Genomic DNA, 113,553 nt, shown 5'->3' with positions numbered 1-113,553 from the left:
GGGCAGCTCCACCATTTCGGGCGTGCTGTCGCCGGGCGAGAAGGTCAAGCAGAAGGGCTTGATCTACGCGGCGACGCCCGCGAGCGACTTCATCTGCGGCACGCTGCAACTGGCCGCGGGTATCAATCTGCATGTCTTCACCACAGGGCGCGGCACGCCGTACAGTCTCGCGGAAGTGCCGGTTATCAAGGTCGCGACGCGCTCGGATCTCGCGCGCCGCTGGCATGACCTGATGGACGTGAATGCCGGGACGATCGCCACGGGTGAGGCGAGCATCGCGGACGTGGGCTGGGAACTGTTCCGTCTGATGCTCGATGTTGCGAGCGGGCGCAAGCAAACGCGCGCCGAGAAGCTCAAGCTGCACAACGCGCTCGTGCTGTTCAATCCGGCGCCGGTGACCTGAAGCACGCGTCGTCCTCTTGGTGTCGAAGCCCCGTTCGCGGCCCTCTCGCGAGCGGGGCTTTTTCATTCGTGCTGCCGCGTTATCAATGTAATGACGCGGACGGCATTTCACCAGCGCGGGCCGCCGCCTACCATGCGAGTCGTCGAAGCAAGACATCAACCGATTCGCAAGGAGAAAGCAAACATGTACGCCATCACGGGTATCAGCGGACAAGTGGGCGGCGCGCTCGCCGATGCGCTGCTGCAAGCGGGACAGAGCGTTCGCGCGGTCGTGCGCGACGCGAAAAAGGGCGAGCGCTGGGCGGCGCGTGGCTGCGAGGTCGCGAACGCGCGCATGAACGATGCGAACGCGCTGGCGCAGGCGTTCGAAGGCGCGCATGGCGTGTTCATTCTGCTGCCGCCGCAGTTCGATCCGTCGCCCGGCTTTCCGGAAACGCGCGAAGTCATTGAAGTCATCGTCTCGGCGGTGCAGCGTGCAAAGACGCGCAAGATCGTGTGCCTGTCGACCATCGGCGCCCAGGCGCAGGAAACGAATCTGCTCACGCAGCACACGTTGCTGCAAGACGCGCTCATCGCGCAGCCGATACCCGTGACCTTCCTGCGCCCCGGCTGGTTCATGGAGAACAGCGCATGGGACGTACAATCGGCCCGCGAAGAAGGTGTCGTCCACTCGTTCCTGCAACCGCTGGATCGCGCGATTCCGATGGTTGCCACCGAAGACGTCGGCAGAACCGCCGCGCGGTTGCTTCAGGACGAATCGCACGGCACGCGGGTCGTCGAACTCGAAGGCCCGCAACGCGTCAGCCCGTGCGATATCGCTGCGGCGTTCTCTGCCGTGCTCGGCAAGCCGGTCGCCGCGCAAGCCGTGCCGCGTGAGAGTTGGCGCGACATGTTCGAGCAGCAAGGCATGAGAAATCCGATGCCGCGCATCCGCATGCTCGACGGCTTCAATGAAGGATGGATCGACTTTGAAGGAGCTGGCGAAGATATCGTGAAGGGTGAAGTCAGTATCGAGTCGGTCGTGCGAAAGCTCTGCGCTTAAGAGAAGCAGGCGTCATTGCGCGTTTTGGAGCGAGCGATCTAAAATGATCGCCTGCCAAACCGGAGCGCGCTCGCATGATCCACTTCTACTTCCATCCCACGCCCAACCCCGCAAAAGTCGCGCTGTTTCTCGAAGAAGCGGGCGTGCCTTATGAACTGAAGCCAGTAGATACCAGCAAAGGCGAGCAGCATACGCCCGCATTCCGCGCGATCAACCCGAACGGCAAGGTGCCCGCCATCGTCGATACGGAAGGCCCGGGCGGCAAGGAAGCCGTGGTGTTCGATTCGACCGCCATCCTTCTCTATCTCGCGGAAAAGACCGGCCAGTTTCTCGGCACGCGGGAAGACCGCCCGCAGCTTCTGTCGTGGCTCATGTTCATCGCCACGGGCCTTGGGCCGTTCTCCGGGCAAGCCGTGCACTTTCAGCATGCGGCGCCCGAAGGTCTCGACTATGCGGTGAACCGTTATCGGCGCGAAGCGGACCGGCACTATCAGGTCCTGAATGATCGGCTCGCAGGTCGCGAGTACATCGTCGGCGATAGCTTCACCATTGCCGACATGTCCGCGTGGGGCTGGATCGACCGGGCATCGCGTGTGTTCAAGACGACCGAGGCGCCGCTGGCCGCGTATCCCGAGTTGCAGCGTTGGTTCGCCGCCATCGACGCACGCCCTGCCGTTGCGCGCGCTCGCGCATTGAACAAGCAGCACGCGTTCAAGATGGTCAACGACGAAGAGACGCGCCGCGCGTTGTTCCCGTCGAACTATCCGAAGACGGCGTGAAGGAGAAGCTCGATCATGCCGCGTCCGCGTGAATTTGACGAGGAAGCCGCGCTCGATGCGGCCACCGCGCAATTCTGGTCGCGGGGATATGAAGCGACTTCCGTGCGCGATCTCGCGGCAACGATGGGCCTCACGGCGGCTAGCCTTTACAACGCTTTCGGCGACAAGCGCGCGCTCTTCGAACGCGCGCTGAAACGCTATGTGGAGCACGGTTTTCGCGACCGCGTGCGGCGCTTCGAGCATCGTCTGCCGCCGCGCGATGCGATTCTCGCGTTCTTCGACGAGATCATCGAACTGTCGGTGCGCGATCCGCATCGCAAGGGCTGTCTCGTTGTTAATTCGGCGCTCGAACTCGCGCCGCACGACCGTCAGATTCATCGCGCGTTGAGCGCGGTGCTCAAGGAGATCGAAGGCTTTTTCACGCGCTGCGTGCGCGCGGGACAGGACGACGGGACCATAGCGGCGACCTTATCGGCCGACGATATCGCCAAGGCTTTGCTCGCTTCGCTCATGGGCTTGCGCGTGCTGGCGCGGGTCAACCCGCGGCGCGAGTTGCTCGAAGGCGCGGCGCGCCCGGTGCTCGCCATGCTGGGCGCAACCAAGAGCCGCGCGAGAGTCCGCCGCGCGAGCTAGCGCTACCAGCGCAGCACGCGCGGCCCGAGCCATGCGCCGATGCCGGCCGGCAACAGCATGCCGATGGCATACCAGAGGCTCCAGAACGCGGGGCTCATCTCCGGACAGTGCAGGCAATAGGCGATGGTCGCGAGCGCGCTCGACAGCAGGCCGGCCACCGCGCCCGCCATGCGCAAATCAGTGGGCGCGAGACTTCTTGCGGCAAGCAGCGCGGCGGGAAACGTGGGCACGGAGAGCAGCACGATATTGAACGGACACGTGCGCCACGACTGCCCGAGCACGAGCGGCAGGCGTTCAGCGGGCGTCGCCTGCCCAAGCACGAGCGCGCCCGCCAGCCACACAGCGATAAAAGGCAGCACGATGATCGGCCACGCGTAACCGCCGCGCGCGCCGGGGCGACCCAGCCGCATCACGGCGATCAGCGCGCCGACCGCTACGCATAGCGGGAACGCGACCTTGGCCCAGAACAGGGCCGTCTGCGCGACGCTCGCCAGATCGCGGCGCAGTCCGTAGACCACGAACATCAAGAGCACCGAGCCGACGAAACCGAGCGGCAGCGCCTGCGCGAAACGGCGGGCGACGGCCGCGCGATCGACGCGCGCATCGCCGGCGGCGAGCAGATCGATCAGATCATCGGTTCGCATCGGATTCCTCGCTTCTAAAGCCGCGAATGCGTGCGGCGAGCGCCTTGAGTCCGCGATGCACGCCCACCTTCACGGCGGATTCCGAAAGCCCCGTGAGCTGTGCGGTCTGCGCGACCGACAACCCTTCCAGCTTGACGTGAACGATCGGCAGCCGCTGCTTGTCCGGCAGCTGCTGCAAGAGCTTGCCTAGGTCGTGGCGAGCTTGAGCGGGTTCGTCGTCGGTGACGGCGAAGAGATCGTCGTGATCGTCGAGGGGATCGTTGAGCGACTCGTGACGCGATCGCGCGCGAAAGAAGTCCATCAGCTTATAGCGCGCAATGGCATGAATCCATGCAGTAAGCGGTTCTTCCATGCGGTAGGTGTGACGTGCGTTGTGCACCGCCAGCAAGATCTCCTGCACGAGGTCTTCCACGTCATCGCGATGCTGAGGAATGCGCTTGCGCAAATAGCCGCGCAGATGCCGCGTCAGCGTCTGCAGAAAACCGCGATAGGCGTTCTGGTCGCCTTCGAGGCCGGAGCTAAGGAGCGTCTTCAGGCGATGTTCCGCGTCATGCAAGGCGAGTCCCGTGAAGGCAAGGCGACGGAAGGACGATGCGAGCGAACGCGGCGCGATGCAAACAGCAAGCGCGGCGTAAGCCCGACCGCATTTTAGATCGAGCGTTTCAGAATAGCCGAAGCCACGGCGAGCGGCAATGCCGGCTGCCTTTGCGCCAATCGTCTTCATCGTATGCGTTGCTGGGAGCGGGTCGTTGCTTGCGTACGTTAGTTCGCTTGCGAAGCGCGCGCGGTTACAGCGCAACGTGAAACTTGCATCGAAAAATTTTCCCGACACGCCCTGTAACCGGGCCGACGCGGCGAGCGAATTCACGAGTACATCACCCTTATCGGCAACGATCATGGACACGACACTCGACGCCCCGCCCGACAGCCTGCAACGCAAGCATCCGGTTCATCCGCTGTGGCTGCGCATCACGCACTGGCTCAACGCCGTGGCCGCGCTCATCATGATGTTCTCGGGCTGGCGCATCTACGACGCGTCGCCGGTCTTCGCGCGCATCGTCATTCCGCCTTCCATCACGCTCGGCGGCTGGCTCGGCGGCGCGCTCCAGTGGCACTTCGCCGCAATGTGGCTGCTCGTCTTCAACGGACTCGTCTATCTCGCGCTGAACGTCGCGAGCGGACGCTTCTTCTCGAAGTTCTTTCCGTTATCGCCTCGCGCGGTCGTGCATGACCTCGTTGCGGCGATGCGCGGCAAGCTCTCGCACGAGAATCCGCGCGAGTACAACGCGGTGCAGAAGCTCGCGTACCTCGTGGTCGTGCTCGATCTCATCGTGCTCGTGCTGTCCGGTCTTGCGATCTGGAAGTCCGTGCAGTTTCCGTTGCTGCGTGAACTGATGGGCGGCTACGACAACGCGCGCGTCGTTCACTTTTGTGCGATGGCGGTCATGGCGGCGTTCGTGGTCGTGCACGTCGTGATGGTCGCGCTCGTGCCGCGCTCGCTGCTTAGCATGCTGCGCGGTCGTTGAACGAAGGGAGCCCACGCCATGAACACTCAACGTAAAAAGATCGCCACGCTCGACCGCGCATCCGTGCTCGCCGATGCCACGCGCGAACTCGCCATGCCGTCGCGACGCCTCTTCGGCAAGCGCATGCTCACGCTCGGCGGGCTATCGCTGTTGACCGGTTGCTCGATCACCGACGAAGACTCCGTCAACACGTTTCTGGGCGCCGTCTCGCGCCTGAACGATCGCGTGCAGGCGTTGCTGTTCGATCCGACGCGTCTCGCGCCCACGTACAGCGAGGCGCAGATCACGCGGCCTTTCCCGTTCAATGCGTACTACGGCATCGACGACGTGCCTCATGTGCATGGCGCGGACTACCGGCTGAAGGTGAGTGGTCTCGTGACGGGCCAGCGCGTCTGGACGCTGCCGGAACTCTACGCGTTGCCTCATGCCGAGCAGATCACGCGGCATATCTGCGTGGAAGGCTGGAGCGCGATAGGGCGCTGGGGTGGCACGCCGTTCCGCGAGTTTCTGCGGCGCGTCGGCGCGGATACGACTGCGAAGTACGTCGGCTTTCGCTGCGCCGATGACTATTACGAAAGCATCGACATGCCCACCGCGCTTCATCCGCAGACGCTGCTCACGTTCGAGTATGACGGCGAGCGCTTGCCCGCGAAATACGGCTATCCGATGAAGCTGCGCATGCCGACGAAGCTCGGCTACAAGAACCCGAAGCATATCGTCGAAATCTTCGTCACCAACACGTATCCCGGCGGCTATTGGGTCGACCAGGGCTACAACTGGTTCGGCGGTTCATGACCGCCGTGCTTTCGAATCCGGCCCGGCCGGAGCAGTTTCTCAACGCAGGTCCGCAGGTCCAATAAGGAGAAGTGAAATGAAACGAGTGATGACGGTAGTGTTCGCGGCGGCATTGGCAATCGGCGCATCGGCGGCTCACGCGCAGGCGAGCGGCGCGATGTCCAACGATGCGATGTCGCACGATTCGATGAGCAAGGACGCCATGTCGCACGACAGCATGAAGAAAGACTCGATGAGCAAGGACAAGATGAAGAAGCACGACTCGATGAGCAAGGAGCATCCTGCGTCCGGTGCCATGTCGCAGTAAGCCAGGCATTGAAGCTGGCCTGCGACGAGCACGCCAGCTTGACAGGCGTTTGCCGCGTACCTAGCATCAGTGAACCACCGTTTCTTAATCGCTTACAAACCATAAGCGAGGAGCGGAAACACGAGGGATGCGCAATGAGTCACAACGATTCCCGGCAGCGCATGCGGCGGCACGTTCTTGCATCTTTGTGTGCGGGCCTGGCCGGTGTCCTGAGCGTTGGTCTGCCCGCCAGCGAAGCGGCCGAAAGCGAACAGCGCCTCGAAACCGTGGCCACGTTCGGCGATGACTTCAGGCTCGTCGGAATCGGCGTCTCGCGGCAGGGGCGGGTGTTCGCCACGGCGCCGGCCTCCGTCAAACGGTCGCGCTACAGCATGGTCGAAGTCGATACGAAGACCGGCGCGCTGATGCCCTTTCCCGACGAGAGCTGGAACGTCTATAAGTCCGACGACGATGGCTCGAATCAATGGGTTTCAGTGCAGGCGTTGTGGGTCGATGAGCGCGACCATCTGTGGGCGCTGGACTCATCGCTCGCGTCCGTCGATCAGACGCGTCAGCCGCCGAAGCTGATCGAGTTAGACCTTGCCACGCGCAAGATCGTGCGCCGGTTCGACTACGGCAAGAGCGTCACGCAGAAAGACTCGCTGAACGATATCCGTATAGATCATAAGCACGGCTACGCATTCATTAGCAATGCGGGCAATCAGGGCGGCGTGGTCGTGACAAACCTCGAAAGCGGCGAATCGCGGCTCGTGCTGGCGGGCGACCGGTCGAGCGTCGCCGATCCGAACCAGCATCTGATGTTCGGCGATCGCATTGCACGCAAGCTGGATGGCGGCGTGCTCGTGCTGCAAACCGATGGCATCGCGCTGTCGCCGGATCGCGAGTGGCTGTATTACCGGCCGTTGACGGACCATCACTACTGGCGCGTGCCGACGGCCGCGCTCATCGATGCATCGCTCTCCGCGCAAGACCTCTCAGAGCGCGTGCAGTATCTCGGCGATGGCGCAGAGACGGGCGGACTCATCATGAGCGGCGCGGGCGTGCTGTACGGCGGCGATCTGGAGAACCGCACCGTCGTTGCGTTCGATGTCGTCGAGCGTGACGGCAAGCCGGCGCTCGCGCAGAAGACCTTCGTCGGCAAGCATCCGCAGCTTTCATGGGCCGACGGCTTTGCCATTGCGAACGGATACCTGTATATCGCGGACTCGCATCTGCACGAGTTGAACTTTTCGAACGGTTATCCTCGCGAAGGCAAGCTCGCAATCTTTCGAGCGCGCTTGCCGAAGCAGCCGGCGGACGGTCTGGCCGGATAAGCTCGGGCAACTACTTGCGCTGCGCGTTCGCCAGGTCTTCATCGCGTTCCCAGCCGCCGCCGAGCGCAAGGAACAGGTTCACCTGATCTTGCGCGACCTGGCTTTCCGCCGCCGCCACCTGCGCGGCGACGCTCGTCAGCGTGCGCGTGGCATCCAGGTCCGCGACGAACGACTCGCGCCCGGCCGTGTACAGCCGATGCGTTTCGTCCGCCGATTCCACCGCCGACCGGTACGCGGTGCGCAGATTGTCGGCGCGCGTCGCATCCGACGCATACGTTGCAAGACTGCTTTGCGTTTCGCGCAGCGCGTTGAGCACCACGCCATCGAAGTGGGCGAGCGCGCCGCCGGATGCCGCTTCGGCCTGCACTACGCGGGCGCGTTGCCCGTTGATCGGAAAGCTCCAGTTGATGAGCGGCCCGAACGCCCAGCGATTCGTCGTCGCGCCGAGCAAGTCCTCCGCGACGCCCACCGAACCGACCGACGCGCCGAAGCTCACTGATGGATACAGCGCCGCAGTCGCCACGCCGATGCGGGCGGTCGACGCCGCCAGTTGCCGCTCGGCTTGCCGCACATCGGGACGGCGCTTCAGGAGCGACGCGCCGTCGCCGACAGGGATCGGCTCGCGCAGCTTCGGCAGCTTGCTGCACGCGAGCGCGGCGGGCGGCAACGCGGACGGCGCGCGTGCAAGCAGCATCGCGAGCCGATACTGCGCCACGCGGCGGCGCGCTACGAAGCGCGGAATGTCGGCCGCGAGCGTCTCGGATTGCGTCTGGCCGCGCGTGACTTCGGATTGATTGCTGCGGCCCGCTTCGCGCAGGCGCTGCGTGAGCCGCACGCGTTCCCTCTGGAGTGCTAACGACTTCTGCGCGATGCGCAGTTCTTCCGCCGCCGAGCAGGATTCGACATACGCGCGCACGACGTCGGCCACGACCGTGATGCGCGCGAGATCGACCGCGGCTTCGACGGCTTCGTCGTCGGCGCGGGCGGCTTCCACGCCGCGCTTCAGCTTGCCGAAGAGATCGAATTCATACGACACGCTCAGTTCGAGCGCGCCTTCGTTCACGACCGGCAGTTTCTCGGTCAACAAGTACTGTTCCGCCGATTCCTGCGCCCGCTGAAACGCGACGGAGCTGCGGCTCGAAAAGCCGCCTTGCCGGTTCGCGAATTCGACTTCGGCACGCGAACGCGCGAGGTTCGCGGCAGCGACGCGGATGTCCGCGTTCGAAATCAACGCTTCGCTCACGAGCTCGTCGAGCGCGGGATCGTCGTAGAGACGCCACCATTTCGAAGGCGCCGTGCCTTGCGTAACGGGCGCCTGATCCGCGCCGTCGATGGGCGCGTTTGCATACGGCGCATTGACCGCTGCGCCTCCGGGCAGCTTGTAGTCCGGGCCGACCGTCATGCAGCCGCCGAGCACGAGCATCGACGCGATCAGCGTCAGGCCGAGGCGCGGGCTTCTCATGCGTGCTGTGCGCTTCATTGCGATGCACCCGAAGCCGGCACATGCGCCGCGACCGGCGATGCCGGCGCCGTTGCGGACGCGGTCATGTTGCCGGACGCAGCGCGCGATCCGATGGTGGGACCGACGCCGCGCACCGAGACAGTGGCCGTGCGCCCGGCGATCATGCGGAAGTCTGCGGGGATTTCATCGAGCGTCACGCGCACCGGAATGCGCTGCGCGAGCCGCACCCAGCTGAAGGCGGGGTTTACGTTCGGCAGCAGGCTCGAACTCTGCTGACGGTCGCGGTCCTCGATGGCCGCGACGATGCTCTGCACGTGTCCGCGCAACAGGTTGGGCTCGCCCATCACCTTGATATCGACCGGTTGCCCGATATCGATGCCGTGCAGCTTCGTCTCTTCGAAGTACCCATCGACGCGGAAAGAATGCATATCGACGACGGACAGCACCGCGCGTCCCGCCGAGACGAACTCGCCGATGCGCGGCGCGCGATCGTTGAGATAGCCGTCTACCGGACTCAGGATTTGGGTGCGTTGCAAGTTGAGGCGCGCGGTGTCGATGGCGACTTCGGCATCGGCGAGCGCGGCCGTCGCCTGTTCCACGCGCGAGTGCGTTTCCTCGACCACTTCGCGCGCCACGAGGTTGCCGAGCGAGCGATTGCGCGCGTCCTCGCGCCGCGCCTGATCGAGCGTTGCGCGGCGCTGTTGCGCGGCGGCTTCGGCGTTGCGCAGGGCGAGCGTATAGCGCGCGCGATCGATGACGAAGAGCACGTCGCCGCGCTTCACCTGCTGGTTATCCAGCACCTTCACATCGGTGATGAGGCCGGACACGTCGGGCGCGACCTGGATGACGTCGGCGCGCACGTGGCCATCGCGCGTCCACGGCGCGAACATGTAGTAATCGACCAGCTTCCACAACACGACGGCTGCAATGGCGACGACGATGAGCGTGAGCACGATCTGCCCGACGGAGAACCAGGTTTTTTTCACGTGATGAGCCGATGCGAAACGATAACGACAAGCCCCAGCACCAGTACATAGATGCCGAGATCGAAAACGGAGCGATGCCACACGAAGCGATAAAAGCCCACGCGCGTGAGCACGGTGCGGATGACCAGATTCAGCAGATACGCGATGAACATCAGCACGAGAACGGCCGGCACGAAGACGCCGAGAATGTCGATTTCGCCGATCATGCGAGCGGGTCCGGTGATGTGAATGAAGTGAGCATCAGGCGGGTTCTTCCCGTGGCGCGTCGCCACGCGCGGCTGGCTGCGTATCGGTTGCGGGCGGATGCAGCGACAAGCGCACGCCGATGAGCGCGTGCAGCGTGTCGCGCAACAATCGTTCCCCCGGCAATGCCGCCTGCCCGTGCTTTTCCGCCTCCGCGATGGTGTGCGCCGCGACCTGTGCGACGGCGCGGTCGATCGAGCGCACGAGCGTCGACGGCACAGGCTGACGTTCGCGCCGCTCGATGCAATGCCCGAAGTAATCGCGCACGCCTGCGAGCACCTCGTCGATCGACGCCTGAATGTCGGACGCGAGCTTGCGATGCGCGCGCCGCAGATCGAGCGAATTCAGCGCGACGCGAAAATCACGGAAGCTCTCGATGGACGGGTGCCGGTGCGAATCGGTCGAGGCCTGGCGCGGCAGCACCTGCATCAGGCGGTCGAGCATGCGCGAGTAGAGATTGCGCTGATCGTCGAGCGTCGCCGTGGAAGAACACGCGACGATATCGCGCCATGCCGAGCGCGTGAGCCGCGCGACCGCGAGTTCCGAGCCGAACGGCCGCGTCACCCGGGTCCACACGAACGCGAACAGAAGCCCGGCCACGCCCGCGAGATTGCTGTTGAGAAAGACGAAGAAATCCGCTTCGTAGGCGCTCTGAATGCTGATGAACGTGGCCGTATTCACCGCGACGAGCATGGTGATGAGCGTGAAGCGCGGCTGCGGAATCAAGGTGCCGACGACGAGGAACGGCCCCGCGAAGATGACGACGAGCATCGGGAAGTCATGCACGTGCGGCAACACCGCGAACACGTAGAGCCCCGCGAACACCACGCTCATGCATGTCGCCAGAAAGAAGACGAACACTTGCGGCGCGGGTTCGTCGAGCGCCGCGAAGAAGCAGCACGCGACGGCGGCGAGCGTGACCGCGCCCGCGCCGTCGGCCCAGCCCGATTCGATCCACAACGCACACGCGACGATGATCGCGCTGACCGCGACGCCCGCCGAAAACAGCATCATGCCGCGATCGAAAAAGCGCTCGGTGCCGCCGAGCCGCCAGTGCCGAAAGCGCGGACGCCACTCGTGTTCGTCATGCAGCATGGCGGCGCGCAGCGTGCGAATGTCCTGCCATACGTCGATGACCTGCGAAAGACGCCACAGCGCGCTCGAAAGCAACGCGCCGTCTTCGCTCGCGAGCGCGTGCGCCGATGGCCGCATCGCTGCGACGCGTTCACGCAGCGCGTTCGGCTCGCGATCGGACTCGGCGGCGTCGTGAATCTGCGGCGCGGGGAGCGACATCCACTTGCCCACGTCGGCAAGCAACGCTTCGAGCCCGGGCGGATGCGTGCCGCGCTTGTCGACCAGTTCGACGAGCGGATCCGCCAGCGACGAAATCAGCGGCAAGAAAATCTGCATGCGGCCCTGCAACGCGCGCGCGCGCCGGACGATATCGGGCCGTGCGTGATCGTACGTGAGTTGACTCAACAGCACTTCGAGGCCGTTGACGGTCGCCGCGAGCCGCTGCCGCGACGCGGAGATCGCGGCACCCGCGAGCCGGCCGGAGAGCGTTTCGCTCGCATAGAAGGCGGCGTCGCGAAACCAGGCATCGGTACGTTCGACGAGCGTGGGCGCAAGACGGCTCGGAAACACCACGCTGCCCACGATGCTCGCCACCACGATGCCCAGCAGAATCTCTTCTGTGCGCGAGATGGCGAGATCGAAGACCACCGCTGGATTCGTCACGGCGGGCAGCGCGATCATCGGCAGCGTATAGCCCGCGAGCAGAAAGACGTAGCTGCGCGCGGTGCGGTCGAACATCGAGAGGAATAGCAGGGTGCCTGTCCAAAGCGCGACGATCACGCTGAACAGGAACGGCGACTCCACGAAGGGCGGCACGATCACCACCGCGCCCGCCGCGCCGATAGCGGTGCCGAGCGCGCGATACAGCGCCTTGGAGCGCGTCGCGCCGACGAACGGGTTGGAGACGATATAGACCGTTGCCATCGCCCAATAAGGACGCGGCAGTTCCAGCGCGAGGCCGATGTAGAGCGCGATCATCGCGGCGGCGAAGGTCTTGGCCGAGAACAGCCACTCGCGTGCGGATGCGAACTTCATGGCGCGTCGGCCCGGCTCTTGTTGCTCGCGAGCGCCGCCGTGACTGTCTGTGCATCCAGCGACGCATGGGAAGCCGTAAATGCATTGAGCACGCGCAGCGTCGTTTCCAGGTCTTCGCGGCTCACGTCCCCGAGCAGGCGGGCGCGCAGCGAGACAAGCCGCTCTTCCATGCGCGCGGTCACGGCGCGGCCCTCGTCCGTCAACGTGATGGTCTTCGCGCGCTTGTCCTCGGGATCTTCGTCGCGCCGCACGAGGCCCGCCGCGCATAACTGATCCAGCAATCTGACGAGCGACGGCCCTTCGATGCCGACGTGCTCCGCGAGCGTAACCTGCCGCACGGCTTCGCCGAGCCGGTTGGCGGTGAGCAGCGGCACCGCGCACGCCTCCGATACGCCATACGAAGCGAGCACGCCGTGGCTCGTACGCCGCCAGCGGCGCGCCGCCAGCACGAGCGTGCTACTGACTGACCGGCGCAGGAGATCAATGGGAGTCATGGGCCGGGATTATAGCGATTGTTTTATTCGTTAGCGTGCTATCAATTTATGTTTCGTCGCTTGCTGCGGACACGGCCATGAATGGATCGCTCAAGCGGCGCGGATTCAGCGCGTATCGAGTCGTGAGAGGATTGCAACCTGGGGAAAGGCGCTTTCCGAGCCGTTTTTCGGGGCGCGCAGCGCGCTGAGACGAAAGCGACGACGTATCGCGTCTGCCAGTAGATTGATGACGCTGCGGCAAATTCCGCTCGATTGTGGCGGACGCAGAAAGGGCGGATAGTCTCGCCACGGCGTGCGTGCGCGCGCCGCCTCCGCCAATCGATTCAGTATTGCTCCCGTATTCAGGCAAACAACTTAAATAATGAACCTCAAAACGCTTTTCGCAGCGGCTCTCCTTTCCGCGTGCTCGTTATCCGTCTTCGGTCAGCCGGCAAGCCTCGGCCGCGATGACATCAAGCACATTGTCGATGAGAGCATCGTGCCCTTGATGGCGCGCGACGGCATCGCGGGCATGGCAATAGGCGTCGTCGTGGAAGGCGAGCCTTATGTCTTCGATTACGGCGTGGCTTCGAAGGAAAGCGGCACGCCCGTTACGCGCGACACCTTGTTCGAACTGGGCTCGATCAGCAAGACGTTCACCGCGACGCTCGCATCGTATGCGCAGGAGACCGGGCATCTCTCACTGAGCGATCCGGTCGGCAAGTACTTGCCCGAATTGCGCGGCAGCGCGTTCGGCGACGACGTCACGCTGCTGAATCTCGGCACGCACACGCCGGGCGGCTTGCCCTTGCAAGTGCCCGACGAAGTTCACGACAACGCGCAACTCATGCGGTACTTCAAGAGCTGGAAACCGCGCTATGCGCCGGGCACTTACAGGACATATGCGAATCCGGGCATCGGCACGCTCGGTCTCATCACGGCAAGAAGCACGGGGCAGGATTTCGACTCGCTCATCGAGCAGCGCGTCTTCGCGAAGCTGGGCATGAGCAATAGTTATATGCAGGTGCCACCCGCTCGCATGGGCGACTATGCCGAAGGTTATGCCAAGGACGGCAAGCCCGTCCGCATGAATCCGGGCGTGCTTTCATCCGAAGCGTATGGCGTGCGATCGACGGCGCGGGATATGACGCGCTTTCTGCAAGCCAACATGAATGACGCCGCGCATGTGGATATAACGCTGCAGCGCGCGATCACGGCCACGCATACCGCGTATTTCCGGTCGGGGCCGATGACGCAAGACCTCATCTGGGAACAGTATCCGTACCCGGCGCCGCTGACCGCCTTGCTCGATGGCAACAGCCCCTCGATGATCGTGGATGGCCACGCCGCTGAGCGCATCGATCCGCCGCAAGCGCCGCGCGGCGACGTCTGGATCAACAAGACCGGCTCGACCAACGGCTTCGGCGCGTACGTCGCGTTCGTTCCGGCGAAGCATGTGGGCATCGTGATGCTCGCCAACAAGAACATACCGAACGCGGACCGCGTGCGGGCCGCCTATGCGATCGTGACAGCGCTGGCAGACGGAACGACGAAACCCTAGCGCGATGCGCTCTCGTACACTTCGGCGGCAGTGGCGCGCAAGGCATCGACCATCACGCTCGTGGCGGGCGCAAAGAGACGGTCGGCGCGCGTGACGATGCCGAAGTCGTCCATCTGGCATTCCATCGGCAAGGGGAGCACCGCGGCCATGCCGTGCTGCGCATAGTAAAGCGCCACGTCTTCTGCGAGCACCGCGATCATGTCGCTTTGTTCCAGCAGGCGCGTGATGAAAAGAATCGCTGCGGTCTCGACCACGTTCGACGGCGGCGGCAGACTCGCGCGCTGGAACATCAATTCGAAGCGATGCCGCAATACGCTGCCCGCCGGCGGCACGAGCCATTCGCACGGCTGCACGTCGGCGAGCGTCAACGCCGGCGCATTCAGCAACCGATGACCGGCACGCACCAGCGCGCGCACCGGTTCGCCCGTCAGCGGTTCGTAACGAAGCCGCAGCTTGTCGTGTTCGACTGAAAGCCTTCCGATGACGATATCCAGCTTGTCCTGCGCGAGGCGCTCGAGCAGCACGTTGCTGGTGTCGATCTCGACGGAGATGCGGATATCCGCGTGCTGCCGCTTGACCGAAGCGACAGCGGCGGGCAAGAGCCGCACGCCCGGCGACGTGATCGCGCCGATCGCCACATGCCCGAGCCGGCCCGTCTTCAGCGCGACGAGTTCTTCCTGCGCCTGATCGAGGCTGCCCAGCACCGCGCGCGCATGACGCACGATGGCCTCGCCGTAAAGCGTGGCGCGCATGCCGCGCGGTTCGCGCTCGAAAAGCGTCACGCCGAGCGTTTCTTCCAGTTCGCGCAAGAGCTTCGACGCGGCCGGTTGCGTCATATGGAGCACGGCCGCCGCGCGATGAATGTTGCCTTCCTCCACGAGCGCGACGACGAGCATCAACTGCCGCGTCTTGAGCCGGCTCCGGATGTACCAGGGGGTCGAATTCAGCAACATTTTTAGGGGTTTCTACGAATGCCGTTTCGGGTATCGGTGGCGTCGAACAATTCATTAGTAGATTATCACGCGCCCTCATAGACTTCGCGGCAATCGCGTTATGAACCAGGACGAAACACATGTCGGCATCGAAGCCCAAGCTGCGCTCCCAAGAATGGTTCGGCACCGCCGACAAGAACGGCTTCATGTACCGAAGCTGGATGAAGAATCAGGGCATTCCCGATCACGAGTTCGACGGCAGGCCGGTCATCGGCATCTGCAACACATGGTCTGAACTCACGCCGTGCAATGCGCACTTTCGCAAGATCGCCGAACACGTGAAGCGCGGCGTGTACGAGGCGGGCGGCTTTCCCGTGGAATTCCCCGTGTTTTCCAATGGCGAATCGAATCTGCGACCGACCGCGATGCTCACGCGCAATCTCGCGGCGATGGACGTGGAAGAAGCCATTCGCGGCAATCCCATCGATGCCGTCGTGCTGCTCACCGGCTGCGACAAGACCACGCCCGCGCTCCTGATGGGCGCGGCGAGTTGCGACGTGCCCGCTATCGTCGTCACAGGCGGGCCGATGCTGAACGGCAAGCTCAACGGCAAGGACATCGGCTCGGGCACGGCCGTGTGGCAACTGCACGAATCGCTGAAGGCGGGCGAGATCGACCTGCATCAGTTCCTTTCGGCGGAAGGCGGCATGTCGCGTTCGGCGGGCACGTGCAACACGATGGGCACCGCCTCCACGATGGCCTGCATGGCCGAGGCGCTCGGCACATCGCTGCCGCACAACGCCGCGATTCCGGCCGTCGATGCGCGCCGCTACGTGCTCGCGCACATGTCGGGCATTCGCATCGTGGAGATGGCGCTCGAAGGCCTCACGTTGTCGAAGATCCTGACCCGCGAAGCGTTCGAGAACGCGATCCGCACCAACGCGGCTATCGGCGGCTCGACGAACGCGGTCATTCACCTGAAGGCGATTGCGGGCCGTATCGGCGTGCCGCTCGAACTGGAAGACTGGACGCGCATCGGTCGCGACACGCCGACCATCGTGGACTTGATGCCCTCGGGCCGCTTCCTGATGGAAGAGTTCTATTACGCGGGCGGCTTGCCCGCCGTGCTGAGGCGCCTCGGAGAAGCGAACCTCTTGCCGCATCCCGACGCATTGACGGTGAATGGCAAATCGCTTTGGGAGAACGTGAAGAACGCGCCCAATACGAACGATGAAGTGATCCGCGAACTGAGCAACCCGCTGATCGCGGACGGCGGCATTCGCGTGTTGCGCGGCAATCTTGCGCCGCGCGGCGCCGTGCTCAAACCGTCGGCAGCGACGCCCGAACTGCTCAAGCACCGGGGACGCGCGGTCGTGTTCGAGAACCTCGAACACTATAAGGAGCGCATCGTCGACGAATCGCTCGATGTCGACAAGGACTGCGTGCTCGTGATGAAGAACTGCGGACCGAAGGGTTATCCCGGCATGGCCGAAGTGGGCAACATGGGCCTGCCGCCCAAACTGTTGCGCCAGGGCGTGAAGGACATGGTCCGCATTTCCGATGCGCGCATGAGCGGCACCGCATACGGCACGGTGGTGCTGCACGTCGCGCCGGAAGCGGCGGCGGGCGGTCCGCTTGCCGCCGTGCGCGATGGCGACTGGATCGAACTCGACTGCGATGCGGGCACGCTGCATCTCGACATCAGCGACGAAGAGCTGGCGAGCCGCATGAGCGGTCACGCGCCGCCGCGCGTGCATGGCGATGGCGGTTATCAGCGCCTGTACGTCGATCACGTCCTTCAGGCAGACGAAGGTTGCGACCTGGACTTCCTCGTCGGCAAGCGCGGAGCAGCGGTGCCACGCCACTCGCATTGACCACGAGGACACGCATGACATCGGCATATAAACTCGCCGTCGCGGGGATCGGCAAGATCGCGCGCGACCAGCATCTTCCCGCCATTGCCGCGCAGCCCGGCTTCGAACTGGTCGCATGCGCGAGCCGCAACGCGAGCGTCGACGGCGTGCGCAATTACGCGGACCTCGACGCGTTGCTCGCCGCCGAGCCCTCGCTCGATGCGGTATCGCTCTGTGCGCCGCCGCAAGTGCGCTTCGCCCAGGCACGCGCCGCGCTCGAAGCGGGCAAGCATGTGATGCTCGAAAAGCCGCCGGGCGCGAGCGTGAGCGAAGTCGAGGCATTGAGAGACATCGCGCAAACGCATGGCCGCACGCTCTTCGCAAGCTGGCATTCGCGCGCCGCGAGCGCCGTCGAACCGGCGCGTGCGTGGCTTGCGTCGAAGGAAGCGGGGGCGGTGCGCGCGGTCGAAATACGCTGGAAAGAAGACGTGCGACGCTGGCATCCGGGCCAGCAATGGATCTGGGAACCGGGCGGCCTCGGCGTGTTCGATCCGGGCATCAACGCGCTTTCCATCGTCACGCGCATCCTGCCGCGCGAGATCGCATTGCGCGCGGCGACGCTCACCATTCCGCGCGATACGGCAACGCCCATCGCCGCCGAACTCGATTGCATCGATACGAAAGGCGCGCCGGTGCGCGCGTCGTTCGACTGGCGTCATGGCCCGGTCGAGGAGTGGGACATCGACGTGGATACGGACGGCGGCCGCCTGTCGATCCGCGAGGGCGGCAAGCGCCTGTCGATTGCAGGCGAGGCCGTTTCGCTCGGCCCGGAGCGCGAGTATCCGGCGCTGTATGAGCGATTCCGCGAACTGATCGAGCGCGGCGAGAGCGATGTGGACGTGCGCCCGCTCAGGCTCGTCGCGGACGCATTTCTGTTAGGCAAGCACGTAGAAACCGAGCCATTCGGCCGCTAAATCAAACGACATTCACCAACAAAAGCCATACCAAGGAGACACGTCATGAACCAACAATTTCGCCGCCTGACTCTGCGCGCCATCATGGCCGCGATGTGCGTCGCGCCGTTCGCGCTTCACGGCGCGGCGCAAGCCGACGAGCCGCTCAAGATCGGCTTCCTCGTGAAGATGCCGGAGCAGGCATGGTTCATCAACGAGCAGAAGGCATCGGCCGCGCTCGGACAGAAAGAGAACTTCACGTCAGTGAACATCGGCACGCCGGATGGGGAAAAAGTGCTCGCCGCCATCGACAACCTCGGCGCGCAAGGCGCGCAGGGCTTCGTGATCTGCGCGCCGGACGTGCGCCTGGGACCGGCCATCGCCGCGCGCGCGAAGCGCTACAACATGAAGTTCGTTTCGGTCGATGACCAGCTCGTCGATTCGTCGGGCAAGCCGTTGTCCAACGTGCCGCACCTCGGCATGTCGGCGTTCAAGATCGGCAATCAGGTCGGTGACGCCATTGCCGGCGAAATGAAGCGCCGCGGCTGGAAGCCGGAAGAAGTCGGAGCGCTGCGTATTACGGACTACGAACTGCCGACCGCGAAGCTGCGCACGGATGGCGCCACGCAGTCGCTTGTTGCGAACGGCTTCAAGAAGGAAAACATCTTCGACGCCCCGCAGAAGACCACGGACGATGAAGGCGGCTTCAACGCGGCGTCGCCGGTGCTCGCGCAACATCCGAACATCAAGAAGTGGGTGATCTTCGCGCTGAACGAAGAGTCGGTGCTGGGCGGCGTGCGCGCAACGGAGCAGCTGCACATTCCTTCGGCGGATGTGATCGGCGTGGGCATCAACGGCGCGGGCGAAGCGTTCGCCGAGTTCCAGAAGAAGGAACAAACCGGCTTCTTCGGCACTATCGCTGTGAGCTCCACCAACCACGGCAAGCAAAGCGCGCAGAATCTCGTCGACTGGATTCGCAGCGGCAAGCAGCCGCCCGCCGATACGCAAACCACGGGCAAGCTGATGACGCGCGAGAACTGGAAGTCCGTGCGTACCGAACTCGGTATCTAAGCACGCATGGATACGACGACGGACGACGTGACCCTCGCCCCGGCGCACGGCGAGCGCGGCGCATACCTGGAACTCGACGGCATCACCGTGAGCTTCCCGGGCGTGCGCGCGCTCGACGGCGTGTCGCTGTCGGTGCGCGGGGGCGAAGTACACGGCTTGATGGGCGAGAACGGCGCGGGCAAATCCACCTTGCTCAAGGTGCTTTCGGGCGTCAACAAGCCGCAAGCGGGAACGCTGAAGCTCAACGGCGCCGAACACCGCTTTACGACGACGCGCGAGGCGATCGCCGCGGGCATCGCGATCATCTATCAGGAACTGCACCTCGTGCCGGAACTGACGGTGGCCGAGAACCTGATGCTCGGGCAATTGCCGAATCGCGCGGGCGTGCTCGACGAACGCGCGCTCGTCAAGCGCGCGATGACGGAACTGGAGCGTCTCGGCGAGCGGATCGATCCGCGCACGCCGGTGAAGAACCTCTCCATCGGCCAGCGGCAGATGATCGAGATCGGCAAGGCGTTGATGCGCGACGCGCGCGTGATCGCGTTCGATGAGCCGACGAGCTCGCTCTCCGCGCGCGAGACGAAGCAACTGTTCCGCATCATCGACGCACTGCGCGCCGATGGCCGCGCGATCATCTATGTCACGCATCGCATGGACGAAGTGTATGAACTGTGCGACCGCGTGACCGTGTTCCGCGATGGCCGCCGCATCGAGACCTTCGATTCCGTCGCGGGCCTCTCGCGCGACCGGCTGATCGCATGCATGGTCGGCCGCTCGATCGCGGACGTCTATGGCTATCGCTCGCGCGAAGCCGGCGACGTGATGATCGAGGCAAAGGGGCTGCTCGGGCCAGGCCTCTCGGAGCCCGTGTCGTTCAGCGCGCGGCGCGGCGAGATTCTCGGCTTCTTCGGTCTCGTGGGCGCGGGGCGTTCCGAGCTGATGAAACTGCTTTACGGCGCGACGAAAGCCAGCGAAGGCCATGTCGAACTAAAGGGCAAGCGCGTAGCGTTTTCGAGTCCGCGCGATGCCGTGCGCGCGGGCATCGCGCTGTGCCCCGAAGACCGCAAACAGGAAGGCATCGTTGCGATTGCGTCCGTCGCGGATAACCTGAACATCAGCGCGCGCCGTCATTTCAGCCCCGCGCGTTTTCTGCTGGATGCGCGCCGGGGGCGCGCGCTCGCGCAGGAATACATCGCGAAGCTCGCAATCAAGACGCGCAGCGGCGAAACCGCTATCGGCACGCTGTCGGGCGGTAATCAGCAGAAGGTGATTCTCTCGCGCTGGCTCGCGGAACGCATCGACGTGTTCCTGATGGACGAACCCACGCGCGGCATCGATGTCGGCGCGCGTGCCGAGATCTACAACCTTTTGTATGAGCTCGCCGAAGCGGGACGCACGGTGATTCTCGTATCGAGCGATCTGGCCGAAGTGATCGGCGTGTCGGATCGCATCATCGTGATGAAAGAAGGGCGCATTGCCGGCGCGCTGCCGAAGTCGCACGCGACGCCGGACGAACTGATCAAGCTCGCATTGCCCCGCTGACTGCTGACCCCAGCGGCGGCCCCGGAAAGACGAAACAAATTAGAGCCAAGCCATGCAAACTCCAGGCACTTCCTCCACGAGCGATGCTCAAGCGCCCATTGCGCCCTCGCAGGCGCGCATGTGGGACCTCATCAACAAGTCGGGCATCGTCGTGGTGTTCCTGGTGCTGTTCGCGGTGCTCTCCGTCACGGTGCCGGGCTTTCTCACGCCCCGCAATATACAGGGGCTGCTGCTCTCCGTGACGTTGATCGGCTCCATCGCGGTCACGATGATGTTCGTGCTCGCGCTCGGCGAAGTCGATCTCTCGGTGGCCTCCATCGTCGCGTTCGCGGGCGTCATGGCATCGACCGTCATCACCGCGACGCATAGCGTCATGCTCGGCGTCACGGCGGGCATTCTTGCGGGCGGCGCGGTCGGACTGGTGAACGGCGTGCTGATCGCGCGCTTCAAGATCAATTCGCTGATCGCAACGCTCGCGATGATGGAAGCGGTGCGCGGTCTCGCGTTCCTCACGTCCAACGGCGACGCCGTGATGATTTCCGAAGAGCGGTTCTTCGAGCTCGGCGGCGGTTCGTTCCTCGGCATCTCGTATCCGATCTGGAGCAACATCATCGGCTTCGTCGTATTCGGCTTCCTGCTGAAGAAGACGGTGTTCGGCAAGAACGTGCTGGCCGTCGGCGGCAACAGCGAGGCGGCCGTGCTCGCGGGCCTGCCGGTCACGCGCATCAAGATCACCGTGTTCGTGCTGCAAGGGCTCGTGACCGGCTTCGCAGGCGTCATGCTCGCATCGCGCATGAGTCTCGGCGACCCGAAGACATCGGTCGGGCTCGAACTCGGCGTGATCTCCGCGTGCGTGCTGGGCGGCGTGTCGCTGACGGGCGGCGTGGCGACGATCTCGGGCGTGCTCGTCGGCGTGCTCATCATGGGCGCGGTGCAGGACGCGATGAGCCTGCTCAACGTCCCGACGTTCTATCAATACCTCATCCGCGGCGGCATTCTGTTGCTCGCCGTGCTGTTCGACCAGTTCAGGCGCAGCAAGCGCGCGGTCTAAGGCAACGGGCGTCGAGAAGCCGCAAAGAATGACAAAAACGCCTCGAAACTAGGCAGACGCCCGTCACCGTGTAAACTAACGGGTTTTTGCCTGCGGTGTTATCGTGCAAGCCCCCACGCGCACGGCGATCAGCGGGCCGGCGCTCGTGCGCCTGCTCGCGCGTTTCGCCGACCTCGATGTTCACGCACCCGGTTCCTCGCTGTCGGACCGTCTGAGCCAGTGGCTCGGCTGGACCGACGCCATCGCCCTGTCCACCGCGCTCGGCGGCGATCCGCCGGCCGCGTCGGGGGCGCGACCGGCATCGGATGTGGAAGAAGCGGCCTGCGCGCGCGTGCGTGCGTCGCTAACGAGCGCCATCGTAGGCGACAAAGGTAACGCTCCGGGCGCTCACCGGCGACGCGCGCCGGTGCAGGCGCCGCCTCCTGACCTGGCCGTTGAGTACGCCGTCTACCGACAACGGTATCTGTCGCTGCAACAGGCGATGGAAGCCGAGATCGGCGCGCTGCGCGCCCGCGTGCGCGCGACGCTCGCGGCAAAGTCGACGCGCATGGCGCGTCTTGCCGTCGTCGATGCCGTGATGGAACAGGCGCTCGCCGCGCGCGAACGCGCGCTGCTGGCGCAAGTGCCGGCGCTCCTCGGCAAGCATTTCCAGCGCATGCGCAGCGCGCATCAGGCGTTTTCCGACGACGCATCGGCATGGCTCGGCGTCTTCGAACAGGACATGCAAAGCGTCCTGCGCGCCGAACTTCAAGTACGTTTCCAACCGGTCGATGGTTTGCTCGCGGCATGTCAAACCGCTCACTGAACGCTATGCCCCGTTATCTTCTGAATGTCGCTGTCTTTCTCGTGGGCCTCCTGGCCGTCTGCGGTATAGCCATTGGTTATATCGGCTCGAATGCGCTCGCGCTCGTCGTCACGCTCGTAATCGGCGCGTGCTATCTCGTAGGCGCGTCGGAGTTGCAGCGCTATGAGCGAACGACGCGCGAACTGGCCACGGCAGTCGGCGCATTGACCGCGACGCCGTCGAGCCTCGCGTCGTGGCTCGAACACGTGCCTGCGAGTCTGCGCAATGCGGTGCGTTCGCGCGTCGAAGGCGAACGCGCTGCGTTGCCCGGTCCCGCGCTCGCGCCGTATCTCGCGGGCTTGCTCGTCTTGCTCGGGATGTTGGGCACGCTGCTCGGCATGGTCGCGACGCTGCGTGGCACAGGCGCCGCGCTCGAAAGCTCGACCGATCTCGCGGCCATTCGCGCATCGCTCGCCGCGCCGGTGACGGGCCTCGGCTTCGCATTCGGCACGTCGATAGCGGGCGTCGCCACCTCCGCGATGCTCGGGCTGCTTTCCACGCTATGCCGTCGCGAGCGCCTGCACGTCACGCAACTGCTCGACATGAAGACCGCGACGACGTTGCGGCCTTTCACGCAGACGCATCAACGCGAACAGACGTTCCGATTGCTTGCGCGTCAGACCGAGATCATGCCGAAGCTCGTCGATCGTCTTCACGCGATGATGAGCGCCATCGAACAGCAAAGCGTCGCCGCGAATGAGCGGCAGTTGGCGAATCAGGCAGCGTTTCATGCGAACACGGAAACGGCGTATCGGCGCCTCGCGACCTCGGTGGAACTGTCGTTGAAGCAAAGCGTGGCCGACAGCGCGCGCGCAGCGAGCGCCGCATTGCAGCCCGTGATGCAGGCGACGATGGACGGCATTGCACGCGAAACCAAGGCGTTGCACGGCAGTATCGAAGAAGCTGTCGGGCGACAACTCGATGGCTTGTCGAGCGGCTTCGAGGCGTCCGCGCAGAAGATCGCCGGCATCTGGGATCGCTCGCTGCAAGGGCATCAGGCGTCGAACGAGGCGCTTGTCGACAAGATGAATGCGTCGCTGGAACGCTTCGCGCAAGGCTTCGAAGAACGGTCTTCGACGCTGGTCGAAGACGTGTCGTCGCGCATGAGCAGCGTCTCGGGCGCGCTGCAAAGCTCGGTCGAGCAGACAGCGGACAGACTCAACGCAACGCTTCTCAAACATGAAGAGGCGAGCGCGGCGCTCGTCACGCAGACGGGTGCTTCGCTGGATCGTTTCGCGCAAGCTGTGGACGAGCGGTCGCAGAATCTTGCCGCCGGCATGGCGACGCACATCAACGGCGTAGCGACCGAATTGCATGCTTGCGTCGAGAAGATTGCCGCCGCATTGAATGAGTCGGTCGTGAAGCACGAGCAGACGAGCGCGACGCTCGCCACGCAGACAGGCGCTTCGCTCGATGGCTTCGCCAGCCGTTTCGAGGCACGCGCGAGTGACTTGCTCGACGGAATCTCGTCGCGGCTCGAAAACACATCGGCTGGCATGTCGGACGCCTGGCGCAGCGCGCTTGCCGCGCAACAGCAGGCGGGCGAACAACTCGCCGCGCAGCATCGAGGCGCACTGAACGAGGCAACCGAACGCTTCGAGGCACACTCCGCATCGCTTCTGAAGTCAGTCGATGAAGCCCATGCGAAACTCGCCGCAGCGCTCGCATCGAACAACGATGCTCGCCTGAACGCGTGGACCGAAGCCCTCGGCGCGGTGTCCGCAACCTTGCGCAACGAATGGCAGCAGACGAGCACGTTCGTCGAGCGCCGTCAGCAGGCAATCTGCGACACGCTCGCGAGTACGGCGAGCGAGATGTCGGACGCGTCGCGTTCGCATGCGAACGGTCTCATCGCTGAAATCGAAAAGCTCATGCAGGCTGCTTCGCAAGCGCCCAAGGCCGCGGCTGAAGTGGTCGCGGAAATGCGGCAGATGCTCTCCGATTCGATGGTGCGCGACACCGCCATGCTGGAGGAGCGCAGCCGCCTGCTCGCCACGCTCCACACGCTGCTCGATGCGGTGAATCTGGCGTCTACCGAACAACGCACGGCCGTCGATGCGCTCATCTCCACGTCGGCGGATCTGCTCGCGCGCGCAGGCACGCGATTCAGCGACAAGATCGAAAGCGAAGGCGCGAAGATCAGCGCGGTGGCGGCGCAGGTCACCGGCAGTGCCGTCGAAGTGGCGAGTCTCGGGGAAGCGTTGAGCGCGGCCGTCGAGTCTTTCGGCGCGGCGAACGAGACGCTCGTCACGCATCTGCAGCGCGTCGAAACGGCGCTCGACAAGACGCTCTCGCGCAGCGACGAGCAGCTTGCATACTACGTCGCGCAGGCGCGCGAAGTCATCGACCTGAGCGTGATGTCGCAGAAGCAGATCGTCGAAGACTTGCAACGCATTGCCGGACAGCGTGAGTTGGACGGAGCGCGCGCATGAACGAGGAGCTCGATGGCGGCATCGAAAGCACCGCGCCCATCTGGGCGGCATTCGCGGACTTGATGTCGGTGCTTCTCGGCGCGTTCGTGCTGATACTCGTCGCGGTCATCGGCGTGCAGTTGCAGCTTTCGACCAAGCTCGAACAGGCCGTGAAAGAACGGCAACAGGAAGCGCAGCGGCGCAAGACGCTGGAACAGGCGCTCGCCGGACCACTCGCGTCCGGGCGCGTGACGCTCGTGAACGGGCGCATCGGGATCAGCGGAAACGTGTTGTTCGCGCTGAACTCGGACCAACTGCAACCGCAAGGTCGTGATGTGCTCAAGAGCCTCGCCGGGCCACTGTCCGCGTATCTCGGCACGCACGATCAAGTCTTGATGGTGAGCGGTTTCGCCGATGACCAGCAGGTTCGCGAAGGCAATCGCCGGTTCGCGGATAACTGGGAGCTGTCGGCCAAGCGCGCGCTGACCGTGACGCGCGCTTTGATCGATGCGGGCGTTGCGCCGTCATCGGTATTCGCGGCGGCCTTCGGTTCCGAGCAGCCCGTCAGTTCCAATGCCGACGACGAAGGCCGCGCGAAGAATCGCCGCGTCGAGATATCCGCTGTGCCGCGTCCGACAAACTCGCTGGTGAAGCCTCGTGGATGACGGCATGAATGCCCGCGCAATGCTGGATGCATGGCGCGCGCGTGGCGAGCATCGCGTGAACCCTGTGCGTTATCGCTTGATAGAGGCGCTGGCGCGGCGGGCCATGACGCATGAAGGCGAGGCGAGACGCATCATCGACGCGCGCCTGTCATCGCTCTTAAACGACTACGCGGATACGGTCACGCAAGCAGCGGCCCGGCAAGCTGTTGCAGCGCATGCGCCGAAAGGACCGCTTGCCGTGTTGCTCGACGACATGGCGCGTCACGCGGCCACGCATCCGTCGCATGAAGAATTGCTGGAGTATTTGCGGGGCGTCTGGTCGAAAGTCAGCGCCGAGCGGCAGTTGCGCGAATCGCAGCAGAAGGTGCCCAAGAACGCGGGTCCGCTTAATTCGAGCAGCCTCGTGCATCGTTCGCTTGCTTTGATGCGTGAGGCTTCGCCGGAATACTTGCAGCATTTCCTCGCGTACGTCGACACGCTCTCATGGATGGAAGAGATGACAGGCGCGAACGCGTCTGCCGGAAAAGAAGCGCCGCGCGCGAGAAAGCCTGCGCGCGGCCGCAGCGCGCTTTAGTCGAGCCAGCCCTTGATGGTGCTCGCCATCACGTTCGTGGAGATGCCGTAGCGGTCGTGCAGAGTAGGCAAGGCGCCCGCATCGAGAAACGCATCGGGCAGCGCGATCTGTCTGAATGCAGGCGTCACGCCGGCGCTCATTAGTGCGCACGCCACCGCTTCGCCCAGACCGCCGATCACCGTATGATTCTCGGCGACCACGACAAGCCGGCCCGAGCGTCGCGCTTCGCGAATGATGGTTTCGGTGTCCAGCGGCTTGATCGTCGGCACATGAAGCACGGCCACGTCGACGTTATCCGCTTCCAGCGCCTTTGCTGTTTCGAGCGCACGCATTGTCAGTATGCCTGAGGAAATGACGAGTACGTCGGAGCCGTCGCGCAGCATCTTCGCTTTGCCGAGTTCGAAGCGATAGCCGTATTCATCGAGCACGGCGGGCACGTTGCCGCGCAAGAGGCGCGCATAGACCGGCCCCTTGTGCGCGGCAATGGCCGGCACCATCTGCTCGATGTCGAGCGCATCGCACGGGTCGATAACGATCATGTTCGGCATCGCGCGCATCAACGCGAGGTCTTCGGCTGCCTGATGGCTCGGGCCATAACCCGTCGTGAGACCCGGCAGCGCGGCGACGATCTTCACGTCCAGGTCGTCTTCCGCGATCGTCTGGTGAATGAAGTCATACGCGCGGCGAGTCGCAAACACGGCATACGTCGTGACGAACGGCTGCGCGCCTTCATGCGCGAAGCCGGCGGCCGCGCCCATCAACAACTGTTCGGCCATGCCCATCTGGTAATAACGCTCCGGAAATTCCTTGCCGAAGATATGCAGGTCGGTGTACTTGCCGAGATCGGCGGTCATGCCGATGACGTTCGGCTTCGTGCGCGCGAGTTCGGCGAGCGCATGCCCGAACGGCGCCGAGCGCGTGACTTGTCCCTCGCTTGCGATAGAGGCGATCATTGCGGAGGTCTTCAACCGCGGCTTCTTTTCGATGGTGCTCATGCTGTTCTCCTGTCTTACCGGCTCGATTCGAGCGCTTGCAGCGCGAGTTGCCACTCGTGCGCATCGACTCGGATGAAGTGATTCTTCTCGCGCTGTTCAAGAAACGGCACGCCGCAGCCCATCTTCGTATCGCATACGATAATGCGCGGCTTCGCTTCCTTCAGATTGCGCGCGTTGTCGAAGGCTTCTTTCACGGCGTCGATATCGTTGCCGTTCACGCGCTGCACGTACCAGCCGAACGCTTCGAGCTTCGGCACCAGCGGTTCGAAGGCCATGATCTGCGTCGACGGACCATCGGCTTGCTGATTGTTCACGTCGATCATCGCGATCAGGTTGTCGAGCTTCCAGTGCGCGGCGGACATCAAGCCTTCCCAGATCGCGCCTTCGTCGAGCTCGCCATCGGAGAAGAGCGTATAGACAAAAGACTTCGAATTCTTGCGCTTGAGTCCCAGACAGCGGCCCACTGCAATGGTGAGTCCCTGTCCGAGCGAGCCGCCTGACATTTCCATGCCCGGCGTATAGCTCGCCATGCCGGACATCGGCAGACGGCTGTCGTCGCTGCCATACGTTTCGAGTTCTTCTTGCGGCAGAATGCCGGCTTCGAAGAGCGCCGCATACAGCGCAATCGCATAGTGACCGTTCGAAAGCAGGAAGCGGTCGCGCTCTTCCCATTCGGGATCTTCGGGGCGGTAGTTCATCGCGCCGAAGTAACTCACTGCCAGTACATCGGCGATATCCAATGCCTGACCGATGTAGCCCTGGCCCTGCACTTCGCCCATCAAAAGGGCGTTGCGGCGAATGCGATAGGCGCGCTCGGCGAGCGTCACCTCCTCGATAACGGGACTGCTCATGTTCGTCTCCTTGATGTGATGAAAGGGATGCTCAGCGATTGACCGTCTTGGCGGGCACGAGGAAAACCAGCGCCGCGCCGACGACGACCGCAGCCGAGATAAAGATCAGGCCTGCCGTGGACTTGCCCGTGAGGTCGTTGAGCCAGCCGACGATGGCAGGCGAAAAGAAGCCCGCGAGATTGGCGAAGCAGTTGACCGCGGCGATGCCTGCCGCCGCCGACATTCCGCCGAGCACGGCAGTAGGCAGCGACCAGAACTGCGACGACGAAGCGAGGATGCCCGCAGCGGCGACGCTCACGCAGGCGATCGACGCGCCCACGCTGCCGAGCATCGGCAAGGTGGCGAAGCCGGCGGCGGAGACAAGCATGGGGATCGCGAGATGCAGACGGCGTTCGCGGTGCTTGTCGGCGCTCGCCCCGATCAGCGGCAGCGCGATGATGGCGCACAGATACGGAATCGCGGTGAAGATGCCGACCCACAGCGGGTCCGCGACGCCGGCACGGCGCACGATAGTCGGCAGCCAGAACGTGAGGCCATACTGACCGAGCACGACGCAGAAGTAGATCGCGGCCATGAGCCACAGACGCCGGTCGCCGATGAACGAACGGATCGACACGTGTTCCAACTTTTGCGCGTTGTCCTTCTCGACGTTGCGAGCCAGGAGCGTCTTCTCTGCATCGGTGAGCCACTTCGCGCTGGCAATGCCATTGTCGAGGTAGAAGAGAATCACGACGCCGAGCACGAGCGATGGCAACGCTTCGAGGATGAAGAGCCACTTCCATCCCGCGAGTCCGTGCGCGCCCTGAAGCGCATGCATGATGTAACCCGAGAGCGGCCCGCCGATGATGCCCGCGAGCGGGATCGCCATGAAGAACAACGACAGAGCTTTGGCGCGGCGCGCGGCGGGAAACCAGTACGTCAGATAAAGAATCACGCCCGGTGCGAAGCCTGCCTCGGCCACGCCGAGCAGGAAGCGCAGGATATAGAACATGGTCGGCGACTTCACGAACACGAAGCTCGCGGAGATTACGGCCCACGTCAGCATGATGCGAGCGAGCCAGTTGCGCGCGCCCACCTTGTGCAGTATCACGTTGCTCGGCACTTCGAAAAGGAAATAGCCGAGAAAGAAAATGCCTGCGCCAATGCCATAGATGGTTTCGGAAAAGCGCAGGTCGTTGAGCATTTGCAACTTCGCAAATCCGACGTTGACGCGATCCAGATAAGCGCCGAGATAGCACAGCATCAGGAACGGTATGAGGCGGCGTCCGACCTTTGCATAGGTCTTTGCTTCGAAGGTGGCGGTGTCGGCCGACGACGAGATATCCGCGGCGAGCGGCGGCGCGGTGAAGCGAGGTTTCATGGTTGTCTCCTGCCATGACTGCCATGACTGGCATGGCTGACGTTACGCCCCGGTTAGTCCGGGTGCGCTGAATGCGCCTGCGCGTGAGGCGGGCGCACGCGACATCAATGAATCAGCATGCCTCCGTTGACGTCGAGCGTGACGCCCGTGAGGTAGCTGGACAGATCGCTGGCGAGGAAGAGACACGCATTCGCGATGTCGGCTGCATCGCCCAGCCTGCCGAGCGGAATGCCTTTGATAATGTCCGCGCGCATCTCGGGCGTGAGCTTGTCGCCGGTGATGTCCGTCTGAATGAGGCCCGGCGTGATGGAATTCACACGAATGCGATCGCCGCCGAATTCGCGCGCCATGGCACGCGCGAGGCCAAGAACGCCGGCCTTCGCTGCGCTGTAATGCGGCCCGCCGAAGATGCCGCCGCCGCGCTGCGCCGATACCGACGACATGCACACGATGCTGCCGCTCTGCTGCTTCTTCATCTGCCCGATGACTGCTTGCGACATGTAGAGCGTGCCGCGCAGATTGACGTCGATCACGGCGTCGAAGTTCGCCGCGCTGATTTCGAGCGTCTTGATGGGTTGCGTGATGCCGGCGTTATTGATGAGCGCGTCGATGCGACCGTATTTTTCGATGGTCGCGTTCGCGGCGGCGACGCATGCGTCCTTGTCGGTGACGTCGCATGCGAGGCCCAGGTGGTCTTCGCCGATATCGCGTGCAGCGCTTTGCGCGTCCGCTTCACGCAGGTCCAGAATGACGATGCGTGCGCCTTGCGCGGCGAGCGCCTTTGCCGTCGCCTTGCCGATGCCACGCGCCGAAGCCGCGCCGGTCACGATCACTACACGATTGTCGAGCAACATTGCTGTCTCCATGGTCTGTTCGGTGTGGAGGCAGTTTCGTCGCGTTCGACGCAGCGATCAACGCGGTTCGGTTCAACTCATGCTGAGAAATTTTCAGGTATCGCCGGGTCGGGTTAACCCTTCCGCACGCGCCCCATGAGATAGAACTCGTCATTGGGCCGCATGGACGTGACATTCGCCATGCGGTTCGACAAGCCGAAGAACGCAGTGATGGCCGCAATGTCCCAGACGTCTTCGTCGCTGAAGCCGTGGGCATGAAGCGCGGCGAAATCCGCATCGTCCACTGCGCCGGCTTCGCGGCAGACCTTCAGCGCGAAATCGAGCATCGCCTTTTGTCGCGGCGTGATGTCGGCCTTCCGATGATTGACCGCGATCTGGTCAGCCAGCAGCGCGTTCTTTTCATAGATGCGCAAAATTGCGCCGTGCGCGACGACGCAGTAAAGACATTCGTTGACGCCGCTCGTGGCCACCACGATCATTTCGCGCTCGCCTTTCGTGAGGCCGCCTTCCTTCAGCATCAACGCGTCATGGTAGGCAAAGAAGGCCCGGAACTCGTCGGGTCGGTGCGCAAGCGCAAGAAATACATTGGGAACAAAGCCCGCCTTGTCCTGCACTTCGCGTATGCGCTCGCGTATGTCGTCGGGCCACGCTTCAGGGTTCGGAACGGGAAAACGGCTGATGGGCAGAGTTGGCATGACGTCTCCGTTGGAGCCTCGAGCGGGCTCGTTGACGAAGTATGCCGCAGACTCGCGCCGCGTTAGCGAACGTACGGGCGGTCTATTGACCTTGAGCGCCGCCGTTTGTCGTGGAAGGCGCGCCGGACTGATTGGTGGTGCTGCCGCTGCCGCTCTTTAGCATCGGCTGCATTCCGCCTGCGGAGCCTTGTCCGGGAGAACGCATGCCGTCGCCCGCGCCTCCGGTGCCGCCTCCCGGCGTGGGCGGCCGCATGGCGGACGCGGGGCCCTGATCAGCGCCGCTGCGGCCCGCGGCCGACGTATTTACCGAAGGACCGGCGCCGGGGCTTCCGCTGCCGCTCCCGGCGGCCAGCACGGTGCCCGACAAAGAGAGAGCCACTGCCGCGATCGATGCCCGCGCTTTCATGAGTCATGTCTCCTGCGAACGCAATCAATGCGATCCGCTCGCGCTGCTTTACGACGCGAGCGCGAGCGGACCTTCGCTCCACTCGACGCGATCACGGCTGCCGTTGGCCGCCTTGATGCATCGGCTGCTTCTGCTGATTCTGCTGCTGTTGCCCTTGGGCCTTCCCTTGGTCGTTACGAGGATTGGTCGGGTTCGAATTTCCAAGCTTGGACGATGGCATTGCTCACTCCTTTGCAACGTGGTTAGGGACTGACAATTACGCATACCGCGTTCCAGCGTCTAGAACTCGCGCTTGGCGCCATCGGTATGTTGGTCGTCGTGGCCAAGGCCATAACGTTCGATCAGACGATGAGCTTGCTCGACGCCGGCGCGCAAGGCTTCCGCGCGCGTTGCCCAGCTCGGGCCGGTAGGTTCGACATCCGGCAGATCCGCAGGCGTTCCGTCGCGCAGTGCAGCGATCTGCGGCACCCAGTCGCCGGTTTCGTTCTGCTGGAGAGTCACCGTAACGTCGTAGCCTTTGAAGGAAAAACTCTCGCTGTTCATGTGGCCTCCGTGCTGATTGACATGGCAAGTCCACTCAGCAGATCACGTGCCGTCGCGTCGTGGTTTATTTCTTGCTGTCAGACCAACGCAAATGAATGACCGAACGAGAACATGAAAGCAACGATCATCTCGCATGAAGTGCCGCCGCAAGCATCGTCGGCTGAGATTCACCGGTTTCTATTCAAGCTAGACGACGGGACAGCGCCGCCCCTGACAGAATCCATCTCGCTCCGAACGGCGCGCGTCATCGTCGACAACCTTGCGGACGGCAATGCCTTCATCAAGATGCTGCACGCAATCGTCAAGGCGCAGCCGGACCAGTACGATGCGCTCGTCGGCACCGAGTACCCGGATCATTTCAACAATAGCCCGAGCGACAAGCGCCGGGTGACCGACCGCAAAAGCGAAGGCCCGCGCCATTGAAACACACTGGGATTATTTGACGGCGCGCTGACGCGCGAGAAATTTGTCCAGTTGAGCGGCGAAATGCTTGCCATCGCGCGGGCTGTAAGGCGAGGGTCCGCCCGTCGCGATGCCGGTGCTGCGCAACTGGTCCATCATCGAGCGAATGGTCAGGCGTTCTTCGATGTTGTCCGGGCTGAACCACTCGCCGCGCGGGTCGAGTGCATGCGCGCCTTTGGCGAGGACCGCCGCTGCGAGCGGTATGTCGGCGGTGATCACGAGATCGCCGGCCGCGGCCATCTCGACGATACGCGCGTCTGCGACATCGAAACCCGAAGGCACCTGAACGGCCTTGATATAAGGCGAGGGCGGGGTGCGAAGAAACTGGTTCGCAACCAGCGTCACGCATATTCCGGCGCGCGGCCCCGCGCGAAACAGCATGTCTTTCACGACAGCGGGGCAAGCGTCGGCATCGACGAGAATCTGCATGATCGGTTGGGGCGAATGGGCGAGCGCACATTATGCTGCATGCGCCCGCGCCGCTGCTTACGCTTCTGAATCCGGCTTGCTGCGTGGATGGTCGCTGCTCGCAGCGGGATCGACATCGGGGTCGATGTGATCGTCTTCCGGCGTATAAGGCCCCTGCTCGGGATGGTCCTTGCCTTTCGGAACGAGCGTCGGGTCCATGCTGCCATGTCCGCGCTGTTCAATGGTGCCGTCCGGCTTTTCCTTGACTTCGCCTTCGCCGATGGCCTCGCGGCGCTTGTCCGCGCGCTCGACCGGATCGGAGGGTTCAGGGTTCATCGCGTTCTCCTCGCAAAAGTGAGAAACGACGCTCGCGCGCCGTCCTATCGTGTCGATGGCGTCACTTATCCGCGCTGCCGAGCTCGCCGTGCTTGTGCGAGTGCGTCGCGGCGTGCACGAGTTCATAATGCGCGCCCTTGCCGCTTCTCGTCGGCGGGAAGTGCTCGCCTTCCACGCACGTCACTTCGAATGCGGAGCCGCCGTCGCCTTCTTTCACGACGCGATAGATTCCCGAGGTCTGTACTTTTTCACCGGGTTTGTGTTGCTCGGCCATGCGTGCCTCCTTCTGGTTGCGATGCCGTGTAGCGAGCAATCAGCGTTCCGGGCGTCGAGTCACGGTGAGCGACGACAGCAGCTTGAGAAGGCTTTCCACGTTGACCGGCTTTACGAAGTGATAGTCGAAGCCCGCCGATTGCGCGCGCAAGCGGTCGTCGGTCTGCCCGTAGCCGGTGATGGCGATGAGAAGCGGCGCGCTCTCGCCTTTGCGACGCAGGCGTCGCGCGAGTTCGTAGCCGTCGATATCGGGCAAGCCGATGTCGAGCAACGCCACGTCTGCCTGAAACGGCGTGGCGGACAGCGCCTCTCCCGATGAATACGCCACGCGCGCAACGTGTCCTTCCGATTCGCACAGCATCGCAAGAGAATCGGCGGCATCGCGGTTATCGTCCACGACAAGAATGCGCAGCGCCGCATGCGTTTCGAGCGCGCTGCTTTCGGACAGCGCGAGGGCCGAGTGGCGTTCGTGATGATGCAGACGCGGCAAGCGCACGTTGACCGTGGTGCCGAGCCCCGGTCCAGGGCTCTGAACCGTGATGGTCCCGTTATGCATCTCGACGAGCTTCTTGACGAGCGACAGCCCGATGCCCAGGCCGCCATTCGAGCGGTCCAATGTGCGTTCGCCTTGCGAGAAGAGTTCGAACACCTTGGGCAGCAGATCGCCGGAAATTCCGGTGCCCGTATCGGCGATTACGATGGACACCCAGTCCTGATCGGCATCCACGCTCACCGAGATGTCGCCGCCTTCCGGCGTGTACTTGCTTGCGTTGTTGAGCACATTGACGAGTATCTGCGAGAGCCGCGTGACGTCGCCGCACACCCACGTGGTTGCATCGGGCACGTCGACCTGTATGTGCTGTCCGCGCGATTCGACCATGTTCGCGATCGCTTCCACCGCGTGATAAACGGCGGTCCCGACCAGCACCGGCTCGCGCTGCAACGCGATGCGGCCCTGCGTGATGCGCGACACTTCGAGCAGATCATCGACAATGCGCGTCATGTGCTCGACTTGCCTGCGCATGAGTTCGACAAGGTCGTTCGTCTGCGAGGACAAGCCTTCATCCTTTTGCAGCAACGCGATGGCGGTGCGCAGCGGCGCGAGCGGATTGCGCAATTCATGCGCGAGCATGGCGAGGAATTCGTCCTTGCGGCGGCCCGATTCGCGCAAGACCAGTTCCATCTGCTTGCGGTCCGTAATGTCGATCAGGCTGCCGATGATCCGCAGCGGCTTGCCGTCGTTGCTGCGCTGAAGCAGCGCGCTGCCCTGCATCCACTGTTCGCCGTGTATGTTCTGCACGCGAAACTCGAATTGCTCGTGAGGATCGTCGCCGGAAGCGAGGCGCCGGACATAGCGGTCGAGAGCGGGGGCATCGTCGGGATGAATGCGTGCAAGCGCCGCTTCATAGGTGAGCGTCTCGGCCTGATCCGGCCGATGCTCGACGCTCGTTTCGAACAGCATGGTCCAGTTCGCCAGTTCCAGCGAGACGATGTGGATCTTCGCTGCCTGCATTGCAACCGTGAGGCGCAGGCTGCGCGCTTCGATTGCCGCTTGCGCTTCGTATGTCGCCGTGACATCCGTTGTCGTGCCGAACCATTCCTGCAGCTTGCCGTGCTCGTCGTACAGCGGGGCGGCGTGTGCCTGCACCATGCGATACGCGCCATCGCGGCGATACATGCGGAAGGTGAGCGTGCGCGGGCCGCCCTGATGCAACGCTTCCAGCCATGCGTGATGCGTTCGCTCGCGGTCGTCCGGATGAATGAAATCGAGCCAGCCCCAACGCGACAGCCGGTCGCGCCGCTCGCCGGTGAACATCTCCCATTCGCCGCCCGAAGGCCGAATCTCTCCGTTCGCATCGGCGGACCATACGAGCGCCCCGGTCGATTCCACGAGCGCGCGATAACGGCGCTCGCTGAGGCTCAGGCGCTCCATGTCGGCACGTTGCTGACTGATGTCGAAGCTCACGCCATGCACACGCGTCAGCACGCCTTGCGCATCGAACTCCGGATTGCCGCGCATGCGCAGCCAGCGTCGCGAGGCAGGTTCGCCATTGCGGTGGCAGTCCAGCATGAAGTCGAATTCGAACGGGCCGCCATAACGCAGGGCGTCGGCGAGCTTGCGTTGAAACGGCTCGCGGTATTCGGGCGCCACGCGGTCCCATATCTCCGAGAGCATCACCGAATCAGTCCCGGGCGGAAATGCATAGAGGTCAGCAAGTTGCGCCGTCATGCGCACGACGCGCTCCTTCATGTCCCATTCCCACGCGCCCATGCGCGCGCCCGCGAAAGCTGCCTGCAGACGCCGCTCGCTTGCCTCGTACAGTTCCCAGGCGTGACGGCACTCGTGAATGTCGATCGCGACGCCAACCGTATCGCCGATTTTCCCGTCCTCGTTGCGGCGTGCCTGCAAGTGGAGCGTATGCCAGCGAAACGCGCCGTCCGAGCGCAGAAGACGCACATCGACATTGCGAAGCAGCACGCCGTCGCGCATTTGCCTGAGCGCGTCGAGAACCGTGCGTTCGTCGTCCGGATGAATGAAGGCTTTCCAGTGTCGTCCGGCCAAATCATCCGACGATAAGCCGAGATAGCGGGACGCCCACGGATTGGCATACTGGATGGTCCCGTCGCGCGCCGCGCGCCACACGAACGACGGCAGGAAGTGAGCAGGATCGTGCATGAGCGTCCTTGCTTCGGTTGAACGGCGACGGGTCTTATCGCCGGACGCAGCGCAGTGTCGGTGGTGGCGTTGCCTGCAACATTGTACGAATGACAGTGAACTGAGGCAGGCGCAGAGCGCTGCGCTGCGTCTGCGCGCTGCGGATTACTTAGCCATCCTCGCCGACGTCGTTCGGTTCGGGCAACGGCTTGCCCGCGCCCGTCGGCGGCGCCGGCTCATTAGTCAGGTTCTCCTTCTGCTCGTCGCTCAAGCGGCGGTCTGCCGCGTTGGCGTCGTTGGGCGTTTGCTTCGGCGGAGTCGAACGTTCGGTCTCTTGTGTCATGGTGCGTTCCCTCGGACTTCAAATGGTGAGTGCATTCCCCACGGGTTGCATCGAACGTGCCCGCTATCGTTTGGACGGTCCGCGCGGGTATGGCCGATGCTTCGTCGGACATTTGGCTTCCACCCCGACATCCATTCCATGAAACAGATTTCCCGAAGCGTTGCTGCGCTCTGCGCCGCTGCGGTGCCGTTCATGTCGAACGCGGCGACCATCACGTCTTCGCCGTATGGCGCGACGCAGCAAGGCCAGCCTGTCGTTCAATACACGCTGTCCAATGCGCGCGGCGTTTCGCTGAGCTGCATCACCTATGGCGGCATCGTGACGCGAATCGATGTTCCGGACCGGCGCGGACGGCGCGCGGACATCGTCCTCGGCTTCGCATCGCTTGCCGACTACGAGCGATACAACGGCGATATTCACTTCGGCAGTCTGATCGGCCGCTATGCGAACCGCATCGCGCAAGGGCGCTTCACGCTCGACGGACACACGTATCAGTTGCCGATCAACGATGCGCCGAACACGCTGCATGGCGGTCCGCACGGTTTCGACGAGAAGGTCTGGACGGTTGTGCGCACGTTCCAGAACGCAAGCGGAGCGGGCGTGCAACTGCGTTACGTGAGCCCGGACAACGAGAACGGTTTCCCCGGAACGCTCACGGTCGACGTGACCTACACGCTCACCGACGACAACGAAGTGCGTATCGACTATCGCGCCAAAACGGATAAGCCGACAGTCGTGAATCTCACGAACCATAGCTATTTCAATCTGGCGGGCGAGGACAGCGGCAGCGTCGAGAAGCAACTCATCATGATCGCGGCCTCCAGTTATACGCCGACGCGCGCCGATTCGATACCGACGGGTGAAGTGGCATCCGTGGAAGGCACGCCGCTCGATCTGCGCGCATTGACGCCGATCGGCGCGCGTCTGCGTTCGGCCTTTCCGCAACTGCACTACGCACGCGGTTACGACAACAACTTCAAGCTGAACAAGAGCAGCCAGCATGAAGGCGAGCCCTCGTTCGCCGCGCGCGCGTACGACCCGATGAGCGGGCGCGTGCTCGATCTCTATACGACGCAGCCGGGCTTGCAGTTCTACACCGCCAATGGGCTCGATGGCAGCGCGGTCGGGGTATCGGGCAATGCGTATCGTCAGACGGACGCGTTCGCGCTCGAGGCCGAGCATTTTCCTGATTCGCCCAATCACCCCTCGTTCCCCTCCACCGAACTCAGGCCCGGCGACGAGTATCACGAAGTGACCGTGTGGAAATTCGGCGTGCGCTAGGCGCGCTTTCATTTCGGCCACACCGCCGGTTGCCACGACAGCGCCGTGCATGCGATGCTTCGCCCTGCTGCAGCTTCTGACTAAAACAGCGGCACGAGCGAGACCAGTCCGGTTCATCACCCTTCGAAGGAGTGAGCATGATCGTACTGTCGCGATATCGCATGACGCTTGACGCGTCGCAGCACCATTCGTTGAACGCGCGCCGGCTGTTCGGCGCATGGGCCTTGCTCGGCGCGGCGAGCGTCGCTTATGCCGATGCCCAGAGCAGCTATGTCGTGCCGCCACCGCCTAGCGAACTCTATGGCGAACTCTTCATCGCAGTGCAAACGCAGAAGATTTATCCGGACCAGAAGACCTTTGTCGATGCGACGCCAAAGATCGACCCGGCGCAGATCAATCAGCTCTACGCGCAACAGCGTATCGTTCCCGGCTTCAGTCTTTCCGCATTCGTCGCGCAGTACTTCACGCCGCCGACCGATCAGGTCATCACGCCGCCGCCTAATCAGACCTTGCGCGAGCATATCGACTGGCTCTGGCCGCAACTCACGCGCAACTCCGCAACCGTGCCGCCATACAGCACGCTGATTCCCATGCCGAAGCCCTACGTCGTGCCGGGCGGACGCTTTCGCGAAGGCTACTACTGGGACACCTATTTCACGATGCTGGGCCTTCAGGAAGCAGGCCGCGAAGATCTCGTCGATAACATGCTCGACAACTTCGCGTATCTGATCGATACCATCGGCCATATTCCCAACGGCAATCGCACGTACTATGTCAGCCGTTCGCAGCCGCCGTTCTTCTCTTACATGGTGGAGCTTGCCGCGCATAAGGAAGGCGGAGGCGTGTACCAGAAGTATCTGCCGCAACTGCGCCGCGAATATCACTACTGGATGAAGGGCGCGCATTCGCTGCAACCCGGCGAGGCCGTGCGCAATGTCGTGATGCTGCCCGATCGCACCGTCCTCAACCGCTATTGGGACGAACGCGACACGCCGCGCGACGAGTCGTATCTGGAAGACGTTCAGACCGCCCGGCTCGTGACGAACCGTCCCGCGAACGAGGTGTATCGCGATCTGCGCGCGGCAGCGGAAAGCGGCTGGGATTTCAGTTCGCGATGGTTCGGCGACAACCAGACGCTTGCCACCATCCGCACGACGTCCATCATTCCGGTGGATCTGAACAGCCTGATGTTCCATCTGGAAACGACCATCGCACGCGGTTGCGGCGAGGCGCGCGACTTCGGTTGTGTCGCGGAGTTCGTCGGCAAGGCGGCGAAGCGTGCCATCGGCATCAACCGGTATCTGTGGAATAACAACGGCTATTACGGCGACTACGACTGGCAGCTCTGTCAGCCGCGCAACAACCCCTCGGCGGCGATGCTTTACCCGTTGTTCGCAGGGGCGGCGTGGCCCGAGCGCGCGCACGCCACGGCGCGGACGGTGGAAACGTTATTGCTCAAGCCGGGCGGCCTGACGACCACGACCTTCAATACGGCTCAACAATGGGATGCCCCAAACGGCTGGGCGCCGCTGCACTGGATAGCGGTCGAGGGCTTGCGACGCTATGGCCGCGGCGATCTCGCGCAGCAAATCGGCACGCGCTTTCTCTCCGACGTGAACCATGTCTATGCGACGCAGCAAAAGCTCGTCGAGAAGTATGTCGTGGAAGGGGCGGGGACAGGCGGTGGGGGCGGCGGGGAATATCCGCTACAGGACGGCTTCGGATGGACCAATGGCGTGACCTTGCGCCTGCTCGATCTTTACGCGCCGGGTCAATGAACGCGTGAGCGAGCGATGGCGGCGCGAGCACGCCGCCATCGGCTCACCGTGCTTTACGCGATGCCTTCGACCACGCGGAAGTCGCGTTCGCATGCATCGCCCAGCACTCTCAGCGCTTCCTGATACTTCTCGCCGTTGAACGTGGCGAGCGCCTGATCGAGCGAGTCGAATTCGACGAGCACCGTGCGTTCCGCGATGCCCGCGCCGTGCACCGTCGACGCCACGCCCCGGACCAGCACGCGGCCGCCGCCTTCCTGAATCGCGACGGTTGCGAGCTTCGAATAGTCAGCAACCTGATCGGGCTTTGCAATCTTGCGGTATGCGCTGACCCAATAGCCTTTTGCCATCTGCAATCTCCTGATTTTCGTTGAGCGCCATGCGCCATGAGGCGAATGCAACGCGTGTGCAACGCATGCATTCTTGCGTAGGCGAGCATAGCAAAGATTCGGCTCACGCCTTGCGCTGTCGTCGCACTGTCGTCGCGCTTCTTCGATGAAATCATGCACCCAACGCATTCCCGCAAAGATTTAATCCGCTGCGTACTTGCGGTCGAGCTCATCGAAGAGAGGCTTCTTCACGAGCCGTTGACGCTCCGAGAACGGCGCGACCACAGCCGGATCTTCGTCCAGCTTTCCTTGTTGCTTGAGCGCGGTCAGCGCGGTCTGCATGCCGCGCACGGCGCTCTGCAACGCGGCGTTCGCATAGAGCACGAGACTGAAGCCGAGGTTCTGCAAGTCGTCGCGGCCGGTGACCGGCGTCTTGCCGCCGATCACGATATTGATGAGTTGCGGCGCGGCGACGAGCCGGGTCAAGGATGCGATCTGCTCCTGCGTTTCGATCGCTTCGATAAAGAGAATGTCGGCGCCTGCCTCGACGAACTGATTCGCGCGTTCGATCGCGGCATCGAAACCGTGCACCGCGCAACTGTCCGTGCGCGCGATGATCTGCAGGTTCTCGTCCTCGCGCGCGTCCACGGCGGCGCGAATCTTGCCGAGCATTTCGCTCGTCGAGATGACGCTCTTGCCCGCGAAGTGGCCGCATTTCTTGGGCATGACCTGATCTTCGAGCTGGATGGCATCCGCGCCGGCGCGCTCGAGCGTGCGTACCGTATGGCGCACGTTGAGCGCGTTGCCGAAGCCCGTGTCCGCATCGACGACGAGCGGCAGGTCCACTGCATCGCGAATCCGGTTCGTATGCTCCGCAATCTCCGCAAGTCCCATGAATCCGAGGTCCGGCATGCCGAGGGACATGTTGGTGACGCCCGCGCCCGTGATGTAGATCGCCTCGAAGCCGAGGTCCGCGATGAGGCTCGCGCTCATCGCGTTGAATGCGCCGGGCAGAAGCAGACCACGGCGGGCATTCACGAGTTCGCGAAAGGCGGCGCGGCGGCGGGAAGTAGAGGTTGTCATGGCTGAAGAATCCCGGAAGTAGACGTAAGGCGTTGAGGCGAGCATTGATAGCTGCCTCATAACTCGCCATGTTAAAGCGTGCAGCGCCTCGGCGCTTGCCGAAAATGGCATCATGTGGGCTCTCGCAGAAAGGAGCCGCGCATGAATGAAACGCTGCCGGATATGCCTTTGCCCGATGGCGTGCGCGCGCGCATGGTCGATAACGGCAACGGCCTGTCGATGCATATGCTGGAAGCGGGGTATGACACGCCGGAAGCGCCGTGCATCGTGTTGCTGCACGGTTTTCCCGAACTGGCCTATAGCTGGCGCAAGGTCATGAAGCCGCTTGCCGATGCCGGCTATCACGTCATCGCGCCGGACCAGCGAGGCTATGGCAGAACCAGCGGGGCAGACACGGGCTTCGACGCCGATCTCGCCGATTACGCCATGCCGAACCTCGTCCTCGACACATTGGGCCTCGTTTTCGCGCTGGGGCATCGGTCTGTTGCCGCTGTCGTGGGGCACGATTTCGGCTCGCCCGTGGCGGCCTGGTGCGCGCTGACGAGGCCCGACGTCTTCCGCTCTGTCGTCATGATGAGCGCGCCGTTTGCAGGACCGCCTCGCTTCGCGTTCGACGAACCGCCTTCACCCGCGATGACCGATGCTATGAACGATCTGGCCTTGCTCGATCCGCCGCGCAAGCACTATCAACGCTACTTCGCGGAGCCGAAAGCCAACGACGATATGCGGCACGCGCCGCAAGGACTTGCCGATTTCCTGCGCGCGTATTGGCATGTCAAGAGCGCGGACTGGTCCGGCAACCGGCCGCATCCGCTTGTCGCGCCCGTTGTCGAAGAACTCGCTCTGCTGCCCGCTTATTACGTGATGGACGCGGACAAGACCATGCCGCAGACGGTCGCGCAAGCCATGCCGTCCGCGGAAGAGGTCGCATCGTGCGCGTGGCTCGACGACGCCGAACTGCACGTTTATGCGAGCGAATTCGCGCGAACGGGATTTCAGGGCGGATTGAACTGGTATCGCGCGAGCAACGACGCAGCGCAGAGCGCGCGCTTGCGCCTGTGGGCAGGGCGCACGATCGACGTGCCCGCGTGTTTCATCGCGGGAAGCAGCGACTGGGGCTGCTATCAGCGACCGGGCGATTTCGAAGCCATGCGCCAGTACGCCTGCACAAATTTTCGCGCGGCGCACTTCATCGAAGGCGCGGGGCATTGGGTCCAGCAGGAGCAGGCGCGAACCGTGGTGAGCCGGATTCTCCGCTTCCTGCGGCAGGACGCCCCGCCGCCCTTCTGACGATGCACGTCGCCGTGCGGCTTTAAGCGCTCGATACCTGCAACGTGCGCTCTTCTTTCGCGCGCAGCCCGTAGGCCGTGAGCAGGCGATACAGCGTGACGCGCGAGATGCCGAGCTCGTCGGCGGCTTCGCCGAGCCGTCCGCGATGCCGCAAGAGCGCCACCTCGATGGCCTGCCGCTCCGCCGCTTCGCGCGCCTGCGCAAGCGTGGTCGGCGCGGCTTCCACATAGTCGCCGAGTTCGAGATCGCTCGCGAGAATCTGTCGCCCTTCGCTCATGACGATGGCGCGCCTCACGCGATTGATGAGTTCGCGCACGTTGCCGGGCCAGGCGTAGTTGTGAAGCGCGGCGATCGCGCAGGGCGAAAACCCGCGCAGGCGGCGGCTCGCATCGCGCCGGAAGCGTTCGAGCATATGGTTGGCGAGCAACTCGATGTCCTTGCCGCGCACGCGCAACGGCGGCTCATCGATCTGCAAGACACACAGACGGTGATACAGGTCCGCGCGGAAGCGTCCTTCGAGCATCGCGGTTTGCATGTCGACGTGCGTGGCCGAAATGATGCGCACGTCCACCGCCGTCGACGTCTGCCCGCCAAGGCGCTCGATCTTGCGTTCCTGAAGGAAGCGCAGCAGGCTAGCCTGACTTTCGAGAGGCAGATCGCCGATCTCATCCAGAAAGAGCGTGCCGCCGTCCGCCGCTTCGACGCGGCCGATCTTGCGCTGGTTCGCGCCGGTGAACGCGCCGCGCTCATAGCCGAAGAGCTCGGACTGCAAGAGATGCGGCGGAATCGCACCGCAGTTGATCGCCACGAACGGCTGATCGCGACGCGCCGAACGCGCGTGAATGGCGAGCGCCGTCAGTTCCTTGCCGGTGCCCGATTCGCCCGAGATAAAGACTGGCGCATCGGTCATGGCGACCTTTCGGATGGAGCGATACAAGCCCTGCATCGCTTCGCACGTGCCGACCATGCCGACTTCCTGGCCATCGGTCTTGTAGGCATCGTTGGAAGCGGCGTCGTGCAGCGAGACCATGCCGTATGCATGGCCCACCGCATCGACGATACGGTCCGATGCCGACGGCATCGTCACGTAGTCGAAGCAGTAATCGCGGATCAGGCGGGAAATATCGGGATTTTCCGCATGATCGGGATCGACTGTCGCGACCCAGCCGATGCGCTGGCTCGAAAGTAAGCCCACGAGCGCGGCCGTGTCCCCGGCATAGCCACGGCTCGTCAGATCGATGACGCCTGCCGCGGCGCGCTTGTCGTGCCTGGCGGCTTTAGGCGGCTTGGCAGGCGTCACGTATTCGATGGCCCAGCCACGCGCATGCAGTCGTTCGGTCAGATCGTCCGACGCTGCCCGTCCTGCGAAGTAAAGTGTTCTCGATTCCCCGTACATGGCTTTCTCTCAGCATTTATTTGTATGTAGGCACAGTATGCCTTCGACACTACCGAGGGAAAAAGCCGCGCAAACGATAACCCGATGTTGATTATTTGAATGGCTTCGCGTGAAACGATTAAGAAAGCTTGAGCATATTTTGCAAGGTGAACGTCAGTCTCTTCTGCGAACCATCGTGCGATTCCCGGTGTGAGGCACGCCGCACAAAGGCGCGCAGCGCTTCGCGAACCGGGCGCTTTTACTGATTGACTTTCGATACGTCTGCGCAAACCATGCGGTCAGACTTTCATCGCCCGCTCGATCTGGCCGTTCACCCACGACCGGTCGAACGCGCCCTCGCAGATGGAACGCAACGCCTGCGCTTCCTTGATCCCTTGAGCGCGGGCACCTTCGAGCACGTCTTGCGCGTCGGCTTGGGCTATGGCGAGCACGCCGTCTTCATCGCCGACGACGATATCGCCCGGATGCACCACCATGCCGCCGACGGTGACAGGCACATTGATCTCGCCGGGGCCGTTCTTGTACGGCCCGCGATGCGTGACGCCGCGCGCGTACACCGGAAAGTCGCGGGCACGCAGCGAAGCGACATCGCGTATCGCGCCGTCGATCACGAGACCCCGGACGCCGATACTTTCCGCATAGCTGGCCATGATGTCGCCCATGAGCGCCTGATGCAGGTCGCCTCCGCCATCGATCACGAGCACGTCGCCCGGGCGACAGAAATCGAAAGCGGCGTGAATCGCGAGGTTGTCGCCGGGACGCGTGCGCACGGTCACCGCCGTGCCCGCCATGACGCGGGGGCGATGGTAAGGCACGAGGCCCACTGTCCCCGACGCGCGCGCCATGTTGTCCGAGAGGAGCGATACCGCAAGTGACGCCAGCGCGTCGAGCAACTCGGCGCTCGCTTGCGGCGCGGACGGATTGTGCCGCCATCCGGGACGATTCATCATGCGACTCCTTGAATGCGTGTGTGCTGTTCGAGCCGGGCGGCAAGGCGCGGATACACGGCGCGCGCATTGCCTTCGAAAATGCGTTGCCTGTCGTCGTCGCTCAGCCAGCGAATGCCGTCGATATAGCGGCGCGTATCGTCGAAGTGATGGCCCGTCTCGGGATCGATGCCTTGCACCGCGCCGATGGTTTCGGAAGCGAAGAGAATGTTCTTCGCGGGTATCACGCGCGCGAGCAGCTCGGCGCCGGGCTGGTGATAGACGCAGGTGTCGAAGAACACGTTGTTGAGCAGGTAGTCGGAGAGAAGCGGGCGCTTCATGTCCTGCGCGAGCCCGCGATAACGGCCCCAGTGATACGGCACGGCGCCGCCGCCATGCGGAATGACGAGCTTGAGCGTCGGGAAATCCGCGAACAAATCTCCGGTGAGCAACTGCATGAAGACGGACGTGTCGCCGTTGATGTAATGCGCGCCCGTTGCATGGAAATTCGGGTTGCACGACGAAGACACGTGAATCATCGCGGGCACGTCCAGTTCGACCAGCGCTTCGTAGAGCGGATACCAATGGCGGTCCGTCATCGGCGGACCGGACCAGTGACCGCCCGACGGATCCGGATTGAGATTGCAGCCGATAAAGCCCAGCTCTTCGACACAGCGCCGCAATTCGGGAATGCAGTTCCTCGGATCGACGCCCGGCGCTTGCGGCAACTGACACACGCCGACGAAATGCTGCGGAAACAAGGACACGACGCGATGAATCAGGTCATTGCATTCGCTCGACCATGCCGCGTTGGCCTGTGCATCGCCCAGGTGATGGCCCATGCCGGCGGCGCGAGGAGAGAAGATCGTCAGGTCGATGCCGCGCTCCTGTTGCACTCTGAGTTGCGCATTGCCGATGCTCTCGCGGATCTGATCGTCGCTGATACGCGGGCGGGGCGGCACCGGCGTGCCGTCGGCGAGCGCCTGTATCTGGCGCGTTCGCCACGCTTCATGTTCCGGCGGCGACGTGGTGTAGTGACCGTGACAGTCGATAATCATGAATGGCTCGTGTAAGTGTCGTGGATTCGAAACGAATGCTCAGGCGCTGCGGCGCGCGTCGTCGGTGCGTTCCTCGACCGCTGCATCGTCGGATGGACGCACGCGCATGACGAGCGCAATGATCGTCGCGACGACGAGGAAGGCGGCGATCGTCACGAGCGCGAGCTTGAAGTTGCCGGTCGCATTGCGCACGAGCCCGATGCTCCACGGTCCCACGAGCCCGCCGAACTGCGCGATGGTGTTGATGAGCGCAATCGTCGCGGCGCCGGCCGCGCCCGTGCGAAACGACGCAGCGAGGCTCCAGAAGAGCGGATTGCCTGCATAGATGAAAAGACCGGTCACGCACAGCAGCACATACGCGATGACGGGCGAGGGCGCGTAGGCGCTCGCGGCGATCGCAATCGCACTCATGCCATAGACGAAGGCGAGGTGCTTCTTGCGATCACCTGTGCGGTCCGAGCTGCGGCTGATGATGAAGGTGCCGAGCACGCCCAGGAGCGGCGGCGCCGCCGACAGAAAGCCCACTTCGATGTTGGTGAGATGGCCGAGTCCCTTGACGATCTGCGGCAGCCACAGAAAGAGCCCGTAGATGCCGACGAGCGCGCACCCGAAGAGGCATGCGAGACTCCACACGCGAATATCGCCGGCTACGCGCCACATCGACACATGCGCGTCACCGCCTAGCTGCTTGCGTTCCGCCTGAAGCGTGCTTTCGAGCCATTGCTTCTCTTCGGCCGTGAGCCAGTCGGCATCGGCAGGGCGCTCCTGCATCGCTTTCAAAGTGACGAGGCCGAGCAGGATGGCGGGCACGCCTTCGCAGATGAACATCCATTGCCAGCCCGCGAGGCCCAGCAGGCCGTTGGCATACGTCATGAGCGCCGTCGAGATGGGACCGCCCAATACCGCCGAAAAAGAGCCCGCGATGATATAGCCGCCCACTGCGCGCGCCCGGTAGCGCTCGGGAAACCACTTAGTCAGATAGACGGCCACGCCCGGCAGAAAGCCCGCTTCCATGACGCCGAGCAGAAAGCGCACGGTATAGAAGCTCGTGTCGTTGAAGACGAAGGCCGTCGCCGCCGCGACCGCGCCCCATGTGATGAGAATGCGCGCGATCCATCTTCGCGCGCCGACGCGATGCAATAGCAGGTTGCTCGGCACTTCGAGAAGCATGTAGCCCACGAAGAACACGCTGCCCGCGAAGCCGAACACGGCGGGGCTGAAGTTGAGCGCGTGATTCATGTCGAGCGCAGCGAAGCCGATGTTGATGCGATCGAGATAATTGAAGAACATCATCGCGAAGAGCAACGGCATGAGGCGGCGGTACACCTTATGCATCGTCGCCGATGCGGTCGCGGACTCGATCTCGGAAGCAGGCGCGCGTGTCATCGTCGTCTCCATGCGCCGGCTTCTTGGCCGACGTCGTTCGATGGCTGTTTGATGATTGTTCGATGGTCGAAGTGAGTGCTTCTGCGCTTCGGCCACGAACGCTCATCATGAAACGCGACAGGCCCGCCGTCCAAGACGGATTCCGCATGCTTCCATAGGCTTTTGCTTATAGCGGCCGTAAGCGGTGCCGCGTTCGGTCAGCGTGGCGTTTCGGCAAAAGGAAGGCACGCAAGAAACGCCTGCACATGCGGCGAGGCGTCAGTGCTTCGAAAGGTCGCCGTGAGCGACGTGACCTGCGCCGCGCCCGGTCCCGCAAGATGCCGATAGACGACGTCGGAGCGGCCGTGCAGCGCCACCGATTCGCCTACATACGTGACGCCCAGTCCTGCGGCGACGAGCGCAATGGCGGTCTGTATCTCGTAGGCCTCGTGCGCGACGTTGAGCGTGGCGCCCGCATCGCGATACAGCGAAGCGATGAAGCGCGGAAAATGCGCGGCGGGATGCTTCGGATAAACGATGAGCGGCGTTTGCGCGAGTTCGTCGATGCGAACCGTGTCGCGTTCCGCGAGCGGATGATCGGATGCGAGCACGGCCATCACGCGTTCCTGCAACAGCGTGCGCGTCGCGCAGCCGGGCCGGTCCGGCGCCTGTCTGCCGATGCCGATATGGATGCGCGCATCGCGGAAGGCATCGGCTTGTTCTTCGGTCAACATTTCGAAGAGCTTGAGCTCGACTTTCGGATACGCTGCGTGAAATGCCTTGAGCGCCGGCGGCAGCACGCTATACATGGCCGAACGGGTAAAGCCGATTGCAAGCCAGCCGAGCGTGCCGGCGTCGATCGCGCGCACGCCGAGCGCCGCCTGCTCGCAGCGTTCGAGAATCTGCCGCGCTTCCGTATAGAAATAGCTGCCCGCTTCCGTGAGACGCAAGGGCCGGCTGCCGCGGTCGACCAATTGGCTGCCGAGACGTTCTTCGAGCGAGCGGATCTGTTGTGAAAGCGCGGGCTGCGCAATGTGCAGGCGTTCTGCTGCACGGCTGAAGTTGAGCTCTTCAGCGAGCACGATAAAGCACTGCAATCCCCGGAGGTTCATTCCATGCGCTCCTGGCCGCCGGCACGTTCGCGTTCGAAGCCGACCGGGGGCGTCCGCCCGATCGGCGGAACATGATAACGAAGCGCACCGGCTCCGCGCAAAGCGGAGCAGTCTGGTCTATTTGCCGCTGCCTGCGGCTGCGCCTGCGCGAGCGGCGGCGCCGGTGTTCGCGGCCGCATTCGACGGGTTCTGACCGTTGACGCCGTTCGCCGTATTCCCGTAAGTGCTTCCGGTGGAGGTCGTATTGGAATTCGAATAGGCGGGCGCCGATTTAGCCGGTTTCGGCTGAAGCGTCTGATTGATGACGCCGATCTGCCCGAGCTTGTGGGCAGCGGAATTGTCCGCCTGCGAAGCGGTGACAAGAACGAGGCCGCCAGCGCCAATCGCTAACGCGACGACGGAGGTAACGGTTGTCTTCATGATGTCTCCCTGCGGGAACGCGCCGTCCCAGAACGACCATTGTGCGCGGCGGACGGGTCGGCGGGCAGAAGGGTTTTCGCCTACGACTCGCATGCGGCGTTCGGATGCGACGCGTTCGGATGCGGCGATATTACGCAGCATGGAAGCGGCCGGCGAGCGGCGAAACAGCGGCGCCAATCGGTAAGATGTACTACGTAGTGTTGAATGACGTTCTCATCCGTACCGCATGGAGAATCGCAGCATGTTTCCCGAATACCGTGACCTGATATCCCGGCTCAAGACTGAAGACGCGCACTTCTCGAAGCTCTTCGACCGGCACAATGCCCTCGATCATGAAATCCGCAATATGGAGACCGGCGTCACCCGGGCCGATCCTTTTGCCGTCGAAGCGTTGAAGAAAGAAAAGCTGTTGCTGAAAGACAAGCTGTACGTCGTATTGCGTAAGGCCGCCGAAGCGGCTTGACGAGACGGCTTGAGCACGCGCCGCCGCATACGCTGCGGCATTAGGGAGAAAAGGACTTTGAAAAACGCAAGACCAACCGGGACGTCCGCAGGCCCGACTTCTCGACGCGAACCGCAGGAACACGACGGCGACGTGAGCGTTGCCGAAGCGTCCGAGGCCATTCTCAAGCAGGAAACGCAGGACGCAGTGGATGCGGCCAATGAACTCATCACGAGCGGCATGGCGGACGTGCTCGCGTATGCCGCCTCGACCAGCGAAAGCACCGAAACGCGCATCGACACGCTGAAAGCCATCATAGGCGGTCTGTCTCCGGACGAAGCGGCCACCTTGCGCGCGTATCTCTTCGAGGCGACATCGCTCGTCGGAGCGCCGGCATCGCGCAGGCAGCGTCAGGACGAAGAACTGTCGCCCGGCTGGCGTCACGGGGAGTATCCGTACAAGCATCTCATGTCGCGCCAGGCGTATGAGAAGCAGAAGTACCGGCTTCAGGTCGAATTGCTGAAGCTGCAGGCGTGGGTGAAAGAGACGGGTCAGCGCGTCGTGATCCTGTTCGAAGGGCGCGATGCGGCCGGCAAGGGCGGCGCCATCAAACGCTTCATGGAACATCTGAATCCGCGCGGCGCGCGCGTGGTCGCGCTGGAGAAGCCTTCGGAACGCGAGCGGGGCCAATGGTATTTCCAGCGTTACGTCGAACACCTTCCCACTGCCGGCGAGATCGTGCTGTTCGACCGTTCGTGGTACAACCGCGCAGGCGTCGAGCGCGTGATGGGCTTCTGCACGAATCAGGAGTACGACGCCTTCATGCAGCAGGTGCCGGCATTCGAGCGGCATCTCACGCAAAGCGGCGTGCATATCATCAAGTTCTGGTTTTCCGTGAGCCGCGCCGAACAACGCCGCCGTTTCAAGGAGCGCCAAGTGCATCCGCTCAAGCAATGGAAGCTCAGTCCCGTCGACCTCGCTTCACTCGACAAGTGGGACGACTACACCGCCGCCAAGGAAGCCATGTTCGCGCACACCGATACCGCCGATACGCCGTGGACCGTCGTGCGCTCCGATTGCAAGAAGCGCGCGCGCCTCAATGCCATGCGCTATGTGCTGCATCGGCTGCCCTATGCGAATCGCGATATCAGGACGATCGGTCCGGTCGATCCGCTGATCGTCGGACGGGCGTTTTAAGCCGCAGCCTCGATCAGTTGGTGCGCGAGCAGACTCGCATGAGGCGTCAGCGCATCGAAAGCGCGCGCGCAGAGCAGCAGGCGGCGCGTGGCCCAAGGCTCCGATAGCGGCACGATCGCGAGACCGGGCCGCCGCAACGCCTGCGCCGAGACGTCCGACAGAATCGCGATGCCGATGCCCGCTTCGACCAGCATGCCGACGTTGTCGAGGCTGCGCATGTGGATGCGGTAGTCCAGTTGCTTGCCGAGCCGCGACGCGCGTTCGGCCAGATGCATCTCCAGCGCGGCATCCGCGAGTCCGACGTACGCTTCGCTCACGATATCCGCGAACGCCGCGGCTGATTGCTGCGCCACGCGATGCGTGCAGTGCGCGACCACGACGAGTTGATCCCGCGCGATCACATGCGTCTGCAGGCTGGCGAGGTCGGTGATATCGGCCACGATGCCGAGGTCCGCGCGGCCTTCGGCGAGCGACTGCACGATATCGACGCTCGGCCGTTCATCGAGATCGATGGCGAGATCGGGATGCGCCGCCAGAAAGCGCGCGAGTTGCTTCGGCAGGAAGGCGGCGAGGGCAGCCGTATTCGACAGCAGTTTGATGCGGCCTTTGAGACCGGTTGCGTAATGACGCAGCTCGCCCTTCATCTGTTCGACCTGAGACAGAATCATGCGCGCATGCCGCACGAACGCTTCGCCGGCGGCGGTCGCCTGCACGCCCCGGCGATTGCGTTCGAGAAGCGGTGCGCCGAGCGCCGCTTCCATGCCCGCAATGCGTTCACTCGCCGATGCCAGCGCAAGATGCATGGCCTGCGCGCCCGCCGTGATGCTGCCGCGCTCCAGCACGGTCAGAAAAAGCCGCATGTCGGTGAGGTCGAAGCGCATGCCGTGCCTTCGGTCGCGCCGAAGCCTCGCATTGGAATTGCCAGATTGTAAGCGCGCAGGCCGCCCGCTACGATCTGCCGCATGGAACCTCTTATCGTTGTGACAGGCGCGGGTTTCCTCGCGGGCGCGATGAACGCGCTGGCGGGCGGCGGCTCGTTCGTGAGCCTGCCCGCGCTCATTGCAGCGGGCTTGCCCCCGGTTCAGGCGAACGCTTCGTCGACCGTGGCGCTCTTTCCCGGCGGCGTGGTCAGCGCGTGGGCGTACCGCGACGGCTTGCGTCCGGTCGGCCCGGTGTCGCTTCGCGCGATGCTTCTGATCACCGTCATCGGCGGGCTGATCGGCGCGGCCCTGCTGCTCTGCACGTCGTCATCCACGTTCTCGTTCCTGTTGCCGTGGCTCATGCTCTGCGCGAGTCTCGCGCTCGCATTCGGCCGCACGCTTGGCGAAGCCTTGCGGCGACGCTGGCGCATCGGCGCGCCGTCGGTTCTCGCGATTCAGTTGGTGCTTGGCGTCTATGGCGGCTACTTTGGCGGAGCCGTCGGCATCATGATGATGGCCGTCTGGGGCTTGCTCGACGCGCGCGATCTCAAGAGCCTGAACGCGCCGCGTACGTTGCTCGTCAGCGCAGCGAACTCGGTCGCGGTGGTGACGTTTGCGCTGGCGCACGCGGTGCGCTGGCCGGAGACCCTTGCGATGCTCGTCGCGGCCATCGCGGGCGGTTATAGCGGCGCGCAGTTGGGGCGTCGTGCTCCGCCTGGCGCGATTCAGGCCGTAACGCTGCTTCTGAGCGCAGGCATCACCATCGCCTTCTTCCTGCGAACGTATGGGCCGATGCTTTCGCATCGATGAAACATCATGATCGCCGCTCTACTGGAAACGATTGGCGCGCTGTCCGTGCTCGCGAGCGTGGCGGCGAAAATCGCGTGGGCCCGCGACCCTGCCGATGAAACGGCGCACGAAGATCAGCCGCTCATTGAAGCGGACTTGCGTAAGGGGGCAAGCCAAGGGCCTTCGCCGCCGACTCATACGCGCGGACGAAACGGGGGTCGTCGGCCGCTTCGCGCGCCATCCACGCGCCGAGCTCTTCGCTGCAAGCGGCCTGCGCGATGGAGTCGAAACAGGCCGACTTCTCGGACATCATGCTCGCCGCCCAATAAAAGCCGAAGAGCGTTCTCTTTTCGGCTGGAGCCATACGGATCGCGTCGGGATCGACGCCGGAAAACCAGCGCGCGAGTTTCATCTTGAGCGTGGAATCGGTCTCGTGAGCGTCATAGGAGAACAGATAGCCGCCGCCTGATTGAGCCGTATGAAAGTCGTCCATCACGACCGCGCTCACGAAACGCGCTGCACGCGCATTTAATGCAAACGATTGCGCATGTGCGTTAGCGAACACACACCAGAGCATGATGAGCAACGCATGAGCGGTGTACCGTGGCCAGACACGGCGCTTTTCTAGGCTGCTTCGCGGATTCACGCCAATGAAGATCCAGAAAGGTCGCTGCTTCAAATCGCAGCTTTGAATGTGATGCGTGAATTCTACTGACTTATTGCCCTTGCCGCGACGCTGACAAAGCGGCGTCATCGCGAAGAGAAAGAGGCTGCAGTGCAAAAAAACAAACGGCCCCGAAGGGCCGTTGTGCGCCGAGGCAGCCTGCTGATTACTGACTTACAGCGGCTGGATCGTCGAAGCCTGCTTGCCCTTCGGGCCTTGCTTGACTTCGAAGCTCACCTTCTGGTTTTCCTGAAGCGACTTGAAACCCTTGGACTGGATTTCGGAGAAATGTGCAAACAGGTCCTCACCGCCGTCATCCGGCGTAATGAAACCAAAACCCTTTGCATCGTTGAACCACTTGACGGTACCTGTTGCCATTTTTCCAACCCTAAGAGACGAATTTCGTTGAAGATGCGCCCGTGATGTCGAGCGAATACATTTTTACCATGACTCGTGATTTTGGTCCAATACGCGTTTCTGCTAAGCATGTGGACTTACGCACGTCACATTAAACAAAATTACTTGGCCTCTCTCAGGCGTCGGTTCAATTTGCCGCTTTTGGTTGGGGGAAGCATTAGATGCGTTGATTACGCCGTACAGCGGCAGCGTCGCAAGCACGTTCACGGCATTGCGCTCAGAATGACTGACATACCGCTATCTCCCACGGAGGAGACGCTATGTCAGCATCAAGCAGCGATTCACCCGTATGGTTCATCACAGGCTGTTCGACCGGCTTTGGCCGCGAACTTGCCACGGCCGTCATCGAGCGCGGGTGGCGGGCGGTGGTCGCTGCGCGCGATCCCAAGAGCGTCGCGGATCTGATCGAGCGCGCGCAGGGCCGCGCGCTTCCCATGCAACTGGACGTGACCCGCGCGGACCACATTGCCGCCGCCGTCGCTGCGGCGCATGAATCGTTCGGCCATATCGACGTGCTCGTGAACAACGCCGGCTTCGGTTATCTCGCCGCGGTGGAAGAAGGCGAGGACGACGAAGTGCGCGCCATGTTCGAAGCGAATTTCTTCGGCGCGGCTGCGATGATCCGCGCGGTGTTGCCACGCATGCGCGAGCGCCGGGCGGGGCATATCGTCAACATCACGTCGGTGGGCGGTCTTGTCGGCAATCCGGGCAGCGGCTATTACGCCGCGACGAAGTTCGCGCTGGAGGGGCTCGGCGAGGCGCTTGCACGTGAAACGGAAGAGCTCGGCATCAGGGTCACGGCAGTGGAACCGGGACCGTTCCGCACGGACTGGGCGGGGCGCTCGTTGCGTCAGACCCGCAAGCCGATCGACGATTACGCCGAAGTCGCAGGCCGTCGCCGCGCGGGCATCGCGCAGACGAGCGGCAAGCAGCCGGGCGACCCCGTGCGCGCAGCGCAAGTCATCATCGAAGCGGCGCAATCCGCCGAGCCGCCCGCGCATCTGGTGCTCGGCAACGCCGGCATGGAACTCGTGCGCGCCAAACTCGCGCGGCTCGCGCGTGACCTCGACGCATGGCAGGCTCGCAGCGCGTGGAGCGACAACCCGGTGGAATGACATTGCGACATGGACAAGGCGCAGCAACTGGCATTGCGGCTCGTCGCGCACTATGCGCAGGCGCTGGGCATCGCGACGCCCGGCGTCCGGTTCGTGGAGACGTCGTGCGGGCCGTGCTATGACGCCTTGTTCAATCGCATCGAAATCGATTCCCGCACGCTCGGGATGCCCGAGCCCGCGCTTCGCCTCGTTCTCGCGCACGAAGTCGCTCACGCGACGCAGCGCGCCGCGTTGCTCGCGGACTTCGTGGCAACGCTGTTCGGCGTGAGCTTGGTATTCGCGGTGCCATGCGCCCTGTTCGCGGCGTCGCCGGACGGTGAGCTTTGGCGCGTGTCCGTCCCCGGTGCAGGCTTCGCGCTAATTGTGTTCGCGTCACGAAGGGCGAGGCGCACCCGTGCCGACGCGCGCGCGGCGATGTTGGAACGGGATGCGGATGCCAAGGCCACGCGCCTTTGCGGCTCGCAAGCGACGCTCGACGCGCTGAATTTGATGGTCACCCGCGGCTATATCGATGCCGCTCGGCTTCACGCCCTGCAGCATCAGCTTCCTCTCTCACGGCCCGATACCACGGCCTGATTCAAAGGCCAGAAAAATGGCTCGGTTCTTGCGTGCGTTCATTGCCTGACGCCTCGGCCTCAAGCGCGACGCGAACCACGCCTTCCGGATGCCCGATCATGTATGTCCTGTTTGTAGAAGATGACGCCCGTCTTTGCGATGCATTCAGAGACCTCGCCGTGTCTCTCGGGCACGTCGCGCATGTGGCCTATGACGGTCATCAGGCGATGCTGCTCGCAGCGGAGAACCGCTACGACACCATCTTCATCGACATCGGCTTGCCGGATGTGGACGGCCGCGACCTGTGCCGGCGATTGCGGGCGGCGGGACCGAGCCAGCTTGCATGCGTCGTGGCGGTCACCGGCGACGACCGGCACAGGAACGAACTGCATGAGCATTTCGACGGCTATTTCCTGAAGCCTTTCACCGCCGACGGTTTTCGCGCGGTGCTCGACGCCTGCTGAACGCGCCAACCCACTGACGTTCAGACGTCCAGATCGTCGGCGGCCTTGCGCTCGCGGCGCTCTTCGTTCGCGCGGCGCGCGCGCAGGCGTTGCCGCGACAACTGGGCGATGACTTCGCCCGTCGATGCGCCCGCCGGAATCTCGTTGCGTATGACCTTGGCAACCATAGGCAAGCCCATGCGTTGCCTGCGCAGCGCGCGGGCGATGGCGGTGCGGCATGTTTGTCCGTGACAGTCCCATTCGTCGCGGATTCTTTCGCAATAGGGGCACTTTTCCATGCGTGCAGTTTACTGCGAAACGCGGGATGCTCGCCCGCGCTGCCTCGCGCGACCTCAAACGCGTGATCGTTCGGTGATGCGCAGTCTTTCCCTCCCGAGCGGCCGCCGCTCCCGCTGATGACGATCGAGGCTGCGCCTCAGGACTTTCTTCACCAGCGACTTGAGGAAGTGAATCGACCGGTCAGTACGCACATTGAGGTCGAAAGGCTTGAGTTCGACCACTGCGCGTCCGCTGCGCTCGGCAAGCCTTGCGCGCGTGCTCCGGTGATCGGCCGCCATGGCGGACAGGATTTCCGACGCCTCGCGAAACGAAGCGCGATCGACTCGCGCGCAAACGTGGCAGGCGCGCTGAAAAACCTTGTCGAACACGGCGAGCCAGAAATCGTCCATGTCGCCGCCGTCACAGCGCGCGAGCGCCTCGACGCCATTCACCTGCAAATCGCGCATATCGTGCAGCGTGGCTTTCTGCGTGATACTGCCGAATCGTCTGCGATAGCCGATCAGCGGCTCTGCAATGCGGTAAATACGATTCGCGAGCAGATACAACGACGGCATGAGCGCCATGTCTTCGTAATGGCGGCCGACGGGAAACTGCGTGGTCTTGAACAGGTCCGTGCGATACACGCGCGCCCAGACGAACGTGTGAAACGTATCGGCGAAATGCAGTCGCGCATCGCGATCCACCGCATGATCGCCGCCTTCCGTTTCGCTCACCAGGACGAGTTCATCCAGCTGGCGCCCGTCGTCGTCGATGATGCTCACGTTGTACTCGACCATGTCGTACTTACCTTCCGCGAGGCGCGCAATGATGGCCTCGGTGAATCCTTTTAGGTAGATGTCGTCGCCGTCCAGAAAGCCGACGTAGGGCGTCTTTACCGCGGCAAGACCCAGATTGCGGGCGGCGCTGACGCCGGCGTTCTGCTGCCGGATGAGCTGGATATGCGCGCCGCCGTCGCGTTCGACCATCAGTTGGACTGCGGAGTTGGTCTCGTCATGAGACCCGTCGTCGACGACGATGATGCGCATCGCGTCGATGTGTGGCTGGCTCAGTAGCGACTCGAGCGCTTCTTCGATGTACCCCTCGACGTTATAGGCTGCAACCACGATGGTGAGCAGCGGACTTGTGTCTGACCCAGGGTCACGCTCGAAAGACATAGGGACGCTCCGTCTAAATCGGGTTGAAGGAAGCGCCGCCGAAAGGGCGACGCCGTGGCGCGAAACGTCGCGCTCCCCGGACGAATCATGCGGTCGGTCGCATCGCAGACATTGGCGTGGCATGCCGCCCGACAAGCGGCACGTTGCTGGTTGCGATGTCTAGTTATACATGCTGGCGGACCCGGCCGCATGTCAAGGCAGTGGTCGACCCGGTCGATGCCTTTGCATCGAAGCGCATGCCCCGATGTGATGCACATCACGTCGACCGCGCCACGCAATAGAGCATCTTCGCTGCGGTGGGTTCCCCGAACGAGCCCAAGATCGCGCCGATGCGTCGATTCACTGGCTCCTAGCATCCTAGCCGTTCTAAAAGAAGGATGCGTGGTCGTCGTTTAAATACTAGGTTGCCTCCCGCAGGTCAAGGTCGCGCCGGGTATGGCTCGACGACGAAGGAGCAAGGACAGTGCCAAGGCGGGGGTGCGGAAGACTGAGGCGCGGCGACGCCCGAGACGCCGCCTGCGAGCGCGTTCGACAAGCGACGTGAGCCGCTTGCTTACAGACGTTTCAAGTCACGCGTGCGTCACACGCGAAACATGCTGACTGCATGTGCGAGCCGCTCGGCCTGCTCGCGCAGTTCGGCGGTCGAATGCTCCGCTTCGCCGACAAGCGACGCGTTCTGCTGCGTCGCTTCGCCAATCTGCATCACGGCCGTGTTCACCTGCTCGATACCGCAAGCCTGCTCGCGTGAAGCGACGCCGATCTCACCGACGATCGCATTCACGCGCGCCACTTGGTCGACGATGCCGCGCATGGTGCCGCTCGCTTCCTCTGCAATCTTGAAGCCGTGCGAAACCTTGGTCGCGGACTCCGAGATCAACGCGTCGATTTCCTTGACCGCGCCGGCACTTCGTTGAGCCAGCGCGCGCACTTCCGATGCGACGACAGCAAAGCCCTTGCCGTGTTCGCCCGCACGCGCCGCCTCGACGGCTGCGTTGAGCGCAAGAATGTTCGTCTGGAATGCGATGCTCTCGATCGTCGCGGTGATGTCGGCGATGCGTCGAGCGGATGCATCGATGTCGCTCATCGTCTCGACGACGCGCGCAACGGCTTCGCCGCCCGCGCGTGCCGCGTCGGATGCGGATGCCACCAACGTGCCCGCCTGCTCGGTGTTCGCTGCGTTCTGCTGAACGGTCGATGTGATCTGTTCCATGCTCGCCGCGGTCTCCTCGACGCTCGATGCCTGCGTCGCGATACGCGATGCGATGTCGCTGCTGCCGGACGCGATGCGCGCGGTGCCGTCCGTCATATCGGCGGATGCGCTGCGCACTTGCGCGACGATGCCCGCCAGCCCTTGCGATACGCCGTCGATGGCGCGCATCAGACGCCCGATGTCGTCCTGGCGCGCCGTGTCGATGCGCACGGTGAGATCGCCCGCGGCGATGCGTTCCGAAGCGCGCGTCACTTCGTCGATAGGAGCGCCAACGAGCCTGGAGACGGCATAGAGCAGCGCGGCGACGAGCGCGGCGATCACGAAGAGGCCAAGCAACAGGAAGCGATTGCGGCTTGCGCGAATGCCGGATAGCAATTCATCGCGATAAGCGATGCCGCCGATCATCCAGTTCCATTCCGGCACCGTTGTGAAGACGATCTCCTTGGCGCCGCCGTGGACATGCGCGTCGGCACCGGGGACGTCGGCGCCATCGAACGCAAGTTGGCCTTCGCGGGTTTCGAGCATGTGCGCGAACGGTGCGACGCGCTCATCGGCCACTTGTCCTTCGTTGCCGGGATGTACGAGCAGCTTGCCTCGGTTCGGCCCGTTCGACGCATCGACGACGAAGTGATAGCCGCTCTCGCCAACTGTCAACTTGCGAATGTCGTTTTGGAGCGCGGTCATTTCTGTCGTCACATCGACGCCCACGAAAAGCGCCCCGATCACGCGGCCTGTCGCATCCTTCACGGGCTTGTATTCGGTGATGTATTGCTTGCCGAAGAGCGCAGCCATGCCGATATAGCTTTTCCCGGCCAGCACCGGGCCGTAAGCGGGGCCCTTGCGGTCGAGCATCGTGCCCACGGCGCGCGAACCGTCCTGCTTCTTGAGCGACGTGGTCACGCGGACGAAGTCGTCTCCCGTGCGGGCGAAGATCGTCGCGATTGCGCCGCTTTCTTCGAGAAACGCATCGGGCAGTGAGAAGTCGCCGTTCAAGGGCTTGTCGCCCGCGCTCAAGAGCGGCGTCGCTGTGCCGGCGACCTCGACCGTGTGCGTGTCGTCGAGCGTGAATTCGTTAGGCAGACGATGCGAAAAGATGGTCATGAAGCGCGTGACTTCGGCGTTCACTGCCGTGTCGTACAGGCGAATCATCGTCACGATCGAGCGATTGTCGCTTTCCACGCGGGCGAGCGCGTGGGCGTCGACTTGCTCGCCCGCGGAGCGCGTGACGGCAAGCGTAAAACAGGCGACGACGATAGCGGCGAGCGTGCACGCGAGGACGGCAAACTGGGTCCCGGCATTCATGCGGGCGAGACGTTGGAAGAGCATAAGTACTTAGATCTTGGGAAGGTGTCCGGTGACTATCGGCAAAAACTGGACATTCCTTTAATGGATCGAGCTTTTTCTTCGATCGCGAGACCCTTCCAGTCACGGCTGACCGCGCTATCCCGCCGGCATTTTGCATGCGGCATGCGGCGCGCAGAACGCCAATGTGCCGCGTCGACAGAAAAACGATTAACACGGACTCGTCGTAGCGACGCGACGTCTGACGGCGCACGTAATGGTTAGGGTAAGTCCCGGGGTAGGCGTTACCGGTGCGATCGCTATATCCTTCGAAAAACGTTTTCCAAGAAAGCGCAGCGCGGCGGTCCACGCCGACGCATGCAAAGGGCGCCCGTCGCCTTCACGAACTGACACGCGGCACGACGAGCGCCGCCGCGTACCGGAGACATTCATGCAAACAGCCGTCGTCGGCGTCGCACGCACTGCCAGCAGGTATCGGTGGATCGTGTGCGCGTTGCTCTTCTTCGCGACCGTCATCAACTACATGGACCGGCAGATCCTCGGTCTGCTCGCGCCTCTGCTTCAGCATGACATCGGCTGGACGCAGATTCAGTACGGGCGCATCGTCATCGCCTTCTCGGCGTTCTATGCGGTCGGGCTGTTGTGCTTCGGACGCATCGTCGACTGGCTGGGCACGCGCCTGTCCTACGCACTGGCGATGTTCGTCTGGAGCCTGGCCGCCATGCTGCATGCGGCGGTCGGTTCGGTGATGGGATTCGCGATGGTTCGCGCGCTGCTCGGCATCGGCGAGGGCGGCAACTTCCCGGCAGCGATCAAGACGACGGCCGAATGGTTTCCGCGCCACGAGCGCGCGCTCGCCACTGGCATTTTTAATTCAGGCGCGAATATCGGCGCGGTGTTCGCGCCCGCCATCATTCCGGCGCTCGCCGTGGCGATGGGCTGGCGCGCGGCGTTCGTGATCGTCGGCGCAATCGGCCTCGTATGGCTCGTGGTCTGGTTCTTCATGTATCGCCAGCCGGACAGCCGCACGCACGACGACGACCTCGCGCACGAAAAGGACGAAGCGGAAGCTGCGGACGCCGGCCATGCGAAGGCGGGCGCGCCCGGCTTCAAGGTGCTGATCCGCAAGCGCGAAACGTGGGCGTTCCTCATCGGCAAGTTCCTGACCGACCCCGTGTGGTGGTTCTACCTGTTCTGGCTGCCGAAGTGGCTGAACGAATCGCGCGGCATGGACATGCAGCACATCGGCCTGCCGCTCGTCGTGATCTATGCGATCACCACGGTGGGCAGCATCGGCGGCGGCTGGATCTCATCGGCGCTGCTGAGCGCGGGCTGGAGCGTGAATGCAGCACGCAAAACAGCGATGTTGATCTGTGCATGCTGCGTACTGCCGATTGCATTCGTTTCGCAGGTGCACGATCTGTGGCTCGCGGTGGCGATCGTCGGACTCGCGGCGGCGGCGCATCAGGGATGGTCGGCGAATCTCTTCACGACGGCTTCGGATTTGTTCCCGCGTCGCGCGGTGGGCGCCGTGGTCGGTATCGGCGGGATGGCGGGTTCGATCGGCGGCGTGCTGTTCTCGGAAGTGATCGGTCAGGTTCTGCAGCGTACCGGTCAGTACTGGGCGCTCTTCGCGATCGGCGCGCTGGCTTACCTCGTCGCGTTTGCCGTCATGCATGTGCTGACGCCGAAGATGGCGCCCGCCAGACTCGACGCCTGAGCGCATCGTGCGACGCATCGTGAACGACATCGACACGATGCGTCGCGTTTCACTCGGTCGTCATGGCCGCGGCCGGAGCCGTCGATTCGCGCACGATCAATCGCGGCTCGAACATGGAGTTGCCGGGGTCGGGATGGCCGGCGAGCGCGTCGATCAGCTTCTGCATCGCGAGTTCGCCCATCTTCTCGCTCTGGATATCGACGGTGGTGAGTCCGGGCGCGGCGTATGCGCCATAGGGCACGTTGTCGATGCCCGTGACCGAGACGTCCTGAGGCACCCGAATGCCGAGCGTCGCGGCTTCCTTCATGAAGCCGAGCGCGATCAGGTCGTTGTAGCAGATCACCGCTTGCGGGCGTTTCGGGCCGAGCATCACGCGCGAGCAGGCGTGTTCGCCGGCAAGCGAGGTGGGAGCGTGGGCATCGTGAACGTCGAGTTCGAGTCCTGCATCTTGAAGACATTCGCGCACGCCGCGAATCCGCTCATCGTTGATGCGCGCCTGGCCGAAGCCGAGGTATGCAATATGCCGATGCCCGAGATTGAGCAAATGCCGCGCGAGCATGTGCGAGGCGAGGCGGTTGTCGATGCCGACGCTCGGAATGGGCAGAGCCTCGGCATTGCGCAGAAGCACGACCGGCTTGTCGAGATCGAGCATCCAGCGCGCGTCTTCGTCGGAGAGGCGCGAACTGACGATCAGGCCGTCCACGCGCTGCGACAACGCCTCGATGAGCGGACGCTCGCGCGCCTGGCTCTCGTCGATATCTACGAGCAGCAGCGTGTAGTCGTGTCTCAGCGCAATGCGATTCGCGCCCTTGACGACGTTCGTGAAATGCGGATTGCTGATGTCGAGGATCGTGAGACCGATGGTGCGCGTGCGGCCGGTGATCATCGAGCGCGCGAGAGGATTGGACCGGTAGCCGAGCGTGTCGATGGCGGCTTTGAGTCGCGCTTCGACGGGCGCCGAGAAGCGCTGCGCGCCGTTCATGTATTTGGATACCGTCGCGACCGACACGCCCGCTGCGGCGGCAACATCGCGAATGGTCGGAGAGGTCTTTTTCATGTCGGGTAACGTTTTCTTAGGTTTTCCAAGTTTCCGAATTGTCGCAGAAAACTGGGAAGTAGAATGGTGTTTTGAATACCGCATGCAACACGCCGGCTGAGCGCCGACGGGTACTTGCCCGGCGCAACGCAGCCGAAAAACGTTTTACCGTATTGCATTCAATTTTAGTAGAGGAGTTTCGATGAACAACACCAACGCAACGGGGAAACCCTTCAAGCGTCTGCTGCTGACCGGTGCCGCCGGCAATCTCGGCCGCCAGGTGCGCGGCGCGCTTGCACAGTGGGCCGACGTCGTGCGCGCATCCGATATCGCCCCGCTCGACGATGCCGCAGCGCATGAAGAAGTCAGCTCGGTCGATCTCGCGGACCGCGACGCGGTCATGCGCCTGGTAGAAGGCGTGGATGCAATCGTGCATCTCGGCGGTATATCGGTGGAAGCGCCTTTCGACGACCTGATCGAAGCGAACATTCGCGGCACGTACAACATTTATGAGGCCGCCCGCCGTCATGGCGTGAAGCGCGTCGTATTCGCAAGCTCGAATCACGCGATCGGCTTCCATCCGGTCACCGAAGTGCTCGACGCCGACGCGCCGCAGCGCCCCGACAGCCTCTATGGCGTGACAAAGTGCTTCGGCGAGTCGCTGTCGCGTTATTACTTCGACCGTTTTGGCATCGAGACGGTGTGCCTGCGCATCGGCTCTTCGTTCGAGGAACCCAAGAATCCGCGCATGCTGGTCACGTACCTCAGTTACCGGGATTTCATCGAACTGGTGCGTTGTTCGCTGTTCACCAATCGCGTCGGACACACGGTCGTGTATGGCGCATCCAACAATCCGCTGAAGTGGTGGGACAACACGAAGGCGGCGTTCCTCGGATTCAATCCGCAAGACAGCTCGGCCGAATTCAACGATCGCTTCCCGGTCACGGCGCCGACGGCCGAGCGTGATGATCCCGCGCAGCGCTTCCAGGGCGGCGCGTTCGTTCTCGGCGAGCCGATGGAGCGCAGCCAATGAGCGGCGCGCCGCGCGTCGAGCGGCTGGAGGCCGCCGGGCGCGCGACGGTCGGGGAGTGTCCGGTCTGGCATGCAAAAGACCGCGCGTTGTATTTTGTAGACATCCCGGACCGGCGCATCATGCGGCTGCACGTCGAAAGCGGGCGGCGCGCGGACTGGACGCTTCCCGAGCAGATCGCGTGTTTTGCATTCAATGCCGCCGGCACGATCGTCGCCGGCATGGAAACCGGGCTGCACGCGGTGACGCTGGAGAATGCTGGCGAAGCTCGGGCTACGCCGCTTGCCGCGCCCCGTTTCGCCGCGCCCGGCATGCGCTTCAACGATGGGCGATGCGACCGGCAAGGGCGTTTCTGGGCGGGCACGATGGTGCAGGACATGTCGCTCGCCAGCGCGGCGGGCGCGCTCTATCGCTACGGCGCGGACGGCGTGTTGTCCGAGCCGGTCGTCGATGGTCTCGTCACGCAGAACGGGCTCGCGTTCTCCCCGGACGGCGCCACGATGTACCTGTCCGACTCCCACCCGACGAGGCGCCTGATCTGGGCATTCGATTACGACGTCGCGACGGGCACGCCGCATCATCGCCGCGTGTTCGCCGATCTGCATCACCACGCGGGGCGTCCCGACGGCGCCGCTGTCGACGCGGACGGCTGTTACTGGACTTGCGCCAACGATGCGGGCCGCCTGCTGCGCTTCACCCCAGACGGCAAGCTGGACCGCTCCATCGCGTTGCCCGCTGTGAAGCCGGCGATGTGCGCGTTCGGCGGCGGCGATCTCTCGACGCTTTACGTCACGTCGATTCGTCCAGCCGTCAACGCGACAGACGACGACGGTTGCGTCTTCGCTTTGCGCCCCGGTGTGCAAGGATTACCGGAACCGGAGTATGCCGGTATGTTACCGGTCGCATAAATGCCATGAAAACGCGGCGACCGACGCCCGCGAAGCGTGTGGTCGGCTACCTCAGCACAGGCTAAACACCAGTTCTGTACTCCGTCCGTAAAGAGTAGGCTGGCAAGTCGTAACCTAAATCAACGACCGTCCGCTTGCCCATTCGGAGGAGAACTTGATGGACCTTGAAACTCGCACCATGAAGCACGTGATGGTACGGCTCGTTCCGTTCCTGATCGTGTGTTACTTCGTTGCCTATCTGGATCGCGTCAACGTCGGCTTCGCTGCATTGCAGATGAACAAGGCGCTCGGCTTCTCGGCGAGCGCATTCGGCTTCGGCGCGGGCATCTTCTTCATCGCATACTTCTTTTTCGAAGTCCCGTCCAATCTCTTGCTCGAACGCTTCGGCGCGCGGCGGTGGATCGCCCGCATCATGTTCACATGGGGCATTCTGGCGGCGGCGATGGCGTATATCCCGCACATCGCGCAAGCGACCGGCTTGTCCAATGCGTACGTGTTCTATGGCTTGCGTATCCTGTTGGGCATTGCCGAGGCCGGCTTCTTCCCCGGCATCATCTTCTTGCTCACACTGTGGTTCCCCGCCAAATATCGCGGACGCGTGGTGGGATACTTCATGGCTGCGATTCCGCTTTCCACGGTAATCGGCGGGCCGATTTCCGGCGCGCTTCTGCAACTGGACGGCCTCCATGGCATGGCGGGCTGGCAGTGGCTCTATCTGATCGAGGCCTTGCCCGCGCTGCTGCTCGCGTTCGTCGTGTACTTCTATCTGACGGACAGGCCTGCGGACGCTCACTGGCTGGCCGACGACGAGCGTCAGTGGCTCGTGGACCGGCAAGCGCACGAGCGCGCGCATCGCGAGGCGGTGCATTCGTTCAGCGTCAAAGAGGCGCTTTTCAACCGTCGCGTGCTGGCCATTGCGTTGATTTATTTCGGCGCCAATGCAACCAACTATGGTTTGAGTTTCTTCCTGCCGCAAATCGTCAAGGCATTCGGCTTGAGCAACGTACAGACCGGCTTCGTGACATCGCTGCCGTATGCAGTCGGCGTCATCAGCATGGTGCTGTGGGGACGTCATTCGGACCGCAAGCTCGAAAGACGCTGGCATGTCGCGATCGCGCTCCTGGTCGCCGCAGGAGGCATTGCAGCGTCGGCCGGGCTCGATAACCCGGTGCTGAAGATGATTGCGCTGTCGATCGCGGGCTTCGGCATTTTCGGCTGCCTGCCGGTGATCTGGACCTTGCCTGCTGCGTTTCTTTCCGGCGCGGCGGCTGCGGGCGGCATCGCAGCGATCAATTCACTCGGCAATCTGGCGGGCTTCTTCGGTCCGTATGTGATGGGCTGGATCAAGGACAGCACGGGCGGCTTCGGCGCGGGCCTGCTGTGTCTGTCCGGAGCGGGGCTGATCGGTGTGGCGGCTGTGTTGCTGCTGCATCACGATACGGCGCTCGAAACCATATCGGGCCCGCAGAATATGGAAGAAGGGGAGCCGGTGAGGTCCTGATCCAATACCGCTTCTCATCTGCGTAGTTCCGAGTGCCCGCCACCGTGCGGGCACTTTTCTTTGTGGGAAGGACTGACTCCTTTGTACGGACGACAAGGTCGCGGCAAGCAACGCATTGCAACCTGCGCTAATGTCATTGTCTCGGCCTCACATGCGATGACGCCATCTTTCGAAAACCAATCGACTGCAAGGAGAATGTCCCAATGGACTACGTGAAACTCGGTACAACCGGTCTGGAAGTGTCGCGCCTGTGCCTTGGCTGCATGACGTTCGGTATCCCCGAACGCGGCACGCATCCCTGGACGCTCGATGAAGAGAAAAGCCGTCCCATCATTCAGCAAGCGCTCGATGCAGGCATTAATTTCTTCGACACTGCGAATACCTATTCGGACGGGACATCGGAAGAAATCGTCGGACGCGCCTTGCGCGAAATGACGACGCGCGATGACATCGTGATTGCGACCAAGGTATTCAATCGCATGCGGCCGAGTCCCAATGGCGCGGGACTGTCGCGTAAGGCGATCATGAACGAGATCGACAACAGCCTGCGACGGCTCGGGACCGATTACGTAGACCTCTATCAGATCCATCGCTGGGACTATACGACGCCGATCGAAGAGACGCTCGAAGCATTGCACGATGTCGTGAAGGCCGGCAAGGCGCGCTATATCGGCGCATCGTCCATGTATGCATGGCAGTTCAGCAAGTCACTCTATACGTCGCGTGCCAATGGCTGGACTGAGTTCAAGACCATGCAGAATCATTTGAACCTTCTCTATCGCGAAGAGGAGCGCGAGATGTTGCCGCTATGCGCGGATCAGGGCATCGGCGTGCTCCCGTGGAGTCCGCTTGCACGAGGACGTCTCACGCGCGACTGGGATGCGACCTCCGAGCGTCAGCAAACGGATACGTTCGGCAGCACGCTTTATCAAACACATGATGCGGATCGCGCGGTAGTGGAGGCAGTGGCGGCCGTCGCGAAGGCACGCAATGTTCCGCGCGCTCAGGTCGCGCTGGCCTGGGTGGCGCAAAAAGCGCCGGTGACCGCGCCTATTATTGGCGCTTCGAAGCCTCACCATGTAAGCGATGCGGTCGCAGCGTTGTCGCTGAACTTGACGCCAGAAGAGATTGCGCAACTGGAAGCGCCGTATGTGCCGCACGCGGTGGCGGGCTTCAAGTGATCCATTGATTGCAGATCGGGAGCGGGATAACTGCAACGCGATGCACGGCCCTCGTCAGACGACTTGCCTGTCCCGTTTGCCTTGAGTACTCAACCGCGAGCGCACGAAGCCGATGTGCTCGCGAAGCACATAAAGCGCATCGGTATAGGCGAGCGGCAACTTCAGCGTATCGAGTGAAGCTTCGATGTCGTCCAGCTCGACAAGCAGCGCGCGCCGTTCGTCATCGCTCGAAAGATGCATCGCGCCGCGTTCCAATGCGATTAGCGCGCCGTAGTAGCGATAGATGCGCGATCGCACGCGCCACCGATACAACGCTGGCACGATCCGAAGCGCTGGAAAGATCAACACAGCAACGGGCAACAGCAACACGAGCGCGCGATCGGCCACGTTCGCCAGCCAGAACGGCAACGCGCGATACAGGAAGCTCTTGCCGGAGCGGTAATAGCGGCTCGCGTCTTCACTGATCGGGAACTCGTGCGCGACCGGGCTCGGGAATTGGCCCGCGCGCTGCAACAGCCCCGCCTTGCCGTGCACTTCCTGCGCCGCTTCGATCAACAAGTCGGACAACGCCGGATGCAGGCTCGTGCGTGCCACCAGTTCGACGGTCGGGCTGATCAAATGCACGGCTTGGGGCGGAACGCGCCGGCCGAGATCGAGGACGCCGGGCGGCAACTCGATCTCGTCGAGATAGGGAAAGAGGCGCGTATAGGCATCCGCTTCGTTGAAGTCCATCACCGAGATGCCGGGCACCTTCAAGAGACGCAGCATCAACGTGCGCGTCGCGGAATCGCCACTTAGGAACACTGCGTCGGCCTCTTTGCTGACGAGCTGCGTGGCGGCCTGAAGTCCGTCGGTCGATAGCAGTTGCGTGCTGCCGCCGGGAGTGATGCCGTTCGCTTCGAGCAGTTTCAGCGACAGCGTGCGCGTGCCGCTGCCTTCGCGTCCGATGGCAACACGCTTGCCTTCAAGTTGCGAGAGCAGCGTCAGGCCCTTGCCGCGATAGAACACGACCAAGGGCACGTAAGCCACGCTGCCGAGCGACATCAGCGACGACGCTTGCTCCGGCGTGGCGATGCCGCCTTGCACGAGTCCGAGATCGACGTGAGCCTTCGGGTCCAGCAGGCGCTCGACGTTCTGCACCGAGCCATCGGACGGCAGCACCTTCAGCGCGACGCCGTTACGTGCCAGCAGCTTCGCGTACTCCCCGGCAATCTGATACAGCGAGCTATCGGGCGGCCCTGCCGTGATGGCGATGGATCGCGGCGGCGCGGGATTGACGAGCCACACGACTAGCGCAATGGCGAGAGCCGATGCGAGGATTAGCGGCCCGACCGACCAGGTGAGGTCGTGCAGGACTCGCCTCGCATGATCGCGCACGAAGTGCGACCGAGACATGCGAGGCCGCGTCATCGGCGGACCGCCTTTGCATTTTGCATACCGCGCAAACCTTCACGCATGTCGAGTCCGTTCGAGAGCTGCGTTGACTCGCAGTGTACCGCCAGGCGGGCCCCCGACGGCAGTGGCTTGTTCGCGATGGCATTTTGCATTCAGGCCCAGTGCGCCGGAATCCACACGGTCCCGACCCAGTGACCCGGAACCCAGACGGCGGGACGCGGCGCGGGTGCGGCATACACCGCGACCGGCTGGGGCGGCGGCGGGGGCGCAGCCACAACGACCGTCGTGGGCGAAGGAGGCGGAGCGACCACCGCCGTCGACGAGGGCGGCGGCACGGCGACGACGGTGGTGCCGCCGGTGACCGTGCCGCCTGACACGACCGTCGCGCTGTGCGTGCCTGTGGTGGCGGTGACGGTGCTCGACGTGACGACGACGCCCTGCGCGACGCTCGTCGCGCTGCCCGCATGAGTGACCGTGCCGCCGTTCGATGTGTCGATCGTGCCCGAGCGGTTGCATGTGTAGCCGGCGCAAGTCGTCGATGCGCTGTGCGTGGATGTGTTCCCGCTCGGTCCCGTTACCGAGCCCGAGGACGAGTACTGCCCCGGCGCGCTACGCGTCACAGTATCCGCGGTCGTTGCGGTTTTGCCGTTCGGGCCGGTCACGTTGCCGGTATGCGAGCACGAACCGCCCGCGCATGTCGTGTCGCCAGCGTGTTGCATGGACCGTCCATAGGGGCCGTAGGCCGTGCCCGAGTTCGAGAACTGGCCGGGGGCCGTGCGCGTCACCGTGCCGGAATTCGTCGCGACGCTGCCCCAAGGGTTCATGACCCCGCCCGCATGGGAACAGCTGCCGCCGCCGCACGCGCCCACGTGCGCGCCGCTATAGGCGCCGCGGCCGGTATATGCCGTGCCGCCGCGCGCCCAGCCCGCGAAAGCCGATCCGCTCGAGAGCGCAAGCGCTGTCGTCGCGACGGCGATCAGCAGCCGGCGCAAGCCCGCCTTCGAAGAGAATGAGGCGGCGAGATTCGATTTGTCGTTCACGGTAGTTCTCCTCGATGAGTGGGCCACTTGACGTTGCAAGTGGCGACGCGGTGACTATAGGAGAACGCCCGGGCGATGTCCCGCGCGAACTTGTTTCATGCGATGTCATGGGCGTCGGTGCGAACGGTGACTTCACTGCGAATTACCGTTCGCATAATGACTCCGCGGTGTCGTCCGTTGCTTCGATCGTTGCGAAGAGCGTCTCGGTGCTGATGCATGGGCGACGATGGCAAGTCGCGCGTTCGTGCCTGCTCGCTTGTCTTCGATTTCGGCGCGTGATGCGCTTGGCGATTGAACGGCGGTTGTTTGAATGCAGTTATGTAGGCTTCGCGTTGACGCCGGCGATTCATCTGCAAACGAGGTTCGCTAACGAGGATCTACACGGTTGATACATGCTGTAGTGAGCGATCATTCGGCCGCCACGACTGTGGCAAGCCGAATGTGTATCTTCGGGTGAACTCGTTGTGGATGATTACCGTATGAGCCCTGCGGCATACGCTTCGCGTGCATGCATGTTTATGCCATCCTGGATGCGTGCACAATACGCTAGCCCCCCCACAGTGCTCTGCTTACGAACCGCAGGTTCCGTCAATCTTTGCCGTAGGACGGCGGCTGCGGATTGTGGGCCGGGTTCGAATCGAGTTTGCTGATGTCGATGATCGCGTCGCTGAATTCTGCTTTGAGCTGCAAGAGATCGGCCTCGAGCGCATCGGCTATCGTCTTGTCGTATAGCTCGCCGCCACCCGCATAGAGCGTGAAAGCTTCGAGATACTTCGCTTTCTTAGCGGGATTCTCGATCGTTTCGCGTGTCCATCGATAGAGCGGGTAGTGCTGCGTGCCTTCGCGTTCCGCTTCGGCCACGTAATCGGCGAAGGCGTCGAACTGGCATTTCAGCACCGCGTCGTGCTTGCTCAGCAGCGCATTCAGCGATGACAGCGCCGCATGTTCCGGTTCTTTGCGTACCAATTGCGCGTAGTACGGACTGAGCCGAATGCGCACCTGGTACTGCCACGTTTCGTCGTTCATGGTGTTCTCCTGTTGTGCGTCACGCAGACTATACCCCTGCATGGCATTCGTGAACTGAGTGTCGGAGGTTGTCGTCGCTTCACGGGTCCACAATGCCGCGGAAACATGAGTTGCATTCGGTATGCAAACGGCAGGCATGCGGTATTCAATCGACCGCATGCAAAACTATCCGCCTCGCGCGCGCCCGGCTTCCATGGCAACGCCGTTCCACAAATGCATCGCGGCGTAGGCACGCCAGGGGCGCCAGCGATCGGTGTACGCTCTTTGTCGAACTGAAGTGGTGAGCGCCGGCTCGCGCCGCGCGATTGCCTGCATGAGCACGAGGTCGGCATCGGGCCACGCGTCGGGGTCGCGTAGCGCCCGCATGGCGACATAGCCGACGGTCCACGGTCCGATGCCGGGCATGGCGAGCAGGTCATGTTTGAGCTGCTCGCGATCGTTTCCCGGCGTGTCGATCGGTAGTGCGCCCGTTGCCACGGCTCGCGCGAACCGCTGCACGGTCTCCACCCGTTTGCCCGGCATGCCGATCCGGCCGAGGTCGGCGGCCGCGAGTTCCGCTGGCGTCGGGAACCGCCAGGCCGTGCCTTCATGCGCATGACCGTCGATGCGTCTACCGGCGCGCTGAACAATCCGCGCCATGATCGTCGATGCGCCTTTCACGCTCACTTGCTGGCCGACGATCGTTCGCACGACGAGCTCGAAGCCCGACCAGGCACCTGGAACACGCAAGCCGGGCGCAGCCTCGACGAGCGGCGCGAGCAGCGGATCGCGCGTGAGCCAGCGACCGATAGCGCGCGGATCAGCGCCGACGTCGAACATGCGCGACAGCGGCTCCGCGAGTTCGTCGGCGTGCCGACGAACATCGCCCTGGACCGTTACCACCAGACGATGCTTACGCTCATGCGGCCTCACCTCGACGATGCCATCCTCGCCGCGCCATTCGATCGCGCGACGATACACGCCGCCCTCGACCGTCTCCACGCCCGTTGAGGCTCGTCCGCCGATGAAGGCGCACAAGCGAGTCCAGTCGAAAGGCCGGGTAAAAGGCAGTTCGATCACCGTGGCAGCGACACTTTGGGTCGATTGCATGCTGAATGCCGAATGAAGAATGCCGGAGATGGGTATGTGGTAGTTGTCGAGGTCGACAGGGTTCCCGAGGACGGCGAAAACGGACGAGAACTATCGAAGCGGCCCTGTGAGCTTCGCACGGGTGAGAATGGGCGCCCCGTACACACCCATTGCATGCTGTCGATCAGCGGGGTGCGTCGTCGAAAAAAGGTGCCTTCGGTCTGCGGGCATTCTTCCGCCGATCTCGACCCGATCCCGCAGTGAAGCTTCTATCTCAACATCGCATTCATTATGCGTCTTTGGCGCGGCGCGTTGCCGGCACAGCAGGCTTCACCGTCGTAAGCGTGCGCTCCGCGAGCACCGCATCGCGCTTGCCCAGCAGATGGCGACGCAGGATGGCGGACATACGCGGGCCGTCGCGCGTTTCCAGGGCAGCAATCATCTCCTCGTGCTCGCGAATGGCGCTGTCCCACTTCGGCGTCTGAAAGTTCGACCGAAACCGCAGCGCCTGCAAACGACGATTGATCGACACGTAGGTTTGCCGCAACGCAGTGTTTCGCGCGGCCTCGTTGATCTTGTCGTGAATGACCCGGTTCCGCGCGTAATAGCCGGACAGATCGTTTTTCGCGCGACATTGAACCATCTCTTCGTGCAACGCCTTGATGTCCGCAATCTCGGCAGGCGTGATGCGTTCGCAAGCCAGTTCGCCGGAGAACGCTTCGAGCCCGCTCATCAGTTCGAACATCTCCCGAATCTCGAGGTCGCTCATCTGCGCTACCGAGGCGCCCCGGTTGGGCGCTATCTCGATCAGCCCTTCGGCCGCCAGTACCTTGAGTGCTTCACGCAGCGGTGTGCGCGAGATGCCCAGCGTCTCGCAGAGCTTGCGCTCGTTGAGCTTGACTCCCGGCGCGAGCAAGCCCTCGACGATGAAGCTGCGCAGCTTGTCCACCACGGTGTCGTGGAGCCGTAGCCGTTCCAGCTTGGGCAGCAAAGCGGATGGCAAGTGGGCTTCCGGCAGATCCAGGTTTTGCATTCAATACCTCGAATATCGTTTCGCTGATTCTAGCTCACCGAACGCCCGAAAAACTGCTAACGGGTTATCCCTAGGCCATTCGGCCTAATAAATCCTTTGTCGGCGCGAGTCACTGCGTTAAAGTATTTTGCATGCAAAATTCAATTTATTGAGGATGCGCACTGATGCTGACGCTCGACTTTCATCCCGCTGGCCGCCACTTTTTGCAGATTCCAGGGCCTAGTCCGGTACCCGATCGCATTCTGCGTGCAATGAGCTACCCGACCATCGACCATCGCGGTCCGGAGTTCGGCGCGCTCGGCCTGAAGGTGCTCGACGGCATTAAGCGGATCTTCAAAACGACGCAACCGGTGGTGATCTATCCGGCGTCGGGAACCGGCGCGTGGGAAGCCGCGCTCTCTAATACACTGAGTCCGGGCGATGCCGTCCTCATGTATGAGACCGGCCACTTCGCGAGCCTGTGGAAGAAGATGGCCGAGAAACTCGGCCTAAAGCCTGAGTTTCTTGGGTTGCCGGGCATCGAGGGCTGGCGTCGCGGTGTGCAGCCCGACATGATCGAGAAGCGTCTGCGCGAAGACACACAGCATGCGATCAAGGCCGTCTGCGTCGTTCACAACGAGACGTCGACCGGCGTGACGTCCAATATCGCCGCAGTGCGCCGCGCAATGGATGCCGCCGGCCATCCCGCGCTGCTCCTCGTGGACACCATCTCGGGCCTTGCATCCGCCGATTACCGCCATGACGAATGGGGCGTCGACGTTACGGTGTCGGGCTCGCAGAAAGGCCTCATGCTTCCGCCGGGCATCAGCTTCAACGCGGTCTCGCAGAAGGCGCTCGAAGCATCGAACGAGGCGAAGCTCCCGCGCGCGTTCTGGGACTGGACAGAGATCATCGAGATGAACAAGCAGGGTTATTGGCCTTACACGCCGAACACGAACCTGCTTTACGGCCTCCTGGAAGCGCTGGACATGATTCTCGGAGAAGGACTCGACAATGTGTTCGCGCGTCATCAGCGGCTTGCCGCGGCGTGCCGTTCCGCGGTCACGGCCTGGGGCCTCGAGATCCAATGTGCCGATCCCGCCGTCTACTCGCCGGTGCTCACGGGCGTGATGATGCCGGAAGGCGTCGATGCCGACGCTGTCCGCAAGCTCATCTATGAACATTTCGACATGTCGCTGGGCACGGGCCTCGGCAAGCTGAAGGGCCGTATGTTCCGCATCGGGCATCTAGGCGACTGCAACGATCTCACGCTGATGGGCGCACTCACGGGCTGCGAAATGGGACTGAAGCTCGCGGGCGTGCCACTGAGAGACAGCGGCGTGGCCGCAGCGATGAACCATCTGACGAGCCATATCGCAAAGCCCGAACTGAAGGTGGCCGCGTGAGCGCCCAGTTCGACGCTGCCGCTGCTGCTTTGCTGTTTCTGCAAGCGAAGGCGCATCGCGCGAAACTCGACACCTTGCCCCAAGGCGCGCGACCTACCAACGCCGACGAAGCCTACGCTGTGCAAGAAGCGACGTTGCGCGCGCTCGGAGCAAGCGCCGGGGATGCCGGTCATGCGGGGTCGATCGGCGGCTGGAAGGTCGGTGCAAAGTCGACGGACGGTCCCATTCAGGGTGCGCTCCTGCCGGCCGACGGCGTGCATCGCTCGGGCGCACGCCTTTCGATGCAGGCTTTCGGCAAGGCCGCGCTGGAACTCGAAGTGGCGTTCACGTTCAAGCGGCGCTTCGAGGCGGGTAGTGGTCCGTACGACGACGCGCAAGTACTGGCCGCTATCGATTGCATTCATTCGGCAATCGAAGTCGTCGCGAGCCGCTTCGCCGCATGGCCCGATGTCGACAAACTCTGGCAACTCGCGGATTTGCAAAACCACGGCGCGTTGGTGCTTGGCGAAGGCGTGCGCTATGACGAGTCGTTCCCCTTCGTATCGCCGGCCATGGCCTTTACGTACGACGGCCGGCCGCTCTTCGACGCGACGCCCGCCAATCCCGCAGGCGACCCACGGCGGCTGCTGGCCTGGACCATCAATCACGCGGTGTCCCGGGGCCTCGCCGTCGAGAAGGGCGTAGCGATCACGGCCGGTTCTTACACCGGCATGGCGTTCCCCGACGGACCAGGCACAGGGATCGGCGCAATCGACGGTCTTCCTCCCGTTCAGCTGCATTTCGAATGAAGCATTAGGGATTAGGGATTAGGCATTACGCATTACGCATTACGCATTCGAAAGTCCACGGCCCCTCAGCGATAGCGACGATGCTCAACTCAACTACCGACCGTCTAGTCAAGCCGATACATCTGGTGCCCGCCTCGGCGCGAGCGCGGGTCGGCTCGGCGCCTACGCCTCTGCAGGCACGCTTGCAGCGCGAGTTGAAAGGGGATGTGCTATTCGACCGCGCTTCGCGCGGGCGCTACGCGACCGATGCATCCATCTACCAGATCATGCCGCTCGGCGTGGCGGTCCCGAGAGATCAGGAAGATCTTCGCGTGGCCCTCGACATCGCGCGTGCACAGGGCGCGAGCGTCCTCGCACGCGGCGCGGGTACGAGCCAATGCGGACAGACCGTCGGCGAGGCGCTCGTCATCGACACGACGAAGTGGCTGAACAATATCGTCCATTTCGACAAAGACGCACGCACGGTGACCGTGGAGCCGGGCGTCGTGCTCGATCATCTGAATGCCTGGCTCAAACCGCATGGCCTGTGGTTTCCGGTCGATGTATCGACGAGCGCGCAATGCACCATAGGCGGCATGGCCGGCAACAACTCATGCGGCTCGCGCTCGATGGAATACGGCATCATGGTGCACAACGTCGAGTCGATCGACGCGATCCTCGCTGACGGACATGAAGCGCGCTTCGGCAGGCTATCCGCGATGCAATTCGATGCGCGCATGCGCGATCTTGTCGACGGAGTGCGTAGCATCGCTATGCGCGAACACGATGAACTGCGCGAGCGCGTTCCCAGGGTATTGAGACGCGTGGCCGGCTACAACCTCGATCTCTTCGATTGCCAGAGCCCGCTGCCTTTCACCGACGGTGAGCCGAACCTCGCCAACCTGCTGGTCGGTTCCGAAGGCACGCTTGCATTCAGTCGGCAATTGACGCTCAAGCTCTCGCCCATTCCCGCGCATAAAACGCTCGGCGTCGTCAACTTCCCGAGCTTCTACGACGCGATGGACATGACGCAGCACATCGTGAAGCTCGGGCCGGTCGCCGTCGAACTCGTCGATCGCACGATGATCGATCTCGCGATGTCGAATCCGTCGTTTCGTCCGGTCATCGAGAAGGCGCTGGTCGGCAATCCAGAAGCGGTGCTGCTCGTGGAGTTTGCGGGCGCTGAACGCGACAAGCAGTTGATGAAGCTCGCACAACTGGTCGAGTGGATGGGCGATCTGGGCTTGCCGGGATCGGTCGTGCAGATGCCTGAAGCCGGCCCTCAAAAGGCGCTATGGGAAGTGCGCAAGGCGGGGCTCAACATCATGATGAGCATGAAGGGCGATGGCAAACCGGTGTCCTTTATCGAAGATTGCGCGGTCCCGCTCGAACATCTCGCGCAATACACGAGCCGTCTGACTGAAGTCTTCAGGAAGCACGGCACCGAGGGCACATGGTATGCACATGCAAGCGTCGGTACTTTGCATGTGCGGCCCATTCTCGATATGCGGCGCGACGGCGCGGTGAAGATGCGCGCGATCGCGGAAGAGGCCGCAGCGATGGTGCGCGAATACAAGGGCGCTTATTCGGGCGAACATGGCGATGGCCTCTGCCGTGGCGAATGGGTCGCGTGGCAATACGGGCCTCGCATCAACGAAGCGTTCCGGGACATCAAGCGGCTGTTCGACCCGGATAACCGCATGAGTCCGGACCGCATCATCGCGCCGCCGAAGATGGACGATGCCGCGCTATTCAGGTTTCCGCCGTCGTATCGCGAGCGGGAAACCACAACGCAGCTCGACTGGTCCGCATGGAACGTGACGCGAGATCCGGCAACGGGCATCGAGGGCGTTGCCGGCTCGGGTGGCGACCTCACGGGCGGCCTCGCGAAAGCCGTCGAGATGTGCAATAACAACGGCCATTGCCGCAAGTTCGACGCGGGGACGATGTGCCCGAGTTACCGCATCACGAAGGACGAACAGCATGTCACGCGAGGCCGCGCCAATACGCTGCGTCTTGCGCTCTCCGGTCAACTCGGCGAGGCCGGTGAAGGGCTCGCGAGTCAGGAAGTCAAAGAGGCGCTCGACCTCTGCGTATCCTGCAAGGGATGCAAGCGCGACTGTCCGACGGGCGTCGATATGGCGCGCATGAAGATCGAAGCGCGTGCGGCATGGAAGGCGCGTCACGGTCTGCGCCTGCGCGAAAGACTCATTGCCTATCTTCCTCGCTACGCGCCTTTTGCGAGCCGCATGCCGTGGCTCCGCAACGCCCTCGAAAAGAACATGCCGGGCACTGCGCGCTGGTTGAAGCTTAAGCTAGGGCTCGCGCCGCAACGTGCGTTTCCACAAATCAAGAAGCCATTTCTCGACGCAGCGGCGAGCGAACGGGTCGTATCCGCGACCAAGGAAGTGCTGCTCTTCGTCGATACGTTCAATAACTACATGGAGCCGGAGAATGCTCGGGCCGCACAGCGGGTGCTGCAAGCGGCCGGCTATACGGTGCATCTGAACACGAAAGCAGGCGAGCGACCGCTGTGCTGCGGGCGGACGTTCCTTGCGGCGGGACTCGTCGAAGAGGCGAAATCCGAAGCGCGCCGCACGCTCGATGCACTACTGCCATACGTAGAACGGGGCGTGGCCATAGTCGGGCTGGAGCCATCTTGCTTGTTGTCCTTGCGCGACGAGTTTCTCGGTTACGGATACGGCGATGCGGCTATTAAGGTAACCGAAGCATCGTTCTTGTTCGAGGAATTTCTCGTTCGGGAACGTGCCGCCGGACGCTTCGAGCTTGCGCTGAAGGCGCTCGACAAGCCCAGGGCGCTGCTGCACGGTCATTGCCATCAGAAAGCATTCGACGCCGTGCGCCCGGTCGAAGCCGTGCTTGCGTGGATCCCGAAGCTGAACGTCACAACTATCGAGTCTTCATGTTGTGGCATGGCCGGTAGCTTCGGCTACGAGGCGGAACACTACGAAGCATCGCAAGCCATGGCGGAATTGTCGCTCTTGCCGGCGGTGCGTCAGGCACGCGACGCGCAAGACGGAATCATCGTGGCGGACGGTACGAGTTGCAGACATCAGATCAGCGATGGCGCACAGACCGAAGCGTGGCATGTAGCCCGCGTTCTCGAACGTGCCCTCGCATGAATCGAAGCGAGCGAAATAGAGCTTAGAGATAAACGATCCATTCATCGACACCATGACAGCGGACACTTCATCGATCCGCGATTAGGAGACGAAGCCATGAAACCATCGTATAACCCGCACAGCCGCCGTTCCCGCCGACGAGCGCCATAGGCCCGCGCCAGTTTTTCGTCCTAAGCAACAAGACGCTGTTCCGTAAGTCGTGACAGGCGCCGTCGTGCGCCCGGCTCACGCACGCGACCACTCAAGGAGACGATGATGTTCCGTCGAGCCACTACGCGCGTTCTATTGCTGCTATGCGCGATGTATTTCATCACTTATATCGACCGCGTGAACGTCAGTACCGCTGCCAGTCAGTTCGGCGCGGAGCTCGGTCTTTCGCATACCCAGATCGGGTTCGTGTTCTCCGCTTTCGCGTATCCGTATTTGGTGTTCCAGATCATCGGTGGATGGGTGGGGGACCGCTTCGGGCCGCGTCGAACGCTCACGGTATGCGCCATTATCTGGGCGGGCGCGACGGTGCTGACCGGCATGGCTGGCGGCTTCCTTTCGCTGATCGTCGCTCGCGTTCTTCTCGGCCTGGGCGAGGGCGCTACCTTTCCGACCGCAACGCGCGCGATGTCTAACTGGATGCCGGCCGATCAGCGCGGTTTTGCACAAGGTATTACGCATGCAGCATCCCGCATCGGAAATGCAGTCGCGCCACCGCTGATCGTATGGCTGATGCTCGCGACGAGTTGGCGCGGCGCGTTCATTATCACCGGCATCATCAGCTTCCTGTGGGCGCTCGCATGGGTGTTCTACTTCCGCGACAACCCGCGCGATCATCCTCGCATCACCGACAGCGAATGCCAGACGCTTGCCACTTACTCAGGCGTGAAGGAACGGAAGGCCGTGCCGTGGCGCACCTTGCTCGGTCGCATGGCGCCCGTGACCGCCGTCTATTTCTGCTATGGCTGGGTCCTCTGGCTGTTCCTTGGGTGGATCCCGCAGTACTTCCTGCACAACTATCACATGCAGCTCGGCAAGTCGGCGCTGTTCGCGTCGGGCGTATTCTTCGCGGGCGTGCTGGGTGACTGGCTCGGCGGCTCTCTGACGGATCGCATCCTGCGCAAGAGCGGGAACGTGAGACTGGCGCGCAACATGATGGTCGGCGTATGCATGCTGCTGACGCTGTTATCGCTTGCTCCGATCATGCTGGTGTCGAATCTCTCCATCACGCTCGTGGCTCTGTGCCTGTCCGCTGGGTTCTTCTTCAACGAGATGACGATCGGCCCGATGTGGTCAGTGCCGATGGATATCGCGCCGAAGCATTCGGGCACGGCCGCTGGCATTATGAATTCGGGATCGGCGCTGGCGGCCATCGTCAGCCCGGTCGTCGGCGGATGGATCATCGATCGCACCGGCAATTGGAACCTCCCGTTCACGGTGTCGATGATCCTGATGGCGGCCGGCATCATTCTCTCGTTCGCCATGCGCCCCGACCGTACGCTGGAAGTTGAAGATGAAAAGAATGAGACAGCGCATGCGAGGAAGTTCGTGTGACTTGCCGGGTGGGCCGCTCCGACTGTGGGTCGGCGGCCCGACGTGCATGCAACATTCAATCAGGAGGCAAAGTGGCGGAAGCATCCATCGTGACGACGCGCGACGGCGATATCGCGACGGTTATCATCGACCGGCCCGAGAAGCTCAACGCAATGACCAAGCACTTGTGGCAATCGCTGGGCGAAACCATCGAGGCGCTGTCCCGAGACGATGCGCTGCGCTGCATCGTCCTGCGCGGCGCGGGTGAGAAGGCGTTTTCGCCCGGCAACGATATTGCGGAGTTTCGCACCGACCGGTCCAACGTGGAGCAGGCGAGGGCCTACGGCGCAATCATGCACCGGACGCTTGCGGCGTTGAAGGGTTGTCGTCACCCGCTGATTGCGATGATCCACGGCATATGCGTCGGGGGCGGTCTCGAAATCGCGGCGATGTGCGATCTGCGCATCTGCGGCGAGTCGAGCCGGTTCGGGGCGCCAATCAAGAACCTGGGCTTAGTGATGGCTCATGCGGAAATGGAGGGGCTTGTCCAACTGGCGGGGCCAGCGGTCGCGCTGGAGATCTTGCTCGAAGGACGAATCTTCGGCGCGAGCGAGGCCCTCGCAAAAGGACTGGTCACACGAATCGTTCCGGATGGCGACGTGACACCGCATACCTATGAAACCGCGCGCCGCATTGCCGATGGTGCGCCGCTCGTCGCGCGCTGGCATAAACAATTCGTCCGTCGCGTGTTGGATCCGACACCGCTCAGCGACGACGACCGTGACGAAGGATTCGCCTGTTTCGGCACAGATGATTTCCGCGCAGGGTACGAGGCGTTTCTGAGCAAGATCAAACCTGAATTCAAGGGGCGCTGAGATGGCATACGAAATACCAGACGACGCGTCTAAGCGGACGACGGAATCGGCAGGGACGAGGAAGGGACCGTTAGCGGGCATGCGGGTGATCGAACTCGCGCACATCATGTCAGGCCCCATCTGCGGAATGATGCTCGCCGACATGGGCGCGGAAGTCATCAAGGTGGAGAAGATCCCGAACGGCGACGATTGCCGGCGGTTCGCGCCCATTCTCGCGAGCGGCGAATCGGCATCGTTCATTATCGTGAACCGGAACAAGCGAGGCATCGCGCTTAACCTCAAGACCGAGGGCGGCAAGGAGGTGCTCAAGACGATGCTCGCGACTGCCGACGTCGTTACTGAAAACTATCGGCGCGGCACGATGGAAAAACTCGGCATGGGCTATGAAGCGCTACGCGCCGTCAACCCGGGTCTCATCTACTGCGCAATCTCAGGCTATGGGCGCAGTGGGCCCATGGCGGACAAAGGCGGCTTCGATCTCATCGCTCAAGGCATGAGTGGCTTGATGAGCATGACCGGCGAGCCGGGGCAGGCGCCAATCAAGGCGGGGTCCCCTGTCACGGACATCAACGCGGGCATTCTCGCCGCGCTCGGCATCAGCGCGGCGTATGCGCGAAAACAGGTCACCGGCTTGGGGCAGATGGTCGATACGTCGCTCTTCGAAGCCGGATTGCAGCAAATGTACTGGGCCTTCGCCAACTACTTCGCGGACGGGACGGTGCTGCCGAAGGCAGGCTCGGCCAATCCGACGAGTGCGCCATATCAGGCCTTTCGCACACGCGATGGATGGGTGAACATCGGCGCGGCCAACCAGAGCAACTATGAGAGATTAGTCGGAGTACTGAACATCAGTGGATTGGCTCAGGACGAGCGTTTCCAGACGAACGCCGGACGGCTCAAGCATCGGGAAGCGCTCGTCGCAATTCTCACTGCACGCCTCGTCGAGCGGACCACAGACGAGTGGCTCGCCGCCTTCGACGAAATCGGCTTGCCGAGCGGACCGGTGCTCAGCGTTCCCGAGGCGTCGTCACATGAGCAAGCCTTGGCGCGGGGCATGATCGTCGAGACGGAGCATCCGCTTGCGGGCCGTATGCGAGGCATCGGCTTGCCGATTCACTTCTCCGATTCTGCAACTCAGTCGTCGCGTCCGGCACCGCTTCTTGGCCAGCACACGTCCGAACTGCTGCATGAGTATGGTTTCGACGACGAGCGTGTCCAGGCGCTGAAAGATGAAGGCGCCATTCTGGAGACGGAAGTCCCGGCGTAAGTCTCTGGCGGCTTCGCGCTCCGCATGGGGCACTATGAATGCTGCACTTTGAATGCGGCATTTTGCGCGCAGCATGCTCGCGAGCGGAGTGTCACGCGATAAGATGACTCTCCGCCACCTCACTCGCCCGCGCCCATGACGCTCGCCCCACCACCCGCAGCCCGCATCGGCGACACGCTCGCCGAAGTTGCGACGCCTTCTCTCGTGCTTGATCTCGACGCATTCGACTCGAATCTCGCGCAGATGAACTCGTTGGCGGCACGTCACGGCGTCGCCTTGCGCCCGCACGCAAAGGCGCACAAGTCTAGCGCCATCGCGCGACGTCAGACGGACGCCGGTGCGGTCGGCGTTTGCTGCCAGAAGTTGTCGGAGGCGTACCCGTTCGCAGCGGCGGGCATCGCGAGCATCCACATTAGTAACGAGTTCGTCGGCGTGGACAAAGTGTCGATGGCCGTCGAACTGGCATCGCACGTAAGGCTGTCGGTCTGCGTCGATGCGTTGACGCAAGTCGCCCCGCTCGGAGACGCGGCGGCACGCGCGGGCGTCCACATCGACATATTGGTCGAAGTCGATGCGGGCCAGCATCGATGCGGCGTGACCAACGACGACGCGCTGCTGTCGCTCGCCGATGCGATCGCCGCACAGGAGGCGCTCTGCTTCTCGGGTATTCAGGCGTACCACGGTGGCGCCCAGCATATTGTCGACTGGCAGGCCCGCAAGACCGCAGCGAGTCGTGCCGCTGAACGCGCGGCGCATTTTGCATGCACATTGGAGGCACGTGGCATTCAATGTACCGTCATCACCGGCGGCGGAACGGGCACTGTCGAGTTCGATGCCGCCAGTGGCGTCTATACCGAGTTGCAGCCCGGGTCTTACCTGTTCATGGACGGCGACTACGGTGAGTTGACATGGAGCGACTCCCTGCGCTGGCGGCAAAGTCTCTTCGTATTGTCGACGATTATGAGTGCCGCGCGGCCCGGCGTCGCCGTGTGCGATGTCGGGCTCAAAGGACTGGCGGTTGACTCGGGATTGCCGCGCAGCGTGCAACCGCTCGATGCGTTCGACGAGCACTCCTTCACCTACATTGCCGCGAATGACGAACACGGCATGCTGGAAGCACAGCTTGCGCGATCCGGCGACACGGGTTCGCTGCTTGGCACGCGCATTATGTTGCCGCCAGGCCATTGCGATCCGACGGTCAATCTCTACGATGAATACGTGTGCCATCGTAACGGACGCGTCGTCGATATGTGGCCCATAGATGCGCGGGGACTGTCGCGCTAACGCCTCCTTGGTTGGTCGCTTGGATAGATGGCCGTAGTTAGCGCGTCGAGGTCCGTCACGATGAGGCCGACGACGAAGTAAGCGACGTCCCGCCCCCCGACATCCGCCCGATTGTGCTCGAGCGCCTCTTTGAGATGGCGCATGCACTCGCGCACGCGCTCCAGCTTCGACGGATCCTGCTTCATGTCGTTGAGGGCGTCCGCAAGAGTTGCGAACGGCGCCTGCAGCGCGCGGCCGATCTCCCGGTAATGCATTTTGTATTCACCCGTCGGCTCATTCGACAGCGCCTTTCCAAGAAACAGCGCGTCACTATGTAGTCGACGCAGAAACGGCGCAGCCTTGTCGATTGCATCCGAACGATGACTGCGCAAAGGCACGATGATGTGCTCGCGCTCGGCTTCGTGAAGCGCATCGTCGAGGGCCTGCTGCGCCTGCGCGCTGAGTGCTTCAAGCCGGGCGGCCCGGTCTTCGTCGGCTTGTCCTGAGAGTTGTATGTCGATGAGCTGACGGAGGCTTTCCAGGGTGTCGGCGACACGTCGATGAGCGGTAAGGAGCGCGCGATTCGGCCATATTGCTGAAACGATAAATGCCGCCGTCACGCCAATAAGAATCTCGAGTACCCGATGCAACGGCCGCTGGAAGGGGGCTCCGGAGCCCGCTGGTATCAAGACGACAATCACGAGAGTCACGCAGGCGAGCCGCATGGCCGGACGCTTCGCGGTCAGGGCGGCGAGCGGTATCAGCGCGACCGCGAATACGTCGAGCGGCGCAGCGCCGCGCTGAATGGCCATCACGCCGATCACACCCGCCACGCCGCCGATGCAGGCCCCGATGACTTGATCGCGTGCGGTGCCGAGGGCTTGCGTCAGACTCGGTTGAGTGACGACGACCAGAGTCGTAATCAGCGCCCAATAGCCTTCTGGAAGCGCGGCCAGGCGCGCGCCCGCATAGCTGATTGCACACGCGACGAGCGTGCGCACGAAACGGCGCGCTTCCGGTACGCCGAAGGACAGCCAGGTGGGCATATTGGTATTCCGAATTCTCCATTCTTGTGTCGGAATTCTGAATGCAAGCCGGCTCAAAGGCCGTCCTTGCCCGCAGCGACGATTAGTCGCAAACCGAGCGTTGCGACCATCGTTGCCGCGATGCGGTCGATCCACCCTTTCGCTCGCAAGTACACATCGCGCGGCCGACGGCTCGAGAAGCAGAGCGCGACGACCGTGTACCAGCCGAACTCAATGCAGAATACGAGCGACGGCAGCGCGAAATAACACCAGAGCTGCGGATGCTGCGGCAGGAGCGCCGCGAAGATGCTGCCGTACCAGATTGCGGTCTTCGGGTTGCTCAGCTGGGTGGTCAGGCCGAGCCAGAACGAGCGGCGCAGACTGCCGGTGACTTGTCCGCCGCGAGTCTGCATTGACAGCGGCTGCGAGGCGCCGCGCCATATGCGCAGCGCGATGTACACGAGATAGAGTCCGCCGGCTATTTTCAACGCGACATAGAGCCATTCGACGGCGAATAGCAGCGTGTAGAGACCCGCCAGCGCGATACCGGCGAATGCGATCCCGCCGAGGCCCATGCCAAACGCCGTGGCGAGGCCGTCGGCCCGCGAAAGACTGATCGCGTTGCGCGCGACCATGACGAAGCTCGGTCCGGGAATCATCGCGCCGAGAAGAATCGCCAGCAGAATCGCGGATATGGCCGCCGACGTTGTCATTGGGTGGCTCCTTCGTATGCGAAATGCCGGCGTGTTAACGTAAGCACAGGTTGACTGTGCCTACGCGTTGCCGCTCGCCATGCTGTTTTCGTGAACCGCACGATTGCGGCCGGCGCCTTTCGCGCGATAAAGCGCGGCATCGGCGCTGTTGAGCAGCTTGAGCGCGTCGTCGCCTTGCCGCGGATGAACCGTTGCACATCCGATGCTGATCGTGAGTACGCCCTTCAGGGACCTGCTGTTCGGAATATCGAGCGCCTCGACGTTGGCGCGCAGGCGCTCCGCGAAGACGACGGCTGCGGGCGCTGAGGTGCCGGGAAGGACGATCACGAACTCCTCTCCGCCGTAGCGCGCGACGATATCGCCGGGTCGCTGGACGGCGTTCTGCATGCAATCGGCAACGGCCACCAGTGCATCGTCGCCCATCGCGTGACCGTAGGTGTCGTTATAGAACTTGAAGTGATCGACGTCGATGAAGAGCGCCGAGATCGGATAGTCGGCGCGGCGTGCGCGACGCCACTCTTCGCCGAGACGTCGATCGAGCGCGCGACGGTTGCTCAGGCCCGTCAGCGAATCCGTGCCGGCGAGCCGCTGCAACTTCTCGAGCGCGATGGCGCGCGAACGCAGCGAAATCGCAAGAAGCCACGAGATGGCGATAAAGCCGCCGCCGAACATCAGCGTCAGGCCGCCGATGACCGTGCTGCGTTCCCTCCAGCCTGCGAGTACGTCGTCTTCTGCGGGTGCAACGGCGGCGATGAGGTTCGTACCCGGCACGCGCACGAAGGTATAAAGGCGGCGCACGCCATCGAGTGGAGAGGTGGAGATATACGAGCCGGAGCTTTCCTGCTTCATCGAGGCGAACGTCGGCGATGCGGATACGTTATTCGCTCCGTCGCGAGGCAACGGCGGCTTGCGAGCGAGCATGAGACCGTCGCGTTGCACAATGAATACCGATCCGGAGCGTCCTACGTTCACGCGCGACAGCAGCGAATCGAAGTAACTGACGTTCATCGCGATGACCGCGACGCCTGCAAACGAGCCGTCGGGCGCGTTGATGCGCCGGCTCAACGCGAGAGAACGTTGACCGCTGCGCAAGCGGGAGCGATACGGCCCGGAGATGTATAGCCCGACGTCCGGTCGCTCGACGTGGACCTTGAAGTAGTCGCGGTCGTTGAAGAGGAGATCGGCATGTCCGGAAGGATCGCGTTCGTCGACAATGCGCCCTTGCGCATCCATCACGAAGGCGCCGCCGATATAGCTCACGGCCGTCGCGCCGTCGAAGAGGACCAGCCGGCGGAGTTCCGGAGATAGGCCGGCCACGACTGGATTTTGCCTGCCACTCACGATGGTGCGCAACGACAGGTCGCTCGATTCGATATTGCGTGCAATGTCCGCGCTCAGTGTGGCGACCACGTTCGACGATGCCTGGTGCGCGTTCTGCAGCGCCTGTGCGCGACCTTGCCATAAAGCGGCGAACGAGAGCACGGCCATCGAAAGCGCCACTGCCGTGCCAATCGCGCCCGCGAGAAGCGGGAACTGCGAGAAGACGTCGGCTATGCGCATCCATGCATGAGTATTGCGGCGAAATAGCCGTCGTCGGACGGCTCGGCCGCTTTGGCGTACGGCCCTGATTTTACGGCGCATTCATCTCTCCGTGACGCGAGCGTGTTTCCGATCGATCCGCGACGCGTGGTCCTAGCGTTCGGGATGTCCGGGCGCAGCACTCCTACGTATGCCGGTCACGAGCGAACCTACGCGCTCGTATTCCTCGATTGTAGATGGGTGCCGGTGCGTTTCGACGTTGCTTCGGTGTTTTGCATGCACTTCGAGAAGTGAAGCTGACACCGCCGGCACTTGCAGAAGTTTTGTCCGCGGGCGGTCGCCTATTTGACGAGACGCAGACGCCTTGATATGACCGTGCCGTCGTTCCGGTCCACCAGCCAGAGCGCATCGATGCGGCCGTGCAATGTCGATGTCCTCCTCGTGATGTCCGTGGGTTCTTCGTCGGTCGGCTCGCTGTGTTCCGTTCGGTCCGAGAGATAAGGTGGTTCGAGCAAGCAGACGATGACGATCGCGAAATCATCACTGCCACGCGATGCGTCGAACGTCGGTACGACAGCCCGCCCCCGCACAGTAGTCTTGGCGCGCGCACCGGTTTCGAGCTGGATCGTGTCGATGGTTTGGACGAAGCCCTTCGCCTTGGCCTCTGGTGCGATCACCAACTTGCGTCCGCTTTGTCCGTGGACTTCGCGCTTCAGGAGGATGGCGTCCGGCCGATCAGGCGCGGCAAGCGATACATCGACCGACAGGAGCTTCTTCTTGGATTCAAAACGCACGCCGTAGGCAGCAGGAATAACGAATACAAAAGTTCTGTCGGGACGCGATGCGTCGTCGATCGACGGCTGGGCGCCACTCGGGCTCTTCGGCCGGTGCCCCGCCGCCACGAAGGGCCGCGACAGAAAGCTGCGAACACGACTGGTAATCGACGGGCTCGACGTTGCCGCTTGCTGTCCGGACGAGGTCGCCGCCGCCAACGCATCTCGCACATGCTCGGGATCGTCGCCGGCGAAATGAGGCGGCAGCGATTCGGCTGAAAGAATGCTGGCGGTGGTGGCGCTCGGGGCGCTCGCGGAAAGACCCGCGCTTGCACCGTTTCCTTGCGCTGCGCCGCGCGCTGCCTGCGCGTGCAAAGCGATCGACAGGCAGAGCGCCGTACCAGCGGCGCACGCCACGGTGTTGCGGCCTGATAGTGGGAAAAACACGTACCTACCCCTGGCAAACGTCGCCGAGTCACGGAGAAGCGGCTATCTTAAAATAAAAGCAGGGGAATCGGCCGAGCCGTTTGAATTTCGAACTTTGCATGCAATCGAGCAGAGTCGATCCGGCGTCTGCGCCCTCTACGGCGGATGGCAAGGCTTCCATTACGCTGCGAGTCGTTTGGTGGGGCGACTGCTGTTTAGCTTTTATTGCGGACGAGGGACGGTGCGGCGTCTGGGACCTTCTCCGGACCGACCGATATACCCCTGTAAGCCGGTGACTGATTGCAGTCCGGCCTCACGCGTCGGACAGCCGCATTCGCCTAGACGAAGTTAGTCATGACGCCGCTACACTGGCGCCAGCCCCGCCGCGCTCGATGAACGCGCACGACAGCGGCCGTCACTTGCGCAGTCGTCGCGTCACCGCCGAGATCGCGGGTGTGCAACGATCTGTCCGCCGTCGCGGCTTCGGATGCCGCCATCGCGGGCCGTGCCGCTTCGAATTCACGCAGACGATGGACCGGATAGCGCCGATTCATTCCGATGCCGAGCCGTGAATGCGCTCGAACATTGAACGAATACGCCGCTCGGGGTCGATGTTGCCGGTCAGCGCAATGCTCAGACCGCCACCAGCGCGGCGGCGAGATTGCTGTCCAACATCACAATGCCGCACCATGCGACGGAGAATGCAATCGCTTGCGCGTTGCATGCAGAATGCCACCAGATGTGCCTCCATTGCGAAGCCAGTGACAAGCCGCCAGCGCGAAGCGTAAGCACCTGTAAGCTCCGGCGCTATACTGAGCATCCCTTCACCGCAACACGCGCCGGACCGCTGCCTCAAGCAGCCATCTCGCTGGCACTCAACGGCGCTTACGTCAGAAATTGGCTGAACACGACTTAGAAAAATTAAGAATCGATCGGACGACAGGTCCGGGCGCCGTGGCGCCGCGGAGGCGGCGCAATTGGCTGCGATACGCGGGTGTCCTGGTGCTCGTTCTCGCGCTGATCGGCGCCGCTCTTCGGCTGGCTGGGCCCCATACCGTCGAGACGACCACCGTTACGTCCGTGTACCCATCGCAGAGCTATACCATTTTGAATGCAACCGGCTATGTGGTGCCGCAGCGGAAGGCGGCGGTTGCATCCAAGGCGCAAGGGCGGGTCGAATGGCTCGGCGTACTCGAGGGGACGCCGGTGAAGGAAGGGCAGGTCATTGCGCGGCTCGAGAGCGCGGATGTGGCCGCGGCGCTGGCCCAGGCGCAGGCACAAGTGAAAGTCGCTCAGGCGAATCTGCAGTTGCAGCGCGCCGAACTCGAAAACGCATCGGCTAATCTGAAGCGTTCACTCGTGCTCGCTCCGCACGGCGCAATTTCCGCTTCGCAATACGACGCCGACCGCTCCCGATTCGATAAGGCGAAAGCCTCGATCAACAGCGAGCAAGCGGCCATCCAATCTGCGCAGGCGAATGCGCGCGCGGCACAGGTCGCCGTCGATCAGACGGTGATCCGCGCACCGTTCGATGGTGTCGTAATCGAGAAACACGCTAACGTCGGCGACAACATTACGCCGTTCTCGTCAGCATCGGACAGCAAAGGCGCGGTCGTCACGATCGCAGACATGAAGACGCTGGAAGTCGAAGCCGATGTGGCGGAGTCGAACATCGGGCATATCGCCGTCGATCAGCCTTGCGAGATTCAACTCGACGCGTTGCCGGATACACGTTTTGCGGGCCGCGTATCGCGCATCGTGCCGACGGTCGATCGCTCCAAAGCCACCGTGCTCGTGAAGGTGCGTTTCGTCGAGCGCGATGAGCGCGTGCTTCCCGACATGAGCGCGAAAGTCGCCTTTCTCTCGAAGCCAGTGCCTGCGGCTCAGAAGAAAGCCCTCGTGGCCGTCCAACCGGCTGCTGTCGTCACGCGCGAGGGCAGAAACGTGGTGTATTTGGTCGACAACGACACAGTGCGCGAAGTGCCAGTGGCAACGGGCGAGCGCATTGGGGACCTGTTGGCCGTATCAGGCGTCAAGCCTGGCGATACGCTCGTGCTCGCGCCCGGCGACAAGATAAAGAACGGCACGAGCGTCACCGTGGCGAAGAAATAGCGTGACCACAGCGCCCCTGATTCAGATCAGCCACGTCGCGAAGTCGTACCGGCGCGGCGTGCAAACGGTACCCGTGCTGACCGACATAAGCCTGTCCATCACTGAGGGCGACTTTGTCGCGCTGATGGGGCCGTCAGGTTCGGGCAAGAGCACGTTGCTCAATCTCATTGCCGGCATCGACCGGCCGGATAGCGGCGGGTTGCGCGTCGGCGGACTTGACATTACTCGCTTGCCCGAGGCGGCGCTCGCGGAGTGGCGCGCATCGAATGTCGGCTTCATCTTTCAGTTCTATAACCTGATGCCGGTGCTCTCCGCCTTCGAGAACGTCGAGCTTCCGCTGATGCTCACGCGCCTCTCGCGCGGAGCGCGGCGAGAGCGTGTCGCGATGGTGCTCGACATGGTGAACATGAGCGAGCGCATGAGTCATTATCCGTCGGAGCTATCGGGCGGGCAGCAGCAACGTGTCGCGATCGCGCGTGCGGTAGTGACCGATCCAAAGTTGATCGTCGCTGACGAACCGACCGGCGACCTCGATCGCACGTCCGCGTCCGAAGTGCTGACCATGTTGCAGCGTCTGAACGATCGCCTCGGCAAGACCATCATCATGGTGACGCACGACGCGCATGCGGCAAATGCAGCGAGAAAGCTCGTGCATCTGGAGAAGGGTGAACTCATCGATGCCGAGGCGCGCTGACACATGTATGCGCTCAAGCTGATTCTTCGCAATGCGACGCGCCATCGATTACGTACCGCGTTGACCGTCCTCGGCTTGACCATCGCCGTGCTCGCGTATGGCCTGCTCTATACGGTCGTCGATGCGTGGTATGCCGGTGCGGCGGCTGCATCCAACGCGAGGCTCGTCACGCGCAATGCAATATCACTCGTATTCCCGCTGCCGCTCGCCTATGAGAACCGCATTCGCGGCGTCGAGGGCGTCACGATGGTTGCGCGTTCAAACTGGTTCGGCGGCATCTACCGGGACCCGAAGAATTTCTTTGCGCAGTTCGCCGTATCCGACAACTACCTCGACCTTTACCCGGAGTTAGTCATAACGCCGCAAGCGCGCGCCGACTACCGTCGCGATCGCAAAGGCTGTCTCATCGGACGTCAGCTTGCGACGCAATACGGCTTCAAAGTGGGCGATGTCATTCCTCTCAAGGGCACCATCTATCCGGGCACGTGGGACTTCGTGGTGCGGGGCATCATGGAAGGGCGCGACGAATCCACCATTACGCGGCAACTCGTCTTTCACTGGGAATATCTCAACGAAACGATTCGAAAGACCACGAAGCGCAACGTGGATCAAGTGGGCGTCTATGTCGTCGGCATCGACGATCCGGATAAAGGGGCGACGGTTTCCCGTAACATCGATGCGGTTTTCAAGAACTCGCTCGCGGAGACACTGACCGAAACGGAGCAGGCTTTCCAACTCGGCTTCGTTGCGATGTCGAATCAGATTATCTCGGCGATACGCGTAGTGTCCTATGTAGTCATCCTTATTATCCTGGCGGTGATGGCGAACGCCATGGCAATGAGTGCGCGCGAACGAACAGTCGAATATGCGACGCTCAAGGCGCTCGGGTTCGGACCCGCCTTTCTCTCGGCACTGGTGTTCGGCGAATCGCTTGCGATTTGTGCGATCGGCGGCGGCATCGGCATGCTCGCCACTCCGCCCGCTGCCGTGGTCTTTCAGCATGCAACCGGCGGCGTGTTCCCTATCTTCAAGGTGTCGCATGAAACCATGCTGTTGCAGGCCGCATGCGCATTCGTGATTGCGCTTTCCGCGGCGATCGTGCCGGCGGTGCAAGCTAGCCGCGTGCGTATCGTCGAAGGCCTTCGGGCGATTGGTTGAGGACGTACGGCGATGGCTATTCCTGTCACCTATGTCGCACGAAACTTATGGGCGCGTCGTCTCACGACGCTTCTGACCGCTAGCGGCCTTGCGCTCGTCGTGTTCGTTTTTGCCACCGTGCTAATGTTCGACGCGGGCTTGAAGAAAACGCTCGTCTCGACGGGAGAGCGCGATAACGTGGTGGTGATCCGCAAGGGCGCGGAGACGGAGATACAGAGTTCCGTCGATCGCGTGCAAGCGAACGTAATGGCAATGCATCCGTCAGTCGCAATGAATCGCGATGGTCAGCCTCTCGCTTCGAAGGAGACTGTCGTGCTGATCTCTCTCATCAAGCTCGGCGCCAATACGCCCGCCAACGTAGTGATACGCGGCGTTTCGCCAATGGGTGTCGAATTGCGCCCGCAGGTGAAGCTGTCGGCAGGGCGCATCTTCAGGCGTGGATCGTCGGAGATCATTGTCGGCAGCAATATCGCGAAGGGCTTCGCCGGTACGCGCATTGGCGATCACTTGCGCTTTGCGCAACGCGACTGGACGGTGGTCGGTCATTTCGATGCAGGCGGCAGCGGCTTCGACTCGGAGATATGGGGCGATGTCGACCAACTCATGCAGTCGTTTCGCCGAACGAGCTACTCTTTAATGGTCGTGCGCCTCGTTCGCAGCGACGCGCTCGAACGCTTCAGGACCGACATCGACACGGACCCGCGCCTCGCGGACGAAGCCAAGCGCGAGCAGGTTTTTTATGGCGATCAGTCGAAGGCTCTGTCGACGTTCATCAACATACTCGGCTTTACTCTCTCGATCATCTTCTCAATCGCAGCGATGATTGGGGCGATGATCACAATGTATGCGTCGGTCGCCAATCGCGTGGCCGAGATCGGGACCCTCCGGGCGCTCGGCTTCAAGCGATTGGACGTGCTGCTTGCGTTCTTGCTGGAGGCGCTGTTGCTCGGCCTAGTAGGCGGCATGGCAGGCTTATGCTGCGCTTCGTTAATGCAGTTCGCCTCCTTCTCCACAACGAACTTCCAGACCTTCTCCGACCTCTCGTTCCGTTTCATGCTCACGCCCACGGTTGTATTCCAGACTGTCGTCTTCTCGCTCGTCATGGGCATCGTAGGCGGCTTTCTGCCGGCGCTCCGGGCATCGCGCATGAATATCGTCGATGCGTTGAGAGCGCATTAAACAGGCTTCGAGGGATTACCGTTTTCGTCAGTCTCAGTCGCCTGCGTCGCGAAGCGTACAAAAAGGGCAAACGTCTCACCGCCTGCGAACCGGATAAAGAGCGCTCCGTCGCCGTTAATGCGGTTGTCGTCCGCAAATTTGCCTGAGTTGCCCTGCATCATATGAATGTCGTGCACGCCGCGGCCAAGCGAAAAGGCGAGCGGCTCGCGTGTCGCGTAGTCGTCGAACTTGTCACCAACAGCGAGCACCACCGCTTGTTTATCGCTCTTCGCGCGCTGTATCTGTCCGTCGAGAAGGGCGGACATTGTGCTGCCCTTACCATCTGCCGCGATGGGCTTCATCTGATCCAGCGGCAAGAGATTATCGCGCAGATAGTCGAGTCCCTCACCTTGCTTGCCTGTAGTGAGCGGGGTGAAACCGTGCGGTCCCGACATCCGTCCGGATATGCCGAGCTTCGTCTCGTTCGTGTATTGGTTGCTGCTGTAGGCGAGGACTTCGCTGCCTTCGACGGAGCGGATGTTGACCGCAATGCGATACGGAGTGCCCGCGGCATCGACAAGAATCTCGTAATGCGGCGAACTGCCGTTTGGGTTTTCTTTGCCATCGGTAATGCGTCCGACAAGGGCGCCGTACACATACTTCGATGTTGCGGGGCGGAAGCGTTCGGTCATTCCAGTCCTTGCGTTGTCGGTTGAGACAGCTCTACTCATGTTATCGCAGCCCAGCAAACCGGCCTACGACGATTCGTGTTGGCGGGCTGCTTTCGTCGACATGCGCACCGAGCCGTGCTGCCGCCTTCGGGAGGGATTCCCGGCGCGATCGGGAGAAAGTCCCGGCGCGCGCACCCTTCGTCATGCGACTCTTTCAAAGTAAGAACAGCTCACGTGTATCTTGACAAAATAATATGACAGGAGACGGCGATGAGGAGCAATTCCTGCACCCTTAGGCAGGCGCGTTCGCTTACTCTCCGCGCCGGATATAAGGTGGCGGTCGGCGGCGCACTGGCGAGCATGACGGCGGGGGCATGGGCGCAAGCGACGACCGCGCCCGACGCGGCGTCGACTGCGACCACGGAATTGCCGACCATCGTGGTCGTCGGTACGACGCCGCTGGTGGGCGTCGGCACTCCGCTGGAGAAGGTGCCTGCTAATGTCCAAACCATCAAGGGCAGTGAAATGCAAGCGCAGCATTCGTCCACCACCTCGACCATAGCGGATTACATGCAGAGAAACGTGACGAGCGTGGACACCAACGACGCACAAGGCAACGCGTCGCAGACTGACATTCTCTATCGCGGATTCACTGCTTCGCCTTTGCTGGGCACACCGCAGGGCTTGTCGGTCTTTCTCGACGGCGTGCGAGTGAATGAACCGTTCGGCGATGTGGTTAACTGGGATCTGATTCCGCAAGCGGCCATTCAGACGATGCAGATCATCCCGGGCTCGAACCCGACGTTCGGACTCAATACGCTCGGCGGTGCGGTGGCGGTCACGACGAAGAACGGCCGTAGTAACCCCGGGGGAAATGTCGATGTAAGCGGCGGACCGTGGGGAAGAAAAGCGGCGCAAACCGAACAGGGCGGTGTCATTGGCGATCACCTCGACTATTACTTCACGGCCAACATCACGAATGACAACGGCTGGGCCGCGCACAATGCGAGCCGCTTGCGTCAGGCATTCGGGAAACTGCGTTACACCGATGCGGATACCACCGTATCCATGTCGATCGGCGGCGCCGACAATACGCTCAACGGATCGCAAACCATCCCCAGGTCGTTTCTCGACAATTTTCGCCAGGCGTACACCTATCCCGACACGAACGAGAACCAACTCGGCTATATCACGATCAATGCCGAGCATTATCTCTCGCCCAACGTTGAACTGAGTGGAAACGTCTATTACCGGCACTATCGCAACAAAAACACTAGCAGCAACGTCAACGACGCCTATAACCCGGGAACGGCCGGCGGCGACAACGATGTCGACCTCGTACAGGCGACCAACCAGCAATCCGTCGTGCTGACCGACAGTTATGGCGCGAGCCTGCAACTTACGCTGCTAAACAAGCTATTCGGTAAAGACAATCAACTCGTTCTCGGGGCGGCAGGCGACTTCGCCAATACCCACTTCACGCAGGCGACACAGCCTGCGGAATTTACGGACACTCGCGCGACGCTTGGCATAGGCCCGTTCGTTTCCGGCACGAACGCGAGGACGCGCAACGAGAACTGGGGCATCTATTTCGAGAACACCTTTTCTTTCACTGAGCAATGGTCGTTGACGCTGGCGGGACGATACAACTGGTCGAAGGCGACTATCGGCGACGAAAGCGGCGTGCAGCCTTTGCTCGACGGAAATCACACGTTCTCGCGTTTCAACCCTGCTATTGGCTTCAACTGGAATCCGACGCCGTGGCTTACTGCGTACGCCACGTATAACGAAGGCATGCGCTCGCCCACTGCCATCGAACTCGCTTGCGCGGACCCGAATGCACCTTGCTCTCTACCGAATGACTTCATTGCAGACCCGGACCTCAGGCCTGTGATCTCGCGTACATTCGAAGTCGGTGCGCGCGGCCGCATCGGCAACGCGACGAGCTGGAGCGCTGCGGCATACAGCACGACTCTGTCCGATGATATCCAGTTCGTCAGCAGCCAAGGCGCATCGAGCACGCTCGGTTATTTTCAGAACGTGGGCAAGACGCGTCGTCAGGGCTTCGAGCTCGCAGGCCGGACGCAATGGGGGCCCCTGAGCGTCGGCGCGAGCTATAGCTATGTTGACGCGACCTATCGTTCGACGTGGGTCGAGCAGAGTCCCAGCAATTCGAGCGCCGACGGTAACGGCAACATTACCGTCCATTCGGGCGACCGCATTCCCGGAATTCCGGCTAATACCTTGAAGCTTCGTGTCGACTACTCTCCGGTCGCGCAATGGAATGTCGGTAGCAACCTGACTTACCGTAGCAATATTTTTTCGCGCGGGGACGAGAACAATCAGGACGTGAATGGCAGCGTCGCAGGCTACTTCTTGATAGACCTCGACACGACTTATAACGTGACCAAGCAGTTGCAGATCTACGCAACTGTCAGAAATCTTTTGAACAAGCGCTATGCGAGCTTTGCCATTCTTGGAGAGAACGCTTTTAATGGACCTAACCATACGTTCAGCGGAACCGATACGACGAATGAACAATTTCTGGGCGTAGGCGCGCCGCGTGGCGTTTGGGTCGGGCTTCGTTACGCTTGGAAGTAATGGGTAACGCGTTTGGTCGCTGCCTGATAGTGGCAGCCGCAGTGAGCCATGCTATTGTGAGGAGGTCCGAAAGTAACGAACCCGCATGCGCAGCCATCTGATCAATGGCCCAGCCAGATCGGCGCTCGATGCGCAGATCCTGAACTTCGTGTCGAAACACGCGACCTGCTTGCCGGGGCGCCGCGCGCGCATGCGAGTCGGAATCAAGAACGAATCAGGGGCGCTCTATCGGATCATTGCAGCGGAAGGCATCATCGAGATGATTCGCATCGACAAGTTCCTTCTGCGCATGGGGTGCACAGAGGAATTCACCGACGCGTTGGATGCGTTGTATCGCGTTCCTCGAAGCGTTCACCCAAAAGAAGCCCGGTAGAGCAACACAATGGCACCGCCTCACGCTGTGTACGACGCACCCGCAGTCCCGTTTAATGCGACGACTTCCCCTTCCGGCTTCATAGAAACGTCCGGGCGACGCGCGACGAGCGGAACCCGTCGCGTGCTTCCGGGCGCGAGATGAAACCAGTCGACTTCCGCATAATAGTTGGGATCATCGACATGTACCCAGCGCGCGAGCCGAGTGGTGCTGATGTTGAGGCACCATCTTGCAGCATGCTTCTCGACGGTCACGCTGAGGACAGGATCCCGGCGGTCTGCAACGCCGAGATCGGGAAAGTGAAAAGCCTCTGACAATACTTCACCTGTGGCAATGTCGCTTAGAACGACGTGAGTCGCATCGTGTGCGCGTGGGCCGAAGCGATAGGCGTAGGTCGTATCGAAGAACGCCCCCAGGAGACCGTTCGAGTTGATTCGTTCGACGCCGCGAGCGGGCAACGTGATCTCGCACGAACCGCCCGCCACTTTGACCGCGCCATCGCGCAGGCAACTCAGCGTCACACGGGCGCGAATGTCGTGCGCCGTTTCGTTCACGAGGTGGAGATCAAGCCCGTCGAGGCCTTCGTTGGTGACTAGAACTTGCACCGGCTGAAGCACGCGAGCGAGCCCATGCAGAGGACTCTTCGGAACGCCGTGGACATCGATGATTCCCCATCCCGCGCCCGGCCGCACGTCCAGAAGATTCCACACGATGCCACCGGCACAGGACGAGCCTTTGCGTCGCCATTCGCTAAAGACTGCGCCCATCACGTCGGCGACGACGGCGCGCGACAAGGTCAGATACCGCTCAGGGTCTTCGTACCGCAAACGCGCCACGTCGACGCCGTAGACGGTGCGCAGGTAGTGCTCACGCACGTCGTCGAAGTCCCAGGCGGCGCCAGGATCGCGCGGCACGCCGGCTTTCCAACGTGGCTCATGCGGTCGCGACGCGTTCGGCGCGAGTCGCAACGCGGCGCTATCGGGAACATTGGCGAAGGCGAGGCATTCGCTTGCGAAGCGCACGTCGGCACGGCGCACATCGTCGAAGGAACGCTGATATGCGCCAACGCCGTAGTAGTGCGTGATGCCGCCACGCGTGCCGAACGGCATCGACGACGTATCGCCGGCCGCGGCGCTCGGTGAGTTCACAACGTACGGCACGTCGTGACGCATAGCTGCGACGATCGAGGGCAATTGCTCCGTGAAGAGCCGTTGCTGATAGGCGTCGAACGGAAGCCCGAGCATGGCGGCCTGCTGATGCACTTCGCTTCCGCCGCATAGTACCGCAAGCGACGCAAAGCGCCGCGTGCGCGCGAGGAACTGCTCGGCTTCCTGCTGCACGGCGCGCTGGAAGCCCTCGTCGCTCGGGTAATCGAAATTGGCGAAAGCAAAGTCTTGCCAGACGAGAATGCCGTATTCGTCGGCAAGCTCGTAAAACGTGTCCGACTCATAGAGTGTGGTGCCGCTCACGCGAATGATATTCAGACCCGCGCGACGACATGCGTCGAAGATCGATGCAAGTTTCTCTCGCGATGCATCCAGTGCGACGATATCGGCGGATGTCCAGCACGCCCCGCGCGCGAAGATCGGCACACCATTGACGACCAGTCGGAACCCGGCATTATCTGGACCGCGGTCCACTTCGATTCTGCGAAAGCCGATCTCGCCCAAAGAGACGACCCCCGTCGATGCCCCGACGAGCTGCACGGCATAACGTGCAGGTTGTCCGTGTGTATGAGGCCACCATAAGCGCGCCTGTGGCACGCGCACGCGGCCGGTTACGGTGTGCGCATCCTTCCACACCAGCGTGGCCGACGCCTCGCCGCATTCCAGGCGCATATCATCCGGTGCTTGCGCGTGAAAGAAGCGCACCGTTACATCGACGACGCCATCGCCATCTTCTACACGCGACGCTAGATCGACGCGATCAATGGATTCAGGCGATTCGCCAATCAATTCCACGGGGCGCCAAGGTCCAACAGCTTGCACTGGCGGACACCATCCCGGCATATGGCCGAGCAGGGTCGTACGAATGTTGCGCAGCGTCGCGGGTTGCGCAAGCCTCGGACGCCAGCGAGCTCGCCCGCGTTTCGCTGCAAGTGCAGGCGTAATAGATCTGAAGCAAAAATGGAGCGTGGTCGTTCCCGTGAATTCGTAGTCGATGTCATTCGTGATGAACATCGAGTCCGACTCCAATAGCTTGCGGTCGCCGATCCAGACTTCGGCTATCGTGGCGAGTCCTTTGAATCGCACGCGTCGTTTTCCTTCCGCGTGCAGCGTCAGACGATACCAATGGTCCGAGAGCGCGAACGGTTGAGCGAGTGCTTCGTCGTTCACGCCTGCTGCGCGATGTGCGGAAGCAACCGTGCCCGGCACTTGCGCATCCAGCCACTTGATGCAGGCGTCGAGCGCCATGGGTGTCGCATATGCGCCGGCAGGCGTGCTGGCGCATTGCCACGCTGCGTCCAGGCGGCGAGGCGCGAGCGGGGAGCCATTCATATCACAACCTTCGGGGATGAATGAGAAGCCGGTGCCGCGTCGAGGCGCGGCACCGGTTCTAAAGAAGAAGCGAGGCGAGGGGCTCGATGACCTTCTCGTACGCCGCTTCGAGTGAGTCGAGGCAGTCGTTGCATGAGTCCGAACGCGAACGCATACGTGCCCGCGCAAGCCGGAACTGCATCACCATCGCTTCGCTGGCAATGGCCTGTGCGTTACTCCGAATGTCCTCTGGAACAGTCACGCCATTCGCACCCAGCCAGGTCAGATATTTCGACAGCAATTCGAAATTCGAACCTAGCTGACGCATGACGTTGAACGTGTACAGATGGTAATAGGCGACGTCGCGCTCGAGCAGTCTCTGCAAATGCTCGGGGAATTCCCTACGCCATTGCGTGATGGGATTCGCGCCCGGCCGATCTACGAGACGCAGCTTGAGTAGTTCGAGCGAACGCTGCACCAATGCTTGCCCCTCGAGCGGCGCCCTCGCGCGCTTGACGAATTCGACGTATGGAAATAGCGCAAGCACATCGCTTGCGAGATTCGGCATCAATCGAAAGACGCCGTCATAGTCTTCGCCCGATAGCGCGAAATAGCCTGCGTTATGGAAGTACGTGAGGCGTTTTGCTTGAGCGTCGATTGAGTCGATCGCGATGGTCGTCTTCGAGTGCGTCTGACGATAAGCGGTAGCCCGCGTATCGGGCAGATAGTGCGCGTCGACTTCGGCGACCACCACATGCCCGCGTTTCGTCTGCTCGCATACGTGTGCTTCGAGCGTATCGTAGATGGCGAGCTCTTGCGCTTGCAGGCCGTAAAGCCTGCCGATATCGTCGAGAGAGAACTTGGGAAACGTGAACTGGTCTCCCTCGAACGCTTGCGTCACCGTGAAGCCGAGCGCCGCATGCGGATCGCAGCCGAAGTGATGCAGCAGCTCGATCCACAAATCGACATAGCAATTGGTTTCGAGCCAGACGCGCTCGCCGCGATGCAATGCATGGCGGCTTGCTTCGTCGTCCGCGCCAGTCAACGCTTCTGCAGGCGAGCGCGCGTTCATGCCTCTTGACCCATCTTGGCAAGGCCCTTGGAGATGATCGGCGCTGCATCGCCCCAAAGCAACTCACGCACGGACGCAGGCCACGCCTTGACATCGAGACCGTGATGGCGGAACAGGGCCAGCGTCGTGCGCTCCATCCCGAAGCCCACGCATGCCGTATGCGCGACGGCGTCATCTGCCTGGCGAATGTGCCACAGCTCGCCGAAGTGTTCCATGTGATAGTTGAACGAGAGACATGCGGTCGGGCGGTCGGGCGTCGCGACCGGAACGAGCAGTTCGAACTTCAATTGCTGCGCGCGCTGGCTATCCGCAACGATCTTGCCGCCGCGCCCGAAGAAAGGATCGTTGGCGAGATCGATCTCGAACGGCAACTGCAAGAGTTCTACGAGCAGCGAGCCGCGTTCAATCCACTTCTGGCGGAATGCCATGACCTGTTCGGGACTGCCGACGCGAATATATTCGCGCATGCGGAACATCTGCATCCGGCCCGGATCGATGGACGGCTCGTGACGGAAGCAGTAGGAGAATGCGTCGAACGTTGCGCCGTCCTTCGCGAGGTTGCCGCGTTTGGCAACGAGCGGATAGATCGGGTAGCAGGCGGCCGGGGTGAGCACCAGGCGCGTGGGCTTCTGCTGGTCCATCCATTCGTCGGAGCGTTCTTCCTCTTCGCCGATATGAACGATCTTTTCAAGCGCTTCCAGCAGGCGATGATGCCCGCGATCGCTGCCCTGAAACGAATGAATCGTACCGGCGAGATTCGGAAAGCTCTTCAGATACTCACTATCTTCGAAGTCGCGCCGGCGCATGGCGGGCGGAAAACGCAGCACTTCTGCATGCTGGTCCGCGCCCAGCAACGTAATGGCCTGATTCAGGCGTTCGACGATATCTTCGAAAATCGCACTGCGGCCATAGAGTCCGTCTTCGCCAGTATCGATGAGAATGCCCGCCTCGATCAGGCGGTCCCGCAACGTGACGTCGGACTTGTCGTAGTGTGCTTGCGTCGCGTTCGATTGTGTTTGCGCGGTTGCTTCAGCCGGCACGAGCGCGGCTTGTTCCGTCGGCATGTTCATGGTTACAGGTCCCCGGTTGCGGCGCGCTGCGCGAGCAGCAGATTCGCCGTGTTCAATTCAATGCGGTCGTTACTGATCATGAGCGGCGCGGAATGCAGGTCGCGCAAATGCCGCCCCACGCTGAAAGGCGTGTCGTTTTTATAGCCGGCCATTCCACAGATCATCAGCGTCTCTTGCACTACATGCACAGCCGATTGTGAAATCGAGAGCTTGAGCATGTTGAGGTCCGATGCAAGACCGATGGATGCGGTGAGCGGCGCATCGATGTCGTCTGCATGGCTTGCCTGACGTATCACGCGTTGACGCTGCGACGCTTCGACCGCCGCGAGCGATTCACGCAGGCGCGCCTGCATCATGCGAATGAGCGTGACGGCCTGTGCGAGCCGCGACGCCGACGGCGGCAACGCACCCGGCTTGCCACGCGCCTGATTGCGAAAGAATTGATGCGCGCGATTCACTGCATCCGATGCAATGCCGATCCATACCGACGACCACAGCGTATGCGATACGGGCAGCATGCTTTCGTCGGCGATCTTCGAAAACGGTACTGGCAAAATCTGCTCCGCGGTTCCGCTTGCGACGAGGCGATGGCCCTCGCTGCACGTGCCGCGCATGCCGAGCGTGTCCCATGTGCCGCGCTGTTCGAGCGTACAGGTCTCGCGCGGCGCGACGATCAGTACCTGATCAGAGGGCGGCGCATCGGGATGACGGCGTGCCGTGACCAGAATGCAGTCGGCGTACTTTCCATATGAAATCGTCGGCGCAAGCTTCTCGATCGTGAACGCGCCATCGACGAGATCGACCGCGCACGCGCTCGTACGCATATTGCCGCCGATGGTCTCCTCGGAGGTCGCGGAGGCGAGCAGCCACTGCTCGCTCACCATACGCGTCAGGAAATCGCGCTGCCATTGCACATTCGCGCCGTGATCGACGATGCAGATCACCTGGCTCTGATGCATTGCGTAGATCATCGCGGCGGACGCGCAGCCTTGCGCGAGGGTTTCGCACAGGCGAGCGACGCCTGAAAGCGAGAGGCCGTCGCCACCATGAATCACGGGCACCATGGCGGAGAAGAGCCGTTCGTCACGCATCGCGGCGACGGCCTCTGCGGGAAAGCGCGCTTCTTTGTCGACGGCGCTCGCATGGTTTGCTGCAATCGCGGCGACGCGACGCGCGGCTTCGAGCAACTCAGTCTCGCTACGGGCGCCTGCGCTGCGATCGAGTTCCGCCAATTGCGACGCTTCGACTTCCTGCGCGGCGGCGTTCATGCTGCCGCCTGCTGACGACGAAGTTCCTCCACGGCGGCCGCGAGCGAATCCACGCTGGAAAAGAGCCGGCGCGTAAGCATGTGGTCCGGGATTTCGACGCCGAACTCGTCTTCGATCGCAAGCATCACGTGAACCGTGGCAAGCGACGAAAGACCGGCGGCATAGAGATCGTCGCTGTCGGAAAGGGTATCGATGGGCACGTCGAGGCGTGCGGATTCGGAAAGGATGCGGCGCAATTCAGTTTTCATTATGTCTGGTCCCTTGTACCTGGCCAACGGTGCGACCGGCCAGTTAGGCGCTCAAGGGCATTCCCCTCAACGAACGCCATTTACGTTATTCAAACCGGGGCGTACGGGCGGCGGTGTATTCGCTCAGTGAATTACATTCGATCCACTGAACCCTCGCACTCGCCATCGAGGTTGTTTGATCGTATTTAACGGATTCCGCGGGGTGTACGTCCGTGCGATGGCGCACGGTGCCTTCGATGAGCGATGTCTTCGTCCTTGCGACAGCGCTGTCTGTAATCAAACAGAAAGTCAGCGGTCAATAGAGTGTTCTCGAATGCGTAAGGCAGGGCCGATTTTCGACATGCAGCGATCGCTTCACGCGGATCGGAAGCATGCTTTGAGTAAGGGTGAGGGAACGAGCACGAAACCTGCTGTAGGTCTCTCGGCGGTTCGGATGGCGGCTCGTCGGCGAGGGAATTGGAACTCGCCACCGGCTCAGTCTTCTATCGCGGATCCATACTGCGTGCTGCGTGCCGCATAAAAAATGCAAAGAATCGACAGAAGCAGGCGCGTGACAATCAACCTCGACAAACGGAGCAAACGAGATGAGAACGAGCAGACTGGCAGGGCTGATCGCGTTGGCGGCCGGCGTGGCACTGGCCTCGGGCAGCGCGATGGCGCAGGCCGGCGGCAATGGCAACGGCGGCTCGGGCGGCGGCAACGCGCACGGGGCGGCGACCGCCGCGCCGACGGTAGGCGGAGACAATACGTCCGCACCGGGAAGCACGCACAAGGGCGGCTTTCATTTCAAGCACAAGAAGAAGGCGAAACCTGCCGATACGACGCCCCAGTAGCCCCGCGTCGAGCGCGGTGAGTCAGACCGCCGCGCTTTCGGCGTCGATATCGTCGGTGCCGAGACGCGAGAAGATGTCGCACACGGCACGCATCTCCGCGTCGTCGCGAATGCTGACAATGACTCGGGTCACCGTGCCGAGGCTTTCCGCCTGGGCGGCCGCATCGCGATCACGGAAGTCCGGAAGAATATCGGCGCGCGGCGATTCGGCGTCGATCGCGTCGTCCTTGAAATACGGCGCATAACCGGCATGTTCGGCGGTGATCCATTGCGTGGGCGAACTGGCGCTGAGCGCGATCGACAACTGGATTTCCGCGAGGGGCTCGACGCAGGCCACGCGGATACGGTCGCCTGCAATGCCTTCGGCGCGCAGGTCTTCCAATGCTTCGTCCAGCTTGCGCGGGCCGCAGAACGCCCCGGTTACTTCACGCATCATTACTCGTCTCCTTGCCGTCCCGTATTGCAGGTGCATCGCTCGCCGAATAAAGGAAGCGGACCGCCGGCCACCCCGCGATCGCAGTGCGGGCGCGCTTGTCCGCGCTTGCATCTTGCATGCAAGTCGCCGCAGCGGCCGAGATCCGCATCTTGCGATAGCTTGCGCGTGCGCGGAGGATGGCGAATCCAAGGGATGCGGACATGGGATTCGCGAGCCCCGAGAGGAAGCGAACAAAAGATATGCGGTCCGGCCAGCGGACCACATGGCGTGCACTTCATGCAGTACGTGAACTCTACGCCCCAACTTTCGGCGATTCAATGCGTAGTTTCAGGCATCCATTACCGCCGTAACGATTGCACTTTGCATACAAGTGCGGCGGAAGACGGCGTATGGCCGCTGCGCAATAGTCATCGTACAAGCGGGTCTGCGCCCTATAATGGGCCATTGGCCTTTCTACGACCGGTTCACTCATGTCTCCTGCACTCGCGCCTGGCGCGCTTCGCCGTTCCCGCAATCTGACCGAGGAGGTCGTCGCCGAACTGTCCGAGCGGATTCGCAGCGGGACGCTTCAGCCCGGCGACAAGCTGCCGACAGAATCCGAAATCATGGCGCAGCTCGGCGTGAGCCGCACCGTCGTGCGCGAATCGATTTCGCGGCTGCAGGCGGCGCGGCTCGTGCAAACCCGGCATGGCATCGGCACTTTCGTGCTGGAGGCGGGCGACCATGACCGATTCCAGATCGAAGCCGCCGGCGACCTGACGATCCGCGACGTGATGGCGATCCTCGAACTGCGCATCAGTCTCGAAGCGGAGGCTGCGGGGCTGGCGGCGATGCGCCGCACAGACGAGAACCTCGCGCAGATGCGTCGCGCACTGGATGAGTTCGAACGGCACATCGCTTCCGGCACGGAAAACGCCGTTGCGGCGGATGTCGCATTCCATCTCGAACTGGCGAAGGCAACGGGCAACCGCTACTTTCACAGCATTCTGAGCCAGCTCGGCAATACGATCATTCCGCGCACGCGAGTGAATTCGGCCGCGCTCGCGCACAACGATCCGGGCAGTTACCTCGACCGCGTGAATCGCGAGCACGAGGATATCTACGATGCCATCGAGCGCCGCGATCCGGAGGCGGCGCGCGCCGCCATGCGCATGCACCTCTCCAACAGCCGCGAGCGGCTGCGGCGTGCGCAAGAGGCGTCGGCGAAAATTTCAGACGCCGGCTGACACCGCGACCTCCGGCTTTCCTGGCTGTAAGGCGAGACTCTTGCTGTGGGCGGTTTGCATGCTGCGCACCGCATGCATGCGTCTGCATGCAAAACGCAAAGTTTCGACCGAATCTTATCGAAAGGAGAAGCACGGATGCACTGGATCGACCCTGACTGTTTGCCGCAAACGCGCGGCACGGTCACGCGATTTCTGCTCAATCCCCACGGCGAGCTCGACGGATTCATTCTGGACGACTCGCGGCAAGTCCATTTCCCGCCGCATCTGTCGAAGCAATTGGCGCGCAACGTGAAGATCGGCGATGCCGTCGCCGTGCGCGGCATCAAGCCGCGCGGCGCGGACATGATCGCGGCCGTCGCCGTCATGACGAAAGCGGGCCGCACTATCCTCGATGACGGCCCGGACTCGGGCGGCGCGCATCATCCGCCCGAAGTCGAAATGCGCCAGATGGAAGCGTCGGGCGAAGTGCTGCTCGCGCTCCACGGTCCGAAAGGGGAACTGCGCGGCGCCTTGCTGGACGATGGCATGTCGCTGCGCATGCCGCCGCATGCGGCCGAGGCGCTGTCGGACTATCTGACGCCGGGCGCCCACGTGCATGCCTGGGGATATGGCGTGAAAAACCGGCTCGGCCGAAGCATCGAAGTCGACGAGATCGCTCATCTCGTCGACGAAGACGCCGGGGAATAAGCGCCAGGGCGCGACGCGTCAGCGCGCTTCGAGTTCGTCGAACTGGATCTCACCGCCCTTCATGACCAACGGTATCCGCTCGCCTTGTCCGAGCATGCAGGAGATGTCTTCGAGCGGATTGCCGTCCACCACGATCATGTCGGCCCACGCGCCCGGCGCGATGCAGCCGAGCTTGCCCGGCAGGCCGAGGACTTCGGCGGCCGTCGTGGTGGCGGCCGCGATCGCCGCGGCATTGCCGAGCACGTCGGATCGAATGCGAAATTCATCGCTTTGCAGCCGCTGCGAAGGGCCGAGCAAGTCCGACCCGAACCCCATCTTCACGCCTGCTTCGCGATAGATTTCGAGCGACCGCAGACCCGCCTCGCGCACATCCTCGATCTTCGCAACGCTTTCCTCGCCGAGACCGTACTGCGCGCCTTCCGACGCCAACGCTTCGTAGGTGACGAGCGTCGGCACCGCGTAGGCGCCGTGTTCGGCCATGAGCTTCGCGGTGGGCGCATCGATCAGGTTGCCGTGCTCGATCGTGCGCACGCCCCAGCGCACGACCCGCGCGATGGCATCCGCCGTGTACGCGTGCGCCATCACATAGGTGTTGCGGGCGCGCGCTTCTTCGACGATGGCGCGCACTTCGTCTTCCGCATAGCCGTATGCGCCGACAGGATCGGTAGGCGATGCCACGCCGCCCGACGCCATGATCTTCAGATGATCGGCGCCCATCTGCAATTCCTCGCGCGCCGCGCGGCGCACCTCGTCCACGCCGTCCGCGACGCGGGCGAGCGCGCCCACGCGCACGCAGCATCCGCACGGCGCGCTCTCGCCCATGTAGTCCGACCGGGCGCGCATATCGCCGTGGCCGCCGGTCTGGCTGAGCGCGCGTCCGGCAACGAAAAGGCGCGGCCCCAAAGCCAGGCCGCTTTCGACCGCGACCTTGTGCGGGTGGCCAGCGCCGCCGGCATCGCGCACGGTGGTGAAGCCGCGCCGCAGCATGCCGCGCATGATCGGCACCGAGCGCAGCGTGACGAGCACATTGGGCATATGGACCTGTTGCGACAGATTCAATTGCACGGCTACGACATGCACATGGAGGTCGATGAGCCCCGGCATCAGCGTCTTGCCCTTCAGATCGATGACGCGCGATGACGCGCTCTTCAGCGGCTTGTCCGATATCTCCTTGACGACGCCGTTCTCGACGAGGACGTGATGCGCGTCGCGCACTTCGGCTCGCGCGGGATGGAGCAGGGCGGCGTTCTGGAAGAGGATGCTTTGCACGGGTGAGTCTCCGGGGAAAACTTGCATGCGGCGTTATGTATTCAACTTCATGTATTCAATACTTGGCAGCGTGCGTGACCGATGCCACGTCTTCCGCCTCGCCCGCTGCGATGTCTTCGAGCGAGCGTCCTCGCGTCGGCACGCCCATCACCACGACTGCCAGCGCGCCGAGCAGCAGCACGACGGTCGTCGCGCCGAACACGCCCGCGAAGCCGGAGATGGGATACAGATAGCCGACGAGGATCGGCGAGACGATTGCGCCGATCCGGCCGATGGCCGACGCCGTGCCCGCGCCGGTCGTCCGCACGGCGGTCGGAAAGACTTCAGCCGTGTACGCATAGACGCCGGCATACGTGCCGTTCATGAAGAACGACAGGCAGATGCCCGCCAGCATGATCTCGCCGTTGGTGCTCGCGAATGCCATGCCGAGCGCGCAGGCGCCGCCGCACAGCATGTACGAGGCGATCGTCGCCTGCCGGCCGATGCGTTCGTTCAACCATGCCGCCGTAAAGTAGCCCGGCACTTGCGCGACATACATCGCGAGCGAATAACCAAAGCTGCGCGTGATGCTCATGCCGTGTTGCACGAGCAGGCCGGGAATCCATGTGAAGAACGCGTAATAGCTGAACGTGATGGAGAGCCACATCAGCCAGGTCATGACCGTGATGCGCGCCTGCCGTCCCGCCCACAACGCGCGGAAGTTTGCGACGAGCGTGCCGGTAGGCGCGGGCGGCGGGCCGGTCGGACCGACGGCTGCGGCGGCGGGCAACGCAATGCCTTGCCGCGCGAAATCCGCTTCGATGTCGGCGAGCACGAGGTCGGCCTCGTCGTGGCGCTTGCGGCTTTCGAGCCAGCGCGGCGACTCGGGCAGCGAGCGGCGCCACCACAAGAGCATGACCACGGGAAGCGCGGTGATGAAGAGCACGGTGCGCCAGCCCGAGGGAAACGCCGGAACGACGAAATAGCCGAGCAGCGCGGCCGCGACGAAGCCGAACGAGAAGAAGCCCGCCAGCGCGCCCGTGAAGACGCCGCGATAGCGTTTCGCGACGAACTCCGCGAGATACGGCGCGATGATCGCGCTTTCCGCACCGGTGCCCATGCCAGCGACGATGCGCGAGGCGAGGAACGTGGGCCACGAATCCGTCATCGCGCTGACGACCGACGCGACGCTGTAGAGCAGCAGCGCATACATCATCACTTTGCGCCGTCCGATCAAGTCGCCGAGCGTGCCGGCGAACAGCGCGCCGAAGAAGTAGCCGATGAAGTTGCCGCTGCCGAGGACGCCCGTCTGCACGCTGGTCAGCGCCCAGTCGTGCCGCAGCACCGGGAGCACGAACGCGACCGCGGCCGCGTCCATGGCATCGAAGGCGTAGCCGAAGCCGCCCATCATCAGAAGGCGCCAATGAAAGCGTCCGAAAGGAAGACGTTCGATGCGCGCAGATACGTTCGACACAGGGCTCTCCAGGCAGGCGACGATCCGCTCATTCTATGGCGCGGGTATCTTCAACCATATTTATAATCGTGATCCTGTCCATTGACGAGCTGAATGATTACATGAGCTTCCGGACGCTTGACCTGAACTTGCTGAAAGTATTCGAAGCACTGATGACCGAAGGCGCGGTCACGCGTGCAGCCACCAAGCTGTCGCTCACGCAGCCGGCCGTCAGCAACGCGCTCGGCCGGTTGCGCGAGGCCTTCGGCGACCCGCTATTCGTGCGCCACGGCGCGGGCGTCGCACCGACTCAGCGCGCGATGGCCTTGTGGGGGCCCATCGGGGAGTCGCTGAGCCGCATCCGAGGCGCGCTCGACGAGCAGACCTTCCTTCCGTCGCTCGCCGACGTGAATTTCAGCCTGTCGATGTCCGACTACGTCGCGGGCATCGTCATGCCGCGACTCATCACGCGCTTCATAAAGACTGCGCCCGGCGTGCGCTTTCATACGGTGCCGAACATCCTGCTCGATGCGCCCGCGCTGCTAGAGGGCAATCGCGTGGATTATCTGATCGGCGTCTATGTGAACGAAACGCTGCCGCCGGCGCATATCCGTTCGCGTTCGCTGTGGACCGTGGATTATGGATGCATCATGCGGCGCGATCATCCGCTCGCCGAAGCGGGCAAGCTGACGACGCGGCGCTTCCTGAACGCGCGTCACGTCGATGTCAGCCTCGCAGGGCAGACGCAGCCCACGTTCGATACCTTTCTCGCGTCGCGCGGACTGCGGCGCAATCTCGTCGCGACGGTGAACCATTACACCGTGGCGTGCGACATGATCCGGGCGAGCGATCTCATCGGCGTATTGCCGAGCGATCTGTGCGAGCGGGCGGCGGCAAGCGGCGAGCTGGTCGGCGTGCGCGCGCCGCTGGAGGCGCCGGATCGCGTCATCAGCCTCTTCTGGCATCAGCGCAACGAAACGCTGCCCGCGCACCGTTGGCTGCGCGAGCAACTGGTCGATATGTTCGCCGCGCCGCAACTGGCGGCGCCCGCGAGCGGCGGCCGGCGCAAGACGTCGGCGAGACGACGCGAGCGGACTTCCGCACGCCCGGTCGTCTGAAGTCTTCGGTCTTTTGCATGCATTGTTCATTATTGCCAGCCAGTCAATTCGTTTCCGGCCGCTTTATCGCCATGCGCGAGATGTCTACATTGGCGACGTGGCGCTTCGACGCGGTGAGCCGAACGCCGACTCCATCTTCGCGGTATTCAATATTCCAAGGAAATGATCATGAGCAAGCTCGCAGGCAAAGTGGCCGTCGTCACGGGTGCATCGAAGGGTATTGGCGCTGCTATCGCCAAGGCGCTCGCGGCGGAAGGCGCATCGGTGGTGGTGAACTACGCAAGCAGCCGGAATGGCGCAGACGCTGTCGTGGCCGATATCGTCGCGGCTAACGGTAAAGCGATCGCCGTCGGCGGCGACGTGTCGAATGCAGCGGACGCCAAAGGCATTGTGAATGCGGCGGTGGAAACCTATGGCCGCCTCGATATCGTCGTGAACAACTCGGGCATCTATGAGTTCTCGCCGATCGAGGAGATCACCGAAGAGCATTTCCATAAGCAGTTCAATGTGAACGTGCTCGGCGTGCTACTCGTGACCCAGGCCGCTTCGAAGCATCTGGGCGAAGGCGCGAGCATCATCAACGTGAGCTCGGTCGTGAGCCGCATTACGCCGCCCGCGAGCGCGGTCTATAGCGGCACCAAAGGCGCCGTCGATGCAATCACGGGTGTGCTGGCGCGCGAGCTCGGCCCGAGAAAGATCCGCGTGAACTCGATCAATCCCGGCATGGTGGCGACCGAAGGCACGCACACGGCGGGCATCATCGGCTCGGAGATGGAAACGGGCATCGTCGCTCAGACGCCGCTCGGCCGGCTGGGGAATCCGGACGATATCGCGTCGGTCGCGGTGTTCCTCGCATCGGACGATGCGCGCTGGCTGACGGGCGAGAGCATCATTGCGAGCGGCGGGCTGCGCTAACACCGCGTCTCGCGCTTCTTTATAGAACGCAGTGAATCGGCGACGCAGCGAGCCTAGGGATGCATCGCGCGCCGCCTCAAGCGGCTACTCAGACACGGTGTCTCGAGGATCGGGCACGCGCACGAAACCTTCGAAGAGCACGCGCGCGCTGCGGCTCATGATGGCTTTCTTGACGGACCATTCACCGTTCGATTCGACCGCTTCCGCGCCGACGCGCAAGGTCCCGGATGGATGACCGAAGCGCACCGACTGACGTGCGCCGCCGCCCGCCGCAAGATTGACGAGCGTGCCGGGAATCGCGGCGGCCGTGCCGATGGCGACAGCAGCCGTGCCCATCATCGCGTGATGTAGCTTGCCCATCGACAACGCACGCACGAGGACATCGATATCGCCCGCGCCGATGCGCTTGCCGCTCGACGCGACATAGTCCGCCGGACGCGCGACGAACGCGACCTTGGGCGTGTGCTGGCGTTGGGCAATCTCATCCAGGCTCTTGATGAGCCCCATGCGCAGGGCGCCGTATGCGCGAATGGTTTCGAAACGCGTCAACGCCGCATTGTCGCTGTTGATCGCGTCCTGCAGTTCGGTGCCCTGATAGCCGATGTCTTCCGCGTTCACGAAGATGGTCGGAATGCCCGCGTTGATCATCGTCGCCTTAAAGGTGCCGATGCCTGGCACTTCGAGATCATCGACGAGATTGCCTGTGGGGAACATCGCGCCTTGCGCGCCTTCTTCCTCCGCCGCGGGATCGACGAATTCGAGCTGGACTTCTGCGGCCGGAAACGTCACGCCGTCCAGTTCGAAGTCGCCCGTTTCCTGCACGGCGCCCTTCGTTATCGGCACGTGTGCAATGATCGTCTTGCCGATGTTCGCCTGCCAGATACGCACGATTGCGATGCCGTTGTCCGGCACGCGCTCCGGATCGATAAGGCCGCTCGTGATGGCAAACGGTCCGACCGCCGCCGAAAGATTGCCGCAATTGCCGCTCCAGTCGACGAACGGCTTTTCGATGGACACTTGTCCGAAGAGATAGTCGACATCGTGATCGGGCCGCGTGCTCTTGGACACGATGACGGTCTTGCTCGTGCTCGACGTCGCGCCGCCCATGCCGTCGATCTGCTTGCCGTACGGGTCGGGGCTGCCGATGACGCGCAACAGCAGCGCATTGCGCGCGGGTCCCGCCACGCGCGCCGCTTCGGGCAGATCGTTCAGGCGAAAGAAAACGCCCTTGCTGGTGCCGCCGCGCATGTAGGTCGCGGCGATCTTGATCTGAGGTGCGTATGCCATGTGATTCCTTGGTTGGATGCAGCGTGCGCGATCAGGCCGCTGCCTTAGCCGATTCGAGGAAGTCCTGAGCGAAGCGTTGCAACACGCCGCCGGCTTCGTAGATCGAGACTTCTTCTGCGGTATCGAGCCGGCACGTCACCGGCACTTCCGCGCGCTCGCCATTCTTGCGATGAATGACGAGTGTAAGATCCGCGCGCGGCGTGCGCTCGCCGATTACGTCATAAGTCTCGGTGCCGTCTATGCCGAACGTCTGCCGATTCATTCCCGGCTTGAATTCGAGCGGCAACACGCCCATGCCGATCAGATTCGTGCGATGGATGCGCTCGAAGCCTTCGGCGACGATTGCCTCGACGCCCGCGAGCCTCACGCCCTTCGCGGCCCAGTCGCGCGACGAGCCTTGCCCGTAGTCCGCACCCGCGATGATGATGAGCGGCTGCTTGCGTTCCATGTAGGTTTCGATGGCTTCCCACATGCGCGTCACCTTGCCTTCAGGTTCGATTCGCGCGAGCGAGCCTTTCTTCACTTCGCCATTCACGACCGCCATTTCGTTGATGAGCGTGGGGTTCGCAAACGTCGCGCGCAACGCCGTCAGATGATCGCCGCGATGCGTCGCGTACGAATTGAAGTCCTCTTCAGGCAAGCCCATTTTTGCGAGGTATTCACCGGCCGCGCTCGTTGCGAGGATCGCATTGGACGGCGAGAGATGGTCCGTCGTGATGTTGTCGCCGAGCACCGCGAGCGGGCGCATTCCTTTGAGCGTACGTTCGCCCGCGAGCGCGCCTTTCCAATACGGAGGACGGCGGATATAGGTGCTTTGCGGGCGCCAGTCGTAGAGCGGGCTGATTGATTCATTGCTCGCGACGTTCAGCGCGAACATCGGCTCGTAGATCGTGCGGAACTGCTCGGGCTTCACGCTCTGTCTGACGATATCGTCGATCTCTTCATCGCTCGGCCAGATGTCCTTCAGATACACAGGCTGGCCGTCCTTGCCGATACCGAGCGCATCGCGTTCGATATCGACGCGTATGGTCCCTGCAATGGCATACGCAACGACGAGCGGCGGCGACGCGAGAAACGCCTGTTTCGCATACGGATGAATACGTCCGTCGAAATTGCGATTGCCGGAGAGCACGGCGGTGGCGTACAGATCGCGATCGACAATCTCTTGCTGAATGGCGGGATCGAGCGCGCCGGACATGCCGTTGCACGTCGTACATGCGAACGCGACGATGCCGAAGCCGAGTTGTTCGAGTTCGGGCAACAAGCCGGCTTTGTGCAGATACAGTTCGACCACTTTCGAACCCGGCGCGAGCGACGACTTCACCCACGGCTTGCGCGTGAGCCCTTGTGCATTTGCATTGCGCGCGAGCAGCGCCGCGGCAATCACGTTGCGGGGGTTGCTCGTGTTCGTGCAACTCGTGATCGCCGCGATGATGACCGCGCCATCCGGCATCTGCCCGGGCGTGTTCTCCCATTCACGCGCGATGCCACGCGCCGCGAGTTCCGAAACCGGCAAGCGTCGATGCGGGTTCGACGGACCCGCCATGTTGCGCACGACCGTCGAGAGATCGAAGCGCAGCACGCGTTCATATTGCGCATGCGCGAGCGAATCGGCCCACAGGCCAGCGGTTTTTGCGTATTGCTCGACGAGGCTCACTTGCTTCTCGTCGCGGCCGGTCAGGCGCAGATAGTCGATGGTGCGCTCGTCGATATAGAACATCGCCGCGGTCGCGCCGTATTCAGGCGCCATGTTCGAGATCGTCGCGCGGTCGCCGAGCGTGAGGCTCGATGCGCCTTCGCCATAGAACTCGAGGTATGCGCCGACCACTCTTTCCTTGCGAAGGAACTCGGTGAGCGCGAGCACGATATCGGTGGCCGTGATGCCCGGCTGCCGCATGCCGCTCAACTCAACGCCGACGATATCCGGCAGCCGCATCCACGACGCGCGGCCGAGCATGACGTTCTCGGCTTCGAGGCCGCCCACGCCAATAGCGATGACGCCGAGCGCATCGACGTGAGGCGTGTGACTGTCGGTGCCGACGAGCGTATCCGGATAGGCGAGCCCATCCACCGCGTGAATCACAGGCGACATCCGCTCCAGATTGATCTGATGCATGATGCCGTTGCCCGGTGGAATCACTTCAACATTCTTGAATGCCTTCTTGGTCCAGTTGATGAAATCGAAGCGATCCTCGTTGCGCCGGTCTTCGATGGCGCGGTTCTTCGCGAACGCGTCCGGATCGAAGCCGCCGCATTCCACTGCGAGCGAATGATCGACAATCAATTGCACGGGCACGACGGGATTCACTTGCGCCGGATCGCCGCCCTGATCCGCGATGGCATCGCGCAGGCCCGCGAGATCGACGAGCGCCGTCTGCCCGAGAATGTCGTGACAGACGACGCGCGCGGGAAACCACGGAAAATCGCGTTCGCGCTTTCTTTCGATGAGTTGCATCAGCGATGCGTCGAGGATCGCCGGATCGCAGCGGCGAAGCAGATTCTCGGCGAGCACGCGCGATGTGTAAGGCAGCGTGTCATACGCGCCCGGCGCGAGGGCTTCGACGGCTGCGCGCGCATCGAAGTAGTCGAGCGAGAAGCCGGGGAGAGGTTTGCGGTTTGCGCTATTCATTGCGGTGTCTCGGTCATTGCATGGTCTTTGACATGCCACGCTCGAAGGGTAGTGCGGAAGGGCGACCCTTCATTCGAAGATTCGGGCTATTGTAGGCGCCGCCGGCGCCCGACTCGGTGAAGGCATCATCGAATCGGGCGCCGGTGGCTAAGACGGGGCGTTCAGCTAAGCGTTACGAACGCTTGGCCAGCGGGATGAATTGGAGGTTTTCCGGCCCCGTGTAATTCGCGCTCGGCCGAATGATCTTGTTGTCGATGCGCTGCTCGATAATGTGCGCGCTCCAGCCCGA

At 62.8% G+C, this 113,553-nt stretch carries 107 protein-coding genes (1 of these 107 only partly in view); 51 read left to right on the top strand and 56 right to left on the bottom strand.

Annotation, left to right across the window (positions count from 1 at the left end; translation table 11 throughout):
* The 4 genes from garD to NCR37_RS20200 all read left to right on the top strand — a co-directional run.
* Positions 1–403: the final stretch of a galactarate dehydratase gene (gene garD / locus NCR37_RS20215; RefSeq protein WP_250474607.1), read on the top strand. Its footprint begins 1,187 nt before the window's first position; 403 of the gene's 1,590 nt are visible here — the last part of the coding sequence; its start codon lies beyond the left edge, outside the window; its stop codon occupies positions 401–403.
* Between the two features lie 183 nt (positions 404–586).
* A complete protein-coding gene (locus tag NCR37_RS20210; protein WP_250474606.1) occupies positions 587–1,444 on the top strand; it encodes an NmrA family NAD(P)-binding protein in 858 nt (285 codons plus the stop codon).
* 74 nt (positions 1,445–1,518) lie between these two features.
* A complete protein-coding gene (locus NCR37_RS20205; RefSeq protein ID WP_250474605.1) occupies positions 1,519–2,223 on the top strand; it encodes a glutathione S-transferase family protein in 705 nt (234 codons plus the stop codon).
* 15 nt (positions 2,224–2,238) lie between these two features.
* Positions 2,239–2,856, top strand: a complete 618-nt coding sequence (locus tag NCR37_RS20200; protein WP_250474604.1) for a TetR/AcrR family transcriptional regulator — start codon at positions 2,239–2,241, stop codon at positions 2,854–2,856.
* Positions 2,857–2,858: 2 nt separating this feature from the next.
* Here the strand turns inward: NCR37_RS20200 and NCR37_RS20195 are convergent, their stop codons facing one another.
* The gene (locus NCR37_RS20195; RefSeq protein WP_250474603.1) at positions 2,859–3,500 is read right to left on the bottom strand and encodes a DUF1109 domain-containing protein; all 642 of its coding nucleotides are present in this window, start codon (positions 3,498–3,500) and stop codon (positions 2,859–2,861) included.
* A complete protein-coding gene (locus tag NCR37_RS20190; protein WP_250474720.1) occupies positions 3,487–4,056 on the bottom strand; it encodes a sigma-70 family RNA polymerase sigma factor in 570 nt (189 codons plus the stop codon). Before NCR37_RS20190 ends, NCR37_RS20195 begins: the two co-directional genes overlap by 14 nt.
* Before the next feature lie 340 nt (positions 4,057–4,396).
* On the opposite strand from NCR37_RS20190, the gene NCR37_RS20185 reads away from it, so the two are divergent.
* From NCR37_RS20185 to NCR37_RS20170, 4 genes are all read left to right on the top strand, one after another.
* Positions 4,397–5,026: a cytochrome b/b6 domain-containing protein gene (locus tag NCR37_RS20185; protein ID WP_250474602.1), complete on the top strand. Its 630-nt coding sequence runs from the start codon at positions 4,397–4,399 to the stop codon at positions 5,024–5,026.
* Positions 5,027–5,044: 18 nt separating this feature from the next.
* The gene (locus NCR37_RS20180; RefSeq protein WP_250474601.1) at positions 5,045–5,821 is read left to right on the top strand and encodes a molybdopterin-dependent oxidoreductase; all 777 of its coding nucleotides are present in this window, start codon (positions 5,045–5,047) and stop codon (positions 5,819–5,821) included.
* Positions 5,822–5,897: 76 nt separating this feature from the next.
* Positions 5,898–6,128 carry a pentapeptide MXKDX repeat protein gene (locus tag NCR37_RS20175; protein WP_250474600.1) on the top strand — a complete coding sequence of 77 codons (231 nt, stop codon included), beginning with the start codon at positions 5,898–5,900 and terminating at the stop codon, positions 6,126–6,128.
* 134 nt (positions 6,129–6,262) lie between these two features.
* Positions 6,263–7,441, top strand: a complete 1,179-nt coding sequence (locus NCR37_RS20170) for an L-dopachrome tautomerase-related protein (protein WP_250474599.1) — start codon at positions 6,263–6,265, stop codon at positions 7,439–7,441.
* A gap of 10 nt (positions 7,442–7,451) precedes the next feature.
* Here NCR37_RS20170 and NCR37_RS20165 read toward each other — a convergent pair whose 3' ends face one another.
* Genes NCR37_RS20165 through NCR37_RS20145 form a run of 5 tightly spaced genes read right to left on the bottom strand, consistent with a single transcriptional unit; the run spans position 7,452 to position 12,735 of the window.
* Positions 7,452–8,903: an efflux transporter outer membrane subunit gene (locus NCR37_RS20165; protein ID WP_250474598.1), complete on the bottom strand. Its 1,452-nt coding sequence runs from the start codon at positions 8,901–8,903 to the stop codon at positions 7,452–7,454.
* A gap of 14 nt (positions 8,904–8,917) precedes the next feature.
* A complete protein-coding gene (locus NCR37_RS20160; protein WP_250474597.1) occupies positions 8,918–9,889 on the bottom strand; it encodes an efflux RND transporter periplasmic adaptor subunit in 972 nt (323 codons plus the stop codon).
* Positions 9,886–10,095, bottom strand: coding sequence for a DUF1656 domain-containing protein (locus NCR37_RS20155; protein WP_175945991.1), 210 nt, complete (start codon positions 10,093–10,095; stop codon positions 9,886–9,888). The genes NCR37_RS20160 and NCR37_RS20155 overlap by 4 nt, the downstream gene beginning before the upstream one ends.
* A 34-nt stretch (positions 10,096–10,129) precedes the next feature.
* On the bottom strand, positions 10,130–12,241 hold the full coding sequence (locus tag NCR37_RS20150) for an FUSC family protein (protein WP_250474596.1): 2,112 nt from the start codon (positions 12,239–12,241) through the stop codon (positions 10,130–10,132).
* Entirely contained in the window at positions 12,238–12,735 is a 498-nt protein-coding gene (locus tag NCR37_RS20145; RefSeq protein ID WP_250474595.1) for a MarR family winged helix-turn-helix transcriptional regulator, read from the bottom strand. Before NCR37_RS20145 ends, NCR37_RS20150 begins: the two co-directional genes overlap by 4 nt.
* Before the next feature lie 361 nt (positions 12,736–13,096).
* Between NCR37_RS20145 and ampC the strand changes: the two genes are divergently transcribed.
* A complete protein-coding gene (gene ampC / locus NCR37_RS20140; protein WP_250474594.1) occupies positions 13,097–14,275 on the top strand; it encodes a class C beta-lactamase in 1,179 nt (392 codons plus the stop codon).
* On the opposite strand, the gene NCR37_RS20135 is transcribed toward ampC, so the two are convergent.
* A complete protein-coding gene (locus tag NCR37_RS20135; protein ID WP_250474593.1) occupies positions 14,272–15,228 on the bottom strand; it encodes a LysR substrate-binding domain-containing protein in 957 nt (318 codons plus the stop codon). The two genes, ampC and NCR37_RS20135, sit on opposite strands and share 4 nt — an antisense overlap.
* 119 nt (positions 15,229–15,347) lie before the next feature.
* Here NCR37_RS20135 and NCR37_RS20130 point away from each other — a divergent pair, with 119 nt between their 5' ends.
* The 9 genes from NCR37_RS20130 to NCR37_RS20090 all read left to right on the top strand — a co-directional run bounded on the left by NCR37_RS20130 (position 15,348) and on the right by NCR37_RS20090 (position 26,171).
* Positions 15,348–17,081 (top strand): IlvD/Edd family dehydratase, encoded by a 1,734-nt coding sequence (locus NCR37_RS20130; RefSeq protein WP_250474592.1) that lies wholly within the window; start codon positions 15,348–15,350, stop codon positions 17,079–17,081.
* Between the two features lie 14 nt (positions 17,082–17,095).
* Complete coding sequence (locus NCR37_RS20125) at positions 17,096–18,034, top strand: Gfo/Idh/MocA family protein (protein WP_250474591.1); 939 nt, start codon at positions 17,096–17,098, stop codon at positions 18,032–18,034.
* A 45-nt stretch (positions 18,035–18,079) separates the two neighbouring features.
* On the top strand, positions 18,080–19,084 hold the full coding sequence (locus NCR37_RS20120) for an arabinose ABC transporter substrate-binding protein (RefSeq protein WP_250474590.1): 1,005 nt from the start codon (positions 18,080–18,082) through the stop codon (positions 19,082–19,084).
* A 6-nt stretch (positions 19,085–19,090) separates the two neighbouring features.
* Positions 19,091–20,626 (top strand): L-arabinose ABC transporter ATP-binding protein AraG, encoded by a 1,536-nt coding sequence (gene araG / locus NCR37_RS20115; RefSeq protein WP_250474589.1) that lies wholly within the window; start codon positions 19,091–19,093, stop codon positions 20,624–20,626.
* Positions 20,627–20,678: 52 nt separating this feature from the next.
* The gene (gene araH / locus NCR37_RS20110; RefSeq protein ID WP_250474588.1) at positions 20,679–21,677 is read left to right on the top strand and encodes an L-arabinose ABC transporter permease AraH; all 999 of its coding nucleotides are present in this window, start codon (positions 20,679–20,681) and stop codon (positions 21,675–21,677) included.
* 100 nt (positions 21,678–21,777) lie between these two features.
* Positions 21,778–22,482 (top strand): DUF3348 domain-containing protein, encoded by a 705-nt coding sequence (locus tag NCR37_RS20105; protein ID WP_250474719.1) that lies wholly within the window; start codon positions 21,778–21,780, stop codon positions 22,480–22,482.
* 5 nt (positions 22,483–22,487) lie between these two features.
* Positions 22,488–24,953, top strand: coding sequence for a DUF802 domain-containing protein (locus tag NCR37_RS20100; protein ID WP_250474587.1), 2,466 nt, complete (start codon positions 22,488–22,490; stop codon positions 24,951–24,953).
* Positions 24,950–25,597 carry an OmpA family protein gene (locus NCR37_RS20095; RefSeq protein ID WP_250474586.1) on the top strand — a complete coding sequence of 216 codons (648 nt, stop codon included), beginning with the start codon at positions 24,950–24,952 and terminating at the stop codon, positions 25,595–25,597. Before NCR37_RS20100 ends, NCR37_RS20095 begins: the two co-directional genes overlap by 4 nt.
* 4 nt (positions 25,598–25,601) lie before the next feature.
* Positions 25,602–26,171 carry a DUF2894 domain-containing protein gene (locus tag NCR37_RS20090; RefSeq protein WP_250474585.1) on the top strand — a complete coding sequence of 190 codons (570 nt, stop codon included), beginning with the start codon at positions 25,602–25,604 and terminating at the stop codon, positions 26,169–26,171.
* Here the strand turns inward: NCR37_RS20090 and NCR37_RS20085 are convergent.
* The 7 genes from NCR37_RS20085 to NCR37_RS20060 all read right to left on the bottom strand — a co-directional run bounded on the left by NCR37_RS20085 (position 26,168) and on the right by NCR37_RS20060 (position 31,875).
* Positions 26,168–27,166, bottom strand: a complete 999-nt coding sequence (locus NCR37_RS20085) for a transketolase family protein (protein WP_250474584.1) — start codon at positions 27,164–27,166, stop codon at positions 26,168–26,170. The two genes, NCR37_RS20090 and NCR37_RS20085, sit on opposite strands and share 4 nt — an antisense overlap.
* A gap of 14 nt (positions 27,167–27,180) precedes the next feature.
* Entirely contained in the window at positions 27,181–28,017 is an 837-nt protein-coding gene (locus NCR37_RS20080; protein ID WP_250474583.1) for a transketolase, read from the bottom strand.
* A gap of 31 nt (positions 28,018–28,048) precedes the next feature.
* Positions 28,049–29,377, bottom strand: coding sequence for an MFS transporter (locus tag NCR37_RS20075; RefSeq protein ID WP_250474582.1), 1,329 nt, complete (start codon positions 29,375–29,377; stop codon positions 28,049–28,051).
* A 104-nt stretch (positions 29,378–29,481) separates the two neighbouring features.
* The gene (locus NCR37_RS20070) at positions 29,482–30,231 is read right to left on the bottom strand and encodes an SDR family NAD(P)-dependent oxidoreductase (protein ID WP_250474718.1); all 750 of its coding nucleotides are present in this window, start codon (positions 30,229–30,231) and stop codon (positions 29,482–29,484) included.
* 113 nt (positions 30,232–30,344) lie between these two features.
* Positions 30,345–30,926 carry a peroxidase-related enzyme gene (locus NCR37_RS20065; RefSeq protein ID WP_250474581.1) on the bottom strand — a complete coding sequence of 194 codons (582 nt, stop codon included), beginning with the start codon at positions 30,924–30,926 and terminating at the stop codon, positions 30,345–30,347.
* Between the two features lie 497 nt (positions 30,927–31,423).
* Positions 31,424–31,552: a hypothetical protein gene (locus NCR37_RS28405; protein WP_255751465.1), complete on the bottom strand. Its 129-nt coding sequence runs from the start codon at positions 31,550–31,552 to the stop codon at positions 31,424–31,426.
* Between the two features lie 59 nt (positions 31,553–31,611).
* Positions 31,612–31,875: a DUF6566 family protein gene (locus NCR37_RS20060; protein ID WP_250474580.1), complete on the bottom strand. Its 264-nt coding sequence runs from the start codon at positions 31,873–31,875 to the stop codon at positions 31,612–31,614.
* Positions 31,876–31,986: 111 nt separating this feature from the next.
* Between NCR37_RS20060 and NCR37_RS20055 the strand changes: the two genes are divergently transcribed.
* Positions 31,987–32,298: a hypothetical protein gene (locus NCR37_RS20055; RefSeq protein ID WP_250474579.1), complete on the top strand. Its 312-nt coding sequence runs from the start codon at positions 31,987–31,989 to the stop codon at positions 32,296–32,298.
* 12 nt (positions 32,299–32,310) lie between these two features.
* Here the strand turns inward: NCR37_RS20055 and NCR37_RS20050 are convergent, their stop codons facing one another.
* From NCR37_RS20050 to NCR37_RS20030, 5 genes are all read right to left on the bottom strand, one after another.
* Positions 32,311–32,766, bottom strand: coding sequence for a YaiI/YqxD family protein (locus tag NCR37_RS20050; protein ID WP_250474578.1), 456 nt, complete (start codon positions 32,764–32,766; stop codon positions 32,311–32,313).
* A gap of 57 nt (positions 32,767–32,823) precedes the next feature.
* Positions 32,824–33,081, bottom strand: a complete 258-nt coding sequence (locus NCR37_RS20045) for a hypothetical protein (RefSeq protein WP_175946024.1) — start codon at positions 33,079–33,081, stop codon at positions 32,824–32,826.
* Between the two features lie 61 nt (positions 33,082–33,142).
* Positions 33,143–33,355, bottom strand: coding sequence for a YjzC family protein (locus tag NCR37_RS20040; protein WP_250474577.1), 213 nt, complete (start codon positions 33,353–33,355; stop codon positions 33,143–33,145).
* 39 nt (positions 33,356–33,394) lie between these two features.
* Positions 33,395–36,031 (bottom strand): hybrid sensor histidine kinase/response regulator, encoded by a 2,637-nt coding sequence (locus NCR37_RS20035; RefSeq protein ID WP_250474576.1) that lies wholly within the window; start codon positions 36,029–36,031, stop codon positions 33,395–33,397.
* A 148-nt stretch (positions 36,032–36,179) separates the two neighbouring features.
* Positions 36,180–36,353, bottom strand: a complete 174-nt coding sequence (locus NCR37_RS20030) for a hypothetical protein (protein WP_250474575.1) — start codon at positions 36,351–36,353, stop codon at positions 36,180–36,182.
* A 138-nt stretch (positions 36,354–36,491) separates the two neighbouring features.
* On the opposite strand from NCR37_RS20030, the gene NCR37_RS20025 reads away from it, so the two are divergent.
* Positions 36,492–37,634, top strand: coding sequence for an aldose epimerase family protein (locus NCR37_RS20025; protein WP_250474574.1), 1,143 nt, complete (start codon positions 36,492–36,494; stop codon positions 37,632–37,634).
* 137 nt (positions 37,635–37,771) lie between these two features.
* On the top strand, positions 37,772–39,412 hold the full coding sequence (gene treA / locus NCR37_RS20020; RefSeq protein WP_250474573.1) for an alpha,alpha-trehalase TreA: 1,641 nt from the start codon (positions 37,772–37,774) through the stop codon (positions 39,410–39,412).
* 53 nt (positions 39,413–39,465) lie between these two features.
* Here treA and NCR37_RS20015 read toward each other — a convergent pair whose 3' ends face one another.
* Positions 39,466–39,759: a DUF1330 domain-containing protein gene (locus tag NCR37_RS20015; RefSeq protein ID WP_250474572.1), complete on the bottom strand. Its 294-nt coding sequence runs from the start codon at positions 39,757–39,759 to the stop codon at positions 39,466–39,468.
* A gap of 180 nt (positions 39,760–39,939) precedes the next feature.
* Positions 39,940–40,821: an isocitrate lyase/PEP mutase family protein gene (locus tag NCR37_RS20010; protein WP_250474571.1), complete on the bottom strand. Its 882-nt coding sequence runs from the start codon at positions 40,819–40,821 to the stop codon at positions 39,940–39,942.
* 192 nt (positions 40,822–41,013) lie between these two features.
* Between NCR37_RS20010 and NCR37_RS20005 the strand changes: the two genes are divergently transcribed.
* On the top strand, positions 41,014–42,111 hold the full coding sequence (locus NCR37_RS20005) for an alpha/beta fold hydrolase (RefSeq protein ID WP_502800565.1): 1,098 nt from the start codon (positions 41,014–41,016) through the stop codon (positions 42,109–42,111).
* Positions 42,112–42,133: 22 nt separating this feature from the next.
* Here NCR37_RS20005 and NCR37_RS20000 read toward each other — a convergent pair whose 3' ends face one another.
* The 6 genes from NCR37_RS20000 to NCR37_RS19975 form a co-directional block, all read right to left on the bottom strand.
* Positions 42,134–43,507 carry a sigma-54 dependent transcriptional regulator gene (locus NCR37_RS20000; RefSeq protein ID WP_250474569.1) on the bottom strand — a complete coding sequence of 458 codons (1,374 nt, stop codon included), beginning with the start codon at positions 43,505–43,507 and terminating at the stop codon, positions 42,134–42,136.
* A 278-nt stretch (positions 43,508–43,785) separates the two neighbouring features.
* On the bottom strand, positions 43,786–44,454 hold the full coding sequence (locus NCR37_RS19995) for an RraA family protein (RefSeq protein ID WP_250474717.1): 669 nt from the start codon (positions 44,452–44,454) through the stop codon (positions 43,786–43,788).
* A complete protein-coding gene (locus NCR37_RS19990; protein ID WP_250474568.1) occupies positions 44,454–45,491 on the bottom strand; it encodes an amidohydrolase family protein in 1,038 nt (345 codons plus the stop codon). The genes NCR37_RS19995 and NCR37_RS19990 overlap by 1 nt, the downstream gene beginning before the upstream one ends.
* Before the next feature lie 39 nt (positions 45,492–45,530).
* The gene (locus NCR37_RS19985; RefSeq protein ID WP_250474567.1) at positions 45,531–46,889 is read right to left on the bottom strand and encodes an MFS transporter; all 1,359 of its coding nucleotides are present in this window, start codon (positions 46,887–46,889) and stop codon (positions 45,531–45,533) included.
* A gap of 185 nt (positions 46,890–47,074) precedes the next feature.
* A complete protein-coding gene (locus NCR37_RS19980) occupies positions 47,075–47,968 on the bottom strand; it encodes a LysR family transcriptional regulator (RefSeq protein WP_250474566.1) in 894 nt (297 codons plus the stop codon).
* A gap of 117 nt (positions 47,969–48,085) precedes the next feature.
* A complete protein-coding gene (locus NCR37_RS19975) occupies positions 48,086–48,565 on the bottom strand; it encodes a hypothetical protein (protein ID WP_250474565.1) in 480 nt (159 codons plus the stop codon).
* A gap of 64 nt (positions 48,566–48,629) precedes the next feature.
* On the opposite strand from NCR37_RS19975, the gene NCR37_RS19970 reads away from it, so the two are divergent.
* The gene (locus NCR37_RS19970; protein ID WP_250474564.1) at positions 48,630–48,851 is read left to right on the top strand and encodes an HP1242/YdcH family protein; all 222 of its coding nucleotides are present in this window, start codon (positions 48,630–48,632) and stop codon (positions 48,849–48,851) included.
* A gap of 132 nt (positions 48,852–48,983) precedes the next feature.
* Positions 48,984–50,027 (top strand): polyphosphate kinase 2, encoded by a 1,044-nt coding sequence (gene ppk2, locus NCR37_RS19965; protein WP_250474563.1) that lies wholly within the window; start codon positions 48,984–48,986, stop codon positions 50,025–50,027.
* Here ppk2 and NCR37_RS19960 read toward each other — a convergent pair.
* Entirely contained in the window at positions 50,024–50,908 is an 885-nt protein-coding gene (locus NCR37_RS19960; RefSeq protein ID WP_250474562.1) for a LysR substrate-binding domain-containing protein, read from the bottom strand. The genes ppk2 and NCR37_RS19960 overlap by 4 nt on opposite strands.
* An 81-nt stretch (positions 50,909–50,989) precedes the next feature.
* Between NCR37_RS19960 and NCR37_RS19955 the strand changes: the two genes are divergently transcribed.
* Entirely contained in the window at positions 50,990–51,757 is a 768-nt protein-coding gene (locus NCR37_RS19955) for a sulfite exporter TauE/SafE family protein (protein ID WP_250474561.1), read from the top strand.
* Positions 51,758–51,878: 121 nt separating this feature from the next.
* On the opposite strand, the gene NCR37_RS19950 is transcribed toward NCR37_RS19955, so the two are convergent.
* Together NCR37_RS19950 and NCR37_RS19945 are read right to left on the bottom strand one after the other, a co-directional pair.
* Complete coding sequence (locus NCR37_RS19950; RefSeq protein ID WP_250474560.1) at positions 51,879–52,148, bottom strand: hypothetical protein; 270 nt, start codon at positions 52,146–52,148, stop codon at positions 51,879–51,881.
* A gap of 426 nt (positions 52,149–52,574) precedes the next feature.
* The gene (locus NCR37_RS19945) at positions 52,575–52,778 is read right to left on the bottom strand and encodes a cold-shock protein (protein ID WP_008347993.1); all 204 of its coding nucleotides are present in this window, start codon (positions 52,776–52,778) and stop codon (positions 52,575–52,577) included.
* A 299-nt stretch (positions 52,779–53,077) separates the two neighbouring features.
* Here NCR37_RS19945 and NCR37_RS19940 point away from each other — a divergent pair, with 299 nt between their 5' ends.
* From NCR37_RS19940 to NCR37_RS19930, 3 genes are all read left to right on the top strand, one after another.
* A complete protein-coding gene (locus tag NCR37_RS19940; protein WP_250474559.1) occupies positions 53,078–53,932 on the top strand; it encodes an oxidoreductase in 855 nt (284 codons plus the stop codon).
* Positions 53,933–53,941: 9 nt separating this feature from the next.
* Complete coding sequence (locus NCR37_RS19935; RefSeq protein ID WP_250474558.1) at positions 53,942–54,508, top strand: M48 family metalloprotease; 567 nt, start codon at positions 53,942–53,944, stop codon at positions 54,506–54,508.
* Between the two features lie 98 nt (positions 54,509–54,606).
* Positions 54,607–54,951, top strand: a complete 345-nt coding sequence (locus NCR37_RS19930) for a response regulator (RefSeq protein WP_159832771.1) — start codon at positions 54,607–54,609, stop codon at positions 54,949–54,951.
* Positions 54,952–54,971: 20 nt separating this feature from the next.
* On the opposite strand, the gene NCR37_RS19925 is transcribed toward NCR37_RS19930, so the two are convergent.
* The 3 genes from NCR37_RS19925 to NCR37_RS19915 form a co-directional block, all read right to left on the bottom strand.
* Positions 54,972–55,229: a hypothetical protein gene (locus NCR37_RS19925; protein WP_250474557.1), complete on the bottom strand. Its 258-nt coding sequence runs from the start codon at positions 55,227–55,229 to the stop codon at positions 54,972–54,974.
* Positions 55,230–55,283: 54 nt separating this feature from the next.
* Entirely contained in the window at positions 55,284–56,384 is a 1,101-nt protein-coding gene (locus NCR37_RS19920) for a glycosyltransferase family 2 protein (RefSeq protein WP_250474556.1), read from the bottom strand.
* A gap of 580 nt (positions 56,385–56,964) precedes the next feature.
* Positions 56,965–58,896 (bottom strand): methyl-accepting chemotaxis protein, encoded by a 1,932-nt coding sequence (locus NCR37_RS19915; protein ID WP_250474555.1) that lies wholly within the window; start codon positions 58,894–58,896, stop codon positions 56,965–56,967.
* A 430-nt stretch (positions 58,897–59,326) separates the two neighbouring features.
* On the opposite strand from NCR37_RS19915, the gene NCR37_RS19910 reads away from it, so the two are divergent.
* Positions 59,327–60,616, top strand: a complete 1,290-nt coding sequence (locus NCR37_RS19910) for an MFS transporter (RefSeq protein ID WP_250474554.1) — start codon at positions 59,327–59,329, stop codon at positions 60,614–60,616.
* 49 nt (positions 60,617–60,665) lie between these two features.
* Here the strand turns inward: NCR37_RS19910 and NCR37_RS19905 are convergent, their stop codons facing one another.
* Positions 60,666–61,673, bottom strand: a complete 1,008-nt coding sequence (locus tag NCR37_RS19905) for a LacI family DNA-binding transcriptional regulator (protein ID WP_250474553.1) — start codon at positions 61,671–61,673, stop codon at positions 60,666–60,668.
* 181 nt (positions 61,674–61,854) lie between these two features.
* Between NCR37_RS19905 and NCR37_RS19900 the strand changes: the two genes are divergently transcribed.
* From NCR37_RS19900 to NCR37_RS19885, 4 genes are all read left to right on the top strand, one after another.
* The gene (locus tag NCR37_RS19900; RefSeq protein ID WP_250474552.1) at positions 61,855–62,685 is read left to right on the top strand and encodes an NAD-dependent epimerase/dehydratase family protein; all 831 of its coding nucleotides are present in this window, start codon (positions 61,855–61,857) and stop codon (positions 62,683–62,685) included.
* A complete protein-coding gene (locus NCR37_RS19895; protein ID WP_250474551.1) occupies positions 62,682–63,590 on the top strand; it encodes an SMP-30/gluconolactonase/LRE family protein in 909 nt (302 codons plus the stop codon). The genes NCR37_RS19900 and NCR37_RS19895 overlap by 4 nt, the downstream gene beginning before the upstream one ends.
* Positions 63,591–63,747: 157 nt before the next feature.
* Positions 63,748–65,091, top strand: coding sequence for an MFS transporter (locus tag NCR37_RS19890; RefSeq protein WP_250474550.1), 1,344 nt, complete (start codon positions 63,748–63,750; stop codon positions 65,089–65,091).
* 203 nt (positions 65,092–65,294) lie between these two features.
* Entirely contained in the window at positions 65,295–66,272 is a 978-nt protein-coding gene (locus tag NCR37_RS19885) for an aldo/keto reductase (protein WP_250474549.1), read from the top strand.
* A gap of 54 nt (positions 66,273–66,326) precedes the next feature.
* On the opposite strand, the gene NCR37_RS19880 is transcribed toward NCR37_RS19885, so the two are convergent.
* The 5 genes from NCR37_RS19880 to NCR37_RS19860 form a co-directional block, all read right to left on the bottom strand.
* Positions 66,327–67,682, bottom strand: coding sequence for a TAXI family TRAP transporter solute-binding subunit (locus NCR37_RS19880; protein ID WP_250474548.1), 1,356 nt, complete (start codon positions 67,680–67,682; stop codon positions 66,327–66,329).
* Between the two features lie 137 nt (positions 67,683–67,819).
* The gene (locus tag NCR37_RS19875; RefSeq protein ID WP_250474547.1) at positions 67,820–68,707 is read right to left on the bottom strand and encodes a hypothetical protein; all 888 of its coding nucleotides are present in this window, start codon (positions 68,705–68,707) and stop codon (positions 67,820–67,822) included.
* A 588-nt stretch (positions 68,708–69,295) separates the two neighbouring features.
* Positions 69,296–69,892, bottom strand: a complete 597-nt coding sequence (locus tag NCR37_RS19870; protein WP_350029072.1) for a hypothetical protein — start codon at positions 69,890–69,892, stop codon at positions 69,296–69,298.
* A gap of 6 nt (positions 69,893–69,898) precedes the next feature.
* A complete protein-coding gene (locus NCR37_RS19865) occupies positions 69,899–70,822 on the bottom strand; it encodes a DNA-3-methyladenine glycosylase family protein (RefSeq protein ID WP_250474546.1) in 924 nt (307 codons plus the stop codon).
* 268 nt (positions 70,823–71,090) lie between these two features.
* Positions 71,091–71,834: a GntR family transcriptional regulator gene (locus NCR37_RS19860; RefSeq protein ID WP_250474545.1), complete on the bottom strand. Its 744-nt coding sequence runs from the start codon at positions 71,832–71,834 to the stop codon at positions 71,091–71,093.
* 164 nt (positions 71,835–71,998) lie between these two features.
* Here NCR37_RS19860 and NCR37_RS19855 point away from each other — a divergent pair, with 164 nt between their 5' ends.
* From NCR37_RS19855 to NCR37_RS19825, 7 genes are all read left to right on the top strand, one after another.
* Positions 71,999–73,219: a pyridoxal-phosphate-dependent aminotransferase family protein gene (locus NCR37_RS19855; protein ID WP_250474544.1), complete on the top strand. Its 1,221-nt coding sequence runs from the start codon at positions 71,999–72,001 to the stop codon at positions 73,217–73,219.
* Positions 73,216–74,007 (top strand): 2-keto-4-pentenoate hydratase, encoded by a 792-nt coding sequence (locus NCR37_RS19850; protein ID WP_250474543.1) that lies wholly within the window; start codon positions 73,216–73,218, stop codon positions 74,005–74,007. The genes NCR37_RS19855 and NCR37_RS19850 overlap by 4 nt, the downstream gene beginning before the upstream one ends.
* Before the next feature lie 80 nt (positions 74,008–74,087).
* Entirely contained in the window at positions 74,088–77,129 is a 3,042-nt protein-coding gene (locus NCR37_RS19845; RefSeq protein ID WP_250474542.1) for an FAD-binding and (Fe-S)-binding domain-containing protein, read from the top strand.
* Positions 77,130–77,381: 252 nt separating this feature from the next.
* A complete protein-coding gene (locus tag NCR37_RS19840; protein WP_248324354.1) occupies positions 77,382–78,671 on the top strand; it encodes an MFS transporter in 1,290 nt (429 codons plus the stop codon).
* A gap of 71 nt (positions 78,672–78,742) precedes the next feature.
* A complete protein-coding gene (locus NCR37_RS19835) occupies positions 78,743–79,525 on the top strand; it encodes an enoyl-CoA hydratase/isomerase family protein (protein ID WP_250474541.1) in 783 nt (260 codons plus the stop codon).
* Between the two features lie 79 nt (positions 79,526–79,604).
* Positions 79,605–80,792 carry a CaiB/BaiF CoA transferase family protein gene (locus tag NCR37_RS19830; RefSeq protein ID WP_250474540.1) on the top strand — a complete coding sequence of 396 codons (1,188 nt, stop codon included), beginning with the start codon at positions 79,605–79,607 and terminating at the stop codon, positions 80,790–80,792.
* Positions 80,793–80,927: 135 nt separating this feature from the next.
* Positions 80,928–82,076 carry a DSD1 family PLP-dependent enzyme gene (locus NCR37_RS19825; protein ID WP_250474539.1) on the top strand — a complete coding sequence of 383 codons (1,149 nt, stop codon included), beginning with the start codon at positions 80,928–80,930 and terminating at the stop codon, positions 82,074–82,076.
* Here NCR37_RS19825 and NCR37_RS19820 read toward each other — a convergent pair.
* From NCR37_RS19820 to NCR37_RS28730, 5 genes are all read right to left on the bottom strand, one after another.
* Positions 82,073–83,101 (bottom strand): FUSC family protein, encoded by a 1,029-nt coding sequence (locus tag NCR37_RS19820; RefSeq protein ID WP_250474538.1) that lies wholly within the window; start codon positions 83,099–83,101, stop codon positions 82,073–82,075. The two genes, NCR37_RS19825 and NCR37_RS19820, sit on opposite strands and share 4 nt — an antisense overlap.
* A gap of 53 nt (positions 83,102–83,154) precedes the next feature.
* Entirely contained in the window at positions 83,155–83,793 is a 639-nt protein-coding gene (locus NCR37_RS19815) for a LysE family translocator (RefSeq protein ID WP_250474537.1), read from the bottom strand.
* 60 nt (positions 83,794–83,853) lie between these two features.
* Positions 83,854–85,353, bottom strand: a complete 1,500-nt coding sequence (locus NCR37_RS19810; RefSeq protein WP_250474536.1) for a GGDEF domain-containing protein — start codon at positions 85,351–85,353, stop codon at positions 83,854–83,856.
* 320 nt (positions 85,354–85,673) lie between these two features.
* Positions 85,674–86,552, bottom strand: a complete 879-nt coding sequence (locus NCR37_RS19805) for a hypothetical protein (protein WP_250474535.1) — start codon at positions 86,550–86,552, stop codon at positions 85,674–85,676.
* Between the two features lie 529 nt (positions 86,553–87,081).
* On the bottom strand, positions 87,082–87,282 hold the full coding sequence (locus NCR37_RS28730; RefSeq protein ID WP_502800566.1) for a hypothetical protein: 201 nt from the start codon (positions 87,280–87,282) through the stop codon (positions 87,082–87,084).
* Between the two features lie 176 nt (positions 87,283–87,458).
* On the opposite strand from NCR37_RS28730, the gene NCR37_RS19795 reads away from it, so the two are divergent.
* Genes NCR37_RS19795 through NCR37_RS19780 form a run of 4 tightly spaced genes read left to right on the top strand, consistent with a single transcriptional unit; the run spans position 87,459 to position 91,674 of the window.
* The gene (locus tag NCR37_RS19795; RefSeq protein ID WP_250474715.1) at positions 87,459–88,643 is read left to right on the top strand and encodes an efflux RND transporter periplasmic adaptor subunit; all 1,185 of its coding nucleotides are present in this window, start codon (positions 87,459–87,461) and stop codon (positions 88,641–88,643) included.
* Between the two features lies 1 nt (position 88,644).
* Complete coding sequence (locus NCR37_RS19790) at positions 88,645–89,337, top strand: ABC transporter ATP-binding protein (RefSeq protein ID WP_250474534.1); 693 nt, start codon at positions 88,645–88,647, stop codon at positions 89,335–89,337.
* A gap of 3 nt (positions 89,338–89,340) precedes the next feature.
* Complete coding sequence (locus tag NCR37_RS19785) at positions 89,341–90,495, top strand: ABC transporter permease (protein WP_250474533.1); 1,155 nt, start codon at positions 89,341–89,343, stop codon at positions 90,493–90,495.
* A gap of 12 nt (positions 90,496–90,507) precedes the next feature.
* Complete coding sequence (locus NCR37_RS19780; protein ID WP_250474532.1) at positions 90,508–91,674, top strand: ABC transporter permease; 1,167 nt, start codon at positions 90,508–90,510, stop codon at positions 91,672–91,674.
* On the opposite strand, the gene NCR37_RS19775 is transcribed toward NCR37_RS19780, so the two are convergent.
* Positions 91,671–92,345, bottom strand: a complete 675-nt coding sequence (locus NCR37_RS19775) for a DUF2278 family protein (protein WP_250474531.1) — start codon at positions 92,343–92,345, stop codon at positions 91,671–91,673. The genes NCR37_RS19780 and NCR37_RS19775 overlap by 4 nt on opposite strands.
* 249 nt (positions 92,346–92,594) lie before the next feature.
* Here NCR37_RS19775 and NCR37_RS19770 point away from each other — a divergent pair, with 249 nt between their 5' ends.
* Complete coding sequence (locus tag NCR37_RS19770; protein WP_250474530.1) at positions 92,595–94,925, top strand: TonB-dependent receptor; 2,331 nt, start codon at positions 92,595–92,597, stop codon at positions 94,923–94,925.
* An 85-nt stretch (positions 94,926–95,010) separates the two neighbouring features.
* On the top strand, positions 95,011–95,298 hold the full coding sequence (locus NCR37_RS19765) for a hypothetical protein (protein WP_250474529.1): 288 nt from the start codon (positions 95,011–95,013) through the stop codon (positions 95,296–95,298).
* Between the two features lie 20 nt (positions 95,299–95,318).
* On the opposite strand, the gene NCR37_RS19760 is transcribed toward NCR37_RS19765, so the two are convergent.
* Genes NCR37_RS19760 through NCR37_RS19740 form a run of 5 tightly spaced genes read right to left on the bottom strand, consistent with a single transcriptional unit; the run spans position 95,319 to position 101,433 of the window.
* The gene (locus tag NCR37_RS19760; RefSeq protein WP_250474528.1) at positions 95,319–97,796 is read right to left on the bottom strand and encodes a glycosyl hydrolase 2 galactose-binding domain-containing protein; all 2,478 of its coding nucleotides are present in this window, start codon (positions 97,794–97,796) and stop codon (positions 95,319–95,321) included.
* Positions 97,797–97,854: 58 nt separating this feature from the next.
* Positions 97,855–98,847, bottom strand: coding sequence for a DUF1839 family protein (locus tag NCR37_RS19755; RefSeq protein WP_250474527.1), 993 nt, complete (start codon positions 98,845–98,847; stop codon positions 97,855–97,857).
* Complete coding sequence (locus NCR37_RS19750; protein WP_250474526.1) at positions 98,844–99,917, bottom strand: amino acid--[acyl-carrier-protein] ligase; 1,074 nt, start codon at positions 99,915–99,917, stop codon at positions 98,844–98,846. Before NCR37_RS19750 ends, NCR37_RS19755 begins: the two co-directional genes overlap by 4 nt.
* Positions 99,918–99,919: 2 nt before the next feature.
* Positions 99,920–101,185 carry an acyl-CoA dehydrogenase family protein gene (locus NCR37_RS19745; protein WP_250474525.1) on the bottom strand — a complete coding sequence of 422 codons (1,266 nt, stop codon included), beginning with the start codon at positions 101,183–101,185 and terminating at the stop codon, positions 99,920–99,922.
* A complete protein-coding gene (locus tag NCR37_RS19740) occupies positions 101,182–101,433 on the bottom strand; it encodes an acyl carrier protein (protein WP_206470911.1) in 252 nt (83 codons plus the stop codon). Before NCR37_RS19740 ends, NCR37_RS19745 begins: the two co-directional genes overlap by 4 nt.
* Positions 101,434–102,017: 584 nt before the next feature.
* On the opposite strand from NCR37_RS19740, the gene NCR37_RS19735 reads away from it, so the two are divergent.
* The gene (locus NCR37_RS19735) at positions 102,018–102,266 is read left to right on the top strand and encodes a hypothetical protein (RefSeq protein ID WP_250474524.1); all 249 of its coding nucleotides are present in this window, start codon (positions 102,018–102,020) and stop codon (positions 102,264–102,266) included.
* 21 nt (positions 102,267–102,287) lie between these two features.
* On the opposite strand, the gene NCR37_RS19730 is transcribed toward NCR37_RS19735, so the two are convergent.
* A complete protein-coding gene (locus tag NCR37_RS19730; RefSeq protein ID WP_250474523.1) occupies positions 102,288–102,701 on the bottom strand; it encodes a hypothetical protein in 414 nt (137 codons plus the stop codon).
* A gap of 470 nt (positions 102,702–103,171) precedes the next feature.
* Between NCR37_RS19730 and NCR37_RS19725 the strand changes: the two genes are divergently transcribed.
* Both NCR37_RS19725 and NCR37_RS19720 read left to right on the top strand, forming a co-directional pair.
* A complete protein-coding gene (locus NCR37_RS19725; RefSeq protein WP_250474522.1) occupies positions 103,172–103,927 on the top strand; it encodes a FadR/GntR family transcriptional regulator in 756 nt (251 codons plus the stop codon).
* Between the two features lie 135 nt (positions 103,928–104,062).
* On the top strand, positions 104,063–104,614 hold the full coding sequence (locus tag NCR37_RS19720) for a hypothetical protein (RefSeq protein WP_250474521.1): 552 nt from the start codon (positions 104,063–104,065) through the stop codon (positions 104,612–104,614).
* Positions 104,615–104,632: 18 nt separating this feature from the next.
* On the opposite strand, the gene NCR37_RS19715 is transcribed toward NCR37_RS19720, so the two are convergent.
* Positions 104,633–105,883 carry a metal-dependent hydrolase family protein gene (locus NCR37_RS19715; RefSeq protein ID WP_250474520.1) on the bottom strand — a complete coding sequence of 417 codons (1,251 nt, stop codon included), beginning with the start codon at positions 105,881–105,883 and terminating at the stop codon, positions 104,633–104,635.
* A 55-nt stretch (positions 105,884–105,938) separates the two neighbouring features.
* On the bottom strand, positions 105,939–107,336 hold the full coding sequence (locus NCR37_RS19710) for an MFS transporter (RefSeq protein WP_250474519.1): 1,398 nt from the start codon (positions 107,334–107,336) through the stop codon (positions 105,939–105,941).
* A 101-nt stretch (positions 107,337–107,437) separates the two neighbouring features.
* On the opposite strand from NCR37_RS19710, the gene NCR37_RS19705 reads away from it, so the two are divergent.
* Entirely contained in the window at positions 107,438–108,433 is a 996-nt protein-coding gene (locus NCR37_RS19705; RefSeq protein ID WP_250474518.1) for a LysR family transcriptional regulator, read from the top strand.
* 168 nt (positions 108,434–108,601) lie between these two features.
* The gene (locus tag NCR37_RS19700) at positions 108,602–109,348 is read left to right on the top strand and encodes a glucose 1-dehydrogenase (RefSeq protein WP_248324331.1); all 747 of its coding nucleotides are present in this window, start codon (positions 108,602–108,604) and stop codon (positions 109,346–109,348) included.
* An 84-nt stretch (positions 109,349–109,432) separates the two neighbouring features.
* Here NCR37_RS19700 and prpF read toward each other — a convergent pair whose 3' ends face one another.
* Entirely contained in the window at positions 109,433–110,635 is a 1,203-nt protein-coding gene (prpF, locus tag NCR37_RS19695) for a 2-methylaconitate cis-trans isomerase PrpF (RefSeq protein ID WP_250474517.1), read from the bottom strand.
* 31 nt (positions 110,636–110,666) lie between these two features.
* Positions 110,667–113,264, bottom strand: coding sequence for a Fe/S-dependent 2-methylisocitrate dehydratase AcnD (gene acnD / locus NCR37_RS19690; RefSeq protein WP_250474516.1), 2,598 nt, complete (start codon positions 113,262–113,264; stop codon positions 110,667–110,669).
* Between the last annotated feature and the right edge of the window lie 289 nt (positions 113,265–113,553).

Origin of the sequence: Caballeronia sp. GAFFF1 (genome assembly GCF_023630705.1) — a bacterium.
GTDB lineage: Bacteria > Pseudomonadota > Gammaproteobacteria > Burkholderiales > Burkholderiaceae > Caballeronia.
Note: the sequence above shows the minus strand (reverse complement) of the source record. Positions and strands in the feature narration are given on the sequence as shown.

What these genes read in the sequence shown, in the direction of transcription:
- NCR37_RS19990 (WP_250474568.1), bottom strand. Translation starts at nt 45,491, where the DNA reads ATGATTATCGACTGTCACGGTCACTACACCACGTCGCCGCCGGAACAT.
- prpF (WP_250474517.1), bottom strand. Translation starts at nt 110,635, where the DNA reads ATGGCATACGCACCTCAGATCAAGATCGCCGCGACCTACATGCGCGGC.
- NCR37_RS19855 (WP_250474544.1), top strand. Translation starts at nt 71,999, where the DNA reads ATGCTGACGCTCGACTTTCATCCCGCTGGCCGCCACTTTTTGCAGATT.
- NCR37_RS19970 (WP_250474564.1), top strand. Translation starts at nt 48,630, where the DNA reads ATGTTTCCCGAATACCGTGACCTGATATCCCGGCTCAAGACTGAAGAC.
- NCR37_RS20010 (WP_250474571.1), bottom strand. Translation starts at nt 40,821, where the DNA reads ATGACAACCTCTACTTCCCGCCGCCGCGCCGCCTTTCGCGAACTCGTG.
- NCR37_RS20050 (WP_250474578.1), bottom strand. Translation starts at nt 32,766, where the DNA reads ATGCAGATTCTCGTCGATGCCGACGCTTGCCCCGCTGTCGTGAAAGAC.
- NCR37_RS20005 (WP_502800565.1), top strand. Translation starts at nt 41,014, where the DNA reads ATGGTCGATAACGGCAACGGCCTGTCGATGCATATGCTGGAAGCGGGG.
- NCR37_RS19935 (WP_250474558.1), top strand. Translation starts at nt 53,942, where the DNA reads ATGGACAAGGCGCAGCAACTGGCATTGCGGCTCGTCGCGCACTATGCG.
- NCR37_RS19760 (WP_250474528.1), bottom strand. Translation starts at nt 97,796, where the DNA reads ATGAATGGCTCCCCGCTCGCGCCTCGCCGCCTGGACGCAGCGTGGCAA.
- NCR37_RS20055 (WP_250474579.1), top strand. Translation starts at nt 31,987, where the DNA reads ATGAAAGCAACGATCATCTCGCATGAAGTGCCGCCGCAAGCATCGTCG.
- NCR37_RS19960 (WP_250474562.1), bottom strand. Translation starts at nt 50,908, where the DNA reads ATGCGCTTCGACCTCACCGACATGCGGCTTTTTCTGACCGTGCTGGAG.
- NCR37_RS19730 (WP_250474523.1), bottom strand. Translation starts at nt 102,701, where the DNA reads ATGATGCGTGAAGTAACCGGGGCGTTCTGCGGCCCGCGCAAGCTGGAC.
- NCR37_RS20210 (WP_250474606.1), top strand. Translation starts at nt 587, where the DNA reads ATGTACGCCATCACGGGTATCAGCGGACAAGTGGGCGGCGCGCTCGCC.
- NCR37_RS20070 (WP_250474718.1), bottom strand. Translation starts at nt 30,231, where the DNA reads ATGTTGCTCGACAATCGTGTAGTGATCGTGACCGGCGCGGCTTCGGCG.
- NCR37_RS19920 (WP_250474556.1), bottom strand. Translation starts at nt 56,384, where the DNA reads ATGTCTTTCGAGCGTGACCCTGGGTCAGACACAAGTCCGCTGCTCACC.
- NCR37_RS19840 (WP_248324354.1), top strand. Translation starts at nt 77,382, where the DNA reads ATGATGTTCCGTCGAGCCACTACGCGCGTTCTATTGCTGCTATGCGCG.
- araH (WP_250474588.1), top strand. Translation starts at nt 20,679, where the DNA reads ATGCAAACTCCAGGCACTTCCTCCACGAGCGATGCTCAAGCGCCCATT.
- NCR37_RS19815 (WP_250474537.1), bottom strand. Translation starts at nt 83,793, where the DNA reads ATGACAACGTCGGCGGCCATATCCGCGATTCTGCTGGCGATTCTTCTC.
- NCR37_RS19780 (WP_250474532.1), top strand. Translation starts at nt 90,508, where the DNA reads ATGGCTATTCCTGTCACCTATGTCGCACGAAACTTATGGGCGCGTCGT.
- NCR37_RS19725 (WP_250474522.1), top strand. Translation starts at nt 103,172, where the DNA reads ATGTCTCCTGCACTCGCGCCTGGCGCGCTTCGCCGTTCCCGCAATCTG.
- NCR37_RS19985 (WP_250474567.1), bottom strand. Translation starts at nt 46,889, where the DNA reads ATGGAGACGACGATGACACGCGCGCCTGCTTCCGAGATCGAGTCCGCG.
- NCR37_RS19705 (WP_250474518.1), top strand. Translation starts at nt 107,438, where the DNA reads ATGAGCTTCCGGACGCTTGACCTGAACTTGCTGAAAGTATTCGAAGCA.
- treA (WP_250474573.1), top strand. Translation starts at nt 37,772, where the DNA reads ATGATCGTACTGTCGCGATATCGCATGACGCTTGACGCGTCGCAGCAC.
- NCR37_RS19905 (WP_250474553.1), bottom strand. Translation starts at nt 61,673, where the DNA reads ATGAAAAAGACCTCTCCGACCATTCGCGATGTTGCCGCCGCAGCGGGC.
- NCR37_RS20065 (WP_250474581.1), bottom strand. Translation starts at nt 30,926, where the DNA reads ATGCCAACTCTGCCCATCAGCCGTTTTCCCGTTCCGAACCCTGAAGCG.
- NCR37_RS19885 (WP_250474549.1), top strand. Translation starts at nt 65,295, where the DNA reads ATGGACTACGTGAAACTCGGTACAACCGGTCTGGAAGTGTCGCGCCTG.
- NCR37_RS19750 (WP_250474526.1), bottom strand. Translation starts at nt 99,917, where the DNA reads ATGAACATGCCGACGGAACAAGCCGCGCTCGTGCCGGCTGAAGCAACC.
- NCR37_RS20120 (WP_250474590.1), top strand. Translation starts at nt 18,080, where the DNA reads ATGAACCAACAATTTCGCCGCCTGACTCTGCGCGCCATCATGGCCGCG.
- NCR37_RS19755 (WP_250474527.1), bottom strand. Translation starts at nt 98,847, where the DNA reads ATGAACGCGCGCTCGCCTGCAGAAGCGTTGACTGGCGCGGACGACGAA.
- NCR37_RS28730 (WP_502800566.1), bottom strand. Translation starts at nt 87,282, where the DNA reads ATGGAGGCACATCTGGTGGCATTCTGCATGCAACGCGCAAGCGATTGC.
- NCR37_RS20170 (WP_250474599.1), top strand. Translation starts at nt 6,263, where the DNA reads ATGAGTCACAACGATTCCCGGCAGCGCATGCGGCGGCACGTTCTTGCA.
- NCR37_RS20080 (WP_250474583.1), bottom strand. Translation starts at nt 28,017, where the DNA reads ATGAGCAGTCCCGTTATCGAGGAGGTGACGCTCGCCGAGCGCGCCTAT.
- NCR37_RS19810 (WP_250474536.1), bottom strand. Translation starts at nt 85,353, where the DNA reads ATGCGCATAGCCGACGTCTTCTCGCAGTTCCCGCTTCTCGCGGGCGCG.
- NCR37_RS20035 (WP_250474576.1), bottom strand. Translation starts at nt 36,031, where the DNA reads ATGCACGATCCTGCTCACTTCCTGCCGTCGTTCGTGTGGCGCGCGGCG.
- NCR37_RS20015 (WP_250474572.1), bottom strand. Translation starts at nt 39,759, where the DNA reads ATGGCAAAAGGCTATTGGGTCAGCGCATACCGCAAGATTGCAAAGCCC.
- NCR37_RS19995 (WP_250474717.1), bottom strand. Translation starts at nt 44,454, where the DNA reads ATGAATCGTCCCGGATGGCGGCACAATCCGTCCGCGCCGCAAGCGAGC.
- acnD (WP_250474516.1), bottom strand. Translation starts at nt 113,264, where the DNA reads ATGAATAGCGCAAACCGCAAACCTCTCCCCGGCTTCTCGCTCGACTAC.
- NCR37_RS20150 (WP_250474596.1), bottom strand. Translation starts at nt 12,241, where the DNA reads ATGAAGTTCGCATCCGCACGCGAGTGGCTGTTCTCGGCCAAGACCTTC.
- NCR37_RS20180 (WP_250474601.1), top strand. Translation starts at nt 5,045, where the DNA reads ATGAACACTCAACGTAAAAAGATCGCCACGCTCGACCGCGCATCCGTG.
- NCR37_RS19880 (WP_250474548.1), bottom strand. Translation starts at nt 67,682, where the DNA reads ATGACGCGGCCTCGCATGTCTCGGTCGCACTTCGTGCGCGATCATGCG.
- NCR37_RS19925 (WP_250474557.1), bottom strand. Translation starts at nt 55,229, where the DNA reads ATGGAAAAGTGCCCCTATTGCGAAAGAATCCGCGACGAATGGGACTGT.
- NCR37_RS20175 (WP_250474600.1), top strand. Translation starts at nt 5,898, where the DNA reads ATGAAACGAGTGATGACGGTAGTGTTCGCGGCGGCATTGGCAATCGGC.
- NCR37_RS19865 (WP_250474546.1), bottom strand. Translation starts at nt 70,822, where the DNA reads ATGCAATCGACCCAAAGTGTCGCTGCCACGGTGATCGAACTGCCTTTT.
- NCR37_RS20130 (WP_250474592.1), top strand. Translation starts at nt 15,348, where the DNA reads ATGTCGGCATCGAAGCCCAAGCTGCGCTCCCAAGAATGGTTCGGCACC.
- NCR37_RS19950 (WP_250474560.1), bottom strand. Translation starts at nt 52,148, where the DNA reads ATGAAACTCGCGCGCTGGTTTTCCGGCGTCGATCCCGACGCGATCCGT.
- NCR37_RS20185 (WP_250474602.1), top strand. Translation starts at nt 4,397, where the DNA reads ATGGACACGACACTCGACGCCCCGCCCGACAGCCTGCAACGCAAGCAT.
- NCR37_RS19955 (WP_250474561.1), top strand. Translation starts at nt 50,990, where the DNA reads ATGGAACCTCTTATCGTTGTGACAGGCGCGGGTTTCCTCGCGGGCGCG.
- NCR37_RS19915 (WP_250474555.1), bottom strand. Translation starts at nt 58,896, where the DNA reads ATGAATGCCGGGACCCAGTTTGCCGTCCTCGCGTGCACGCTCGCCGCT.
- NCR37_RS19765 (WP_250474529.1), top strand. Translation starts at nt 95,011, where the DNA reads ATGCGCAGCCATCTGATCAATGGCCCAGCCAGATCGGCGCTCGATGCG.
- NCR37_RS20040 (WP_250474577.1), bottom strand. Translation starts at nt 33,355, where the DNA reads ATGGCCGAGCAACACAAACCCGGTGAAAAAGTACAGACCTCGGGAATC.
- NCR37_RS20100 (WP_250474587.1), top strand. Translation starts at nt 22,488, where the DNA reads ATGCCCCGTTATCTTCTGAATGTCGCTGTCTTTCTCGTGGGCCTCCTG.
- NCR37_RS19720 (WP_250474521.1), top strand. Translation starts at nt 104,063, where the DNA reads ATGCACTGGATCGACCCTGACTGTTTGCCGCAAACGCGCGGCACGGTC.
- NCR37_RS20085 (WP_250474584.1), bottom strand. Translation starts at nt 27,166, where the DNA reads ATGAGCACCATCGAAAAGAAGCCGCGGTTGAAGACCTCCGCAATGATC.
- NCR37_RS19740 (WP_206470911.1), bottom strand. Translation starts at nt 101,433, where the DNA reads ATGAAAACTGAATTGCGCCGCATCCTTTCCGAATCCGCACGCCTCGAC.
- NCR37_RS20165 (WP_250474598.1), bottom strand. Translation starts at nt 8,903, where the DNA reads ATGAGAAGCCCGCGCCTCGGCCTGACGCTGATCGCGTCGATGCTCGTG.
- NCR37_RS20045 (WP_175946024.1), bottom strand. Translation starts at nt 33,081, where the DNA reads ATGAACCCTGAACCCTCCGATCCGGTCGAGCGCGCGGACAAGCGCCGC.
- NCR37_RS19820 (WP_250474538.1), bottom strand. Translation starts at nt 83,101, where the DNA reads ATGCCCACCTGGCTGTCCTTCGGCGTACCGGAAGCGCGCCGTTTCGTG.
- NCR37_RS20195 (WP_250474603.1), bottom strand. Translation starts at nt 3,500, where the DNA reads ATGCGAACCGATGATCTGATCGATCTGCTCGCCGCCGGCGATGCGCGC.
- NCR37_RS19770 (WP_250474530.1), top strand. Translation starts at nt 92,595, where the DNA reads ATGAGGAGCAATTCCTGCACCCTTAGGCAGGCGCGTTCGCTTACTCTC.
- NCR37_RS20000 (WP_250474569.1), bottom strand. Translation starts at nt 43,507, where the DNA reads ATGTACGGGGAATCGAGAACACTTTACTTCGCAGGACGGGCAGCGTCG.
- NCR37_RS19930 (WP_159832771.1), top strand. Translation starts at nt 54,607, where the DNA reads ATGTATGTCCTGTTTGTAGAAGATGACGCCCGTCTTTGCGATGCATTC.
- NCR37_RS19785 (WP_250474533.1), top strand. Translation starts at nt 89,341, where the DNA reads ATGTATGCGCTCAAGCTGATTCTTCGCAATGCGACGCGCCATCGATTA.
- NCR37_RS19735 (WP_250474524.1), top strand. Translation starts at nt 102,018, where the DNA reads ATGAGAACGAGCAGACTGGCAGGGCTGATCGCGTTGGCGGCCGGCGTG.
- NCR37_RS19900 (WP_250474552.1), top strand. Translation starts at nt 61,855, where the DNA reads ATGAACAACACCAACGCAACGGGGAAACCCTTCAAGCGTCTGCTGCTG.
- NCR37_RS19845 (WP_250474542.1), top strand. Translation starts at nt 74,088, where the DNA reads ATGCTCAACTCAACTACCGACCGTCTAGTCAAGCCGATACATCTGGTG.
- NCR37_RS20135 (WP_250474593.1), bottom strand. Translation starts at nt 15,228, where the DNA reads ATGTTGCTGAATTCGACCCCCTGGTACATCCGGAGCCGGCTCAAGACG.
- NCR37_RS20030 (WP_250474575.1), bottom strand. Translation starts at nt 36,353, where the DNA reads ATGACACAAGAGACCGAACGTTCGACTCCGCCGAAGCAAACGCCCAAC.
- NCR37_RS19980 (WP_250474566.1), bottom strand. Translation starts at nt 47,968, where the DNA reads ATGAACCTCCGGGGATTGCAGTGCTTTATCGTGCTCGCTGAAGAGCTC.
- araG (WP_250474589.1), top strand. Translation starts at nt 19,091, where the DNA reads ATGGATACGACGACGGACGACGTGACCCTCGCCCCGGCGCACGGCGAG.
- NCR37_RS19860 (WP_250474545.1), bottom strand. Translation starts at nt 71,834, where the DNA reads ATGCAAAACCTGGATCTGCCGGAAGCCCACTTGCCATCCGCTTTGCTG.
- NCR37_RS19910 (WP_250474554.1), top strand. Translation starts at nt 59,327, where the DNA reads ATGCAAACAGCCGTCGTCGGCGTCGCACGCACTGCCAGCAGGTATCGG.
- NCR37_RS20095 (WP_250474586.1), top strand. Translation starts at nt 24,950, where the DNA reads ATGAACGAGGAGCTCGATGGCGGCATCGAAAGCACCGCGCCCATCTGG.
- NCR37_RS20125 (WP_250474591.1), top strand. Translation starts at nt 17,096, where the DNA reads ATGACATCGGCATATAAACTCGCCGTCGCGGGGATCGGCAAGATCGCG.
- NCR37_RS20075 (WP_250474582.1), bottom strand. Translation starts at nt 29,377, where the DNA reads ATGAAACCTCGCTTCACCGCGCCGCCGCTCGCCGCGGATATCTCGTCG.
- NCR37_RS19700 (WP_248324331.1), top strand. Translation starts at nt 108,602, where the DNA reads ATGAGCAAGCTCGCAGGCAAAGTGGCCGTCGTCACGGGTGCATCGAAG.
- NCR37_RS20200 (WP_250474604.1), top strand. Translation starts at nt 2,239, where the DNA reads ATGCCGCGTCCGCGTGAATTTGACGAGGAAGCCGCGCTCGATGCGGCC.
- NCR37_RS19745 (WP_250474525.1), bottom strand. Translation starts at nt 101,185, where the DNA reads ATGAACGCCGCCGCGCAGGAAGTCGAAGCGTCGCAATTGGCGGAACTC.
- NCR37_RS20090 (WP_250474585.1), top strand. Translation starts at nt 25,602, where the DNA reads ATGAATGCCCGCGCAATGCTGGATGCATGGCGCGCGCGTGGCGAGCAT.
- NCR37_RS20025 (WP_250474574.1), top strand. Translation starts at nt 36,492, where the DNA reads ATGAAACAGATTTCCCGAAGCGTTGCTGCGCTCTGCGCCGCTGCGGTG.
- NCR37_RS19890 (WP_250474550.1), top strand. Translation starts at nt 63,748, where the DNA reads ATGGACCTTGAAACTCGCACCATGAAGCACGTGATGGTACGGCTCGTT.
- NCR37_RS20205 (WP_250474605.1), top strand. Translation starts at nt 1,519, where the DNA reads ATGATCCACTTCTACTTCCATCCCACGCCCAACCCCGCAAAAGTCGCG.
- NCR37_RS19895 (WP_250474551.1), top strand. Translation starts at nt 62,682, where the DNA reads ATGAGCGGCGCGCCGCGCGTCGAGCGGCTGGAGGCCGCCGGGCGCGCG.
- NCR37_RS19945 (WP_008347993.1), bottom strand. Translation starts at nt 52,778, where the DNA reads ATGGCAACAGGTACCGTCAAGTGGTTCAACGATGCAAAGGGTTTTGGT.
- NCR37_RS19870 (WP_350029072.1), bottom strand. Translation starts at nt 69,892, where the DNA reads ATGCGGTCGATTGAATACCGCATGCCTGCCGTTTGCATACCGAATGCA.
- NCR37_RS19775 (WP_250474531.1), bottom strand. Translation starts at nt 92,345, where the DNA reads ATGACCGAACGCTTCCGCCCCGCAACATCGAAGTATGTGTACGGCGCC.
- NCR37_RS20155 (WP_175945991.1), bottom strand. Translation starts at nt 10,095, where the DNA reads ATGATCGGCGAAATCGACATTCTCGGCGTCTTCGTGCCGGCCGTTCTC.
- NCR37_RS28405 (WP_255751465.1), bottom strand. Translation starts at nt 31,552, where the DNA reads ATGCCATCGTCCAAGCTTGGAAATTCGAACCCGACCAATCCTCGTAAC.
- NCR37_RS19940 (WP_250474559.1), top strand. Translation starts at nt 53,078, where the DNA reads ATGTCAGCATCAAGCAGCGATTCACCCGTATGGTTCATCACAGGCTGT.
- ampC (WP_250474594.1), top strand. Translation starts at nt 13,097, where the DNA reads ATGAACCTCAAAACGCTTTTCGCAGCGGCTCTCCTTTCCGCGTGCTCG.
- NCR37_RS19830 (WP_250474540.1), top strand. Translation starts at nt 79,605, where the DNA reads ATGCGGGTGATCGAACTCGCGCACATCATGTCAGGCCCCATCTGCGGA.
- NCR37_RS19825 (WP_250474539.1), top strand. Translation starts at nt 80,928, where the DNA reads ATGACGCTCGCCCCACCACCCGCAGCCCGCATCGGCGACACGCTCGCC.
- NCR37_RS20060 (WP_250474580.1), bottom strand. Translation starts at nt 31,875, where the DNA reads ATGAACAGCGAGAGTTTTTCCTTCAAAGGCTACGACGTTACGGTGACT.
- NCR37_RS20145 (WP_250474595.1), bottom strand. Translation starts at nt 12,735, where the DNA reads ATGACTCCCATTGATCTCCTGCGCCGGTCAGTCAGTAGCACGCTCGTG.